General features: G+C 68.1%; 108 protein-coding genes and 8 pseudogenes (1 of these 116 cut by a window edge). 61 read left to right on the top strand and 55 right to left on the bottom strand.

Translation table 11 applies throughout. The features are described from left to right. The 9 genes from VV01_RS21800 to VV01_RS21760 all read left to right on the top strand — a co-directional run. Positions 1-814, top strand: the 3' portion of a protein-coding gene (locus VV01_RS21800) for a type II secretion system F family protein (protein ID WP_050672173.1). 107 nt of this gene lie to the left of the window's left edge; only the last 814 of its 921 coding nucleotides appear in the window; the start codon falls outside the window, past its left edge; it ends in the stop codon at positions 812-814. Then, the gene (locus VV01_RS21795; RefSeq protein ID WP_050672172.1) at positions 811-1,416 is read left to right on the top strand and encodes a prepilin peptidase; all 606 of its coding nucleotides are present in this window, start codon (positions 811-813) and stop codon (positions 1,414-1,416) included. Before VV01_RS21800 ends, VV01_RS21795 begins: the two co-directional genes overlap by 4 nt. 28 nt (positions 1,417-1,444) lie before the next feature. Further along, positions 1,445-1,693 carry a hypothetical protein gene (locus VV01_RS21790; RefSeq protein WP_157509242.1) on the top strand — a complete coding sequence of 83 codons (249 nt, stop codon included), beginning with the start codon at positions 1,445-1,447 and terminating at the stop codon, positions 1,691-1,693. A 92-nt stretch (positions 1,694-1,785) separates the two neighbouring features. Then, a complete protein-coding gene (locus VV01_RS21785; protein WP_157509240.1) occupies positions 1,786-2,112 on the top strand; it encodes a hypothetical protein in 327 nt (108 codons plus the stop codon). Next, positions 2,109-2,543 carry a hypothetical protein gene (locus tag VV01_RS21780; protein WP_050672169.1) on the top strand — a complete coding sequence of 145 codons (435 nt, stop codon included), beginning with the start codon at positions 2,109-2,111 and terminating at the stop codon, positions 2,541-2,543. The genes VV01_RS21785 and VV01_RS21780 overlap by 4 nt, the downstream gene beginning before the upstream one ends. Beyond that, positions 2,540-2,986, top strand: a complete 447-nt coding sequence (locus tag VV01_RS21775) for a TadE/TadG family type IV pilus assembly protein (RefSeq protein WP_050672168.1) — start codon at positions 2,540-2,542, stop codon at positions 2,984-2,986. The genes VV01_RS21780 and VV01_RS21775 overlap by 4 nt, the downstream gene beginning before the upstream one ends. Continuing rightward, positions 2,983-3,588, top strand: a complete 606-nt coding sequence (locus VV01_RS21770) for a hypothetical protein (RefSeq protein ID WP_157509239.1) — start codon at positions 2,983-2,985, stop codon at positions 3,586-3,588. Before VV01_RS21775 ends, VV01_RS21770 begins: the two co-directional genes overlap by 4 nt. After that, on the top strand, positions 3,567-4,517 hold the full coding sequence (locus VV01_RS21765; RefSeq protein WP_050672166.1) for a hypothetical protein: 951 nt from the start codon (positions 3,567-3,569) through the stop codon (positions 4,515-4,517). The genes VV01_RS21770 and VV01_RS21765 overlap by 22 nt, the downstream gene beginning before the upstream one ends. Before the next feature lie 44 nt (positions 4,518-4,561). Continuing rightward, a complete protein-coding gene (locus VV01_RS21760; RefSeq protein WP_082221287.1) occupies positions 4,562-7,768 on the top strand; it encodes a LysM peptidoglycan-binding domain-containing protein in 3,207 nt (1,068 codons plus the stop codon). Between the two features lie 288 nt (positions 7,769-8,056). Here VV01_RS21760 and VV01_RS21755 read toward each other — a convergent pair. Further along, positions 8,057-8,419: pseudogene (locus VV01_RS21755) on the bottom strand (transposase); the annotation flags it as partial. A 142-nt stretch (positions 8,420-8,561) separates the two neighbouring features. Here VV01_RS21755 and istA (VV01_RS21750) point away from each other — a divergent pair. The 4 genes from istA (VV01_RS21750) to VV01_RS21735 all read left to right on the top strand — a co-directional run bounded on the left by istA (VV01_RS21750) (position 8,562) and on the right by VV01_RS21735 (position 12,245). Next, complete coding sequence (gene istA / locus VV01_RS21750) at positions 8,562-10,262, top strand: IS21 family transposase (RefSeq protein ID WP_050672094.1); 1,701 nt, start codon at positions 8,562-8,564, stop codon at positions 10,260-10,262. Then, complete coding sequence (istB, locus tag VV01_RS21745) at positions 10,262-11,077, top strand: IS21-like element helper ATPase IstB (protein ID WP_050672095.1); 816 nt, start codon at positions 10,262-10,264, stop codon at positions 11,075-11,077. The genes istA (VV01_RS21750) and istB (VV01_RS21745) overlap by 1 nt, the downstream gene beginning before the upstream one ends. A 98-nt stretch (positions 11,078-11,175) precedes the next feature. Further along, positions 11,176-11,718 carry a zinc metalloprotease gene (locus VV01_RS21740; protein WP_050672096.1) on the top strand — a complete coding sequence of 181 codons (543 nt, stop codon included), beginning with the start codon at positions 11,176-11,178 and terminating at the stop codon, positions 11,716-11,718. A 143-nt stretch (positions 11,719-11,861) separates the two neighbouring features. Further along, positions 11,862-12,245 (top strand): type 2 periplasmic-binding domain-containing protein, encoded by a 384-nt coding sequence (locus VV01_RS21735; RefSeq protein ID WP_050672097.1) that lies wholly within the window; start codon positions 11,862-11,864, stop codon positions 12,243-12,245. Positions 12,246-12,579: 334 nt separating this feature from the next. On the opposite strand, the pseudogene VV01_RS21730 reads toward VV01_RS21735, so the two are convergent. Both VV01_RS21730 and VV01_RS24165 read right to left on the bottom strand, forming a co-directional pair. Further along, a pseudogene (locus tag VV01_RS21730) lies at positions 12,580-13,461 on the bottom strand (IS256 family transposase); the annotation flags it as partial. A 220-nt stretch (positions 13,462-13,681) separates the two neighbouring features. Continuing rightward, a pseudogene (locus tag VV01_RS24165) lies at positions 13,682-13,948 on the bottom strand (integrase core domain-containing protein); the annotation flags it as partial. Positions 13,949-14,095: 147 nt separating this feature from the next. Between VV01_RS24165 and VV01_RS24160 the strand changes: the two are divergent. Both VV01_RS24160 and VV01_RS22635 read left to right on the top strand, forming a co-directional pair. Then, entirely contained in the window at positions 14,096-14,482 is a 387-nt protein-coding gene (locus VV01_RS24160; protein ID WP_197275235.1) for a hypothetical protein, read from the top strand. Continuing rightward, positions 14,483-15,412 (top strand): RNA polymerase sigma factor, encoded by a 930-nt coding sequence (locus VV01_RS22635; RefSeq protein WP_231635358.1) that lies wholly within the window; start codon positions 14,483-14,485, stop codon positions 15,410-15,412. Positions 15,413-15,476: 64 nt separating this feature from the next. Here the strand turns inward: VV01_RS22635 and VV01_RS24560 are convergent. Next, positions 15,477-16,427 (bottom strand): annotated as a pseudogene (locus VV01_RS24560) (DNA cytosine methyltransferase); the annotation flags it as partial. Between the two features lie 326 nt (positions 16,428-16,753). Between VV01_RS24560 and VV01_RS21710 the strand changes: the two are divergent. After that, positions 16,754-17,107 (top strand): hypothetical protein, encoded by a 354-nt coding sequence (locus tag VV01_RS21710; protein WP_157509237.1) that lies wholly within the window; start codon positions 16,754-16,756, stop codon positions 17,105-17,107. Between the two features lie 371 nt (positions 17,108-17,478). Here VV01_RS21710 and VV01_RS23640 read toward each other — a convergent pair. The 12 genes and pseudogenes from VV01_RS23640 to VV01_RS21640 form a co-directional block, all read right to left on the bottom strand. Continuing rightward, positions 17,479-18,681: pseudogene (locus VV01_RS23640) on the bottom strand (IS3 family transposase). A gap of 207 nt (positions 18,682-18,888) precedes the next feature. Beyond that, complete coding sequence (locus VV01_RS23635) at positions 18,889-19,383, bottom strand: hypothetical protein (protein ID WP_157509235.1); 495 nt, start codon at positions 19,381-19,383, stop codon at positions 18,889-18,891. A gap of 443 nt (positions 19,384-19,826) precedes the next feature. Next, positions 19,827-20,726 (bottom strand): cation diffusion facilitator family transporter, encoded by a 900-nt coding sequence (locus VV01_RS21685; RefSeq protein ID WP_050672156.1) that lies wholly within the window; start codon positions 20,724-20,726, stop codon positions 19,827-19,829. Continuing rightward, complete coding sequence (locus VV01_RS21680; RefSeq protein WP_050672155.1) at positions 20,726-21,130, bottom strand: ArsR/SmtB family transcription factor; 405 nt, start codon at positions 21,128-21,130, stop codon at positions 20,726-20,728. Before VV01_RS21680 ends, VV01_RS21685 begins: the two co-directional genes overlap by 1 nt. Positions 21,131-21,219: 89 nt before the next feature. Further along, positions 21,220-21,984 (bottom strand): cytochrome c biogenesis CcdA family protein, encoded by a 765-nt coding sequence (locus VV01_RS21675; protein ID WP_050672154.1) that lies wholly within the window; start codon positions 21,982-21,984, stop codon positions 21,220-21,222. Then, positions 21,981-22,643, bottom strand: a complete 663-nt coding sequence (locus tag VV01_RS21670) for a TlpA family protein disulfide reductase (RefSeq protein WP_082221282.1) — start codon at positions 22,641-22,643, stop codon at positions 21,981-21,983. Before VV01_RS21670 ends, VV01_RS21675 begins: the two co-directional genes overlap by 4 nt. A 74-nt stretch (positions 22,644-22,717) precedes the next feature. Beyond that, a complete protein-coding gene (locus tag VV01_RS21665; RefSeq protein WP_050672153.1) occupies positions 22,718-23,308 on the bottom strand; it encodes a cadmium resistance transporter in 591 nt (196 codons plus the stop codon). 10 nt (positions 23,309-23,318) lie between these two features. Continuing rightward, positions 23,319-23,837, bottom strand: coding sequence for a signal peptidase II (locus tag VV01_RS21660; protein WP_050672152.1), 519 nt, complete (start codon positions 23,835-23,837; stop codon positions 23,319-23,321). Further along, positions 23,834-25,798 carry a heavy metal translocating P-type ATPase gene (locus VV01_RS21655; RefSeq protein ID WP_050672151.1) on the bottom strand — a complete coding sequence of 655 codons (1,965 nt, stop codon included), beginning with the start codon at positions 25,796-25,798 and terminating at the stop codon, positions 23,834-23,836. Before VV01_RS21655 ends, VV01_RS21660 begins: the two co-directional genes overlap by 4 nt. Continuing rightward, positions 25,791-26,159: an ArsR/SmtB family transcription factor gene (locus VV01_RS21650; protein ID WP_407942944.1), complete on the bottom strand. Its 369-nt coding sequence runs from the start codon at positions 26,157-26,159 to the stop codon at positions 25,791-25,793. The genes VV01_RS21655 and VV01_RS21650 overlap by 8 nt, the downstream gene beginning before the upstream one ends. A gap of 113 nt (positions 26,160-26,272) precedes the next feature. Beyond that, the gene (locus VV01_RS21645) at positions 26,273-26,893 is read right to left on the bottom strand and encodes a vitamin K epoxide reductase family protein (RefSeq protein WP_050672149.1); all 621 of its coding nucleotides are present in this window, start codon (positions 26,891-26,893) and stop codon (positions 26,273-26,275) included. Continuing rightward, positions 26,874-27,533, bottom strand: coding sequence for a DsbA family protein (locus tag VV01_RS21640; protein ID WP_050672148.1), 660 nt, complete (start codon positions 27,531-27,533; stop codon positions 26,874-26,876). The genes VV01_RS21645 and VV01_RS21640 overlap by 20 nt, the downstream gene beginning before the upstream one ends. A gap of 165 nt (positions 27,534-27,698) precedes the next feature. On the opposite strand from VV01_RS21640, the gene ccsB reads away from it, so the two are divergent. Then, positions 27,699-28,694: a c-type cytochrome biogenesis protein CcsB gene (gene ccsB, locus VV01_RS21635; RefSeq protein ID WP_050672147.1), complete on the top strand. Its 996-nt coding sequence runs from the start codon at positions 27,699-27,701 to the stop codon at positions 28,692-28,694. Between the two features lie 12 nt (positions 28,695-28,706). Here the strand turns inward: ccsB and VV01_RS21630 are convergent, their stop codons facing one another. Continuing rightward, positions 28,707-29,630: a TetR/AcrR family transcriptional regulator gene (locus VV01_RS21630; protein ID WP_231635357.1), complete on the bottom strand. Its 924-nt coding sequence runs from the start codon at positions 29,628-29,630 to the stop codon at positions 28,707-28,709. On the opposite strand from VV01_RS21630, the gene VV01_RS21625 reads away from it, so the two are divergent. The 6 genes and pseudogenes from VV01_RS21625 to VV01_RS21600 all read left to right on the top strand — a co-directional run bounded on the left by VV01_RS21625 (position 29,527) and on the right by VV01_RS21600 (position 35,016). Beyond that, positions 29,527-31,755 (top strand): MMPL family transporter, encoded by a 2,229-nt coding sequence (locus VV01_RS21625; protein WP_231635356.1) that lies wholly within the window; start codon positions 29,527-29,529, stop codon positions 31,753-31,755. The genes VV01_RS21630 and VV01_RS21625 overlap by 104 nt on opposite strands. A 75-nt stretch (positions 31,756-31,830) precedes the next feature. Continuing rightward, entirely contained in the window at positions 31,831-32,148 is a 318-nt protein-coding gene (locus VV01_RS21620) for a hypothetical protein (protein WP_050672144.1), read from the top strand. 401 nt (positions 32,149-32,549) lie between these two features. Then, complete coding sequence (locus VV01_RS21615) at positions 32,550-33,017, top strand: hypothetical protein (RefSeq protein WP_157509233.1); 468 nt, start codon at positions 32,550-32,552, stop codon at positions 33,015-33,017. Further along, positions 33,014-33,415: pseudogene (locus tag VV01_RS24555) on the top strand (recombinase family protein); the annotation flags it as partial. The gene VV01_RS21615 and the pseudogene VV01_RS24555, both read left to right, overlap by 4 nt. Before the next feature lie 12 nt (positions 33,416-33,427). Beyond that, positions 33,428-33,787, top strand: coding sequence for an antitoxin VbhA family protein (locus tag VV01_RS24845; protein ID WP_331456481.1), 360 nt, complete (start codon positions 33,428-33,430; stop codon positions 33,785-33,787). Between the two features lie 146 nt (positions 33,788-33,933). Continuing rightward, entirely contained in the window at positions 33,934-35,016 is a 1,083-nt protein-coding gene (locus tag VV01_RS21600; RefSeq protein WP_050672140.1) for an IS110 family RNA-guided transposase, read from the top strand. A gap of 287 nt (positions 35,017-35,303) precedes the next feature. Here VV01_RS21600 and VV01_RS21595 read toward each other — a convergent pair whose 3' ends face one another. From VV01_RS21595 to VV01_RS21585, 3 genes are all read right to left on the bottom strand, one after another. Then, positions 35,304-36,308 carry an IS481 family transposase gene (locus VV01_RS21595; protein ID WP_050672139.1) on the bottom strand — a complete coding sequence of 335 codons (1,005 nt, stop codon included), beginning with the start codon at positions 36,306-36,308 and terminating at the stop codon, positions 35,304-35,306. A gap of 497 nt (positions 36,309-36,805) precedes the next feature. Next, a complete protein-coding gene (locus tag VV01_RS21590) occupies positions 36,806-38,053 on the bottom strand; it encodes an IS256 family transposase (protein ID WP_050668298.1) in 1,248 nt (415 codons plus the stop codon). A gap of 126 nt (positions 38,054-38,179) precedes the next feature. After that, positions 38,180-38,851 (bottom strand): hypothetical protein, encoded by a 672-nt coding sequence (locus VV01_RS21585; protein WP_050672138.1) that lies wholly within the window; start codon positions 38,849-38,851, stop codon positions 38,180-38,182. A 578-nt stretch (positions 38,852-39,429) separates the two neighbouring features. On the opposite strand from VV01_RS21585, the gene VV01_RS21580 reads away from it, so the two are divergent. From VV01_RS21580 to VV01_RS21520, 13 genes are all read left to right on the top strand, one after another. Continuing rightward, on the top strand, positions 39,430-40,236 hold the full coding sequence (locus VV01_RS21580) for a hypothetical protein (protein WP_050672137.1): 807 nt from the start codon (positions 39,430-39,432) through the stop codon (positions 40,234-40,236). Positions 40,237-40,286: 50 nt separating this feature from the next. After that, complete coding sequence (locus VV01_RS21575; RefSeq protein WP_157509229.1) at positions 40,287-40,541, top strand: hypothetical protein; 255 nt, start codon at positions 40,287-40,289, stop codon at positions 40,539-40,541. Continuing rightward, positions 40,538-41,395 carry a hypothetical protein gene (locus VV01_RS21570; RefSeq protein WP_157509227.1) on the top strand — a complete coding sequence of 286 codons (858 nt, stop codon included), beginning with the start codon at positions 40,538-40,540 and terminating at the stop codon, positions 41,393-41,395. Before VV01_RS21575 ends, VV01_RS21570 begins: the two co-directional genes overlap by 4 nt. After that, positions 41,392-41,739, top strand: coding sequence for a hypothetical protein (locus VV01_RS21565; protein ID WP_197275233.1), 348 nt, complete (start codon positions 41,392-41,394; stop codon positions 41,737-41,739). The genes VV01_RS21570 and VV01_RS21565 overlap by 4 nt, the downstream gene beginning before the upstream one ends. Next, entirely contained in the window at positions 41,736-42,551 is an 816-nt protein-coding gene (locus VV01_RS21560) for a hypothetical protein (RefSeq protein WP_050672133.1), read from the top strand. Before VV01_RS21565 ends, VV01_RS21560 begins: the two co-directional genes overlap by 4 nt. Continuing rightward, complete coding sequence (locus VV01_RS21555) at positions 42,551-44,287, top strand: hypothetical protein (protein ID WP_050672132.1); 1,737 nt, start codon at positions 42,551-42,553, stop codon at positions 44,285-44,287. The genes VV01_RS21560 and VV01_RS21555 overlap by 1 nt, the downstream gene beginning before the upstream one ends. 17 nt (positions 44,288-44,304) lie before the next feature. Continuing rightward, entirely contained in the window at positions 44,305-45,810 is a 1,506-nt protein-coding gene (locus VV01_RS21550) for an SCO6880 family protein (protein ID WP_050672131.1), read from the top strand. Between the two features lie 397 nt (positions 45,811-46,207). Beyond that, positions 46,208-47,455: an ATP-binding protein gene (locus VV01_RS21545; protein WP_231635355.1), complete on the top strand. Its 1,248-nt coding sequence runs from the start codon at positions 46,208-46,210 to the stop codon at positions 47,453-47,455. Positions 47,456-47,492: 37 nt separating this feature from the next. Further along, a complete protein-coding gene (locus VV01_RS21540) occupies positions 47,493-49,043 on the top strand; it encodes a peptidoglycan DD-metalloendopeptidase family protein (RefSeq protein ID WP_197275232.1) in 1,551 nt (516 codons plus the stop codon). Between the two features lie 325 nt (positions 49,044-49,368). After that, complete coding sequence (locus VV01_RS21535; protein ID WP_231635354.1) at positions 49,369-49,956, top strand: hypothetical protein; 588 nt, start codon at positions 49,369-49,371, stop codon at positions 49,954-49,956. A gap of 313 nt (positions 49,957-50,269) precedes the next feature. Then, positions 50,270-50,659, top strand: coding sequence for a hypothetical protein (locus tag VV01_RS21530; protein ID WP_197275231.1), 390 nt, complete (start codon positions 50,270-50,272; stop codon positions 50,657-50,659). Further along, entirely contained in the window at positions 50,656-52,110 is a 1,455-nt protein-coding gene (locus tag VV01_RS21525; protein ID WP_071606622.1) for a type IV secretory system conjugative DNA transfer family protein, read from the top strand. Before VV01_RS21530 ends, VV01_RS21525 begins: the two co-directional genes overlap by 4 nt. Next, complete coding sequence (locus VV01_RS21520; RefSeq protein WP_197275230.1) at positions 52,107-52,763, top strand: hypothetical protein; 657 nt, start codon at positions 52,107-52,109, stop codon at positions 52,761-52,763. Before VV01_RS21525 ends, VV01_RS21520 begins: the two co-directional genes overlap by 4 nt. 108 nt (positions 52,764-52,871) lie before the next feature. Here VV01_RS21520 and VV01_RS21515 read toward each other — a convergent pair whose 3' ends face one another. Continuing rightward, on the bottom strand, positions 52,872-55,529 hold the full coding sequence (locus VV01_RS21515; RefSeq protein ID WP_157509225.1) for a UvrD-helicase domain-containing protein: 2,658 nt from the start codon (positions 55,527-55,529) through the stop codon (positions 52,872-52,874). Between the two features lie 134 nt (positions 55,530-55,663). Continuing rightward, positions 55,664-61,684, bottom strand: coding sequence for a MobF family relaxase (gene mobF, locus VV01_RS21510; RefSeq protein ID WP_050672209.1), 6,021 nt, complete (start codon positions 61,682-61,684; stop codon positions 55,664-55,666). Between the two features lie 213 nt (positions 61,685-61,897). Here mobF and VV01_RS23620 point away from each other — a divergent pair, with 213 nt between their 5' ends. Together VV01_RS23620 and VV01_RS23615 are read left to right on the top strand one after the other, a co-directional pair. Then, positions 61,898-62,290, top strand: coding sequence for a hypothetical protein (locus VV01_RS23620; protein ID WP_050672125.1), 393 nt, complete (start codon positions 61,898-61,900; stop codon positions 62,288-62,290). Positions 62,291-62,363: 73 nt separating this feature from the next. Next, positions 62,364-62,795, top strand: coding sequence for a hypothetical protein (locus VV01_RS23615; RefSeq protein ID WP_197275228.1), 432 nt, complete (start codon positions 62,364-62,366; stop codon positions 62,793-62,795). Positions 62,796-62,851: 56 nt separating this feature from the next. On the opposite strand, the gene VV01_RS21495 is transcribed toward VV01_RS23615, so the two are convergent. The 3 genes from VV01_RS21495 to VV01_RS21485 all read right to left on the bottom strand — a co-directional run bounded on the left by VV01_RS21495 (position 62,852) and on the right by VV01_RS21485 (position 65,850). After that, positions 62,852-63,112 carry a hypothetical protein gene (locus VV01_RS21495; protein ID WP_050672123.1) on the bottom strand — a complete coding sequence of 87 codons (261 nt, stop codon included), beginning with the start codon at positions 63,110-63,112 and terminating at the stop codon, positions 62,852-62,854. 85 nt (positions 63,113-63,197) lie between these two features. After that, a complete protein-coding gene (locus tag VV01_RS21490; RefSeq protein ID WP_050672122.1) occupies positions 63,198-64,202 on the bottom strand; it encodes a DUF932 domain-containing protein in 1,005 nt (334 codons plus the stop codon). A 115-nt stretch (positions 64,203-64,317) separates the two neighbouring features. Continuing rightward, positions 64,318-65,850, bottom strand: coding sequence for a ParB/RepB/Spo0J family partition protein (locus VV01_RS21485; RefSeq protein WP_050672121.1), 1,533 nt, complete (start codon positions 65,848-65,850; stop codon positions 64,318-64,320). A gap of 241 nt (positions 65,851-66,091) precedes the next feature. Between VV01_RS21485 and VV01_RS21480 the strand changes: the two genes are divergently transcribed. Then, positions 66,092-66,631 carry a hypothetical protein gene (locus tag VV01_RS21480; RefSeq protein WP_157509217.1) on the top strand — a complete coding sequence of 180 codons (540 nt, stop codon included), beginning with the start codon at positions 66,092-66,094 and terminating at the stop codon, positions 66,629-66,631. A 154-nt stretch (positions 66,632-66,785) separates the two neighbouring features. On the opposite strand, the gene VV01_RS23610 is transcribed toward VV01_RS21480, so the two are convergent. Then, positions 66,786-67,676, bottom strand: a complete 891-nt coding sequence (locus VV01_RS23610; RefSeq protein WP_157509216.1) for a CPBP family glutamic-type intramembrane protease — start codon at positions 67,674-67,676, stop codon at positions 66,786-66,788. A gap of 220 nt (positions 67,677-67,896) precedes the next feature. Here VV01_RS23610 and VV01_RS21470 point away from each other — a divergent pair, with 220 nt between their 5' ends. From VV01_RS21470 to VV01_RS21460, 3 genes are read left to right on the top strand one after another with little or no spacing between them, the layout of a single operon-like run. Beyond that, positions 67,897-68,463 (top strand): hypothetical protein, encoded by a 567-nt coding sequence (locus tag VV01_RS21470; protein WP_157509214.1) that lies wholly within the window; start codon positions 67,897-67,899, stop codon positions 68,461-68,463. Between the two features lie 16 nt (positions 68,464-68,479). Next, positions 68,480-68,947 (top strand): WhiB family transcriptional regulator, encoded by a 468-nt coding sequence (locus tag VV01_RS24840; RefSeq protein ID WP_331456480.1) that lies wholly within the window; start codon positions 68,480-68,482, stop codon positions 68,945-68,947. 15 nt (positions 68,948-68,962) lie between these two features. Further along, entirely contained in the window at positions 68,963-69,664 is a 702-nt protein-coding gene (locus VV01_RS21460; protein ID WP_050672117.1) for an Lsr2 family DNA-binding protein, read from the top strand. Between the two features lie 372 nt (positions 69,665-70,036). Here the strand turns inward: VV01_RS21460 and VV01_RS23605 are convergent, their stop codons facing one another. Beyond that, positions 70,037-70,399, bottom strand: coding sequence for a hypothetical protein (locus VV01_RS23605; RefSeq protein ID WP_157509213.1), 363 nt, complete (start codon positions 70,397-70,399; stop codon positions 70,037-70,039). 395 nt (positions 70,400-70,794) lie between these two features. Between VV01_RS23605 and VV01_RS25005 the strand changes: the two genes are divergently transcribed. Continuing rightward, on the top strand, positions 70,795-71,142 hold the full coding sequence (locus tag VV01_RS25005; protein WP_050672115.1) for an ArsR family transcriptional regulator: 348 nt from the start codon (positions 70,795-70,797) through the stop codon (positions 71,140-71,142). Between the two features lie 19 nt (positions 71,143-71,161). On the opposite strand, the gene VV01_RS21445 is transcribed toward VV01_RS25005, so the two are convergent. Beyond that, on the bottom strand, positions 71,162-72,436 hold the full coding sequence (locus VV01_RS21445) for an ATP-binding protein (RefSeq protein ID WP_050672114.1): 1,275 nt from the start codon (positions 72,434-72,436) through the stop codon (positions 71,162-71,164). Positions 72,437-72,746: 310 nt separating this feature from the next. On the opposite strand from VV01_RS21445, the gene VV01_RS23600 reads away from it, so the two are divergent. Both VV01_RS23600 and VV01_RS21440 read left to right on the top strand, forming a co-directional pair. After that, on the top strand, positions 72,747-73,211 hold the full coding sequence (locus VV01_RS23600; protein WP_157509211.1) for a hypothetical protein: 465 nt from the start codon (positions 72,747-72,749) through the stop codon (positions 73,209-73,211). Further along, positions 73,153-74,355: a tyrosine-type recombinase/integrase gene (locus tag VV01_RS21440; RefSeq protein WP_157509210.1), complete on the top strand. Its 1,203-nt coding sequence runs from the start codon at positions 73,153-73,155 to the stop codon at positions 74,353-74,355. Before VV01_RS23600 ends, VV01_RS21440 begins: the two co-directional genes overlap by 59 nt. Positions 74,356-74,740: 385 nt before the next feature. Here VV01_RS21440 and VV01_RS21435 read toward each other — a convergent pair whose 3' ends face one another. After that, positions 74,741-75,112, bottom strand: coding sequence for a winged helix-turn-helix transcriptional regulator (locus tag VV01_RS21435; protein WP_050672112.1), 372 nt, complete (start codon positions 75,110-75,112; stop codon positions 74,741-74,743). An 80-nt stretch (positions 75,113-75,192) separates the two neighbouring features. Here VV01_RS21435 and VV01_RS21430 point away from each other — a divergent pair, with 80 nt between their 5' ends. After that, the gene (locus VV01_RS21430) at positions 75,193-75,603 is read left to right on the top strand and encodes a RidA family protein (RefSeq protein ID WP_050672111.1); all 411 of its coding nucleotides are present in this window, start codon (positions 75,193-75,195) and stop codon (positions 75,601-75,603) included. 231 nt (positions 75,604-75,834) lie between these two features. Here VV01_RS21430 and VV01_RS21425 read toward each other — a convergent pair whose 3' ends face one another. From VV01_RS21425 to VV01_RS21410, 4 genes are all read right to left on the bottom strand, one after another. Then, entirely contained in the window at positions 75,835-77,298 is a 1,464-nt protein-coding gene (locus tag VV01_RS21425) for an MFS transporter (protein WP_071606621.1), read from the bottom strand. A gap of 225 nt (positions 77,299-77,523) precedes the next feature. After that, on the bottom strand, positions 77,524-79,053 hold the full coding sequence (locus tag VV01_RS21420; protein WP_082221293.1) for an aldehyde dehydrogenase family protein: 1,530 nt from the start codon (positions 79,051-79,053) through the stop codon (positions 77,524-77,526). 110 nt (positions 79,054-79,163) lie between these two features. Next, the gene (locus tag VV01_RS21415) at positions 79,164-79,733 is read right to left on the bottom strand and encodes a TetR/AcrR family transcriptional regulator (protein ID WP_082221279.1); all 570 of its coding nucleotides are present in this window, start codon (positions 79,731-79,733) and stop codon (positions 79,164-79,166) included. Positions 79,734-80,039: 306 nt separating this feature from the next. After that, entirely contained in the window at positions 80,040-80,738 is a 699-nt protein-coding gene (locus tag VV01_RS21410) for a DNA adenine methylase (RefSeq protein WP_197275226.1), read from the bottom strand. 36 nt (positions 80,739-80,774) lie between these two features. Between VV01_RS21410 and VV01_RS21405 the strand changes: the two genes are divergently transcribed. Both VV01_RS21405 and VV01_RS21400 read left to right on the top strand, forming a co-directional pair. Further along, positions 80,775-82,016: an IS256 family transposase gene (locus tag VV01_RS21405; protein WP_050672109.1), complete on the top strand. Its 1,242-nt coding sequence runs from the start codon at positions 80,775-80,777 to the stop codon at positions 82,014-82,016. 19 nt (positions 82,017-82,035) lie between these two features. After that, positions 82,036-82,404: pseudogene (locus VV01_RS21400) on the top strand (DUF6518 family protein); the annotation flags it as partial. A 54-nt stretch (positions 82,405-82,458) separates the two neighbouring features. Here VV01_RS21400 and VV01_RS21395 read toward each other — a convergent pair. From VV01_RS21395 to VV01_RS21375, 5 genes are all read right to left on the bottom strand, one after another. Continuing rightward, a complete protein-coding gene (locus VV01_RS21395) occupies positions 82,459-82,995 on the bottom strand; it encodes a MarR family winged helix-turn-helix transcriptional regulator (RefSeq protein ID WP_050672107.1) in 537 nt (178 codons plus the stop codon). Positions 82,996-83,195: 200 nt separating this feature from the next. Then, complete coding sequence (locus VV01_RS21390; RefSeq protein WP_050672106.1) at positions 83,196-84,044, bottom strand: SDR family oxidoreductase; 849 nt, start codon at positions 84,042-84,044, stop codon at positions 83,196-83,198. A 97-nt stretch (positions 84,045-84,141) separates the two neighbouring features. Further along, positions 84,142-85,197, bottom strand: a complete 1,056-nt coding sequence (locus tag VV01_RS24135) for a nitroreductase/quinone reductase family protein (protein ID WP_071606619.1) — start codon at positions 85,195-85,197, stop codon at positions 84,142-84,144. Between the two features lie 96 nt (positions 85,198-85,293). After that, positions 85,294-86,145 (bottom strand): SDR family NAD(P)-dependent oxidoreductase, encoded by an 852-nt coding sequence (locus tag VV01_RS21380; RefSeq protein WP_050672105.1) that lies wholly within the window; start codon positions 86,143-86,145, stop codon positions 85,294-85,296. Positions 86,146-86,277: 132 nt separating this feature from the next. Next, on the bottom strand, positions 86,278-87,447 hold the full coding sequence (locus VV01_RS21375) for an alkene reductase (protein ID WP_050672104.1): 1,170 nt from the start codon (positions 87,445-87,447) through the stop codon (positions 86,278-86,280). Between the two features lie 231 nt (positions 87,448-87,678). Between VV01_RS21375 and VV01_RS21370 the strand changes: the two genes are divergently transcribed. From VV01_RS21370 to VV01_RS21345, 6 genes are all read left to right on the top strand, one after another. After that, positions 87,679-88,716, top strand: coding sequence for an alpha/beta fold hydrolase (locus tag VV01_RS21370; RefSeq protein ID WP_050672103.1), 1,038 nt, complete (start codon positions 87,679-87,681; stop codon positions 88,714-88,716). Between the two features lie 269 nt (positions 88,717-88,985). After that, positions 88,986-89,378 carry a hypothetical protein gene (locus tag VV01_RS21365; RefSeq protein ID WP_050672102.1) on the top strand — a complete coding sequence of 131 codons (393 nt, stop codon included), beginning with the start codon at positions 88,986-88,988 and terminating at the stop codon, positions 89,376-89,378. A gap of 70 nt (positions 89,379-89,448) precedes the next feature. Beyond that, positions 89,449-90,690: an IS256 family transposase gene (locus tag VV01_RS21360; protein ID WP_050672101.1), complete on the top strand. Its 1,242-nt coding sequence runs from the start codon at positions 89,449-89,451 to the stop codon at positions 90,688-90,690. Positions 90,691-92,264: 1,574 nt separating this feature from the next. Then, positions 92,265-92,570, top strand: a complete 306-nt coding sequence (locus tag VV01_RS21350) for a hypothetical protein (RefSeq protein ID WP_157509208.1) — start codon at positions 92,265-92,267, stop codon at positions 92,568-92,570. 141 nt (positions 92,571-92,711) lie between these two features. Continuing rightward, entirely contained in the window at positions 92,712-92,846 is a 135-nt protein-coding gene (locus VV01_RS24705; RefSeq protein WP_269431155.1) for a hypothetical protein, read from the top strand. Continuing rightward, positions 92,843-93,100, top strand: coding sequence for a hypothetical protein (locus VV01_RS21345; protein ID WP_050672098.1), 258 nt, complete (start codon positions 92,843-92,845; stop codon positions 93,098-93,100). Before VV01_RS24705 ends, VV01_RS21345 begins: the two co-directional genes overlap by 4 nt. Positions 93,101-93,430: 330 nt before the next feature. Here the strand turns inward: VV01_RS21345 and VV01_RS21340 are convergent, their stop codons facing one another. The 4 genes from VV01_RS21340 to istA (VV01_RS21325) form a co-directional block, all read right to left on the bottom strand. Beyond that, positions 93,431-93,814, bottom strand: a complete 384-nt coding sequence (locus VV01_RS21340) for a type 2 periplasmic-binding domain-containing protein (RefSeq protein WP_050672097.1) — start codon at positions 93,812-93,814, stop codon at positions 93,431-93,433. Positions 93,815-93,957: 143 nt separating this feature from the next. Next, positions 93,958-94,500 (bottom strand): zinc metalloprotease, encoded by a 543-nt coding sequence (locus VV01_RS21335; protein ID WP_050672096.1) that lies wholly within the window; start codon positions 94,498-94,500, stop codon positions 93,958-93,960. A 98-nt stretch (positions 94,501-94,598) separates the two neighbouring features. Next, entirely contained in the window at positions 94,599-95,414 is an 816-nt protein-coding gene (istB, locus tag VV01_RS21330; protein WP_050672095.1) for an IS21-like element helper ATPase IstB, read from the bottom strand. After that, positions 95,414-97,114, bottom strand: coding sequence for an IS21 family transposase (gene istA / locus VV01_RS21325; protein WP_050672094.1), 1,701 nt, complete (start codon positions 97,112-97,114; stop codon positions 95,414-95,416). The genes istB (VV01_RS21330) and istA (VV01_RS21325) overlap by 1 nt, the downstream gene beginning before the upstream one ends. A 290-nt stretch (positions 97,115-97,404) precedes the next feature. On the opposite strand from istA (VV01_RS21325), the gene VV01_RS23595 reads away from it, so the two are divergent. Beyond that, positions 97,405-97,725 carry a hypothetical protein gene (locus tag VV01_RS23595; protein WP_157509207.1) on the top strand — a complete coding sequence of 107 codons (321 nt, stop codon included), beginning with the start codon at positions 97,405-97,407 and terminating at the stop codon, positions 97,723-97,725. Between the two features lie 362 nt (positions 97,726-98,087). Then, a complete protein-coding gene (locus VV01_RS23590) occupies positions 98,088-99,071 on the top strand; it encodes a hypothetical protein (protein ID WP_157509205.1) in 984 nt (327 codons plus the stop codon). Here the strand turns inward: VV01_RS23590 and VV01_RS21320 are convergent. Together VV01_RS21320 and VV01_RS22625 are read right to left on the bottom strand one after the other, a co-directional pair. After that, positions 98,965-99,492, bottom strand: a complete 528-nt coding sequence (locus VV01_RS21320; protein WP_157509203.1) for a hypothetical protein — start codon at positions 99,490-99,492, stop codon at positions 98,965-98,967. The genes VV01_RS23590 and VV01_RS21320 overlap by 107 nt on opposite strands. Before the next feature lie 2 nt (positions 99,493-99,494). Beyond that, positions 99,495-99,647: an Lsr2 dimerization domain-containing protein gene (locus VV01_RS22625; RefSeq protein ID WP_082221278.1), complete on the bottom strand. Its 153-nt coding sequence runs from the start codon at positions 99,645-99,647 to the stop codon at positions 99,495-99,497. A 386-nt stretch (positions 99,648-100,033) separates the two neighbouring features. Here VV01_RS22625 and VV01_RS21315 point away from each other — a divergent pair, with 386 nt between their 5' ends. Continuing rightward, complete coding sequence (locus VV01_RS21315) at positions 100,034-100,255, top strand: hypothetical protein (protein WP_050672092.1); 222 nt, start codon at positions 100,034-100,036, stop codon at positions 100,253-100,255. A 55-nt stretch (positions 100,256-100,310) separates the two neighbouring features. On the opposite strand, the gene VV01_RS21310 is transcribed toward VV01_RS21315, so the two are convergent. Next, on the bottom strand, positions 100,311-101,171 hold the full coding sequence (locus VV01_RS21310; protein WP_157509202.1) for a hypothetical protein: 861 nt from the start codon (positions 101,169-101,171) through the stop codon (positions 100,311-100,313). 218 nt (positions 101,172-101,389) lie between these two features. Between VV01_RS21310 and VV01_RS21305 the strand changes: the two genes are divergently transcribed. After that, entirely contained in the window at positions 101,390-101,737 is a 348-nt protein-coding gene (locus VV01_RS21305; RefSeq protein WP_050672090.1) for a hypothetical protein, read from the top strand. Positions 101,738-101,790: 53 nt separating this feature from the next. On the opposite strand, the gene VV01_RS24130 is transcribed toward VV01_RS21305, so the two are convergent. Next, positions 101,791-102,393 (bottom strand): hypothetical protein, encoded by a 603-nt coding sequence (locus VV01_RS24130; RefSeq protein ID WP_197275225.1) that lies wholly within the window; start codon positions 102,391-102,393, stop codon positions 101,791-101,793. 1,243 nt (positions 102,394-103,636) lie between these two features. Between VV01_RS24130 and VV01_RS21290 the strand changes: the two genes are divergently transcribed. Beyond that, a complete protein-coding gene (locus VV01_RS21290; protein ID WP_157509198.1) occupies positions 103,637-104,998 on the top strand; it encodes a hypothetical protein in 1,362 nt (453 codons plus the stop codon). Then, positions 104,995-105,744 (top strand): hypothetical protein, encoded by a 750-nt coding sequence (locus VV01_RS21285; protein WP_157509196.1) that lies wholly within the window; start codon positions 104,995-104,997, stop codon positions 105,742-105,744. The genes VV01_RS21290 and VV01_RS21285 overlap by 4 nt, the downstream gene beginning before the upstream one ends. A 301-nt stretch (positions 105,745-106,045) precedes the next feature. Here VV01_RS21285 and VV01_RS21280 read toward each other — a convergent pair whose 3' ends face one another. The 9 genes and pseudogenes from VV01_RS21280 to VV01_RS23575 all read right to left on the bottom strand — a co-directional run bounded on the left by VV01_RS21280 (position 106,046) and on the right by VV01_RS23575 (position 112,030). Further along, the gene (locus VV01_RS21280; protein WP_157509194.1) at positions 106,046-106,507 is read right to left on the bottom strand and encodes a hypothetical protein; all 462 of its coding nucleotides are present in this window, start codon (positions 106,505-106,507) and stop codon (positions 106,046-106,048) included. A 69-nt stretch (positions 106,508-106,576) separates the two neighbouring features. Then, the gene (locus VV01_RS21275) at positions 106,577-106,987 is read right to left on the bottom strand and encodes a ParA family protein (protein WP_050672084.1); all 411 of its coding nucleotides are present in this window, start codon (positions 106,985-106,987) and stop codon (positions 106,577-106,579) included. Then, complete coding sequence (locus tag VV01_RS21270; protein WP_050672083.1) at positions 106,984-107,694, bottom strand: hypothetical protein; 711 nt, start codon at positions 107,692-107,694, stop codon at positions 106,984-106,986. Before VV01_RS21270 ends, VV01_RS21275 begins: the two co-directional genes overlap by 4 nt. Beyond that, positions 107,633-108,139, bottom strand: a complete 507-nt coding sequence (locus tag VV01_RS21265; RefSeq protein WP_050672082.1) for a hypothetical protein — start codon at positions 108,137-108,139, stop codon at positions 107,633-107,635. The genes VV01_RS21270 and VV01_RS21265 overlap by 62 nt, the downstream gene beginning before the upstream one ends. Before the next feature lie 19 nt (positions 108,140-108,158). Beyond that, positions 108,159-108,590: a ParB N-terminal domain-containing protein gene (locus VV01_RS24125; RefSeq protein ID WP_197275224.1), complete on the bottom strand. Its 432-nt coding sequence runs from the start codon at positions 108,588-108,590 to the stop codon at positions 108,159-108,161. Between the two features lie 1,138 nt (positions 108,591-109,728). Continuing rightward, on the bottom strand, positions 109,729-109,989 hold the full coding sequence (locus VV01_RS21250; RefSeq protein ID WP_050672079.1) for a thermonuclease family protein: 261 nt from the start codon (positions 109,987-109,989) through the stop codon (positions 109,729-109,731). Positions 109,990-110,034: 45 nt separating this feature from the next. Then, positions 110,035-111,041, bottom strand: a pseudogene (locus VV01_RS21245) (IS481 family transposase). Then, positions 111,038-111,499: a MarR family winged helix-turn-helix transcriptional regulator gene (locus tag VV01_RS21240; protein ID WP_071606617.1), complete on the bottom strand. Its 462-nt coding sequence runs from the start codon at positions 111,497-111,499 to the stop codon at positions 111,038-111,040. The pseudogene VV01_RS21245 and the gene VV01_RS21240 overlap by 4 nt, the downstream one beginning before the upstream one ends. Before the next feature lie 384 nt (positions 111,500-111,883). Beyond that, the gene (locus VV01_RS23575; RefSeq protein ID WP_157509190.1) at positions 111,884-112,030 is read right to left on the bottom strand and encodes a hypothetical protein; all 147 of its coding nucleotides are present in this window, start codon (positions 112,028-112,030) and stop codon (positions 111,884-111,886) included. Between the two features lie 59 nt (positions 112,031-112,089). Here VV01_RS23575 and VV01_RS21230 point away from each other — a divergent pair, with 59 nt between their 5' ends. Next, on the top strand, positions 112,090-112,755 hold the full coding sequence (locus VV01_RS21230) for a hypothetical protein (protein ID WP_157509188.1): 666 nt from the start codon (positions 112,090-112,092) through the stop codon (positions 112,753-112,755). The last annotated feature ends 127 nt before the right edge of the window (positions 112,756-112,882 follow it).

The raw sequence follows: 112,882 nt of genomic DNA, 5'->3' as shown, positions 1-112,882 counted from the left end.
ACTCGACCGGTTGAGCCCGAACCGACTGCGTGACGCCCTGGAACCTGCACCGCGTGCCAAGGTCACGCCCAAGTCGGACCTTCTGACCAAGGTGGGCACGCATCTGGACCAGCAGCTGTCGACCCGGTCAGGGTTCACGCCGCCGGTCCGGGACCTGGAGTTGCTCGGCATCAGCACCACCAAGTACTGGGCCGACAAGGCGGGCGGTGCGAGCATCGGGCTAGCCTTCCCGGCGGCCATCAGCGCCGCCGGGGCACTGATGCCCTCGTCGCGTCTTCCGGTGACGCTGCCAGCGGTTCTCGGCATCGTCCTGGCGGCCGTCTTCTGGTTCTTGCCCGACCTGACGATCCGCAAGAACGGCGCTCTGGCACGCGATGAGTTCCGCCAGGCCGTCGTCGCCTACCTGCAGCTGACTGCGATCCAGCGAGGTGCCGCAGCCGGAGCGGCCACGACGATGTACGCCGCGGCCGAGATGGGCCAGTCGTGGATGTTCGTACGTCTCCAGCGTGAGCTCACTCGGGCGCGCTGGGCGCATCAGCAGCCGTGGGACGCTCTCACCCGACTCGGTCAGCAGACCGGCATCCCGGAGATCACCGAAGTGGGCGACATCATGCGCCTCGCAGGAGAAAGCGGAGGTGCCGTCCAGCACGTCCTCGTCGAGCGCGCTGCCGGGCTCCAGGACCGCATCCTGAACGAGGAGCACGAGGCGGCGAACAAGGCCACGACCAACATGTCAGCACCGCTGATGGGTCTGGTTGCGGTGTTCGGCGTCGCCCTGGCCATCCCGGTCACGATCTCGATCCTCGCGGCATGAGCACCATGACAATGCGCCCCTGGCGACGGGCGAGCGACACGCGACCTCCGGTCACCTTGGCCTGGGTGCCGATAGCCGCAGTCGCGGGGCTGACATTGACCGCGTGGGCAGCGCTCAGCCGCGACGACAGCGCTGTGCTTCCGGCAGCCCTCTGGGTCACCGCGGCCGGCCTCATCCTGGCGGTGATCGACCTAGACACCCTTCGGCTGCCCGACCGGGTCCTCGGACCTGCGGTTCTTGGCGAGCTCGCGTTGCTCACCGGGGCAACCACAATGACTGGCCAGTGGGGCGCCCTTGGGCGAGGAGTTCTCGCTGCCGCAGCCCTGATGAGCATCCACTACGTCTTTGGAATCCTCATCACGGCCAGCAGCGGTCTCGGCGACGTGAAACTGCTCGCCCTGACGGCACCGCTGACCGGTTGGGTCAGCTGGCCAGCAGTCTGGAACGGCTACATGGCCGCCTGGGTCCTCGGTGGTCTTGCGGCTGCTGTCGCGCTGGTCCGACGATCCCGTGCCGGTGAGCCGGGCAGTGCTCGGCACGCACCCATTGCCTTCGGACCCAGCATCCTCGCTGGTGCCCTCGTCGCGTTCGCCCACGGATAGGAGCGTGCTCACACACCGACGAGGACGAATGACCCAACACCTGAGCTCAATCGACCAGAAAGGGAGTCACATGCTCTACATCTACGCCACCCTCCAGACCGCAAGCTCGCAGGCTGCTGATCTGCTAGCTCGTCGCCACCGCAAGGCAAGGCAGCGCGGTGCCACCGCCGGTCTCGAGGCGATCGAGATCGCGATCGGCACCGGGATCGGCGTTGTGCTGCTCCTCGCGCTGAAGGCCTACGGCTCACAGGCTCTGAACAAGTTCATGAACTGGTGAGCGCGTTGCTTGGCCGTGCCCGCAACAGCATCCGACGCCGCGCCGGTGTTGATCGCGACGGGGGATTCGTCGCGATCAACACCGCGCTCGGGATGTCGATGCTGATGGTGGTGATCTGCGGAACGCTGCAGCTCGCCCTGTACGCCCATGCGACCAACGTCGCATCGGGTGCGGCCGACCAAGCCTTGCAAGAGGCCCGCACGATCAACGGGACCGCCGGCTCAGGACAAGCGCGAGGGCGAGAGTTCCTCGCGAAGGCCGGACCGCGCTCGTTGACTGATGCCAGCGTGCAGGTCAACCGAGGCACAGAGCAGGTGACCGTTGTCGTGCGAGGGCGGTTCCCCTCGCTTGTGCCCGGCTTCACCTTTCCCGCGGTCGAGGCTCACAGCCAGGGTGCAACAGAACGGATCACCCGATGAACATCAGAGCGCACTGGTGCGATGACCGAGGCAATCAGGCACCCGAGTACGCGATCGCCATGTCGATTCTCGTGGTCCTGCTGTCCCTCAGTGTGGGCGCCTATCGGTACGGCCAGGCCACCTCGAGCGTGACCGCCGCGGCCGGTGCCGCGGCGCGGGCAGCCTCGATCGAGAGGGAACCGGGTCGGGCGCGCGCTGCGGCAGAGGCTGCCGCAGCGGAGACGATGGCAAGCAAGGGCATGAAGTGCCAGCCCGCCGTCACCGTTGACACGGGTGGCTTCTCTGCACAGGTCGGACAGCCCGCCAGCGTCGGCGTACGTGTCAGCTGCAATGTCGATCTGTCCGATCTATCCGTGCCCGGACTGCCCGGATCAAGGAACCTGACCGCCCAGGCAACCAGTGCGCTGGACACCTACCGGGAGCGGCGATGATGCGCTCGATACAGGCTCGCGTAGAACGCGCGACGCGGAACCCTGAAGCAGGTGTCATCGCGCCTTGGGTCGCCATCGCATTCGGCATCATCGTGCTGTTCGGCGTCGGTCTGACGATCGATGGCAGCAGCAAGATCCAGGCGCAGAGCAAAGCTCAGACCAGCGCGCAGGAGGCCGCCCGGGCGGCCGGCCAACAAGTCGGCCCCGATGCCGTGCTAGGACATTCCGCCGGGTTGACCCCTGACAAGGCCGCATCCGCGGCCCGCGCCTACCTCGGTCAGGCCGGTGTCGCCGGCGCCGTGAGCGTGTCCGGCTCTACCGTCACAGTCACCACGCGCGTCCCCTGGAAACCTCGCTTTCTGAGCGGAGTCGCCGGGGCCCGCGACATGACGAGCACCCAAGTGATCGACACCCGACGAGTAAAGGACGGCGTCCCACGATGACGACATCTCGGCAGCACCGAATTGCCTACGGCCTGGTTGCCCTGGTCGCTCTAGCCCCATCCTTGGCTGCGTGCGGCGGTGACGACAAACCTGGCTCGCGTTCTACGCCGACGACTGCCTCAGCGACGACGCCTACGAATGCCGAGCAGTACGCCGAGGCCACTGACGTCTACCGGCGTTGGCTTGCCCTGACAGACCAGACGACCGTCAAGAAGGGCGCGACGCTGCCGCCCTCAGCGACGCAGCTGGCGACTCCAAAGGCGATCGAGTCGGCTAACGACTCCAACCGCGAGTTCTGGGCACCACGTGAGCAGCCGGCGTTCACGATCGTGCGCGCCACGCTGACGACGACGCTGCTTGGGACCACGGGCAAGGAGGTGCGCTACGCCGCCGAAGGGCCGGACTCCAACACCCTCGCCCTGCAGGTGTGCATGAAGAGTGACGGGCACTCCTACAACAAGGCAGGCAAGGACCTGCGTGTCCAAGCGAACAACTTCAGCGGGATCGTCACGTTCCGCACCAGCGACGACGGCCGCACCTGGAAGGTCGACGACCAGAGCAACATCAAGGAGGGGTCGAAATGCACAGCAACCGCGCCCTGAGCAACCTGCTCGCCCTGCTGCTCGCAGCCGGCGCGCTGACCGGGCTCACCCCGGCCGCCAGCGCGGCCGGACGCGCCCCGGCCGGCCTGATCACCGGGGCGGGCTGCCCCAAGGGCTTCGTCTGCAAGTGTGACAAGAGCCATTGCGACATCGTGGGTGTGGTCAGCGGTGGCGGTGGCAGCCCCAAGCAGGCTGATCCGCCACGCCGGCCCGCACCCGGTGGCGGGATCAAGGCGCGCCCGGTCAGCGGGCCCCCGGCCACGGGCGGCAGCGGTGACGCCGGCAGTGGCGGGACACCCCCGAAGGCGTCACCGCCGAGGTACGGCGAGCCGGGTGGCCCCGGCTGGATGGACCCGGGCGGGTGTGACGAGCAGCTGCTCGAAGTCTGCGACGCGAACCCGCTCGTGCCCGCGCCCCCGGCCGCCCCGGCCCGGCCCACGCAGCCGGCCCCGGCACCACCGCCCCCGCCGACGCCGGCGCAGTGGTCCCAGGCGATCCAGACCACTCTCAAACTGCCGAAGCCGGTCATCGGCTCCGCGCCGTGCCATGACGCCGGGTGTCTGGGTGCGGTAGGCCTGCCGGTCTGGCTGTGGACCCAGCCCATGCCCGACCAGAGCGTGAACGTCACCCTCGCCGGGCAGACCATCCGCGCCACGGCCCACCTGGACCGCACCGTCTGGACGATGGGCGACGGGCAGACCGTGACCTGTGCCGGCACGAACGCGACCGGCACCGCCTACAGCACGGTGGCCGGCGTCGCCGCCTCCCCGACGTGCGGCTACCGCTACACCCGCCAGGGCGACTACACCCTGAGCACCCAGGCCCAGTGGACGATCACGTGGTCTGGTGCCGCCACCGGAACGGACCAGCTCGCGTCGTCCGCAACTGCGCCGATCGCGATCGGGGAGTACCAGGCCGTGACCCGCTGACAAGGTCTGCGGTCCTGGCACACGAATCAGTGAGGAGTTGGACGATGAAGCGACGATTGACTGGCCTGATCTCCTGCCTGGGAATCCTGGGGATCGTCGCAGGACTGCCTGCCGTTCTCCTCGCGCTCGGGCCGGATCTCACTCCGGACGGGTTGCCCACGGTGGACCAGGTCTGGTCCACCGTGACGGGCCCGGATGACGGGTCACTGTTTCTGGCGGTTCTTGGCGTAGCAGGGTGGGCGGCATGGGCGTTCATGTCCGTGTCCCTCATACTGGAGATCGCCGCGAAAATCAGGGGCGTGCGGGTGCCGCAGGTGCGCGGGCTCGGGCACTCACAGGCCGCAGCGAAAGGTCTGGTCGCCGGGGCTGCACTGCTATTCGTTGCCGGACCGGTCGCAGCACACGCGGCGCCGGTCACGCCGACCACCGTCGCTGCATCGACAGCCGCCGGCGCCTCCGCTGAGGCCATGCCGGCGGCGTCGTCGGAGGCGACAGCGGAAACTACGGGGCACCGAGTCCAGCCGGGCGACTCGCTCTGGTCGCTGGCAGCCGAGCACCTCGGTTCCGGCGATCGGTACCACGAGATCGTCGATCTGAACCAGGACATACTGGAGGGGAGCCCCGATCGACTCGAGGTCGGGATGGCCATCCGGATCCCCTCGGCTCAACGGGTCGTCGAGAAGCCAGCACCGCACACCGTCACTGTCAAGGCCGGCGAGACACTGTCCTCGATCGCCAAACGTGAGCTCGGATCTGCCCAGGAGTACCCCCGCATCGCTCAGGCGACACGGGGAATCACGCAGGCAGACGGAGAGCGGCTCGTCGATGTCAACAACATCCACCCAGGGTGGAGGCTGCGCGTACCTGCCTCGATGGTCCCCAACACCGCAGGGGGCGCGGACCAGGCTCCGAACCCGCCGGCTGCTCGGAGTGTTGCCCCGGAGCGGCCCGCGCCAGGTGCGGCGGCGGACAGCAGCCAGGACCTGGCGGCGAGGGGAGCACGCGTCGGAGTGAGCGGAGGTGCAGCATCAGGCGCCGCCCGGCTGCACGGTGACGCTCCGACGCGGACCGATCGTGTCGACGTCCAGCAGGAGCCACTCACCGATGCCCACAAGCAAGGGCCCGCAGCGGGCTGGATGCTAGCCGGCCTCACAGGCGGGGGTGCGGTCCTCGCCGGGTCGGCGCTGCTGGCGCTGCGGCGACGCCGACGGGCGCAGTTCCGCGCTCGGCGTCCCGGTCGCACGATCGCGACCCCAGAGGCCTCCGTGGTGCCGGTGGAGAAGACGGTCGTGGCAGTCGGAGCGACGTCCGCGCCGACTGTGGAGCAGATGGACAGCCTGCTACGGGGGCTCGCCGCTCGGGCCGCTGACGCAAATACGGCTCTGCCGCCGCTCGCCGCTGTCGAGCTTGGCAAGACCGAGATTGTGCTGCACCTGAGCGCCGCAAGCACCCTGCCCGAACCCTGGAACGGCACCGAGGATCAGATGCACTGGTCGTGCTCGACGGCTCAGGATCTCGAGGATCCCGCCGTCGCGAGCGATGACCAGCCAGCGCCGTACCCGCTCTTGGTCACCGTGGGTGAAGGCGACGACGGCCACGTGTGGCTGCTGAACTGCGAGGAGATTGCAGCGATCACCCTGACAGGGAGCAGCGCTCCCGTTCAGGACTTCGCGCGCTACGTCGCCGCGGAGCTGGCGCTCAATCCTTGGTCGGCCGGCGTCACGGTCGATTGCGTGGGCATCGCCGAAGAGGTGGGATCACTGAACCCTGAGCGCATCCGCTACCACGAGTCATCGGCGGGAGCCGCCGCCGAGGCAGTTGCCGACGCGGTCGAGATGATCCAGCGCGCCGACTCGGCAGGTGTCGAGGTTGCGAAGGCTCGCGCGGGCAAGGCCGACGACGACGTGTGGGCAGCACGCCTCCTCCTGCTGAACGGCAGCGACGATCCCAAGGCAATCGACCAGCTGCTCGAGCTCGTCGACCAGCACCCAGGAAAGACAGGCACGGCGATCGTGGTGTCCAACGGACAGGCGGCTGAAAACGGGACAACCCTCGAGCTCGCCGGCGACGGCCGGTTGCGGATGCCGAGCGCGGGCCTCGACCTCATGGCCGTCGGTCTGACCAGCGAGGAGGCGAGGGGTTGCGCAGCGCTCTTCGCCCAGAGCGAGACCCTCGACGACGTCGAGATTCCGAGCGACGAGCAAGCCACCGAGGGTTGGCGTTCCTTCACCAACGAAGCCGGCGCCCTCCGCCCGCAGCACGCCAAGCCACGCGAGGGCGGTGACGACCGCACCGACGGCAGCGTCCTTGACGCCCAAGACGCCGAGTACGTCCACGCGGCTGCGACCACCGAGCAGGACCTCAAGAGCCTCGCGCCCCAGGTCCCGCCGCAGCTGCGCGCCGAGATCGAGGCCGCCGACCCGACCCTCGACGAGGATGTCGCAGCGTGGCTTGATGACAGCTGCCCACTCCCACGACTGAGCCTGCTCGGGCCGGTGCGCGCCCGGGCTCACGGCAGTGCGGTCGCGGTAGCCAAGCGGAAGCCGTACGCGACCGAGCTGCTGGCGTACCTGGCGACCAGACCGTACGGGGCGACACCGGCGCAGCTGGCCGACGCCTTCAACCTCAGTGATGGACGTGCCCGCACAGACATCAAGATGGTCCGTGACTGGCTCGGAACCAACCCACGCACCGGCAATAAGCACCTGCCGAACGCGCGCGAGTCCCAGGCAGCCAAAGCGCGTGGCGTCGGCGTGTACGAGGTGGAGGACGTGCTGGTCGACGCGGACCTATTCCGCCGCCTCCGAGCCCGTGGCGAGTCCCGCGGACAGGAGGGCATCGGCGATCTGCTGCGCGCACTCCAGCTCGTAGAAGGACGACCCTTTGACCAGCTACGGCCCGGAGGTTGGGAGTGGCTGGCCGACGGTGACCGGATCGATCACCACCTGACGGCCGCCGTCGTCGACGTTGCGCACATGGTCACAACGTCATGCCTGGCGTCCGCGGACCTGGTTCGTGCTCGCGCGGCCGCGGAGATTGCCACGGTCGTCGCGCCGGACTCCGAGATTGCCAAGCTCGACCTGGTTGCGGTGTTCGAAGCCGAAGGACATCGCGCCGAGGCCGAGCGCATCTTGCGCGACGAGGTCTGCAACCGGTCCGACGATGGAGGAGCGCCGGCGGAGCTGTCGGAACGAACCGAGACGATCATCCGCAACCACGAGTGGCTCGACCCCGACCGCGCCGCCAGCTGATGACCAACCGAGCCGACCGGCGCACCGTTCGGGCGTGATCACGCCGCGGCGATGGCGGATGAGGCCGAGCGGCTGCTGGGCTTGGTCGAAGCCGCACTCGACACCGTGCCTTGGTCGACGACCGACCACGCTGCAACCGCACTGACGCGAAGGGGTGAGCTCGCATGACGTGGGCAATGATCGAGTGGATGGCCTGGATGATGGCAGCCATGGCGGTCCTGGCAGGAACTGTCTTCTTGCTCGTCTGGAGCGGGACTGTCCGGTTATCGGTGTAACCGGCGTACTTGGTTACAGGTTCTCGGCCGCGGGCATGCGGTCGGCGAAGGTCACGGCGAACGCGTTCAGGGCCGGCTTCCAGCGCATGGTCCAGCGTGCCTGACCGGTGCCCTTGGGGTCCAGGGACCGGGTCACCAGGTAGAGCGTCTTGAGCGCGGCCTGCTCGGTTGGGAAGTGGCCCTTGGCGGTGACCGCGCGCCGGTAGCGGGCGTTCAAGGACTCGATCCCGTTGGTGGAGCACAGAACTCGGCGGATCTCCACGTCGTAGTCCAGGAACGGCACGAACTGCTCCCACGCATCACGCCACAGCCGTGAGATCGCGGGATACATCGCCGCCCAGGTCTCCTCCAACTGCTCGAACGCCGCCCACGCCGCCTTGACTTTGACAGGTTGTTCTGGCCCCACTGTGACGGTCTGTTCTGGCCCCACTGGCGACGCGCCGGGGTGGTTGTGACGGTTTGATCTGGCCCCACCTCAGCCTTGGCCCATCGAAGGCTTTCGAGGGATCGGGGTTGGGATGGGATCACGGGTGGAGCTGTTCGCTGCGATTCGTCGGGACGCGAGGGTCGAGGAGGTCTCGATCCGTGAGCTCGCGCGCCGGCATGGGGTGCACCGGCGCACGGTGCGGTTGGCGCTGGAGTCTGCTGAGCCGCCGCCGCGGAAACGGCCGGTGCGGGCCTCGCCCCGGTTGGACCCGTTCAAGGACGTCATCGACGGGATGCTGCGCTCGGACCTGGACGCACCACGGAAGCAGCGGCATACCGCGACCAGGATCCTGGCCCGGCTGGTCGAGGAGCACGACGCGTGCGGGCTGTCGTACTCCACGGTGCGGGACTATGTGCGCGTCCGCCGCGCACAGATCGACCTGGAGGGCGGCCGACGGGTCGAGGCGTTCATCGCGCAGGAGCACGCGCCCGGTGCCGAGGCGGAGGTCGACTTCGGCGAGGTGTGGGTGGTCATCGACGGGGTCCGCACCAAGTGCTACATGTTCGTGCTCTGGTTGGCGCACTCGGGCAAGGCGATCCACCGGGTCTACCCGACCCAGGCGCAGGAGGCGTTCCTGCAAGGGCACGTGGAAGCGTTCGAGGCGATCGGCGGGATCCCGGTCCGGCACATCAAGTACGACAACCTCACCTCGGCGGTGTCCAAGGTCATCCACGGCCCCGGCCGCGCCCGGCAGGAGTCGGATCGGTGGGTGTTGTTCCGGTCGCACTACGGCTTCGACGCGTTCTACTGCCAGCCCGGGATCGAGGGCGCGCACGAGAAGGGCGGCGTCGAGGGCGCGGTCGGCTGGTTCCGCCGCAACCACCTGACCCCGATGCCGCAGGTGACCTCGCTGGATGAGCTGAACGAGCGCATCCGGGTCTGGGAGGCCGCCGATGAGGACCGGCGCATCACCGGCCACGCGAACACGATCGGGCAGGACTTCGCCACCGAACGAGACCTGTTGCGGCCGTTGCCCGTTGAACGGTTCGACCCCGGGCTGGTACTGCGGCCGCGGGTGGACCGCTCGAGCATGATCACCGTGCGGATGGTGAAGTACTCCGTCCCGGCGCACCTGATCGGCCACCGGGTCCGGGTCTCGCTGCGTGCCTCCGAGGTGGTCGTGTTCGAAGACCGGGCCGTGGTCGCGGTCCACCCCAGGGTTGCGGCCCGTACCGGGCACGTCGTGGTCCTGGATCACTACCTGGAGGTGCTGCGGCACAAACCCGGCGCGCTACCCGGCTCGACCGCGCTGGCCCAGGCCCGCGCCGCTGGGGTGTTCACCTCCGCGCACGAGGCGTTCTGGGCGGCCTCCCGCAAGGTCAACGGTGACGCTGACGGTACCCGGGAGCTGGTCGAGGTCCTGCTGCTGCACCGCTCCCTCACAGCCGCCGATGTCACTGCCGGGATCAGCGCCGCCCTGTCCGTGGGCGCGGTCACCGCCGACGTCGTCGCGGTCGAGGCCCGACGCCACGCCACGACTACCGGTGCGACTGCCGCTGCCGCCGGCGGTGGGGGTGGGGCCACCGGCGGCCGTCACCCGGCTGCTCGCACCGGTACGCCCGAGCAACGCGTTGTCTCCCTGACCCAGCGCCGGCTGACCGACCCGGCCTCGGTCATCGCCGGCCTCCCACCGGACACCCGCCCGATCCCGTCCGTGGCCGCCTACGACGAGCTGCTCCCACGCCGGGCCGCCCGCACCACCGACACCGCCCAGGAAGCGAGCACCAGCTGATGGCACCGACCGCACCCGCGACCACGATCACCCCCACGCTGCGCCGCCGACGCGGCCTGACCGAGGAAGCCGCCGTCGCCGCGATCGACCAGGCCTGCCGCCGGCTGCGGCTGCCCACCATCCGGGCGCTGGTCGACGAAGCCCTCGCCGTCGCGACCAAGGAACAGCTGACCTACCAAGGATTCCTGGCCGAGCTGCTGCTGGCCGAGGTCGACGACCGCGACCGCCGCTCCTCTGTGCGCCGGGTCAAGGCCGCCCAGTTCCCCCGCGACAAATGGCTCGGCGACTTCGACTTCGACGCCAACACCGCGATCAACCCCGCCACCGTGCACGAGCTCGCCAAAGGCGACTGGATCCGCAAAGGCGAACCACTGTGCCTGATCGGCGACTCCGGCACCGGCAAGTCCCACCTCCTCATCGGCCTGGGCACCGCCGCCGCCGAGCAAGGCCACCGCGTCCGCTACACCCTCGCCACAAGGCTGGTGAACGAGCTCGTCGAAGCCGCCGACGAGAAGGTCCTGGCCAAGACCATCGCCCGCTACGGCCGCGTCGACCTGCTCATCATCGACGAGCTCGGCTACATGGAGCTCGACCGCCGCGGAGCCGAGCTCCTGTTCCAAGTCCTCACCGAACGCGAAGAGAAGAACAGCATCGCCATCGCCTCCAACCAGTCCTTCTCCGGCTGGACCGACACCTTCACCGACCCCCGCCTGTGCGCCGCGATCGTCGACCGCCTCACCTACCACGGCACCATCATCGAAACCGGCACCCACTCCTACCGCCTCGCCAACAGCCGAGGGCAAGCACAGGGCTGAGCTTCTCGTCCCTATTGACGCCACTCGACGCTGGCGAGACACTTTCGCCAGCGCGGAGGCTCTGTCGGCGGCTCCGCCACAGACAGGGGTGGTTCAAGTTGGCACGACTTCGTAAACCCACAGCAACGTTCCTCGTCGGCGCAGCCTTCTTCGGCTCGACGACCGTCCTCAGCACCTCGCCCGCATTCGCCGTCTGCTACACACCCGGTGTGGCGACGTCCTTCAACGTCAACTTCGAGGGGTCCTACCTCGGATCCTCATACTGGGCGGATGCCGTTTCCTACGCCATCAACCAGTGGAATGCCACGAGATCGCAGGGCACCGGCGTCTTCATCTACCGCAACGAATCGGAGCGTTACAACACGATCCGCATGGAGTCGTACGCCGACAACTGGTACGGCCTATACAACGGAAATGGGATCACGTTCAGTGCGAAACTGAACATTCGCACGATTGGGCCGGCCGCGACAGACGATCGACGGTGGGTCACGAGCACTTCATCGCACGAGTTCGGGCACGCCCTCCGGATGGGAGACAACCCGTCGACCATCTACAACTCCATCATGAAGCACAGCCGCAACCGGGACGTGGTCTACGGGCCGGCCGGCTACGACATCGGTGAGGTGAAGCGATGCAACTAAGCCGTCGAGGAACCCGCGCGGTGGTCGTGTGTGCGGTTCTCGCTCTGACAGCGTGCTCGTCGGGCGGCCACGGTGGATCCGACGAAATTCACGCGGACTACCCGTCATACGCGTCAATAGACGAGCTGGCGTCAGCCTCCCCGGTGATCGCCCGGTTCAAAGTGTCATCCACAGTCCGCGAGTCGACCTTGCAACCCGCCGGGACCGCGACCGGGGGTGAGATCCCCATTACCCTTCGCCCGAGCACGGTTACCGAGGTTCTCGCCGGGGACCTTCGGGTGGGTCAGACGATCAACCTGAGCCGGCCAGGGAAGCTCGATGAGTCGATAGAGGGCATGGAAGACGTGGAGCCGAACAAGGAGTATCTCTTGTTCGTGGAGGCTTACCCTGACGGTCGGGCCTCGATTATCGGTGGTGACGAGGGAATCTTCAAACCCGCCCAGGCCGGCGCGGCCTTCACATCGAAGAAGTTTGGCACCGTCACTGCGAACACACTCCAGTCAGCGGCACGCAAAGCGCATCCCTAACTGGGTGAACCGGCAGCGCCAGGACGCGCATCTAGATTGAACGGGCGTACATCGACGATCGAACGAACTGTGCACTACTCCATGCGGCCCTCGGCGTGAAGCCGAGGGCCGCATGATCTACGTCTACGGCGATTCGGCGCGCCTCCGCGCGGGTCTGTCTGGGAGCGGCAGGCCCGGATCGGGCGTGGTTCAGCTGACCCTCCATCCGGAGGTTGCGACGTTCGAAACTACCGGGCACCTTCCTCTACGACGGTCATCGCCCGAACCGCGCTCGGCGTAGGGCGGGGCCACATCGAGCCGTCAGGCTGGGGCCAGTTCGCCTTGACATAGTCACCGCCTCCTGCGACGGTGCGGTGTAGATCGGGCGCAGGTCCTTGGCCATCGCCTCCCAGTACTTCTTGGAGGCGTACCGGACGGACCCGCGGATCAGGTGGATGATGCAGGTCTGGACCGTGGCCAGCGGGAACACCGCGTTCGCTGAGTCCGGCAGCCCCTTCAGTCCGTCGCACACGATGAAGAACACATCGGCCACGCCACGGTTCTTGATCTCGGCCAGCACGCTCATCCAGAACTTCGCTGACTCCCCGTGCCCGGCGGTGCCGGCCCATAGCCCGAGCACGTCGCGCCGACCCTGCAGGTCGACCCCGATCGCGGCGTAGAAGGGCCGGTTGCCGACCTGGCCGTCACGGACCTTGACGTAGATCGCGTCGATGAAGATCGCCGCGTAGACCGGCAGCAGCGGCCGGGCGCACCACTCGCTCATCTCGTCGATGACGCGGTCGGTGATCACCGAGATGCGGTCCTTGGACAGCGAGGCGCCGTAGACCTCGGCGAAGTGCGCGCTGATCTCACCAGTGGTCAGGCCCTTGGCGTACAACGACAGCACGACGGTGTCGACGTCACCCAGGCGGCGTTGTCGCTTCTTGACGATGACCGGTTCGAAGCTGCCGTCCCGGTCCCGTGGGACCTCGATCGTGACCGGGCCGACGTTGTCGGTCAGCACCGTCTTGGCCCGGGTGCCGTTGCGGGAGTTACCACCATCACGGCCCTCGACCGCGTGCTTGTCATAGCCCAGGTGCTCGCTCATCTCCTCATCGAGCGCGGTCTCCAGCACGGTCTTGGTCAACAGCTTCAGCAGTCCGTCCGGGCCGGTCAGGTCCTCACCACGCGCCCGGGCGGCACGGACCAGCTGCGCTACCGCGGCTCGCTCGGACATCACCGCCGCGGGCTGTTCCGCCGGCCGAACCCGCTCGTGATCATCGACATGGTCAGCGCTGTCATCATCTTCAGGCGACACAGTCGCCAGTGTCTCGGTCATCACAGACCTTCCTCGCCAACCAGCGTTGGCGTGTCAGGCCGGTTACACCGTTTGCCGGACGGTCCCGTCGTGCCTCCGTGAACCGCCCCGGGGTTTCCGGACACTTCTTGCTGTGTCTCTACCCGGACGGGATGAGACGGTTTCGTGCAGCGTAGTGGGCTGATTCGACCTCGATGGGTGTCAGGTCGTCGATGGACTCGTGGGGTCGGTCGTGGTTGAACCAGTGGACCCAGTGCAGGGTGTTGAGCTCGACGTGCTGGACATCGCGCCAGGGCCCGTCGGGGCGGATCAGCTCGGTCTTGTACGCGCCGATCTGGGACTCGGCCATCGCGTTGTCGTAGGCGTCGCCCACCGAACCCACTGATGCGTCCACGCCGGCGTCAATCGACGGCCGGGGGTTACTCTGCGAGTCGCGATGAGCGGCAACCTCTGGGTCGGCATGTACAGCAACACCACCATGCGGATCGCAGAGGCAACCTTCGGCGCAGGGCAACAGCGGACTTGCCAGGCCCGACCTTGAGTGGGAGGGCTTGTGGAAAGCGTCGAGAGCATCGCAAGTGGCGGGACGGTCGAAGCTCTGACGCTGGCGGCTGCACTGACAGCAGCCCTTGTCTCGATTTACAACGCCTGGCGCGCGTGGAAGAACTGGAGTATCGATCGCCGAGCAAAACGGTTCGAGGATTCACTCGACCGAGCTCTCGACCCCGACGCGACGACCGCTCGGGTCGGGGTTGAGCAGCTAGACGGCCTCCGCCGGAGGAAAGAGCTGCACCGGAACGATCAGGCGTACATGGCTGACACGCTTCAAGCACTGATGCCACCCAGGCCGGCGGGTTACGCTCCTGGTGTTGACTCGGTGATCATCACCAGGCTGCCGCAGCAGTCGGCGTCGCCTGAGGGCAAGGGCGGAGGCTCATAATTGGCCACCTTCACAGTCACTCCCGAGCAGGTGTCTGCCGCCCGGCTTCAGCTCGCCTTCGATCGAGCCGCCGGGAAGGAAAGCGACGACTGGGTCGTAGCGGTGGCGCACGCCGAAGAAGAGGCTTCAAGCACACGCCCAGCCGAGAACAGTCCCGAACCCAACGAGCTAGTTCCGGCCACGCCCTCGCCGTCCCCTTTGAGCGTCTGGGATCGAGTGAGTATCTGGGACCACACCGCCGATTTGTTCAAGAAGTGGTCCGAGGGAGACGCGCGCGCGCTGGACCGGTTGGTGAGAGACGTCAGCCCGGTTCTTTGGCAGGTGGTTCGCGCGTACGGCCTGGGTCGCGACGAGTCAGAGAACGTCCTCCAGGCTACCTGGGTGAGTCTCGTCGAACGACGAGACTCGTTCTACCACGCACGGGAGGTCGGTTCGTGGCTGACGACCACCGCGCGACGTGAGGCATGGCGCGTCCGGCGACTGAAGGAGTCGGAACCGCCAGTCGGTGCGGCGGGCGCATCTCGACTTGTAGACCGTCCGGCAGATCTGCCACGTGAGGCTGACCGCGTATTGGCGGCCGTTGCGCAGTTGTCGGACCGCTGCCAACGGCTATTGAAGGTCATGGCGTTCAGTGAGCGACCGGACTACTCAGGCCTTGCCCTCGAGCTCGGCATGCCGGTCGGCAGCATCGGGCCAACGAGGGCCCGCTGCTTGGACAAGCTTAGGGCCCTGCTCGAGCAGGACGAAGCGCCCGCTAGCGCGGATACCCTGACGTACGAGAGCCTGGCGGAGATGTGGAGCCGTTACGACCCGATGCCAGAAGGACTCCATCTGCTGAGCGAGCGGTTCGAGGTGAACGTGACGAACCAGGCTCAGTCGGGCAGCCGTGGATCACAGGCTCGGACCAGCGGGTCCTCCGACCTGGCATAGGACCAAAACCATCCCTTCTCGGAGGAGGGCTGGTAAAAGTTGGCCGCCGGCTCACCGGTCGGCGTCATGGCCGCCACCGTTCGTGTGCGGCCTGGCGGCTCATGCCGGTCGCGCGGCCGATCTGCTCCCAGCTGGCGCCGCCGGCGCGTGCTTGTCGGGCGAGGCGGTTGGTCTCGTCGCGGGCGGCGCGTTCGGCGTCGACGGCTTGGCTCAGCTGTTCAAGGGCGTCGTGCCGGTCGGCGTGCTCGGCCCGCCAAATGCTTACGGCCAGGTCATCGGGCCTGACCTCCCATCGGGCTACGCCCTTGCGGGTGCGTCGGTAGGCGGTGCGATACGACACCGTGCGCCCCTTGCGCAGCGACTCGACACGCTCGGTCTGCACCTCGGACAGCGACTCCAAGAACGCGGCTGTGCGTGACTCGTCCCACCAGTCGGTGCGGCGCTCGATGAGCGCCGACATGCCTGACGTGAGTGGAGGAGGCGGCGATGGGAGTTCGGCGCGGTGCATCAGCAGGTCCGGGTTACCGAAAGGTGCCTGGAGCCAGTCTGGGCGCAGCTCGTTGTGTGGGTTCGGGCTGTCGGCGGGCGCGTTGAGGGTGGCGACGATGAATAGCCGCGGCCGGGACTGCGGAACGAAGCGTCGAGCGTCGAGGGTCAGCACGTCCGCGGAGTAGCCCAGCTCGTTGAGGGCGCTGATGGCCGCGCTGAGGTCATCGCCGGCGTGGGAGGTCGCGAAGCCCACGACGTTCTCCAGGGCGATGACGGCCGGCCTCTTGTCGCCCATCTCCTTCATCACGCGGATGAACTGCCAGAAGGTGCCGCTGGCGTGGCCCGCAAGCCCCTTGCGGTTGCCCGCCAGGGAAAGGTCCGTGCACGGGAAGCTCGACCACGCGAGATCGATGTCGGGAAGGTCGGCACCACGGACGTCCTCGATCGAGCCCTCGACCAGGTGTTCGGCCCCGAACTGGTCCGAGTACATGGCGGCCTTGTCGGAGTCGAAGTCGTTCGCCCAGACAACCGAGCATCGCCGGCTTCCAGCCCGAGCCGCGCAAGGCCGATGCCGGCGAAGAACTCCGCGACACGGACCGGCTCAGACTCGGCCAGCGGGTTGGGAACGGGCTTGAGATGGTCACCGCGCGCTACTGACACGAGCAAACCCTACGGGGCCGGACCCCCTGAGGTCGGCACCGACCCACGTACCAGCCTCAGGAGGAACGCAAGCTCCTAGACCCCAGCACGCGCGGTGCACAACGGGGGAGCCTTCCCGACGAAACGCCAAGGAAAAATCTAATTAAAAATATTTCCTAGACAGTTACCTTGTACTTGTTGCATGCTTCGTCCATGACGACGTACGAGGAAATTAAGGGATTTGTAGATGCTGGCGGCGGTGTTGCGACCTTCGCCGCAGGGGAGCTGCGGGAGGCGCAGGGCGCGGGGCGGCTGACGGAGCGCATCAACGAGGGCATCCTGAGGTCCCTGAACGCGCTCGGGATGGGCGCTGTGCCGAACGAGGCCTACCTCATGCCCACGAGTCAGCATGATGAGGTCCGCGTTTACGACAAGGCATCCAGCATCGGCCGCATCATCGAGGCTGCTTTGGCACCCGGGGATGAGAACGATCGCTACCTGGTCGAGACGATCGATACAACCGCGGCGGACATCGTTGAGCAGATCCGCCGCCTTGTGGCGGAGTGAGGCGGTGATGGTGAGCGCCAGCTCTCGAGGAGACTCCGCGACCAGGACAGGTGAAGGCAGCGCCTTCGTGTGTCTGGATTCGGCCGAAGAGAACATGGTCGTCGAGCTCGCCCTCGCCGCGGATCACGTACTGCCGGAGCGGTGGAACGGTTGGCTCAGGCCCGTGGCAACAGCCGCCGCGGTTGCAGACTTCATGGCCCGGTGGCGACGGATCGACCCCAACGGTGTTTGGGGCGAGGCGTACGAATCGGACTCCGAGTTGGTCTGCCCGCGATCCGATGACGACGGCACCCAGCCTGAGAGCTTTGCCCGCGTGGGCACAGCGGCCGGAGGAGAGGGGGACTGCTGCATGAACAGGTGACAGTTGGTAGTCATGCCGCCTGATCGGCTGGCGTGGTCATGATCGTCTCGTACTCGATGGGGGTCAACTGGCCGAGGCGGTCTTGGCGTCGACGTCGGTGGTAGGTGCGTTCGGTCCAGGTGATGATCGCGATCCGCAGGTCTTCGCGGGTGTCCCAGGTGCGGCGGTCCAGGACGTTCTTCTGCAGCAGCGCGAAGAAGGACTCCATCGCGGCGTTGTCACCGGCAGCGCCGACCCGGCCCATCGACCCGGTCAGCGTGCTGGTTCAAGGCGTGCACGAACTTGCGTGAGCGGAACTGGCTGCCGCGGTCGGAGTGCACGATGCACCCGGTGACGTCCTGCCCCTGCGCGCGTCGCCGCGCGACGGCCGAGTCCAGGGCTGCGACCGCGAGGGCTGACCTCATCCGGTCGCTGATGGAGTAGCCCACGATCCGCCCGGAGCAGGCGTCCTTGATCGCGCACAGGTACAGCTTCCCCTCACCAGTGCGGTGCTCGGTGATGTCGGTCAGCCACACCTGGTTCGGCGCGGCGGCGGTGAAGGAGTGCCGGATCACACCGTGCTCGTCCTCAACAGCGAGCAGGTCATCGTGCACCGGTGGCCCGGGCTTCTTGCCGTGGCTGCCGCGCTTCTTGCCGAAGACCGACCACCAGGAGTTGGCCGAACAGATCCGCCACGCCGTGCGCGGCGTCATCACCTCACCCGCGCCGGCGGCCTCCACAAGCAAGTACCGGTACCCGAACTCCGGATCATCACGGTGGGCATCGAACAACGCGTTGGCCCGGTAGGCCGCCTGCAGCTCACGACCGGTGACCGGACTGGCCAGCCAGGCGTAATACTTCTGACGGTGGAGCTTCAGGACCCGGCACGTGACCGTCACGGGAATCCCGTCAGCGGCCAGCTCACTCACGAGCGGGTAGAGCTTTTTCCCGGCAGATGCGCCTGAGACAGGTAGGCCGCCGCCCGGCGCAGCACCTCGTTCTCCTGCTCAAGCAGCCGTATCCGCCGATTGGCCTCCCGCAGGTCAGCAGACTCAGCCGTGGTCGTGCCCGGCTTGTCGCCATCATCGATCGCGGCCTGGCGCAACCACTTGTTCAACGTCATCGGGTGGACACCGAAGTCCTTGGCGACCTGCTCCAGCGTCACACCCGGCTCACGACCTCGGGCGACGCGCACGACATCATCACGAAACTCTCGGGGGTAGGGCTTGGGCACAGCAACATCCTTCCAGGCCACCCTGACGGGCAAGCCAGATCAGATGTCACCTGTTCGTGCAGCAGTCCCAGGCGCTGTACGACCTCACAGGCTGGTGCTGGGTCGAGCTCCCAGAAGGATGAGCTGGTCACCCGTCAGGTGCGCCGAGATACGCGGTCACGTCGAGCCCGTGGCAGTGGAGCGAGAGCAACTGTCACGGCCAGTCGCTCAGACAGCAGGCTCGAGCTGTTGTACCTCCACGGCAAGGTCGGTGAGGGTCGAGCCGTTCGCGGCCTCATCCAACCGCATCCGAGGCACCTGACAGCCGTCGAGGATCATCCAGCCTCGACGGCCACGGCTCACCTCTCCAGCGACGTCCTCGGCGGTGGCGTGGAACCAGCTCGCGCTGACCGTGACGTCGTCAGCAGCGCGCCATCGGACGAGGAACCGCTGGGTATCGCATCCGTTCATGGTGGCGGGGAAATCGGAATCATCGGCGGCGCTAGGAGAGGTCCACTGCCCGTTGAAGACACGGACCTGCTGACTCCACTGCGTGCGGATCCGCCAGTGAGGCAGCGTGGCCGGAAACTGTGGAGGCTCGTCTACGCCGACTGCGTTGAGTGGTCGCTGCCAGACACCTGGCGTGCTGGGAGCAGCTATGACGTTCGCATCGCCCGTCGCGCAGCCTCCCAGAGTCCAGGCGAGAGTGATGACGCCTGCCATTGCGCTGACGCGAATACGCGCGCGTCCGCACCAACCACCTACGAGCGCGATGATCCCTACCTCGTCCCGATTGAGAACCCTCCTGCCGCCAGAGCTCAGCCTGAGACCTGAGCTCGCAGCACGTCGAAGCGGCGGATGGCTTGCCGGAACCCGGCCAGTCCGAAATTCAGGAGCCTCAAACCTGCGGCCAGTCCCGTCCACATGAGGAGTATGGGGGCTTGGCCCAGTGACGATCGTTTGCGGGTCGAGGCACGCCGCGTGAAGGTGAGGACTCAGTGGCCGACTCGAAATGTAGAGACTCGCCGGCTCAGTGACGGGGTGCCGCTCGTAGTGAGCAGCGGGCGGTGCTGTCGAGGACGGTTTCGGGCGGTCGAATGTCTCGCGGCTCGACACCTGATGGAAAGAACGAGCCGCGAGACATCGCGATCAGGACGGTGCCTTGGCTACCAGGACATCTCGTGGCATGCGTCTGCGTCGGCCTCGATCTGCAGCGTGGCGTGCTCGATCGAGAACTGGTCGCGTAGGAGGACGCGTGCTTGCTGCAGGACCATGTCGGAGTCGGCGCTGGGGGCGGAGACCAGGTGGGCGGTCGCGACGTTCATCCCGGACGTGAGTGTCCATAGATGGAGGTCGTGGACGTCGGCGACGCCCGGCACGGCCCGCATCTGAGAGTCGACATCTTCTGGATCGATCCCTGCGGGGGCATGCTGGCCAAGGACTGCCAGGACCTCGCGTCCCAGCATCACGGCTCGGATGGCGACGAACACTGCGATGGCCAGGGCGATGCCGGTGTCCCACCAGGCGTCCCCGGTCCAGGCAACTAGGACACCTGCCACGATGACGCCGACCGAACCGATGGTGTCGGCTACGACTTCCAGGTAGGCGCCCTTGACGTTCAGGCTCTCGGAGGCCCCACCGCGTAGGAGAAGCAAGGCGATCAGGTTCACCAGCAGGCCGATCGCACCGACGATCATCATGGGACCGGTCTCGACCTCGACCCGGTCGCCCACTCGTCCCAGCGCTTCGGTGGCGACGTACACCGCGGCGCCGAGCATGAGCAGCACGGTCAGGCCCGAGGCGAACACCTCGGCGCGGTAGGAGCCGAACGTGCGTCGCCCGGTGGTGTCGGGGCGGCCCGCGATTCGCGTCGCTGTCAAGGCGGCGCCAAGAGCAACCACGTCGGCGGCCATGTGGCCAGCATCCGAGAGCAGGGCCAAGGACCCCGACCAGAGGCCAAACGCCAGCTCGACGACGAAGTAGCCGGCAACCAGGGTGAATGCGACAGCCAGGCGCCACCGATGCCGCCCACCGGCGTGGGCGCCGTGGGCGTGTCCGGCGCCCATTACCGGCCGTCCCCGGTAAGACCCCGGTTCCCGCGCGCAGCAGGGCTCGCGGTCGAGCAGCGCATCACGGCATCGTCGGTCAGCGCAAGCAGCTCCTCGGCGACGGCCAGCACCTTGGCTACGGCGTCGGGGTGGCGTACGGCGAACATCGAGGCGCGTCCCACGGGGCGGGAGGTCACCAGGCCGCAGTCGCGTAGGCATGCCAGGTGCTTGGACACCGTTGACTGTGCCAGGCCCAGGTGCTCGGTGAGTTCCGCGACCTTGTGCTCCCCGAGCAGCAGGTGCTGCAGGATCGCCACCCGGGAAGGGTCGCTCATGCCGCGGAACAAGCAGGCTGCCGCGGTGGCGGCTAGTGCTTCGTCCAGGGGCCCGCCAGTATCACCGTTGATAGTTGTTATCGCCATATGGCGATACTAGGTGGAGATCGGTGGGAATGGAACCGCGGGTCGTGCGCTGGCGGTCGTGGGTGCTTCGAGGTGCCGCTCCTCAGGGTCTAGAGGATGGTGGTGAATCCGGAGATCAGGCGGGCTTGGATGGTGGTGGTGACGGTGTCCCAGGCGCCCGTGACCAGCAGCAGGCCGGTGATGAGTAGGAGGGTGCCGCCGAGTGCCTGGACCGCGCGGTGGTGCTGGCGGAGCCACTTCGACAGGCCGCTCAGTCGTGAGTAGCCCACGGCTAGGCCCAGGAAGGGCAGGCCGAGTCCGAGGCAGTACGCGGTGGCCAGGATGACTCCGCGGGTGACGGCGGACTGGTCGCCGGTGGCGGTGGCCAGGGTCAGGACGGTGCCCAGGGTGGGGCCCATGCACGGTGACCAGCCGATCCCGAAGACGGCGCCGAGCAGGGGTGCGCCGGCCAGGCCGGCTGCCGGTCGCCAGCGGGGTTGCCAGGCTCGTTGCGGTCCTTGACCGAGGAAGGCCAGTGCCATGGCGATGACCAGGATCCCGCCAACGCGCATCAGCCACACGCGGTGCTCGATCAGCACGGCGCCGATGCTGCTGAATGCGGCTGCGCCGCCGATGAAGATGGTGCTGAACCCGGCCACGAACAGTGCGGCGCCGGCGAGCAGCCGGCCGCGCGCTTGCCCGGCGGGGTCCCCGCTGCCGGTGACGTAGCCGAGGAACCCGGGTACGAGCGGCAGAACGCATGGTGAGGCGAATGAGATCAGCCCGGCCGCGACGGCCACCAGCGCGGCTACGGGTAGGGCGCCGGAGGTGATGACTTGGCCGGTATCGGCAGCGGCGGTGGCGATCGGCGTCATGAGCTCTGCGCCGGTTCGGCCAGCACGTCGGTGACCAGTCCGGTCAGCGTTGAGGCGGTCAGTGGGCCGAGGACTCGTGCGGCCTCGCGGCCCTGACGGTCCAGCACCAGCGTCGTCGGCACCGTGGCCGCGCGGCCACGTAGTGCGAGGAGGTTGCGGCCGCCGTCGTCGCTTAACGAGGGGTAGGTGATGTTGCGGGAGCTCAGGAATGCGGCCGCGTTGCCTGTGCTCTCTCGGGTGTTGAGGCCCATGAACTGAACTGGCTTGTCCCGCAGACGCTGCCAGGCGGCCTCCAGGTCCGGGGCCTCCTTCACGCATGGTGCGCACCAGGATCCCCACACATTCAGCACGACCACCTTGCCTCGCTCGGTGGACAGCTTCCAGGGGGATCCGGTCAGGGTCGTTCCGGTCACCTGCAAGGGTGATCGCCGCCGCTCTGGTGCGGTCACCTCGATGCTCCCGTCGCCGGACACGTAGCCCTTGCCGTCTCCGGATCTGGCCTGGTCCCGGATGGATCCGTTCTGGGAGTCGCCGCATCCGGCGGCTGCGGTCAGGACGAGGGCTGCGGCGAGCAGGACCAGTCTCCGGCGGGGGCCTCGGTTGCGGTGCTGCGCGGCGCTCTTGGGGGCCGGGGTTTCGCTCGTCAGGTGGGTAGCCATGGGCCTCTTTCAGCCGGTTCGATGGCGGCGCAGGATGGCTCGTCCTGGCCTAGCCGTTGGTGGGTGCTGGGGTGTCAGAGGCCGAATGCGCCGCCCTCGATCAGGATGATGAGGCCGAGGATGATGAGGACGGCGGGGAACAGGATGTGCTCCCACCGTTCCAGCACCTCGGCGATCGGTTTGCGCGTGGCCATGTACCTGGCGGTCACGACCAAAACTGCGACCAGGGCGAGGAAGACGACGCAGTAGGCCATGAGGGAGCCGCTGCCTACCGCGAGGAACACCGGCACGTAGACGCCGATGTTGTCTCCGCCGTTGGCGAAGGTGACCGCGGCCACCATGTAGGCGCTGATCGGACGGTCGTCAGCGTCGTCAGCGTCGTTGTCGCCGTTGCGCCACACCCGCCATGCGGCATAGCAGCCCAGCAGGAACGGGATCAGCCCGAAGTAGGGGATGGCACCGTCGGGCAGGAAGAGGTCCGCGCCGAGGGCCACCGCGACCGATGCCAGGAGGATGCCGCCGAATCCGAGGTACTGCCCGATGAGGATGCGGCTGGTGGTGCCTCTTCGCCCAGCTCCCCGCGCGAAGAACAACGACAGCACGATGATGTCGTCGATGTTGGTGACCAGGAACAGGCCGGCGGCCTGCAGCGCCGAAGCGATCATCGCGGTGCTGTCATGGCCGGTCGACGACCGCCGGGCTGGAGGATCCAGTCCCGGCTTCCGGGGTGCCGCTTGCACGGTCGGGGCGGGTCTGCCGCAGGGCGAGCACGATGAATCCGGTCACCAGGAAGGCATCCGCGAGGTTGAAGGTGGGCCACCATCCGGTGTGCAAGTAGTCGGTGACGACCCCGTCGCGGGCGCGATCGATGACATTGGCTGCTGCGCCACCGATCACAGCGCCACCGGCAAGCCGTTCGACCCGACTTGCCCGCGGTGCTTGGCGCCACCCGTAGACCGCGATCCCGGCTCCTACCGCGGCGGTGAGTACGAGGACCAGGGCGCTCGGCAACGTGTCGCCCATGCCGAACGCCACACCGGCGTTGTACGCCAGTCGCAGCTGGAGCAGTCCGAGGTCCACCGAAGAGGCAGCCAGGCCGGTCTCGGAGGCCGCCTTGGCGAGCAGGTCGGTTGCGGCGAAGGTCGTCGCCGCGAGCAGGACCGTGATGCGACCCGATTCACTCCCGCGGCTCATCGTGCCGGCGCTTCCGTCGGCATCGCCGCGCCCGCGGCCTGCGGGAGCGCCGCGGTGGGGGGTAGGTGGCGGGCCCGGCCGGCGCGGATGCCGTTGCCGATGACGACCACCTCGGCGAGCTCGTGGACCAGGACGACCGCTGCCAGACCGAGCACACCGAACAGGGCGAGCGGGATCAGCACGGCAATGAGCGCCAGGGACAGGCCGACGTTCTGGAGCATGATGGTGCGGGATCGTCGGGCGTGGCTCAAGGTCTGCGGCAGGTGGCGCAGGTCTTCACCCATCAAAGCCACGTCCGCGGTCTCGATCGCGACATCGGTGCCCATCGCACCCATCGCGATGCCCAGGTCGGCTGTGGCCAGGGCCGGTGCGTCGTTGACGCCGTCGCCCACCATCGCGGTCGGCGCCAGCTGGCGCATCCGGGTGACGATGCTCGCCTTGTCCTCGGGGAGCAGCTGGGCGTGGACCTGCGCGATGCCGGCCTGCTCGGCCAGCGCGTGCGCGGTGGCCTGGTTGTCGCCGGTCAGCATGGCCACGGTGTACCCGTCGGCGTGCAGCTGGCCGATGACCGCTGGCGCCTCACGGCGCAGCTCGTCGCGTACGGCGACCGCGCCGATCACCACGCCGTCGTGCTCCACCAGTACCGCGGTCGCGCCGCGGGCCTGCATCGCGGCCACGCGATCAGTCAGGCTTTCGGGGTCGACCCACCCGGGTCGGCCCAACCGTGCTGGGCGGCCCGCCACGGTCCCGGTCAGGCCCGCACCGGTAACGGCTTCGACCTGCTGGGCATCAGGATGATCGGGGCTGGCGGCCAGGATCGCTCGTGCCAACGGGTGCTCGCTGCGCGCTTCCAGTGCTGCGGCGATCGCCAGCACCTGAGCCTGGTCCTGGCCAGCGGCGGTGGCCACTTCGACCACGGTCGGGTCGTTCCGGGTCAGGGTGCCGGTCTTGTCCAGGGCGATGGCGCGGATCCGTCCCATCGCCTCGAGCGCGGCGCCACCCTTGACCAGGGCGCCCATCCGGCTGGCGGCGCCGATCGCTGCCACCACGGTGACCGGCACCGAGATCGCCAAAGCGCATGGTGAGGCCGCAACCAGCACCACCAGGGCGCGTTCGATCCAGGTGCGCGGGTCGCCGGCGAAGGAGCCGATGATCGCGACCGCAGCCGCCAGGACCATGATCCCCGGCACCAACGGTTTGGCGATCCGGTCCGCGAGCCGCTGGGCCTCGCCCTGACGGGACTGCTCGGCCTCGACGATCCTCACGATCCGCGCGAGTGAGTTGTTCTCGGCCAGCGAGGTGACCTGCACCTCCAGCGCGCCGGTGCCGTTGATCGACCCGGCGTACACCGGCTGATCCGGGCCGGTCTCCACCGGCACCGATTCTCCGGTCAGCGCCGAGGTGTCCATGCTGGAGCGGCCCGAACGGACCATCCCGTCGGTGGCGACCCGTTCGCCTGGTCGTACGAGCAGTACGTCACCCAGAACGAGCCGCTCCGGGAGGACGCTGACCTGGGCGCCCTCGCGCAGCACCGTCGCTTCCGTCGGCACCAGATTCAGCAGCGCCCGTAACCCGTGCCGGGTCCGCGCGACCGCGAACTCCTCCAAGCCCTCGCTGATCGAGAACAAGAACGCCAGCATGGCCGCCTCGGCGACCTCGCCCAGCAGCACTGCGCCGACGGCGGCGATCAGCATCAGCGTGCCGACACCGATCTTCCCCTGGGCCAGGCGGCGCACCGTGCCCGGCGCGAAGGTCCACCCGCCGAGTAGTAGCGCAATCCAGTTCAGCGCGGATGTCACCGATCCGGTGGCCCCGCCCAGATCGGCGAACCATGCCGCCAGCAGGAACACGCCGGACAGGACCGCCAACCGCAGCTCGTCCACCTGCCACAGTCGGGCCGGAGCCTGGCCGTCTTCGACCTCGCGGGGCTCGTCGCTGCCGCACCCGCACGCCTCACTCATCGTCGGCGTCCCCTGCCGCGATGAGAGCCGCACTGCCGAACCTCGGGCACAGCGCCACCGCGTCTCCGGTCAGAGCCAGCAGCTGCTCCGCCGTGCTCAGCAGCTCCATCAGCTCCGGATGCGCGATCGAGTAGAACATCTGCCGACCCTCCGGTCGGCCGACCACCAGGCCGCAGTCCCGCAAACACGCCAGATGGCCGGAGACGGTCGCCTGTGCCATGCCCAACGTGCGCGTCAGATCCACAACCCGCTGCTCACCCGCGCTCAGCTCCCACACGATCGCCAACCGTGTCCGGTCGGCCAACCCATGGAACAGCGCCGCGCCGCGCAGTAGCCCCACACCGGGTTCTACCGTTATCATCGTCATAGCCCGATGATAACGGTAAGGCCGTCCGGGGCGCCGGGGGTTCGTCAGGGAACGTGACACCGATGAGTCGGGCCCGGTGACCGAGCCGATGGATCTTGGGGCATTCGTCAGAGGAGGGTCGACCAGTAGTCCCAGAACCTGATCGCGATCAGCGTTGCAACCAGCAGAGCCCACCCGATGGCGATGGTCGGTGCGTACTGCGCGACCGGGAGTGGCAGCCGTAGCTCGCGCCGAAGTCGCACAGCCGTGGCAAGAAAGGCTGCGACAGTGACGACCCAGACGAGCATGCAGTACGGGCACAGCGCGCCGATCCGGTAAAGGCTTTGGAAGATCAGCCAGTGCACGAGCGCCACACCGGCCGTCGTGCCACCGAGCAGACCCCACCAGTACCACCGCTGCAGACGCGCCCCGGCGAGAACAGCCACGGCTGTTGTGGTGACAACCGCGAACCCGACCACACCGAGCACCGGGTTGGGGAAGCCAAGGAGCTCGGCCTGCCAGGTCTTCATGATCGACCCACAGCTGAGGACCGGGTTGATGCTGCACGACGGCGCGTATGACGGATCCTTCAGCAGCGCGATCTTCTCCACCAGCAGCACTACGGAGGCGGACGAACCGATCAGGCCGCAGACGAGCAGCGTCCATATGCCGGCGCGACGGCCCGCGTCGGCGCCCTGGGTCTCGGGGTACGCGCTCGTCGTGGCAGCGTCAGCGCTTGACGGCGTCATCGACCGATGCACGGAAGTCTTCGAGCGAGCTGGGCTGCAAGAGCTTGCCGTTGAGGAAGAACGTCGGTGTGCCCTCGACTCCGAGCTCGAGCCCGTCTTGCCGGTCGCGCTCGACGCGTTGTTTGGTCTTCGGGTCGGCCACGGCCTTGTCGTAGGCGGTCATGTTGAGACCGAGCTGCTCTGCGAACGTGCGGAACAGCGGCGCCTTGGACTCCTGCTTCTCGCCCCACTGGGCCTGCGTCTCGTACATCTTCTGGTACATCGGCTCGAGCTTGCGCTGCTGGGAGGCCGCCTCGACCGCGACGGCGGCATTCATCGCGTTCTTGTGTGCGGGGATGGGGAAGTACCGCATCACGAACGTGACCTTGCCGGCGTAATCCTTGCGCAGCTGCTCGACGAAGGGGTACGCCGCGCGGCAGGACTCGCACTCGAAGTCCAGGAACTCCACGAGGGTCACCTTGCCGTCGGCGGCTGGTGCTCCGAGGCGATGACTGTCGTCACGAACCATGCGCGAGGAGGAGGCGCTGGCCGGTTCGTCGGCATCGGCGCCGTTCTCGCGCGAAGCGAGGAGGATGGCGCCGAGCACGATGATGAAGACCGCAACAAGAGCAGCCGAGATGGTCGAGTTGCGGCGGGTCACGGGTGCTCCTCGTGGCTCGGAAACGTCGGTCACTCAACTCTGCTCATCCGGGATGAGTTCCACCGCTCGCAGGTGCCTCCAGGCGCCTACGGGAGCGAGTGCGTCAGGTGACCACTGAACTACGCACTGTAGTAGTACAGTGCGGGTCGTGACAGGCCCACCCGCATGATCACCCAGCTGCTCACCCGCGAGACCAACACCGCGCTGTCGGACGCCTCGACCAACAGCCTCTACGCCTCGGCGGTCGTGCTGACCCTGGCGATGCTGGCGTTCGGGCTCGACCTCGCGCAGTCGCCGGCGCGCGCCGCCCGCGAGGCGGCCCGTCGTACGCCGGCCGCGCAGGAGTCCGCCGAGGCCGGCGGCTCGACCGCGGTGCTCACCCGCACCGACGACGACGCCCCGGTCGAGCCCGAGAAGCGCCAGTGGGCCGGCATCGGCATGTCGCTGTCCTGGCTGGGTGCGCTGCTGCTGATCGCGTGCATCGTCCTGCGCGCAGACGCGGTCCATCGTCCGCCGTTGGGCAACATGTACGAGTTCGCCGTCGTCGGTGGCGCGTTCACCATGGCGGCGTTCCTGGTCTGGAGCCCGCGCCGCGACGTGCGCTGGCTCGGCATCTTCGCGGTCGGCCCCGTGCTGCTGGTCGAGATGCTCGCGGCGCTGGTGTTCTACACCGACGCCACGCAGCTGATGCCGTCGCTGAAGAGCTACTGGCTGTCGATCCACGTCACGGTCGCGACGCTGTCGATCGCGCTGTTCACCATCGGTTTCAGTCTCACGACCCTGCACCTGATCCAGGAGCGGGTCGAGGCCGGTGAGACCGACCGGTTCGCGTTCATGAAGGCGCTGCCGGACTCGGTTCGGCTGGAGCGGCTGAGCTACGCGGTGCACATCATCGCGTTCCCGCTGTGGACGTTCACCCTCATCGCTGGCGCCATCTGGGCGCAGGAGGCGTGGGGGAGGTACTGGGGGTGGGACCCCAAGGAGGTGTGGACCTTCGTGATCTGGGTGGTCTACGCCGCCTACCTGCACGCGCGGGTCACCGCCGGCTGGAGCAGTCGCCGGGTGGCGTATGTGGTGATTGGCGGCTTCGCCTGCATCATCGTCAACTACTGCGTGGTCAACATGTTCTTGGTGGGGCAGCACTCCTACTCGGGGATGTGACCAGATCGGGGTTCAGTCGGCTGCGCGCTGAGCGCTGGCGATGATCTGCTGGACTGAAGCCCACAGGTGGTCCTCCAGGGAGAACGGCTGGGCGGCCAGGGTCCATCGAAGCACCAGGCCATCGACGACCGCGGCGAGCGTGGCAGCCGTCGCGGCCGTCGCATCGTGGTAGCCCGGCTCGCGGCTGATGAGGGCTCGTAGCTGGCTGAGATAGCGGTCGTGGTGATCGCTGAAGCACTGCTTGATCTCAGGGATAGTGTTCGACAGAGCAAGCAGCTCCAGGGTCAAGGACGCTCGTTCGGGCTGGGCCTCGATAGCGCGTGCGTACTCGCGCACAAGCGGTTCCAGCATCTGCTCCGAGGAGCCCGGCCGGTCCAGCTGCGCGCTCATCGCGGCCTCCTCGGCAGCCAGCTCACGATGGACCAGCGCGACCGCGAGCTGCTCCTTGCTGCTGAAATGCCAGTACAGGCTGCCCTTGCTCAGGCCCGTCTCGCCGACGATGTCGTCCATGCGGGCGCCGTGGTAACCCCTCCTGGCGAACACCGCCGCCGCCGCGTCCAGGATCTGCCTCTTCCGCCCTGCGCTGCGTTCGTCTGTGCCCATCTCGCTCCGCCCGATCGTTGCTATCTGCGACGCCCACCCTAGAACTCGACTGACTAGTCGGTCTATGTCTACTCTAGACTGACCAGTCAGTCTAGAAAGGTTGTAGCAGATGTCGCCGAACATCAGGCAGTCCGGGTCGTTGCTGTTCAGGCTGGGCCGATGGTGTGCGTCGCACACCCGGGTCGTGGTGGCGTGCTGGCTGCTGGTCCTGGTCGCCGCAGGAGCCCTGGTGCCCAAGTTCAGCGACAGCCTGACCGGCTCGTCGCTGAACGTGAGCGGCTCGCAGTCCGCACGGGCAGAGCAGCTGCTCCAGGAAGAGTTCAGCGGAGGCATCACCGAGGACGCGGCGGTCGTGATCGACTCGATGTCTCGCCCCGTGACTGACAGCCAGGTGAAGCGGGTTGTCGCTGCGGCGTCCAGCCTGCTGCGCGAGCACCCGGGCGTCGTCCGGGTGCAAGACCCCTACACCGCGCCGGACGGCACCCAGATCTCACGCGATGGGCGGACTGCACTTGTGCTGGTGGGTCTGTCTGGTGAGGAACGCTCCCGACAGAACATGGTCCCCAAGCTCCAGGCGGTGCTCGACAACGTCGCCACCGATGAGGTGACCGTGCACCTCACTGGCTCGAGCGCGCTGAACGCCGCAGTCGTTGAGCAGGAAGACAAGGACCTGGCACGGGCGGAGTCGATCGGCCTACCCGTTGCCCTCCTCGTGCTGCTGCTCGCCTTCGGCACGTTGGTCGCCGCCGGCCTCCCACTGCTGTTGGGAGTCGCCGCGCTGGTGACGGCGTTCGGCGCGCTAGGAGCACTCAGCTACCTGACCAGCTTCGACGTGTTCGTCCAAGCGGTCGTCACCATGCTCGGCCTGGCCCTCGGGATTGACTACTGCCTGTTCGTAGTCACCCGGTTCCGAGAAGAGCTCCGCTCATCCCGGGGCGCCGATATGCGCGAGGTAGTCGGAGCGACGATGGCAACCGCCGGCAAGGCGGTGCTGTTCTCAGGAACGACGGTCCTGATCTCCGTGGCCGGCTTGCTGCTGGTCCGTGCGCCGGTGTTCCGCTCCATGGCGCTCGGCGTCATGGTCGCGGTCGCGGTCATGCTGGTTCTCGCCCTCACTCTCCTGCCGGCTGTGCTGGCCATGTGCGGAACTCGTATCAACCGGCTGGCCGTACCCGGCATGAAGAAGGCCGCGGGTCCGACGCCAGGGCAGGAGTCGCGGTGGGAACGATGGACGCATGTGGTGATGCGTCACCCGCTGGCGATCGGCGCAACCGCCCTGGCCGCGCTGCTGCTTGCCGCCTCGCCGGCGCTGGGGCTGCGCCTCGGCTTCGACGTCGGTGCGGACGCCGTCGCAGACGCACCCGCAGGCGCCGGGTACGCGACCGTGGCGCAGAAGTTCGCGCCCGGTGCGGCGACCCCGATCCAAGCGGTTCTGCAAGCCGACCGGCCGATCAACAGCGAGAGCCTGGCCGCTCTCGACAGGCTGGCCGCCAGGGTCAAGGCCCACCCCCAGGTCGCCGGCGTCGAGTCGGTCACCGAACTGCTCCGGGCACGCTACGGAGCCATCGACAGCCCAAGTCTTCAGCGACTGCAGCAGGACGCTGGGCCGACACTGAACAGGCTCCTGGCCGTCGACGGCGCCTCCACGACGCTCACGATCTACTCCAAGTACGGCCCTGACAACGAGCGCAGTATTGAACTGGTCCGATGGCTCCGCTCCCAGGCCGCGCCTCCTGGAACATCCATCCACGTCGGTGGTCTGACAGCGCAGACCATCGATGTCGCCGACGAGATCGACCGCGCCACACCGTGGGTACTCGCCGCTATCCTCGGCGCCTCATTCGTCCTGCTGCTGCTCGCGTTCCGAAGCCTCGTACTGGCCGCGACCGCCATCGCGATGAACCTTCTGTCCGTCGGGGCAGCATTCGGCCTGCTGACCTGGGTATTCCAGCAGGGCGCAGGCGAGTCACTGCTCGACTTCTCCAGCAAGGGGTTCATCCAGGCTTACCTGCCACTGCTGACCTTCGTCGTCCTGTTCGGCCTGTCGATGGACTACGAGGTCTTCCTCATCTCCCGCATGAAGGAAGAATGGGATCGCCACCGGAACAACGAAAGAGCAATCACCGCCGGGGTGACCCACACGGCCAAGGTCATCACCGCTGCCGCCGCCATCATGGTCGTCGTCTTCGCCGCGTTCATGATCACGCGAGTCGTCGAGGTCAAGCAGATGGGATTCGCCCTAGCCGTTGCCGTCCTCATCGACGCCACCCTCATCAGGGTGGTGCTCGTCCCCGCGCTGATGAAGGTCCTGGGCTCTGCCAACTGGTGGCTGCCTCGCGGGATCGACCGCTACCTGCCCAAGGTCGACCTCGCCGAGATGGGTCCAGTTCCAGATGGCGCGCGAACAGAGGCCGGACGAGTCCGACCGGCCTCTGCGGACATCGAACCGCCTCGCTGATTTGCGAGATGACGCACAGACGCGGGTCGGCGTGCTGGACGCGACGCGAAGCAGGGCTCGACGGATACTGGAGACATGAAGTGCGTACTGGCCGTGGTGCCTGGCTGTCCGCATGTTGGCCTTGCCGAGAAGCGATTCCGATCAGCACTTGAGCACGCAGTGGCGGCGGCGGTAGACGTCGAGGTCATCGTCATCGGTGATGACGCGGCAGCCGCCGAGCGCGGATTTGTCGGATCGCCAACCTTCTTCATCGACGGTCGGGATCTGTTTCCCGCGCCCGGCGCAGTGTCCGCCGTCGCGTGCCGGATGTACCGCCTTGCCGATGGTCGAGCTGCAGGGGTCCCGGACGAGCTCGAGCTCCTCGATGCGGTCCGCGCCGCTACGACGCGCTGATCGTCGTAAGCGCGCGCATCGGCACCTGCATGGTCATGCGAATCGATCCTCGATGCGACCCGACCCGACGAGGGCCTCGGCAGTCTTCGCAGTGGCCCCTCGTCGGAAGTTCAGGGTCGAGTCGGCCATCGCGTCGGTCTGCCCCGACATCGATCAGGTCCGGTGGCTCGTCAAGTGCACCCGGCCGGCCCGCGAACCCCTGATTTGCCCGGCGATCCATAACTTCATGTTTCGGCGGGTTTCCGGCCACTAGAAGGCTGGCTCGGTGTCGATCGTTTTCGAGCCAACCCGCGCGCCAGCGTCAGGCGCTGTCAGCACGGCTCAGTAACCTTGACTCAATAAGTCGTGCCGGCGAGGCGGCTCACTATCCGTCATTTCGAGTCAGCCGGTCGATTCCCGAAGTGGAGAACCCCATGAGCGCACCAGAGAGCGGCCGACTCGACGAGGCCCGTCAGATCCTTCTCGGCGCCGGTGTCGCCGAGGACGACATTGAGCTGGTCGTGCGCAGCCGCGTTGCTGGCGCGCGCGAGGCGGCGCAGCAGAACGCGGATCGGCTCAGAGATGCTGTAAGGCTCCTCGGCAACGTCGGGCCCGCCAGCGGCGCAGAGGTGGGCGAAGGCGATCGAGCCGGGCGAGGGCCGCGGATCACGCAGACCGACCTCGATGGCGCAGCCCGGGTGCTCGCCACGGCGACGGCCGAGCAGCTGGCCGCAGTAGTCGAGCCGGACGTCGACGCGATCCGTTCAAGCGCCATCTCTGGGCTGGCGCGGTGCGTCAGGACGGGCGATCAGGAAGGGCTCAACGACCGGATGCGGTTCGCGAAGCAGTGGGAGGCAGAGGGCCGCCCGGGGGAGAGGAGCACGTCATGACGTCGTACGGGTACGCGCGAGTCTCGACGATCGCGCAGGATGCACAGGCTCAGGTCGACGCGCTGCTTGCCGCCGGCGTCGACGAGGCGCGCGTCGTCGTCGAGCACGCCTCGGGTACTAGGTCGGACCGGCCGCTGCTCGTGCAGCTGCTCGACGGCCTGGAGGTCGGCGACACCCTCACGGTGTGACGGCTCGACCGACTCGGTCGCTCGACGACGCATCTGGTCGAGACGGTGCGCGGCCTCGGCGATCGGGGAGTGGAGTTCTGTTCGTTGTCCGAGCACATCGACACCACGACCTCGACCGGCAAGCTGCTGCTCGGCTTGTTCGCGCTGTTGGCCGAGTTCGAGCGAGACCTGATCGCCGAGCGCACCGCGGCCGGCCTCGCAGCCGCACGATCGGGCGGCAAGATGCTCGGCCGGCGGTCGAAGGTTCACCCCGCGCAGGTCGAGCACATCCACGACCTACTCCGCCAGGGCAAGTCTCACCGCGACGTCGCCGACCTCACCGGGCTGTCACGCTCTATCGTCGGCCGCGTCGCACGTAACGAGATTCCGTCGCTGGCTGCGTTCCAGCCGGCGACCGTGGGGGAGGGGAGCATGTCCGAGAAGATCACCGACGCCGAGCAGGCTCGACGTCGCCGCGAGGTCGACGAGGTGCGCCACAGCAGCGCGATGGAAGGCAACGACCGCGACGCCCAGACGCACGCCGACCAGGAGGCCTACGTGCGTGGCGACCTCACGCTCGATGAGCTGATCGAGCGGGCCTGAGCCGGCCAACCGAGGCGTGGCCTAGACGGTATGTAGTGACCCGGTCGCTGTGACGGGGTTGCGGGCCGGGGCCTCGCTCACGAGATTCGTGGGTTACCGAGCAGGGGCCGCCTGCTCGGCCTATCCGACATTCGTGGGAGGCCCCGGTGTTCACCGAGCGTACGAGCGTAGGGCTCGACGTGCACGCACGATCGGTCGTCGCAGCAGCGATCGACGGCGTCACGGGCGAGCTCTTCCAGACCAGACTGACCCCGTCGCATGATCACATCCGTTCCTGGCTTGGCGACCTGCCAGGCCCAGTGGCGGTGGCCTACGAGGCGGGCCCGACTGGATTCGGCCTGTCCCGGTCGCTGGCCGCAGCGGGGATCAGGTGCGAGGTCGTCGCGCCGAGCAAGCTCCAGCGTCCCAGCGGTGACCGCGTCAAGACCGACGCGAAGGACGCGGTGCACCTGGCAAGGTTGCTGCGGCTGGACGAGTACACCTCGGTGTCGGTCCCGAGCCTCGACCAAGAGCACGCCCGTGACCTGGTCCGCGCCCGCGAAGATGCCCGTGGCGACCTGATGCGTGCCCGGCACCGGCTGTCCAAGCTTCTGCTGCGCCAGGGCATCGTCTATTCCGGTGGACAGGCTTGGACCGAGGTCCACGACGTGTGGCTGCGTCGCCAGCGGTTCGATTCGCCGGCGCTGCAGATGACCTACGAGTCCGACTACGACGCGGTCCTGACGGTGAAGGCGCGCCGTGACCGGCTCGACGAGGTGATCGCGGTGATGGCGGCGAACAGCGAGTTCACCCCGATCGTGCGGCGGCTGGGCTGCCTGCGTGGTGTCAGCAACCTGACCGCACTCGCGCTCGCAGTCGAGCTCGGCGACTGGCACCGGTTCACGGGCAACACCATCGGTGCGTTCGTTGGCCTGGTCCCATCCGAGTACTCCTCCGGGCAGTCACGAGTGCAGGGCTCGATCACCAAGACCGGCAACACCCACGTCCGTCGGTTGCTCGTCGAGGCGGCCTGGCACCACCGAGCCCGCTACGTCGTCGGCAAGACCATGCGCGAGCGATGGGAGCTCGCGTCGCCCGCTGCTCGCGCCCGCGGCGATGCCGGCAACCGTCGGCTGCATGCGCGTTGGAACACCTTCCGTGAGCGCCGCAAGCGGCACGTGGTCGCCAACGTCGCGATCGCCCGCGAGCTGGCCGGCTGGTGCTGGTCCCTGGCCGTGCTCGAGGAGTAGTCCCACTCACAAGCCGCTTCGTCGACCAGCGCGGTGGAAGCAGCGCGTGGAGCGACCCGCGAAACAGCTATGAGCAGCTCAGCCCCGGCTGTGCGACGCCCGACCCTAGACACGCGGTCCGCTCCTGCCGAACACCCCGTCCTGCGGTAACCAACCCGCGCATATCAGTCTGACCGCGCGTCGCTAACGACACGCTCACCGCCGGCCAGATCGACGAAGCAGAGGCGCCCGCCCCACCAACGGGGACGGGCGCCTCACCCTGCCCCTTGACAGGAAGCCGCTACATATCAGCTGTAACTGAGCATGAGGTTGGTGACGCCGGCTGGGAGTCGTGAGGCCGGCGGCTGATCGCCCGCGGCGGTGTGGGGGCGATGGTAGTTGTAGTGGACCTGCCACACCTGGAGGCGGTCACGGCGCTGCTGCTCGGACTCGTACGCGGCGGCGTAGAGGACCTCCACGGTGTAGGTCTGCTGGTAGCGCTCGACCTTGCCGTTGTGCTTGGGCGTGAACGCCTTGATCCGCTGATGCGTGGCCGCGAAGGAGTGCACGGCCCGGGTGAACGCACTGGCGCGGTAGCAGGACCCGTTGTCAGTCACGATCCGGGTGAAGCGGGTGATGCCGTGCGCGGCGAAGAACACCCGGGCACGGAACAAGAACCCGATCGCGGTGACGGCCTTCTCGTCGTCGTGGGCTTCGGTGTAGGCCAGCCGGGAGAACCCGTCGAGGGCGGAGTGCAGGTAGGTGTACCCGGTGCGGGCGCCACGGGTCTTGGCCCGGTCGGCGGCCTTGGCCTGGGCCGACCCGCGACCGTGCACCCGCCACCCGCCGCCGTCGGGGATGCGCCCGACCTTCTTCACGTCCAGGTGGGTCATGTGCCCGGGGTACCGGGCAGTGATCTTTCCCGGCGCCCGCAACGGTTCCCCGTCAACGTCCAGGTGCCGCAGCCGGTTCAGTCCGTGCCGGACCAGGATCCGGCTGATCGTGCACACCGCGATCCTGACGCCCTGGGCGCTCAGCTCCAGATGGATCCGCCGCGCGGACCACTTGCGTTTGCGCAACGCGATGACCTGTTCCACCACCTGCGGCGGTGTGGCGGTCGGGGAACGGCGGGGCCGGCTGGTCCGGTCGTGCAACCCTTCGTCGCCGTGCTCACGCCAGCGGGCAAACCACTTCGACAAGCACTGCCGCGAGACCGCGGCCTCCGCTGCGACGTGCGCGATCGGGCGGTGCTGGCACCGGCGCACCAGGCGACGACGTCCTTCGAACGACAGGGCGGCTTTACTGTGGGGCATAGGGCAGGTTCCTTCGGCTGACTCGACGTGATGAACGGCTTGACACCTTCATCCTGTCGCCGCAGGGACCTGCCCGCCCTTAGCTACCCGGCCGTGTCACCAACCTCATGCGCCGCAACACCTAGCGGTGGCGCGAAAGCCCCGCCACAAGGGGAGGTTGGCGGGGCCGCGCCCGGCCCGGGCTGGGAAGGCGATTCGGGCCGGTGAGGCGTCGTGCAGGACAGGGGGAACTGCGCGACGTTACCCACAGTAGATGTCCGTCCCGACATACGGGGCGGAGCGTTCTGGTCATCTCCAGGTCGAGGTCACCGCTCGTGCTACCAAGCTCCGGCACTGTGCCACTCGGTCCCCAATTGGCCTCTGATGACGTCCTCGACGAGAGCGGTTGACGAGTCAAGCGAGAACGGCACTGCGAACCGGCGGCGGAAGGCTCGCACGACCGGGATCAGGTCAAGTCCCTTGTAGTGGTGTAGCGCTGCGTTCTCCTTGCTGAGGGTTTAGGCGGTCAGGGCGGGCAGGTCATCAACTCCGGTGTCGGGTTCGGTGGTGGGCACGATGTTGATGCGGCAGCGGGCCAGCAGGTCCAGGCCGAGGTAGCGGCGGCCTTCGGCCCATTCGTCGGTCTGCTCGGCCAGGACCGCGCCGACCAGCCGCACGATCGCCGCGCGGGTGGGGAAGATGCCGACGGCGTCGGTGCGGCGGCGGATCTCGCGGTTGAGGCGTTCGGCGGGGTTGTTGGACCAGATCTGGGTCCACACGTCCTTGGGAAACGCGGTGAACGCGAGGATGTCCTCGCGGGCGTGTGCGAGGTGCTCGGCCACGGCGGGCAGCTTCTCGGCCGTGTACTCGATGAGCCGGTCGAACTGGGCTTGTACGGCTTGGTCGTCGGGCTGGTCGTACACGCTGTGCAGCATCGCCTTGACCGCCGGCCACATGCTCTTGGGACAGATCGACATGAGGTTGGCGGCGTAGTGGGTGCGGCAGCGTTGCCAGGTCGTGCCGGGCAGGCTCGCTGCGATCGCCTCGACCAGCCCGTGGTGGGCGTCGGAGGTGACCAGCCGCACCCCGGTCAGGCCGCGGGCGACCAGGTCGGCGAAGAACTCATTCCACGCCGCGCCGGTCTCGGCGGTCGCGACGCGCAGGCCCAGGACCTCGCGGTGCCCGTCGTCGTTGACGCCGGTCGCCAGCAGCACCACGGCGTTGATGACCCGGCCGCCCTCGCGGACCTTCATCGTGAGCGCGTCGGCGGCCACGAACGTGAACGGGCCGGCCTCGCCCAGTGGGCGGTGGCGGAAGGAGTCGACGTGCTCGTCCAGGTCGGTCGCCATCCGCGAGACCTGCGACTTCGACAACGAGTCGATTCCCAGGGTCTTCACCAGCTTGTCCATGCGCCGGGTGGACACCCCGGCGAGGTAGCAGTCGGCCACCACGGTGATCAGCGCCGACTCGGCCCGTTTGCGCCGTTCCAGCAGCCATTCGGGGAAGTAGCTGCCGGTGCGTAGCTTGGGGACTGCGACATCGATCGTGCCGACGCGGGTGTCCAGGTCCCGGTGCCGGTACCCGTTGCGCTGAGCCGTGCGCGACGGGCTGGGCCGGCCGTACTCGGCGCCCACGACCGCGTCAGCGTCCGCGGACAGCAACGTGTTGATGATCGACTGCAGCAGGTTGCGCATCAGATCAGGGGACGCTTCGGCCAGGGCTTCACCCAACAGGCCAGCAGGGTCGACAATGTGTGGTGCGGTCATCGTGATGACTCCGTTCGAGAGTGCTGTGGAAGGTTCACTCGAAGGATCACGCGGTGGCCGCACCCACGTCCACGACCAGCTCGTGTCGACGATGGTCAGCGACCGCGCTACACCACTATCAGGGACTCAACTCGGGATCAGCGTTCCTCGAACGGCAGCAGGGTGATGCCAAAGGTCGGCCGACACCGTTGCGCCGACCAGCATGACTACGTGGCGCGCGTGTGCCGGCGGGAGTCCTGTTACGAGCAGCGCGCGGTGGACTTCCTCGGCTGCGAGGTCAATGACGCTCGGGAAGCTGAGCTCGTTGATCGCCTGTAGCCGATTGCCTGAGCGGGCGCGAGGCGTCTGAACCCGGTGATAGGTTCCGCCGCGCCTCATGGCAACACCCACGATCGCGGCCGCTGATGGCGGGGCGGAGCTGCCACCCGGACCACGGCGAAGACCTGCGCCCGCGGTCGCCGTGAGCATTGAGGACCAGAAGTACCCACTCTGCTCGTCGTGTGGGCCAGCGATGGATTTGATCCGATCCGTGACGACCTCCCACCGGTCAGGAACCAGAGTGAGCGCGTCAGCCAGGTCCGCCCACCCTGCCTTGGCCGCCGGCGGCAGATCGTAGGTGCGAGCAAGGACGTCGCGGAGCGTGACATCGACGATCCGTTGCTCCTCTTGCGACCGCTGCTGCTTGGTCGACGCGCCGCTCGTGATCGGGACCCACTTACGTCGAGGCTGTTCGCCCGCAGACGGGTCGCCGCTCACCGTGGTGAACGAGGAGCCGTAGAGCTTCGTCAGTTCACCCATGAACTCGCTCCGGCTGGACTTTGCACGGATGGCTTCTTGAAGAACGGTGCGCTGATGCAGAACGCCGCGGCACCGACACACGCAGCCTTCCGAGCCGGCCCGCTGACACATGTGGTTGTGATTCTCCGGCTCCGGCCTGGTCACCTCAGCGCCTCTCGCTCGTCGACGTCACTGCTGGTGCTCACTGTGAACACATGATGTCAGCGCTTCCTGACATCAGCACTCGTGCTCAGCGCCCGGTGTGGCGTATCGCTGGCCTTCGAGTCGATGCTGTTCGGGCTTGACCTCGAAGGATGACGCGGTGGCCGCACCCACCAGCTTCGTCAACGACGGCTAGCGACAGGGCTACCCCGAGCCCAGTGGGCGGTGAGTGAAGGCGCGCGCCTTCCGCGCGGCGCAACCTCTCTCGAAGAGAATTTTGAGAGATGGGGGTGCGGGTGCGTTTGCGCAGGTCAACGGGCTAGTAGGTCTTCGCGCACCCCCTGTGTACCTCCTGCGGCGCGGGCCGTGGAGGGACGTAACCGGAGACGTCCGCTGGGGAGTTTCTGTCTGTCCGAATCGACAGACAGGAGCTCCCGATGAGCGTCGCAGACTGCCTTGGCCTCACCGAGGACAGCCAGCTACTCGTCCAGGCGAACGAGCAGTGGGCCACGTGGTGCCGACAGCACCCAGCACTCCGGGTCGCTGTGGACACGACCACGTTGCGCGTGTGGCTGAAGCAGGCCGCCTCACGCGACGCGGACGAGGTACTGCACGCGTTGGCTCAGCTGGCCGCACCGGACGGGGCAGACAACACTGCCGCAGCCGCGGCGCTGGCGTGGGCGCTGATGCCTGGAGCCTGCACGCTGGCAAATCGGTTGCGCACGCTGACTCCGGAAATCGACCAGGTGGTCGCTGGGCAGCTCTGGCTTGAGGTTCGGACCTTTCCATGGCGTCGGCTGAGGAAGGTGTCGGCCAACATCCTGCTCAACACCCGCGCTGGCGTGCTTCGAGAGTGCGACGCTCAGTCCCAGCTCGCGCGCTTCGACCCCACGTGGTCCCGGACCAGCCCGGTTGATCCGTACGGAGCGTTCTGGAGCGCCCAGGTGGCCGCGGAGCCACGCACCTCCGACGCCGCCGAGGAGCTCCTGCAGCTGCTGGAGTGGGCCTGCGCCCACGACGTCATCACGGCTGCTGACCGATCTTTGCTGCTGTGCCTGGTCGAGGCTGCTGACCGCTCGGCCACCAACCGAACCGGTCGATGTGGTGCCGGCCTGATGGCGAACGACACGACTGAGGCGGTCGCGGGTCGGCTCGGGATGTCAGCGCGAACCCTCCGCCGACGCACCCGCAGCAGCATCGACGCTCTCACCGAGGCGTGCACGCCCGGCACGGAGTCGGCATGAGTGGCCGCCAGCAACGAGGCGCACGCCTTAGGTCGGTCGAGGTGATGACAGTGACCCAGACGCCCGACCAGACCGAGACCGACTCGGCAGCACCGCCGCAGGCGCACGACCGCAGCACGGCGGACATCGCCCGCCTCTTCGACGTGGCAGGTCGCGAGGAAGAGGCCATCCGACAGCTCGATGGCTGTATGGCCCGGCTGCACGAGGTACAGCAGGCGAAGGCGGCGCTAAAGACGCTGTCGGCCGGAGAGCTGCGCGCGGCGCTGGAGTTTCGCCGTGCGGCGTTGGGCGGTGAGCCCGCATGACGCAGGTTGGCATCGACCGACCTGCGGTGTCGGTAGAAGAGCTGCGACGCGCATGGGCCGCCGTTCAGGCCGGGGACTTCCGGGCTAACACCACCAGGGCCCACATGCCAGGCGGCATCCGGTCGCAGGCGCCCGCGCCCCGTGCGATCAGCAGCACGTGGCGCCCAGGGGCGGGCGAGACCGTTCTGCCCGTTCTCGGCTGTGGCGGAGCCACAGGTGCGACCACCGTGGCGGTGGCTCTCGCAACGGTGGCCGGCGGCAACGCCCGTGTCGTCGAGTGCGCCTCGGTTACTTCGTCCGGGCTCGCTGCGGCCAGCACCGCGGAGATGGGTACCTATGAGAGCGCCTGGTCACGCGGCACCCGGGATCAGGTCCTCCTCGAGCGCGTTACCGAGGTCCTCACGACCGCCGACGAGATCCCCCACCCCACAACCCCAGATCGACAGATCGACCTCACCGTCCTCGATGTCGGTTGGGAGCTCGGCCAGGTGCTCACCACGCCGGGCTGGATCGGCGAGGCCATCCGCAACGCCGACCACCTGGTACTGACCACCACCGCGACCGTTCCTGGAGTTCGCCGGCTCGAAGGAGCCCTCGACCTGCTGCAGGGCAGCCACGCCAGCGCCGCGGTGCTCGGCCCGCGACGCAAGAAGTGGCCCAAGGGTGTCGAGCACGCCGGTGGCCAGGCCACCGGCGACCTGGACCGGCACGGGCTGCTCACTGAGATACCCGACGACCCCGTACTTGCGGTCAACGGCCTCACCGGATCCGCACTCCCCAAGCCGCTGCTCGCTGCGGCACATCAGCTCCTGCAGCGCGTGCAGCAGGACCCCACGAAAGGAACGCCGCAATGATCAGTTCAACCACGATGGACCTGGTGAGCCTGGCCAGCGAGGTCTGCCCGAAGGCGCCCCCTGGCGCGGACCAGCCCGTCGCAGACATCACCGGCTATGTCATCTGGGGTGTGCGCGTCCTGCTGGGCCTCGGCTTGCTCACTGGCGTCGGCGGCGTCGTCGCGGGCCGCGTGTTCTCCATGCCGCACGCGAGCAAGGTGGCGATCATCGGCATCGTCGTCGTCCTCGGCGCAGCGATCGCTCTGCTCGTGCTGCCCGGCATCCTCGACGGTGTGTCCGGCTCGGGCTGTGTCAACGTGCCCGGTGTCAACGGCACCCCCGCTCCGTCGCCGACCGGGAAATGACCACCACCGACGCCACCGTCGGCTGGAGCCGCCGCCGCCTCCTCGTCGTGCTTGGGGCGGCGGCCGCAGCCGGGGTCGCCCTGCTGTTCGGTCTGGTCTACGCGGTCTACTTCGCCATCGCGAGCGCGAGCAGCGGGCACGACGCCACAGGCACCTCACCGATGCGGGCAGACAATGCGCCCGCCACCGGCGCCGCACACCGCGACGCGGTCGCCGCCGAACCGATGCTCGCCGTTGATCAGGGCGCCTCACAGCCGGCGCCACCAGCCGCGGTCGCCGCACCGGCGATCGCCATCCCCGCAAGCACGACGCAAGGGCCGGCCGAAGTGGCCTCAGGCTTTCCGCGCACTCCCCAGGGCGCAATCGGGCAGCTCGCCGCCATCGAGCAGATCGTGCTGCAGAGCATGAGCATTCAGCAGGCCAACACCGTGCACGCAGCCTGGTCTCTTCCGGGAGCGCCGAGCGTCGCTCAGTGGCCGTTGACGCAGAACGTGCAGTCCTTCCTCGGCAGCGCCAAGATGGGCGGCAGCCTCGATCCGACCAGCACGGTGGTCGTCACTCCCGCGGGAGCCCAGGTCAAGGGCACCGACGGCCCCGACTGGGTCCTGGCCTGTGTCCAGGTCAAGGTGCAGGCCACCATCACCCAGGACGCCCAGATGGGCTACGGGTACTGCGAACGCATGCAGTGGCACGGCGGCCGCTGGATGATCGCACCTGGTCCTGCACCCGCCCCGGCGCCGTCCACCTGGCCGGGTAGCGAACTGAGCACCAAAGCGGGCTGGAAGACATGGTCAGGCGGGGGCAACGACTAATGCCGGACATCCCGCTGCCCAACCCGTTCAGCTGGCTTGCCGGCGAGGCCGGGAAGGTCGTCGTCGACGGCTGGACCATGGCCATGCTCGGCCTGTGGAACGCGGGGCTGTGGCTGCTGCGTGTGGTCCTCACCTACGTGGACGCATTCATGACACCGGACCTGAGCGAGAACGGACCGGGAGCGCAGGTCTACCAGTACACGTTCTGGATCGCTGGCTCACTGGTCGTCCTGATGCTCGTGATCCAGATGGGCGTCGCGGCAGTCCGACGCGACGGCAAGAGCATCGCCACTGCCGTCATGGGCACCGGGCAGTTCATGCTTGCCTGGTCGTGCTGGATCAGCGGTGCCGTCCTGGTCCTCGCCGCAGCGGGAGGCCTGACTCGCGCTCTGATGACGGCGTTGCTTAAGGTGAACTCCTGGTCAGCGTGGAAACCGTTCGGGGACTTCAGCACGAAGGACATCACCGACGGCACGGTGGCCACGGTCCTGGGCGGCCTGGGTTGCCTGCTCTGGCTGGCGGCCATCGGCCACCTGCTGGTGATGCTCACCCGTGCGGGTGCCCTGCTCGTGCTCGCGACGACCACCCCGATCTCTGCAGCCGGACTGGTCTCCGACACCGGTCGACCCTGGTTCTGGAAGTCGCTGCGCTGGTTCATCGCGGCCGCCTTCAGCCCGGTGGTCATGGTGCTGGTCCTCGGTGTCGGCGTCCAGCTGACCACTGGAGTAGCCAACGGCCAGACTGACGGGACTCAGAAAGCAATCGCCAGTGCCGTCCCCGGCGTTCTCCTCATTCTCATCTCCACGTTCTGCCCCCTGGCGCTCTTCAAGCTGCTCGCGTTCGTCGACCCAGGCACCACCTCTGGCGCCGCACTCCGGGCCGGCCTGGAAGCCCAGGGCGGCCTGCAGGGTCTGCTCAGCGGCAAGGGCGCCGGCGACGCCGGCTCCAGCGCGGCGTCCACCTCGGACGAGAACGGCACCTCCCAGGGCGAGGCCTCCGGCGAGGACGCGACCACAGGCCGGTTCACCAAGGCCGAGGGCGGCATGCTCCAGGCGGCTGGCGGCGCACTCGGCGCAGCTGCGTCCACCGGACTCGGCGCCATGGAGAAGCTGGGGACCCGCGGTGCCGCGATCGGTGCTGACGTGACCAACCAGATGGGGGTCGGTCACAGCAGCTACTACCCCGACTTCAGCAGCGGCAAGCAGCAGAAGAACAACAACCAGAACCAGAACCCCGAGCGGCACGGCGACGACAAGAGCGACGAGGGACAGAACCCGACAGGTCCCAACCCGCCCGGGCCCGACGATCCCTCGAGTTCGACAGCCGCGCCACCCACCACTGGGCAGCACCCAGGCGGCGGGACGAACGACCCCTCGAACCCCAGCGCGGGCAACGGGTCGAACGAGAGCACCGATCCCGAAAAGGCACCAACGAGCCCTGGGCATGCCACACAGGGGCCGGAGAACCCGGCCGGTGCGACGCCCGACCCGACCGCCGGCGGCTCCGGCGACCAAGGCGACCCGCAGCCCGGCCTGCCCGGACCGCAGCCCGGGCAGGCCGGACCGCCCAGCACTTCACCCGGTTCCGGTGAGCAGGGCGGTCAGTCCGGCGGCAAGTCCGATGGTGGCTCCAAGGGCGGCGGCGCGGGTGGCCCCAAGGGCGGCGGCCCCGGCGGCGGCGCGGCCGGCGGCGCGGCCGGCGGAGCAGGTGGCGGCGCAGCGGCCGTCCCGGTTTGACCAAGGAGTGAACTGACATGGCAGCGATCTACAACGAGTACTCACGTGACCGCATCGGGTGGTTCTTCGGCCTGTCGGGATGGCAGCTCGGCATCCTGTCGGCCGCCGTGTTTCCGCCCTGCTGGGCGCTATCCAAGGGGGCCTGGGTGTCTGTTGCACTGTTCACCCTGCTGTGGGCCGTGCTGTTCGTCATCACCGTGACCCCGGTCCGAGGGCGTTCGGCCGTCGGATGGCTGGGAGCAGTGACCAGCACCGCCTTGGGAGGGCTTCTGGGCTGGACCCGATTCCGTAGTAGAGCAGTGAGCGGGACGATCGAGAACCTCGACGACGCCGACCTGCCTGGTGTCCTGCAGGGGGTGCAGATCCATGACGGCCCGCCCCAGGGCCACTCCCTCGCCCGGATCGCGGTGATCCAGGACCACGCGACCAAGACCTGGGCGGCCACCGCTTCGGTGGTGCACCCGGGCATCGGCCTGAAGGAGGCATACGAACGCTTCCAGGAAGGGGATGGCCTCAGTCAGCTGCTCGACACCGCGATGCGGACGGAGCTCATCGACGAGGTCATCTTCGTTGTCCGCACCGTCCCGGACGACGGTGCCGAGCGCGACCTGTACGTCCAGCGGCACCGCCGCAACGGGCCAGACCTGTCCCGGAGAATCAACGACGAACTGCAAGCGGGTCTGTCGTCGGCGGGGGTACGCACCGAGTCCTTCTGCACCATCGTCGCCTCTGAGACCCGGCTGAAGAGCCAGGCGAGGCAGACCGGCGGCGGCCTGGACGGCCGGTGCCGAGTGCTCTACAGCCTGATGGGTGAGGTGGAGGCACAGCTGCGCGGTGGCATGGCCATGACGAGCGTCAACTGGCTCACGTCACCCGAGCTTGCACTGGCGTGCCGGACAGGATTCGCGCCCGGAGATCGGGCGAGCATCGTCGATGCGCTGGCGGCACGCGAGCAGGAGGGCACGGTGAATGCTGACGTGCCGTGGGCGATGGCGGGTCCTTCCGGCGCCGATACCGCGATGCGCCACTACAGCCACGACGCGTGGAACTCGGTATCCAGCACGATCAAGCTGCCCGTGAAGGGAGCCGTGATGGGCGCCCTCGCCCCAGTGCTGACCCCCTCCGAACCGGGAGAGCGCCGCAGCTTCATGGTCTGCTACCCGGTCGTCCGTCAGGCCAAAGCCGACCGCCAGCAAGGCAACTCCGAATGGGCAGCCGATGTGGGCGAGTCACTGCGCACCAAGGCGAAAGTGAAGGCACGGGCTCGGCAGCGCAACGAGACCGCCAAGGTGCGCGCCCTCGACGGCAAACTCGCCAGCGGTAACGCCATGATCCGGCCCTACGCGGTGTGCACCGTGACGGCGCCGAAAACCGTCCCGATCAGCGAGTACGGCCGGAACCTGGACGCGTCCGTACGCCGGGCCGGCTTCGCCCCATTGCGGCTTGACCTCGCCCTCGATGCCGCGTTCGCCGCGTCCACGGTCCCGCTGGGCGTCAGCCTCGCCCGCAGGGGGGACGCATGACGCCCCGGTCAGTACACCGGCGCCGGCTGACACGAACGGTCCGAGACCCGGACCAGCTCGTGCGGCGGGACACCGGCGGCTGGCCGGTCCTGGAAACCCCCGTCCTCCAAGAATCCCAGGAGCAGCCCCGATGACCAAGACACGACGCCGAGACGGCCGCGACATGGCACGGCTCCTGCACGACTTCGGGCACGAGCTGCCACGTGTTCCCGCACCCGAACCGACACCGAAGGATCCGCGGCTGTTCCACTACGCCACACGTGGTGGGGTCAAACGTCGGGGTCGCGGGTGGTCGCCGGCCAAGGCCCCGGTGTCGCGCTGGCGGATGACCTCCGACCAGGCACCCGTCCTGTGGCCGTTCGTCGCCACCCCCGGGCTGCCGCCCACGGGAGCCCAGATGGGGATCGACCAGCTCAGCGGTGGCTCATTCTTCGTCGACCCGCTCGGCTGGGTCCTCAATGACGACATCTCGGTGACCAACCCGAACATCATGCAGTTCGGTAAGCCCGGCCGCGGCAAGTCAGGCAACACCAAGGCGTTCTGCCTTCGGATGATGGACTTCGGCTACCGCACACTCATCCTGGGTGACCCAAAGGATGAGTACGAAAAGCTCTGTCGAGCGTTGGGCGTCGAACCATTCGCGATCGGGCCGGGCATGTCGGCACGCATCAACCCCCTGGCCTTCGGCCCCCTCGGGCAGAACTGGGAGAACCTCGACCGCGCCGAGGCACAGCGTCGCGGCGCGATCATCTTCGGCCGTTGGCTCACCCTGGTACGCGGGCTGGTCGGGTCGCAACGCATCGGGGAGAACCGAGTCCCGTTCGGACCCACTGACGAGGTGGTGGTCAAGAACGCGCTCCGCAGCCTCACCGGGTATAGCGCCGGCGCCTCGCGGTTGCGTGAGATCACGATTCCCGAGCTGTGGACATTGCTCGACAATCCGACAGAGGAACTGATCGGCGAGTGTCGCTACGACTCGGCGCGGCACTTCCTCGACGAGACCAGGCTCCTGCGCGACGCCCTCGGGCAGCTGGTGTCCGGCGCTCTGGCCGGGCTGTTCGATGCTCACACCACCATCGACGTGGACTGGATGGCCCCCATCCAGAGTCTGAGCCTGTCTCGACTGGACGCTCTGGGCGATGACGCCATGGGCATCGCGCTGACCTGCCTCGGCTCCTGGGGACGAGGCATGCGAGAGATGGCGCAACCCGGCGACCTGCGAATCGTGGTGCGCGACGAGGTGTGGAAGCAGTTCCGTCTCGGCCCGGAAGCTGTGAAGGCCTACGACTCCGACCTGCGGCTGTCTCGCGCGGCCGGCGACATTCAGTGGGCGAACGCCCACAAGCCGTCCGACCCGATGTCCGCCGGCGACCAGGGCTCTCAGGCTGTCGCGATCGCGAAAGACCTGATGCACCTGGCTGACGTCAAGATCCTCATGGGACAGGACAGTGCGATCGGCGACGAGCTCGAACGCATCCTGGGGCTGGGTCCGATCGCCCGGTCGCTCATTACCGGCTGGGGCATGCAGGGTAAGGGCCGCGGCCTGTGGGTCGTGGGGGAGCAGATGTACAAGGTGCAGACCGTGCTCCACCCGCTGGAGCGCGATCTGACCTTCACCAACGAGGCGATCGAGTCCGCGGCCTGAGCCCATGAAGAAGATCTTCATCGGGCTCGCGGTGGTCATGCTCCTCATGACCGCAGTCCCGCTGGTGGCGGCTCTCATGGTCGTCGCGGTCACCGCACCTGCTGCCGGTGAGGAGCTGAAGGCCCAGCAGTGCCAAGGCGGAGACTCGGCCGTGGCGACTGGGCCTTGGCGGGTGCCGACATCGAAGAAGTACACCATCACGTCCGGTTTCGGACCCCGTGCGTCGCCAGGCGGGATCGGCTCGACGAACCACGAGGGCGTCGACATCAAGATGCTCCCCGCGCCTGATTCGGTGCTGGCCGCCGCCGCCGGAACCGTGAAGGTGGCTGGCCCGTATGGCGGCCTCGGGAACGCGATCGTCCTGGACAACGGATCCGGGATCAGCACCACCTACGGCCACATGTCCCGACTCGACCCCGCCATGAAGGTGGGCGCGAAAGTGACCATCGGACAGCGGCTCGGACAGGAAGGGTCGACGGGAAACTCGACAGGACCGCACCTGCACTTCGGCGTCGCCATCAACGGCAGGTTCACCAACCCGGTCCCGTTCATGTCCCAACGGGGTGCGCCACTGAATGGGCAGGCCGTCGCTCCGAGCCAGAAGCCGCCCGCCGATACACCACCGGCCGACCCGGCCGGCGAAGGCGGTATCGGATTCCAGCTGCCACAGCCCGGTCAGCCCCGTCAGGATTCACTGCACAACGCACCGCTACCGATTCCGGCTGACATCAAGGCGCACTACGTGCGTGCTGCGAACCGGTACAAGGTCCCATGGACGCTGCTGGCCGGAATCGGCATGGAGGAGACCGGGCACGGCCGCAACAACCGACCGTCGTCAGCGGGGGCACAGGGCCTGATGCAGTTCATGCCCAGCACGTTCGCCGAGTTCGGCGTCGACGGCGGCGGCGACGGGATCATCGATATCAGGGACGACGCCGACAGCGCGATGTCCGCGGCGAACTACCTCACCTCCTCCGGCGCCACGAAGGGAGCCGAGGGCGTCAAGCGGGCGATCTTCGCGTACAACCATGCGCAGTGGTACGTCAACGACGTGCTGTTCTACGCCGCCAAGTACGGCGGAGGAACGGTACTCGGCGACCCGACGGACTGCGGCACCGGAGAAGGGGAAGGCAACGCCCAGCTCCCCCCGCTCACAAACGAGCGGGTCAAACGGCTGCTCAGCTGGTCCCGGAGCCAGCTCGGCGACCGCTACGTGATGGGCGCCAACGGCCCCGACTCCTGGGACTGCTCCAGCTTCAGCTCGACGGCCTACAGGCAGCTCGGAATCACCATGCCCCGCACTGCACAGGCCCAACAGGCCTGGCTAGCCTCTGGGAACGGCTTCCGCGTGTCGCCGGGTGAGGCCAAGCCGGGTGACCTGATCTTCTTCGACTCCTACCTCGGACCAAACGTCATCGGCCACGTCGAGATAGTGCTCGACCCCGCGAAACACCAGGCGATCGGCGCGCAGAACCCTACGGTGGGCGTAGCGGTCAGCGACTACGACGGCACGATGAGAGCCAAGAACATCTTCCAGGTATGGCGGGTCGGCAACGTCAGTGACAAGCCAAGCAAGAAGGCGACGTAGCGACGACCACGCAGGGGAGCGACATCGGCGGCCGTGGCGCACCGGGGAAGCTCGCCGCACCGGAGCACCGGTGACGGATCGTCCGGCGGCAGCGCAAGGCCACCCCCGCTCGCCAACCAGTTCGTCTCCCTGTTGGAACCGCCACTGGACCGCCGTTCACTCTGCTCATTCACACAGGGATCGGCGGTCGTGAGATGCCCTAGGCAAGCGCAGACGCGGTATGCCAAGGTCGTTTGCAACAGCGAATTGTGCACGCTGTGGCGGCCCGCCGGACGCGGGCTAGACCGCAGTGTGAACTGAGGCATGGGAGTGGCCGATGCGAACGATGACGACAGTTACTGCGGTGAGCGCGATCGCGCTCCTGATCGCCGGATGTGGTGAGGACGACGCCGGCTCCGTTGGGTCCGAGCCGAAACGGGCGGCGACGTCGAAGGCGGCCGCGGCACCGGGGGCGACCGACTGCGTGCAGAGCACCGGTCCCGGACCCGACATCGTCGCCGAGCAGGACGGCGACGACTTGTACACCTCCGGCCTGGCGTACGGCTCCAAGCCCACCACGACGGTGTGGGAGTACAACCGGCCCGACTCGGTCATGTTCAAGTCGGCGGCGTCGCTGCCGGCCGGCGAGAGAGTCTGCTACGACCTGAGCCAGGCCGTGGAGTCCCAGCGCGGTGGCGGCTCAGGGGAGTTCGCATTCGTCCCGATCCGCTGGGCGGCTCATCCGGACAAGGAGCTGTATGTGATGTTCGGAATGGAGGACGGTGCCGATGAGGACTTCTGCCCTCCGGTAGTCGACTGGGCGACCACGACGTACGGCTGCAAGGGCGACAAGAACTCCATGCAGCTCGACCTGATGGCCACCCAAAAACTGCCCAAGGGTGCGACAGGCGTCACCGGCGGCGGTGGCGACTGATCACTCGGGCGTGCGGCTCCAAGCGTCTTCACTGGGCAACAGGCGGCCGAGCGCCGAGCCTTGCAATCGGCGCCGGACCAGAACACGAGGGCAGCTACGGCCCTATAAGCCTGCTGCGACCGCGGGTGGGACTGGGCTCGGACCACGGGTGAATGGGTCGCCTCAAAGCCATCGGTGGAAACGGGATGACTGACTGTCCGTCAGGAGTACGGAGGGGCCTTCAGGTGAGTGACCCGACCTAGGAGGAACCATGCAGAGATCTCGCCGGCGAGACCCCTACCCGTGGACCTGGGAGATCCCAGCCTCGATCGCCATGATGGTGTTGCTTGCGCTGGCCCTGGGCATGCAGCTTGGGCGGTCGATCGCCAATCTGTTGTCGGGCGCAGGCTGGGCATGGGTTCCCGGAGCGAACCTGTTCACCAGCGTCCCGGGCATTGTGCGCGGCGAGGCGGGCAGCGGGATGGTCGGTCTCCGCAACGTCGCGGGCCCACACCTTCTGTGGACGTGCGTCGCGGTCGTTGAGGTCGTCTTGATCGTGGCCAGCATCTGGGGCGCGAAGGTGGCCATGGACCGATGGGGCCCGAACCGGCTGCGGGGGATGGCCACCCGGGATGAGGCCGAGAAGCTGCTCGGCCGCGCGCGCCTGCGGAAGGTGGCGCCGGTGATCCGACCGGACCTGTACGGCAAGGAGTCGAGCCGGTGAAGCCCCTGCGTGTGGAACCAGAGCAGGTGGGTTGGAGGATCGGGTCCGCGCACGAGCCCCGCGGCGGGGAGCTCTGGGTGCCCTGGGATCGCACGGCCGGTGTGATCGGACCACAAGGCTCGGGTAAGACTCTCGATCTGCTGATTCCCGCGCTGCTAGGCGCGCCAGGCGGGGCTCTGGTGACCCTGACCAAGCTGGACGATCTCTTGCTGAGCCTGACCGCACGACGTAGGGACGGGCGCCCGTGCGTGGTTCTTGACCCATTCGGACTTGCCACGGGATTGACCGAGCTGATCTTCGACCCGATTGCGGGATGCGTCGACTCGATGATCGCCGAGCGGCGCGCAAAGGCGTTTACCGCGGGCACTGTCAAGGGTGCGATTCAGGGCGGTCAGGGCGATGACGCGGCGAGGTTCTATGCCGCCGAGGCGGCCAAGGTCCTCCAGGCGTACTTCCACGCTGCGGCGCTGACCGGGCGAACGCTCGAGGACGTGCTGCGCTGGGTGGCGAACCCCCTCAGCACGACTGACCCAGGAGAGATCCTGCGAGAGCACCCCCACGCGGCGCCCTTCTGGCACGGGCTGCTCCACGGCGCGCTGCACGGCGACGACCGCACGGCGGGGAACACCATCACCACGGTGCAGCAGTCGATGAGCCTGTTCTTCCAGCAGGACATCCGACGGAGATGCGTGCCCGGACCCGATCGTCCGGCGACTGATATCGCCCATGTGATCCGCGAGGGCGGCACGATCTATCTGCTGGGCCGTGAGGACCCGTACGCCAGCGCCTCGCCGCTGATGACCGCGGTCGCCGAGCATGTCCTTGATACCGCCCTTGCTGCCGCAAACAGCTCGCCATGGGGACGGCTGTGCCCGACCTTCCTGGCGTGCCTGGACGAGCTGCCCTCGACAGCGCCCCTGCCGACGCTGCGGACGCGCATGGCCAACGAACGCGCGCTCGGGATCTCGTTCATCTACGCGGCGCAGACGTGGCGCCAGCTGGCCGCGATCTTCGGCGAGAACGACGCTCGTGCCCTGTTCGGGCTGACCAACACACTGATCATGTTCGGCGGATCCAAGGACGTGGCGTTCAACCAGGAGATCAGCGACCTCGTCGGCACGGTACGGGTGGCGCGCACCAGTTGGCAGAGCGGCCAGATGGGCGGGCGCACGACCTCGGGAGAGGACATCCCGATCCTGCGGCCGGAGGAGATCCGGCAGCTGAAGGAACGGCACGCGCTGGTGATCGCGGAGAACGGCAAGCCGATCATCGCCGGCCTGAAGCGGTGCATCGACGGGAGTGCTGGCCGGCGCTTGCGCGCCGACCAGGAGCTCCTTCGATCCGAGCTTGAGACCGTGCGCCGTCGAACCATCCCCCCCGAGGCCCGCACCACTGCCGCCCTGGTCGAAGCCAAGCGCCGGGGCCTGATCGATGACAGGAGCCACCAGTGACCTCGGACGCCGCGCGACAGATTCAGCCGGACTCGATGACGCGCCCCTTCCCGGAGGGCGGCAGCATGCTGCGTCTGGCCTACCGGGAGCTGACCATCGCCGCCAACGGCGACGCCGAGCAGGTCAAGGCTCTCGGCCCGCTAAACATGCTCCCTCGGCCCTGGGATCCGCCCACGTGCCGCCGCCCGGAGCTGCGAGAGCAGCTGTGGGAGTGGCTCGAGGAGGTCGTCAACTGGCTCAACCGCGAGTACGTCTGGGATGTGGCGGGCATGATCCCCACCTGTTGGCCGAGTCACCCACATCTCGTCCATGAGATCGCGGTGCTGGCGGATCAGCGCCGGCGTGCTGGGTTGGCGCTGAACAGCGACGCGATGGAGGAATGGCACCGGTACGCGCTGCCGGCGTTCACTGACCGGCTGCGGAACCGGGCCAAGGACCACTGCGAGGATGGCCATCAGACCTGGCCCGGCCGGAGCCGGTACGCGCGGCAAATGAGTGACCAGTCTGCGCACACACGGGAGCAGGTATACGCGGCCGACGTGCTCACGACCGCCACTGTGCGCAAGCCCGAGCCGGCTGCGGCCGAACGCGCGAGGTTGGCAGCGGTCGACCTCGGGACGGGGGAGATCCTCGACGAACCCGAACCGCGGTAGCGGGGGACCGCCCGGCCCGGCCGCAGACGCGCGATGGGTTCTGAGTCGGGAGGGCGCCCAGTCCGGGGCAGCCGTAGAAGGGTGCCTGCCAGCTCGAAACTCCGGGGCTTAGTTGCTCGTGTAGCGGCAAGAGGGAAACCCGGTGCAGCCGAAGAACGGGCCGTACTTGCCGGTCTTCTGAACCACGCGGTTGATCTTGCACCTCGGACAGATCACGGGTGTCGCGTCGGTGCCGTCGGCTGCTGTGACCGGAGTCTGTTCGGTGCCGACGAGCTCGAGCAGGAACGGTGACTCGTGGCCGGCCCGCGTCAGGAGGAGCACCTCGCGGCGGGTACGGGTGAGGGCCACGTAGAAGAGGCGTCGTTCTTCGGCGTAAGGGTGGGTCTCGGCGCCGGGCATCGCGAGGTCCAGCAAGGGGTCGTCCTGGATGGTGCTGGGGAAGCCGCGTCGCTCCAGCCCGGCGATGACGACGTAGTCGGCCTCGTCGCCCTTGGACTTGTGCACCGTGCTGTAGCGCACTTGCAGGTGTCGGCGGCGCTTGCCGATGGCCTGAGAGACCGGACCCTCGGTCTTGTTATACCGGCCCAGGACCAGCACGGTGGCCGTGGTCTCGAGCGTGTTGTCGAGATCGGTGAGCCACTGGTCGAGGGCGGCGTCGTAGTCGGCCTTGTCCTCGACAGCGATCGCCCGCACTGGTGTGGGTTCTCCGGGATTGCTGGCGTGGACCTGCTTGTCCAGCTGGGCAGGGTTCTTGGTGACGAACCGTCCGGCGATATCGCACACCGTCTGCGGGGAGCGGAAGGTGCGGGTCAGGTAGACGGTCTGGGCGGGACCGAAATGGTCGGCGAAGTCGCTCATGACCGACAGGTCGGATCCGGCGAAGCGGTTAATCGATTGCCAGTCGTCGCCGACGGCGAGCAGGTAGGTGTTCGGCGCGCCGGTGAGGGCAGCAACCAGTCGGGCGCGGGCGAGGCTGGTGTCCTGCATCTCGTCGACCAGGACCAGGCGGTAGGGGCTGGTCCACCGGCCGGCCTCGAGGTGATCGGTGGCCTGGTTGATCATGTCTTCGAAGTCGATCGCCCGGTCTGCGGCGAGGTCGTGGTTCCAGGCCTGGACGACGGTGGCGTACAGGCGCAGGAACAGCTGCGTCCGCAGGTCGCCGGGTGGGGCTGTGTTGTCGAGCGTGGCCGGGTCGAGCTGGTTGCCTTTGGCGTGGACCATGAACGTGCGGAACAGGTCGAGCAGCTCAGCGTCGGTGATCGGCTCCTCGCCGGGGATTGGTCGGAAGGGGTCTTCGTCGAGGTCCTGGCCGAGGCGCTGCAGCTCGCGGGCCAGGTGCTCGAACCCGGAGCCGTTGCGGATGCTGGCCGAGGTGGTCTCCAGCAGGGTCGTGTCGTAGTACTGGTGGGTGGCTCGCTTCCACTGCATGCCTTCGGCATAGCCGGCGAAGTGCGGTGGGGCCTGGCCGTGGGCGTTCACGGCCCAGTGCTCGTGGTAGGCGTCGATCTGCGGGTAGTAGAAGTCCGGGGTGTACTGGCCATGCTGAGGGTCGGCGGTGTCGTGCTCGTAGCTGCGCTCGTACTCATACGGCACGCCGTTGAGGAACAGCCAGTTCGCGATCATCACCTCTTCCTGGCTGCGCACCACCTCGCCGGCGAGCGTCTTGAACCCGGACACGGCCGTGTCTCGGTCCCACGCCTCAGGGTCAGGGGCCTCGTCGAAGGCGGCCAGCGGCCGCCCGAACACGAGCCGGAACAGGTCCCAGTCCCGGCGGAAGGCCGGATCGGCGTCACGGAGCCGGTCGACCACATGAGCCAAGCGACCGATGCCCTTGTCCTTGGTGATGTCGTTCGGGACGGAGGGCTTCTTGCCGGTTGCTTCGCCGATGATGCGCAGGCCCAGGGCGTGGAACGTGCTCGCGGTGATCCCGGACCCGGTGTCGCCCAGGCGCGCGCCGACGCGTTCGGACAGCTCTTCGGCTGCCCTCTTGTTGAACGCGAGCATCAGGATCTGGGCCGGCTGCGCGAGCTCGCGCCGGGCCGCGTACGCGGCCCGGGCGACCATGATCGAGGTCTTGCCGGAGCCGGCGGAGGCGATCACCCGGACCCGGTTGTCGAAGCAGACCGTCGCTTTCACCTGCTCGCCGGTGAGTGGCGTCTTCTCCACGGTCGCGAAGAATTCGCGGGACTCCTGCGATTCCCAGGCGAGGAACTGCTCGTTGCGAGCAGCGGCCCAGTCGTCCAGGTCCAATGACCGCACATTCTGGATCTGCTGCTGCACGGGGGCGATCTTGGCGCCGACGAAAGGCCCGAGTCGAGGCTCGCGAGCGGCGGCGTCGATCGAGTCCAAGGCCGGGCGTGCGCGGTCCAGCCCGCGCAACGTGTCGTGGGCCAACCAGACGGGCCGCTCAGCGTGCTGCCTCAGCTGCTCGGACCATGCAGCCACCCGGTCCAGATCCGCCTCGGCCCCGCGCTGGAGCTCCGTGGCCGCCCGCTGCAGGTCTTGCTCCCGCAGGATGCACTTGCGGATCTGATCCGCCTCCGAACGCCGCGCACCCGGAAGCTCGACCCGGCCGGACGCCGTGCGCAACGTGACCGTGGTCCACCACCCGGTGTGCTGCAGCTCCGGACGCCTCACCTCCAGGACAGCAGCTCGATGCGTCGCGCCGGACTGCTCGACGACAACAGCGCCATCGATGATCTGCAGGTCCCACGAGTCGACCCCCCGGAAGATGCGTGCCAGAACACTCGGTCCCCACCGCGTCACCACTACCCCCTTTGTCGTCCGCTTGATCCTGAATAGCAGTGGCTACCAGCGCGTGAGGACTTGCACGCCCGACAACTTGTTGCCGATGCCCAGCGTCGCCACTCGCCGTGGTGCGAGCTGCCCGGGACCTGGTGTCATCGCCGCGGACCGGTGGGTCGGTCGGCGGCGGCGGGCCTGGCCGCTCGCCGGTCACGGTCGGCGCCGACCGGCGCGCTGGTAGTCACTCGGCCGCCGGTGTCTATGGGCACGTCAAGGGCGGCCACCAGCCGGTAGCGCAGGTCCTGGGCGGGCTGCTCGGCCAGCGGGCGTTCTGAGACGAGCTTGCGGGTCACGGCGGGTACGTCGTGACCTTCGGCATGGGCCTGGTCCAGGACCTGTGCCAGTGCTGGCCAGTCGGCTTCGCGAGGCAGCCGGTTGTCGAGCTCACCGGCGAGACCCGCCCACCGCTCCTGCGGCGGACGCTGGGAGGAGGTGCGCATGCGGTCGCGGACGTCGCGGACCTGATCCAGCTGTGTGCGCGCGGCCCTGTTTCGATCGGTGGCCCAGGACTCGGCGGCGGGGATGAGATCGCGCTGGGCCATGGCTGTACTGAGCCGCAACCGCCCCGAGACTCGCGCCGCTCCTTGGCGCCAGTGACGGGCCGGGCGCGCCGCGAGAACCCGAGCAGCGGCGATTCTGGCCTTGTCCGGCGGGAGGTTGTTGAGGCGCTCCTCCAGGATGGTGTCGGCCAGGGGCGCAGGCCGTTCGAGCGCCGTGCGTAGTGCGGCTGCCCCACGGAGGGTGAACATGTCCGCGGGGTCGAGCCCGGCAGGGAAGACAGCGTGGCCTGGGTCGAGATCGTGCGGGGCCAGCAGCCAGTAGTCGCGCTCGGCGGCGACCTGACCTGAGAGGTTCTTGTCGTTGTCGGTAGCGACAACCAGCCAGGGGTCGTACTCGGTGGCCGCAGCGTCGAGGTCCGTGGCGTCGCCAGAGCCGAAGTGGTCTCGCACCGCGGCCAGCTGGCGAGCCTGCTCCTCGGTCAAGGACGTTCCCAGCGGTGCGACACCGACCAGAGCCCCCTCACCTGCAAGGGTGACGGCGATCGCGTCCATGGGGCCCTCGACCAGGACGGGTCGGGTTCCGTTCTCGTACAGGTCGGATCCGGCGACGTACAGCTGGGAGCCCATGCTGAATAGGGATGTCGTCGGGCTGTTGAGGTACTTGGGGCCCTTCTTGTCCTCATCGGTCAGGTCCGGGTGGCGGCGACCGACGAAACCCAGGACGACATCCTCCCCGCCGAATGGGACGGTGTCGAAGTTCTCCCAGCCGTCGCGGCGATGGATGATCGGCAGCACGAGGCGGTTCACGAAGTGGTCGCGCACCCGGCCGGTGGTCTCGTTTCGCTTTGCGACGCCGGCGGCCACCATCTCCTCGTCGTTGACCCCGTGCCCGCGCAGGTGCTTCACCAGACGATCCCACCCGGGCGGCGCGAACCCGGGCTGGAAGCGCTCGTCCGCGACCAGATCCGTCCCCAGCCGGGCGACCAGGTGCTCAGCGGCCCACGACTGAGGCAGCTGCCCGCGGTAGTAGGCGAGCGTGAGGGCGTTGATCTGCGCGATGCGCTCAGTGGTGACCGGACTGTCGGCGAAGCGGACCTCGCGGTCGATCGCTCGGTCGATCAGGGCCTCGGTGGTCTCCAACGGACCGAGGCTGTCCCGCACGAGCTCGGCCATGACCAACTGGTGCTCGAGGTCATCGGCAGCGCGACCGGCAGGGTCGGCCCTCTCGAGCGGATCGAGGTGGTCTGGGTCGTCCGGCGCCTCGGCCAAGGGCAGTTCTTCGTCTGCGTGGTGCGGCATGAGCACGGCCACGTCGTCCTCCGGTGGCGGCACGTGCTCCCACAGGTCGTCGTCCTCGGGGTGGAACTCGCGGTGCTCGTCGGGGACGGGGTCCATCGCGACCGACAGGCGCCACACGAGGGACTGGCACGGATCGTCTCCGAGGTCTGCGGGCGGGGCGGACTCACCCCGGAACAGGGCGTCCACGGTCCACCCGCGCTGCACCGCGCGGTCGACTGTGGTGACCAGGGTCGGCCACCACGGGCTGTCCTGGACCAGCTTGGCGCGAGCGGGACCGAGCAGGTCGGGCAGCCGTGTCGCCCAGGCTGTCGAGACCTGCTGGTCGTTGTCGACCTGTTCGGCGACCGCGGGAGACAGGTGCCGGCTGATCCGCCACCACAACGCGGCTGCCGCGTGCTCGTCGGGCAAGGTCCCCGCGGCTGCAGCCCTCCGCAGCATGCCGGGCGCATCGACGCCCGAACGAGCCATTGCGGCCAGCCGCTCTGCCAGGAACGGGGCGAAAGGGTCCCGCCCAGAGGCAGGGGAGATGGCTGCGATCTGCGACCCCCATTCGTCCATGGCGGGCGCGCGGTCGCCGGTGAGCCGCTCCGTAAGACCCCCTTGCCACAGGGCTGCGGCCTTCTGCAGCTGGGGTCGTCCGGTGGGTCGCTGATCGGCGTCGTCGACGAGCATGGCGGCGCGCCACACGGCGACGTCGCCAAGGACGGTGTCGGCCGGTCTGCCGCCACCGTGCGAAGCCCAAGCGGGTGTCTCGCCGGCGATGGCGGCATCGCGGACGATGCCGGCGAGGTCACTTACCTTGGCGGCCCGCTGCCGCAGGTACGGTCCCCAGATTGCGTCTGCTGCGAGCGTGTCGGGCACGGCAGGCACCCACGGCAACGGGCCTCGGCCGGCACCGCGAAGGCCGCTGTCGTCAAGGCGCCAGTCCAGGACCGCAGCCGTGTCAGCTGCGGTGTCCAGCTCACGTGCGCCCGCCGCCGCACGCAGAAGACTGATCGGGTCGGCGCCCTGCGCACTGGTGAGGATCAGGTGAGCGCGCAGCGCAGGCCATGCAGGCTGTTCGGTCACCTCTGGAACGACCCGCTCGGCGTCAGCCTCGAGCGCTTGGACCTTTTCGGCGCCGAGGGTCTTCTCCGCCGCGACGTACAACGCATCCAGGTAGCGCTGAGCGGCTTGCCCGAGCAGCACGGTCGGCTCGGCTTGCTCGCGCAGCATCGTGCTGGCGGAGCGGGGTGCATCGTCGCGGGCGAGAATCCGCTCGAGCAGGTCGGTCGGCGTGAGCGGGTGGGTCATCTCCGGGCGGATCACGGAGTGAGGGTCGCCGTCGCCGACCACCTCGAGATAGACGTGGTTCGCGTGCTTGCCGCGGGTCATCATCGTGTACAGCTGCTGCCGCGTCTCGTCCCCGCTGGCGAGGCCGTGCATGGTGTCGACGGAGACGCCCTGGGCGGCATGCACGGTGGTCGCGTAGCCGAGCTCGGTGGAGCTTTGGACGTAGTCGGCGGGGAGGGTGACCAGCCGTCCGTTGTTGGCGTGCTGCACCTTCAGGGCGCCCGACTCGATGCCCAGGACGGTCCACCTGTCGCCGTTCTTCACCCAGTCGGTGGCTGCGGTCCTCAATCTGCGGTCGTTGGATCGGGTGATGACCAGGTCGCCGACACTGGCCAGATTGCCGTCCGCGAGCCCGACTGTCGGCGCTGCCGTTGCGTCCAGGGCGGAGGCGGTGCCTTCCAGCCGGTGCGCACGGGCGCGCTGGTTGAGCTCGCTCACCAGCTCACGCGTGGGAGCGAGCATGAGGGAGTCAAGCCCGTTGCCCCGGTCGGCCTGCCAGGCGGAGAACACGTCCTCGGTCATCGTGGACAGGTCGCCGACGTGGACACGTTCGCGGTCGAGGTAGAAGCCGAGCGCCTCGGGTTGCCCATCGCGGAGGGCCAGAGAGGCGGACCCCTCGGCCGGGTCGACGAAGCGGACGAGCTCGGTGAGCCGAGAAGCACCGTGGGTGGCTTGGATGTCCCGGAGCACCCCGCCTGCACCGATCGCCGCGAGCTGCTGGTCGTCGCCGATCAGTCGGACGCTTCCGCCCCGGTCGAGAACGAACTGGACCGCGAGGTCTAGGGACAGAGTGTCGGCCATGCCGGCCTCGTCGATCACCACCAGCGTCTCGGGCCCAATGTCGGTCACCGTCACCCGCCATGGCGCAAGTGACGCGTTGCGGGCGGTCTGCGCGGGGCCGTCTGGGGCGTACCAGGACCGGGCATCGGGGTCCCACTGAGCGCCGGCGGCCTCGGCGAGCGCCTGTTCAGCGGCAGGGACGTCGAGCCAGGTTCGCAGGTCGGGGTCGCGCTCGGTGATCTCGTGTATCAGCTTGGCGAGGGTGTCGGTGCTGGTGTCGATCTGGGCCCGGAGGGCGGCGGCAGCGGCGGCTGAGGGCGCCAGGCCCAAGACGGTGCCGCCGCCCTCAGCCCATGCACCGGCGAGCGCTCTCATCGCCGTTGTCTTGCCCGCGCCCGCGGGCGCGATCGCAAGTTGGACGCGCGCGCCGGAGGTGGCCATGCCGCGGACCAGCGAGGTCTGCCCAGCATTGAGCGTGACCCCGTTGGCGGTGGTCTCCATCAGCGCCAAGTCGACGGCGAGTTCATCGACGCGATGCCCGTCGGTGCGCCCAGCAGCGGCTACCAGGCGACGCTCGGCGGCCAACACGTTGGGGGAGGTGAACAGGCCTGCCCCGGCGACGGTGTAGACGCTGGTCCCGTCCTTGCGACGCAGGTCGGGCGGCTCCGAGATGTCAGCTTCAACCCGGGTCAGGGGAGTGGAGAGGACGCTCGTGAGCGCCCTCTCCACCACCTGGTCGACGAGCTGTGGCATGCGTGCAGGTGAGGCGCCGGCACCTCGAACCTGGCGCTCGGCCTCGGCACGTACGTGCCAGACCTGCCACGTGGATCTACGGCTCTCCATCTGTGTGACGACGGCCCGCGCCGTCGCATCGATGTCGACTTCGGCGTACTGCAGCGTCCTTCCGGGACGACCAGGACCCATCGTCGAGCTGAGCATGGCCGCGATTTCGGCCTCGCCGCCGAGGACCTCACGGGCCTGGTCCCGCCACGTGCTGCGCTGCTCGGCGAGCGTGCGCGGCTCGTGCTTGGGATCGCGCGTTTCCAGGGTGGCCTGCTGAGCCAGCTTGACCGATTCCACGGGTGTGGGAGGCCGTCCATGGGTGCGCTGAAAGTCGGCGGCAAGCTGGTTGCGACGCCCTTCGATACTGATCCGCCGGGCCGACCACCGTTGGTTCAACGCCGGGTCGACGCCGACGACCTCCCGGATCGGGCGCTTACGCAGGTCGCCACTGGTTCGCTCGGCGAAGTTGAGGCCGAGGTCGGCGTGCAGGTGACGTTCGAGCGCAGTGTTGTAGGTCTCCGAGGCAGCGACTGTGGCCTTGAACAGCACGCGGCCGTCGATGGCCAGCCACTTCCCCTCGGCGGTCTGCACCTTGTTGGCCACCGCTACGTGCGTATGCAGGTCGGGGTCGGCGGCGCGACTGTCACGGTGCGTGAACGCGGTGGCGACCAGTCCCTGTACGTCGACCTGACGGACGCCGTTGGTGCCCTCACGCGAGTACAGCGCGTGCTCTTCGATGAAGGTCAGGGCGTCCTTGACGGCGGCCTGGTGAGCGCGTTCGATCCGGGCGGCGGTGCTCGGATCGGCGATCGCCCACAGGGTCGAGACCGACTTCACCGGGCTGAAGGTCAGGTCATAGCCGGCCACTGCCTGCGTCTTCGGCCGCGAGTGCTTGGCGATGGTGGCAGCCAGTTCACGGGCGTCCAGGGGATCGCGGCCGTGCTCGGCGCGGAAGAACTCCTGGGCGACTTCCGTGCGGACACGGGCCCGCTCCTCGGCTGCGACTGGCCAATCGCCGGGCAGCCCGGCGGCTTCATTGAGGTCGGCGAGGCGCTTGGCCACCTCGAGCCGGTAGGCGGACACGTCGGAGCTGTAGACCTTGTACGGGACGCCGAGACGGGTCACGGCCTGGACGTCCTTGTCGCTCAGGTCGGGGCCGCGTAACTGCTCGCGGCGTTCGTGCGCGAGCGGGTGGTGACCTGATCCGAAGAGGGCTTGCATCTGTGCGGCGGTGACCACGTCGCCGGCCGCCAGGCCATCGATGCCGACCATTCCGGACCCCGCCCAGACACCAGGGGTCTCACCCTTCTCGGTGTAGTAGCTGGCCAGCCCGGTGTGGCCCTTGTCGGTGGCGTCCATCGCCGCCACCTGCCGGGTCAGGTAGTCATACCCCGACCCGGCAGTCAGCTTGTGGATGCTCATCGTCACAACCACCTGAGGGCGCGAGCGCAGCCCTGGCGGTCAGGTGGTTGAAAAAGTAAGGACCAGGAATGCAAGAGGTGTGTGGGACTCGGTCTGTGATGGTTCGGCAGGGGGTACGGAGCGAGTCGGCTGCGTCGGGTGAGGTGGCCGCTGGAGCGGGGCGGACTGTCTTAGGGGTGTGCGACGGTTCGACACGAGAAAGGTGCGCATCAGATGGGCAAGCAGACGATCAAGCAGGAGGCTCGGCGGGCGGCGCTGGATGCTCAGTCGAGACGGCGGGCAGAACGTGCAGAGCGTGAGCGCAGAGTGGAGGGCCTCGCGCTGCAGGTGCTCGTTGCGATTCGAGAGCGCGAGGCAGCCATGCGGGACGCTGATCGCCGCGCGGGTGAGGCGTTGGGCGAGATGGTCGAGACCGAGGGGTTGTCGACGCGCGAGGTGGTCGAGTGGTGCGGTGGCGAAGTGAGCGCGCGGGAGGTCGCCCGTCTGCGCCGGGTGGCGGCAGAGGCGGCCGGCGAGCGGGAGGCCGCAGGAGCCTCGGGCGGGCCGGCGACCGTGGACGACGGCGACGACGGCGATGGTCCTGCGGCATCACCGTCGCCGGCATGATCCGGTGAGCGCGCGGCGTCTTGACAGCGCGGGCGTGGCAGCGCTGTCGGCTGCGCTGTCAGACGCTGAGGTCGTGTCGCGGTACGTGGCGAAGGTCGTGCGGGTGCCGGGAAGCGGCTGCGCCTGGTGGACCGGTGCCGTGAGCGGCCGTGGGCACGGGCGGTTCTGGTTCGCTGACGGTCGCGTGATCGTGGCGCACCGGTTCGCGTTCGGGTTGGCACATGGCGTGCAGCGCCTCGAGGCTGTCCGTGTGTTGGGCCACCGCTGCGACAACCCGCTGTGCCAGCGAGTTGGGCCGGGGCACGTGGTGGCGTCATCGGCGGCCGAGAACCGGCGTGAGTGGGTGGTACGACGGGAGCTGTCCGGCTCACCGCTGGGTGACCCGCGCGGTGCGCGGCGTCGAGCGCGCGAGCTGCGAGACATGGCGCGTCGGGATCCTGGTGCGGTCGCCGCCGACCTGGAACGGCTGCGGCGGTTCTGCGGGGAGCAGCTGCCGTTGTGGTGAGGCGCGAAGAGGCGACCGGCTCTGTGGGCCGGTCGCCTCTTCTGTCAGGGCAGGGACTACACGTGCAGGCAGTCCACGATGTCAGCGGTGTTGGCGATGCCGGTGAGGGCGGTCGCCAGGGATCGCGCCGTGCGCGGGCTGAGGTCCAGAGAGCCGCCCTCGACGCTCACGGTGACGCGGACGGCGGCAGGGCCGGTGCCGTCGCGGCGGACCGCGGCGGTCAGGGCGTGGCCGTGCTCGTCATAGAAGGTCATGGACTCGCCTAGGACAAGGACGCCGTCAGGGTGGGTGGTGATGTTGTCATCGCGGCGGGACATGGTCGCGCTCCTTGCTCGGTGAGGTGAGGTGGTGGGCGGTCGCGCCGCGTCCGGGGAGTCGGCGCGGCGCGACCGCTGCTTGGGGTCAGGCAGGGACCAGCGCGTTCCACGCGGCCTGCTTGATGCGGGCCGGGTCGTCGCTGGTCAGCAACCGGGTCGCGCGTGCCGCTGACACGTCCTGCCCGTTGCTGCGGACCGGTGCGAAGTGGTCGACGTACTCCACGACCGCCTGGTATCCGGCCCACGCCGTCCCGCGAATCGCGGCCTGGGTGTCGGCCTCGTGCCACAGGTGCGACAGCGTGGCTGAGCGTGTGCGTGCGGTGTTCTTTGATCGGGCGGGCGCGTCCGACGAGACTGGGAAACAGCGGCGCACCAGTTCGTTGAACTGGGCGTCGGTCATGGTCGTCTGGACAAGGCGCTCCGCCTCGACCTCGAACTGCTCGCAGTACGCGAGCGTGAGCCCGAGCGCATTGCGAGCCTGCTGGACAGCGCTCTTGGCGTTGCGGGTGTGGCGAACGCTGAACGTCGAGACATGGTCGCGCAGGGCGGCGGCCTGCGTGTTCGCGCACACCACGCGCACGGGCGTGATCAGGATGCGGAACGCTGACGATCCGTCGTGTGAGTTCAGCGCTGCGATGTTGAGGTCGACCTCGTCAGTGCCGCCGACCTTGAGCGACTCGGGCAGCCGCATCGTGACGAACACCTGACGACCACCGCGCAGTGACCCAGCCGTCTCGAAGACCGCGCCGGACTCGTGCGACAGCGTATTGAGGAACTCGGCGTGCTCTTCGTTCTGCAAGGGCGTGTAGCTGGAGCCGACGACGCCGAGTGCCTCGGCGCGGTTGTCGAACGGGTTCGTGCGCACGGTCGCGAAACCCGGTGCGTCGATGGTGGTGACGCCGTCCTCGGTGACTTCGCTCGCAGTGAGCGGCACCTTACGAACGTTCCAGCCGCCCAGGTGGCCCAGAGTCATCGCCTCCTCGGCCGTGAACGCTCGGTCGCGCACCACGGTGCCAAGTTGGTGCCAGGCGTCCTGGCGGGCAAAGACGGCGGCGGCCTGGGTGCCATGGGTCTCGATCTGGTGGGGCATGAGGGCTCGTTCCTCTCGGTTCTCTGTCCTGACAAAAGCAAGACTACTCTTTCTATTCTACTGAGTGGTGTTGTCCACAGATGGAGGTTTCAGCGAGTGAGGTGTCGCGGCGCGGTCAGCTTGCGGCATCGGCAGGGACCGTGGGGGCTTGCCGGTCGCCGGTCGCGGTGCTGGCCCGCTTGGTCCGCGGCTCGCGCTTGGTCTTACGTCCGGCCGCTCGCTGCTCGATGTCGCCCAGGGGGTAGCCGTTGGCGGCGAGGAAGTCGAGGTAGCGCGCGGTGTCGTCGTCCACCGATCGCCACGTGCGATCGCTCATGCGCGCCTCGTAGGCCGCGCAGCAGTGGCCGACTGCGACGACAAGGGCGCGCCCGTCGGTCGCCTTGGTGAGCGCGGCGGCGCGGGTGCTGCCGTACTCATGCTTGCCGCCGTACAGCAGCACGTCGGCCAGGTTGGCAGCGCGGTGCTCGCTGAGCGGCTGGGCGTTGGCGACGATGGTCGCCGCCACGAACCGCCCGGCGCCCTTGGGCGCGCTCTTGCGGGTGAGGAACTTGGTTACCCACTCCTGGCGCACGGTCTCGGCTGCCCGCCACGCCTTGTTGCCCTCGATGACCTCCCGACGCTCGGCGGCTGCCTTCTTCCGCTCGGCGTCGGTCATGTCGGCTGCCTTCTTCTTGGTGCTGCTGCCGCGCAGCGTCGAGTACCAGTCGCGGTGCCCGTGCTTCTTGTAGTCGGTGCACACGTGGTGCACCTCGGTGGTGCGCTGCCGCTCCTGGCTCGGCTCCTGGTCCTCGTCAAGGTCCTCGTCCTCGAACTCGACCCACTCCCAGCCCATCCGCACGTAGGCGGCGTGCCCGGGGCACGCGCCGTGGTCCTCGACGCTGATCGCGTTGCCCTCGGCATCGCGCAGGCGGTCCACGCTGAGCGCGGCCTCGTCGTCGTACGACGGCGGGGCGTCCAGGACGGTCACGCCCTGCTCGCGCAGGAGGGCCTGTGCCTGGGCGACCTGTTCCCGGTCGCTGCGCTCGTCGCGGCACTTCTGCAGGACGTGGTCGAACTGACCGGTCTGCGCGGCTGCGGTCAGGGCCGTGACGGCTTCGGTGTCGTCCTCGAACTCGGCCAGGCCTGCGGCCTGGTCCAGGGTCAGGAAGTCGTACCGCTGGGTGGCCTTGGTCGCCAACTCCGACTTGGTCACGGCGAGACCGGAGTCGACGTCGGCGCGCTTCGCGCCGGTGCGCTTGGCGATCTGCGCGGCGCTCACGCCGAACCCGGCCAGCTGCTCGAATCCCTTGACCTCATCGGCAGCGGTCAGCGATGCCCGGTGGTAGTTCGCCGCCATCTGGGCGATGATCCGGTCGGCGTCCTCGCGCTGCTGCGCGGCGTAGGCGGGGATCGTGGGCCGCTTGGCCTCGATCGCGGCCAGCGTCCGACGCTGACCGTCGACCACTACGTAGGCACCCTCGGTGTCGTAGTAGCCCACGACGGGGACGATCACGCCCTGCTCGCGCACGCTGCTGATGAAGTCCTTGGTCAGGGTCTTGGCGGCGTCGCTGCGCACGTTCGCGCCGATCTGCACCGTTGCCGGGTCGATCTCGACCACACTCGGGGTCGGCCGATTCTTGGTGGTCTGCGCAGGGGTTGTCGTGGCCACGAGGATTCTCCTTAGTAGAGTAGAAAGAGGCTGATGTGGCTATCCTGCTCGCACGCGCGTGGTGGGAACGCGGGCCAGACAGCCGCTGTGGATCGTCGGTCGCGACGCCGGGCGATGTGGAAAACGCCGCGTGCGGGGGCGCTACGTCGCAGCGTGGCTCGCGTGGGCCTACCGTCGTTCCGCGGCCTGGCGCGTGCCGCGCACCGGGCCGCCGGTCAGCTGGCGGGAGGGTGTTAGGCCGGTGCGTACGGTGCGTGGTGAGGCCAAGCGAGTCAAAGGGGTGACGATGTCGGGCGAGGATGTAGTGCCGTTCCCGGTGTACTGGGATCGGCAAACCTGGGAGTTGTCACGTTCGGCCTACCTGGCTGACTTCGACGACCTGCCCTCGAGCCCCAGCTCGTGGGTTAGCTGGCTGCAGGAAGCGCTCGAATGCCATGTTCGGCGCAGTGCTCAAGTCAGGATGACCCTTGAAGTGGCGCCCCCCGAGCGGCGGGCCAAGGGCAGCCGGCAAGAGCTTGAGCGCGCAGGAAAGCCCCAGGAGGGTTTCAGCAAGACGCACTTGTTGCCGCGGGAGCTCATCGTCGACATCGAGCGGGCGATCAGCGACGACCGCCGTGAGGCGGGCAGGATGGTGAGCCGCTCGGCCTTCGCCCGAGAGTCCGTCGTCGCTGCGGTTGAGCAGACCCGGGCCCGGCGAGGCAGCCGCGGCCTCCCACCCGCCCCCGCCAGGCTGCCGAACAGGCCGCCCAGGCGGCCGTCGGATGCGGGAACCGCAGTTTGAAGCACAGTGTGAGCCATTCTCGCCGTGGCGGGGCGCTCGATCGCGGAGTCGGCGGTGTGCGATGTTGCGTCCGCCGACGCCACCTGCCGGCATCCATGTCCGAGCCGACGCGGTCGCTGTCGTCGGCGGTCCCGTCCACGCGAGGGCGGGCGCGTCACGGATCCAGCGCGGTCCTTTCCGGTTCCGGAAACGCGACGTGCTCGGCGCCGAGCTGTTCACCGCCTCGCAGACTGCATTGACGGGTTTGACGTCGGCGCCGGTCATGGAGACAGACGCCGGCGCCGATCATGACCGTGGCCGCGCCGAAGACGCTAAACAGACACATCTCCTGCGCATGCGTGAGCACCTCGTGGTCCCGCAACGCCACTCCCGTATCCCAGAAGGCGTGCGCCGCGATCTGAGGCCACACCCGCCCTGTCCACCGGTACAGCAGCACCGCGGCCACAGCCCACGGCAGGTGTGAGCCGGCCCAGACGCCTTGGTAGAGGTGGTATGCCAGACGCATCAGGACCAGGGCGCCGAGCACCAGCACGAGGCTCCTGGGTCGCTGCAGGAATCGCGGCGCGGTACGACGGATCACGATCACTGGCAGGGCCAGGACGATGAGCTCCTCGCCCAAGGCTCCGGAGACCATCGGACGAATCAGGTCGTACCACAGGGCGTGGGTGGCGGGGTCCTGCGGCGGCTCGGGCGGGTTGATCCAGGCGAACAGCCAGAACCCGACGAGGTTGGCGACGGTCACGAGGCCGGCCGCCAAGGCTCCCGCGCCCGGGCGTCGAGGACGCCGGCCGACAGCCCACTCCCGCAAGGCCGAGCGACCGAGCGCTCCAGCAGCGCAGCCGGCGAGCAGCAGGCCCAGCCCGATGAGAACACACTCGGACAGCAGCAGAGGGCCGTCGGCCATCGTGCTCGCGCTGGTGCCGGCGCCGTATCCGTCCCGCAGGATCACGACCGAGGCAAGGACTCCCAACCCATAGCTCACGGCGTAGGCGGTTGGCGTCAGCAGGAGAGCAAGGCACACCCTGGTTGGCGATGGCGGCTGCATCGAGGCCTCCCTGATCGATGTCGATGTGAACCTACGGGGAGCCCACGACAGGCGTGCGGCCGTGAGGGTGACCGCTGGAGCGGCAACGACCGTCTTCGGGGGGACAGAGCCAGGCGGGCCCGGGTGTTGTCCACAGGGCGTTGATTCGACCGGACGTTCGGAGCGGCGCTGTCGCATACTCGCAGTATCTATTCTTTCTAGTTCACGAGGAGTGTTGGAGATGGCCACTACCTTGACGACGCGTACAGCGCCGGTGGACCGGCCGAAGGTCACCTCATGGATCTTGACGCCGCCGGCGGGGCCCGTGGTCCCGGTGGATCTGGTGCGGCACAGCGAGTCCATGCTCGAGTTGCGTCTCGACGCAGCGAGCAGCGCGATGTCTGTCGCGCGAGCTCGCCACGACACGAGGTCCGAGACATGGGTGGTGGACATCCTGCTCACCAGGCATCGGTTCGAGGTGGCGACGAGCGACCATGCCGTGGAGATGATGCTCGCTGAACTGCACTCGCTGGTCAGCGGCGTTCTCAAGCCGACGTCCTCTGCCGAGCTGTGGTCGGCCGGATGCCTGACCTGCGGTGTGTCCATCATCGACAGCGCCGGTCTCGGCGAGGCCGAATGGCTGGCGCGGAGTCACAATGCGGCGCATCACGCGGGCGAGCACGCGGCCGCGACCTACCTGCGGATCCTGTGCAGCGACTGCGGAGAGCGTGATGCGACCACGGTCAGCGCCTGCGACGGCTGCGCACCGGTGGCCGCGTGCTCGGCCTGCGTGGCCAACCGCGGCTGAGGGCGGTGGCGGCAGCATGAGTGGCAAGCGGCTCAGCCCCGATGCGCGTGAGCTCTTGCTCGTCCTGATCCGCGATGGCGTGCCCAGCCAGGAGATCGCTGACGCTGTGGGGGTCAGCACCTCGATGGTCTCGTACTACGCGGTCCGGCACGGGATCGAACGAGGGCGTGGGCGCACGTCGACCAGTGCGCCTTCGTGCCCGCCGGCGGCCGACGGCAGCCCAGACCTGGATGAGCGCAGGCATGCCATGCCCGCTCTTCGACCGTCCTGGCAGAAGCACGCGCTCTGCGCGAAGACCGACCCCGAGACCTTCTACCCGGAGCGAGGTCAGTCGAGTGCTCCGGCCGAGCGCATCTGCCGGAAATGCCGGGTAGCCGCCGAGTGCCTCGACTACGCCCTCGCCCACGGCGAACGCTTCGGTGTCTGGGGCGGCACTTCTGAACGGCGGCGACGTCGTCTCGCTCGTATACAGCAAGAGTTCTGACAGGAGATACATGCCATGCCTACCCGGAAGATCGCCACCGAGACCGCCTTGACCGTCGTGAAGCACCTCATCAACGGGCGCGACGACCAGTTCATCGCTACCGCGACTGGGCTGACCGAGACGCAGGTGCAGGACATCAAGATCGGTCACGGGTACCCGGACCGAGACAAGATGGAGCACGCCCTCGCCATGCTGGAGCGGAGAACCGGTGAGACGACGACCCGGACGGGGCCGTCGCCCTCAAGGCCACCAGTCAGCTCGAGGCTTGCGCGAGGCGGTCAGGTGACGAACTCGGCACCCCGCGCCGTGGACCCGAAGCCGATCACCTCGTCCGTGCGCCAGGCCAAGCCCTCGGCGAACGAACTCATCGTGGCGGCGAGCAGGTCCCCGAAGGCGCGCACTCGGTCGCTGGGAGCCAAGATCGCGGGTCTACTGGGCGACCTGTCAGACCGCCTGGCCCAGGAGGAACAGGAGGAGGCACGCCAGGCGGCCGAAGAGGCGGAGAACGCCAAGCGGCTCAAGCGGATCGCACAGCTGGAGGCCGAGCTGCGCTCCTTGCGAGGCAAGGTGCGCAGGACCAAGACGGCGCCGACCTTGGGTGCGCCGGCACCCAAGGTTCGGCAGTGGGCGAAGGAGTCGGGCATCGAGTGCCCGGCGTTCGGGAAGGTACCGGCCCGCGTGCGTGACGCCTACGACGCGGCTCACGCAGCTGCTTAGGACAGGTCAGCGAAATGCGACCGCTTCGCGTGATCCTATGCTCCTTCAGGTCGCGTCGGTCGCCCTGCTCCTGAGCGAGCTCGCCGCCGCACGTCTGTGGTGGCTACTCGGTGCCGCGACACTAGTGATCGGGGGGCTGGCCGTATTGGCAGCGCCGGCTGCTGAGAGCGCGGCCGCCGTACGGCCTCACTCTCGACGATAACGGAGCCCCTCGCACCGGGCATGACGCAGACCGTTACGCCCGGCTGCGTGCCACGATGACGAATGAGCAGCGGAGGACCTGGGATGCGAGGGTGAAGGACACCGTAGCTCGCCGCCGGCCGGACCCTCGCGAGGAAGGGCGACCCTTCCACGCACCGCGCGGCTGATCGCTCAGCGGCGCACCTCGACCAGAGGCGTGGCCGCGGCGCTGTGGGTGCCAAGCACACCCTCGTCGTTCAGGGTGTCTGGAAGTGGCTGGTATGTAAGGAGACTGACGCATGCGCAGGCCAGGATGACGACACCGATCAGGTCGGCTGTGACCCAGCCCTGGCGGTGGCCAGCGCTGCAAGGCCGGCCACCGGCGGGCGCGGAACGTCGGCAACGACCATCCACCCGGGATGGCGCGTTGCACCGGTTACGCCCCGGCCGGCCGAAGACCAGCACGTCGAGCAGGAGAAGGGTCCCAAACCCCGCCACGCCAGCGGCTGTGAGCCGGTTGAGGTCGCCGGACACCCAGGCGAGAACGGTGGTCATCGCACGGGTCCCGGGTGATCAGGAGGCCTGGACTCGCCTGGCGGGCGCCGATCTTCGTGTCGGCATCCAGGCAGCGTGGACTCGGACAGATCGAGGTGCCCGCGCGGGTCGTTCGAGCGGGTCGAGTGGCCGATAGCTGCGACCGCGGTCAACCTGTCGGTGAAGAAGGCGTCCTGCCCGGACATCGCAACCATGCGGCCCTCACAGCGGATCGACCATGCGGCCTCCGAGGAGGTGAAGTGGTACAGCGTCAGCTGGTCCGTTGTCATCGCCGGTATCTGCATTCATGATCCTCGATCCCCCGGAGCGGCGTGCGCGCCCTTGACCACCGGAAGGAAGCCGCCCTGGGCGCACGGTCACATCCGGCACAGCGGTCTGCCGTAGGCTCCGCCGACATGCCCCTGAGCGAGCACGTCGGCGTTGCACGGTGCAAGGTTCCGATTCGGGGGCCCTTGGACGCGGACGCGGCGCGGCTGCTCGCAACGATCTTGCGTGGCCTGGGCAATCCGGGTCGGCTGCGGATTCTGGCGATGCTGCACATGGCTCCGGCCACGGCGGCGCAGCTGCAGCTCGCGCTGAGACTTGAGCCGGGCACGATCGGCAACCACCTACGGGCGTTGCGTGGGCTGGGCCTGATCACTCGTGCGAGTGATGGAACGTTCGCAGTGTGCGAGGAGCAGCTAGACCACGTGGGCTGGTTGGTTGCGTGCCGACCATCGTCTTCGGTCAGCTCCCGGCCCTGATTCCGGGGAATCGGTCCGGTTAGCGCCGGGGACCAGCCGGCCCGCTGGAGGTGGACCCCGGTGGGCGGCGTCGCTCCTGACGACTGGGGCGGGAGGTTCGATCTTGTGGTTCGGTCAGGTGACTGCTGGATGGTGACGAGCCTCCCGGCGGGCGGAGCGCGTCGTGGGTGGCGTGCTCGCGTAGGTACTCGCGCATCTGCGGCAGGCTGAAGTCGACCTGCCCTCGGCCGGCCTCGTGGATGATCTCCGCCTGGATCAGGCGTAGCCGGTACTGGCTGGCGTAGTTGCTGTTCACGCCCATCCGCTGTGCGATGACCGCGATGCTGCTCGGCCCATCGTCTAGGGCCATCTGTGCGAGAAAGGACTTGTCGGTGGGCGAGAGCTCCATGAGCGCTGGTTGATGGACAAGCTGACCGATGCGCCGATTCGCTCGGTCCACTCCGAGGTCGGCGTGCCGTGCGGTGATGGTTTCCTGGCCACGAGCAGCTCGCCAGACTTCGCGTCCGACCAGCTGGATCATGAAGGGGTAGCCCTGGGTGCCGGTGACCATCCGGTCGAGTGCCTCGGGTTCGATCGACTTGTCGAAGTGGGCGATGGGCTCGGCCAGGGCACGCGTCACGTCGGCATCACCGACTGGTCCGAGGTGCGCGCGCTCGGCCCGGCGGAGGAAGGTCACGCCCGGCACGTCGGCGAGCAGCTGCTGGACGGACGGCTCGAGGCCGGCCGCGGTGAACATGACTGGGAGACCCTCGCGGAAGCCGACGTGTTGTACGTCTTGACACAGCTCTTGCAGATCGCCTGCAGCGTTGCTACTGATCTCGTCCAGGCTGATGAGGACGCCGGCCTCTCGCTGGGCGGCCGCGGCAGCGAGGGCGGTCAGGGCGTGACGCAGGGAGGGCTCGACCGGGAAGCGGTCCTCGCCTGTGCGGCTGATGCCGCCACCGAAACCGGCGGCTGTGCCCTGAAAACCCGTGACATGAGAGGTACGTGCTTGTTCGGGATGGTGATCGCGCATCTCCTGGGGGATCAGTGTGCGAGCGAGCTGATGGGCCACCCCGGGGCGTGCGGTGACGGACAGGACATGCCAGCCCTGTCGCCGGGCTATGTCCTCGAGCGCGTTCAGGAGTACGGTCTTGCCGGAACCACGCTGCCCGGTGTACAAGGTGGCGCGTCCCGGAGCGCCGACGCCCTCTTCCAGGGCCTCGATGAACACGGTGAGCTGCTCATCGCGGCCAACCAGCAGCGGCGGGCTGGTTCCGAAGCTGGGACTGAAAGGGTTGGGGGCCTCGACCATCACGCACCCACTGTAGCTTTAGACATCTTTAGTGATGTGGATCACATCAACCTGTCGGGTTATCTGCAGCGAGTCTCGATATCGCTCACTTCTCCGCTGGTACGACCGTCGATCACATGTGACCTACGGACGTGCACACGCGCACGGGAGTATGCCCGACCGGCTGCTGCGTAGGAGTTGTGGGGGTGCCCGCGACGAAGGCGACGCGACGCCTACGGTTGAAAGTGGTAACAGTCAACGGGTAGGCGCCGCGTCAGTCGGGAGTCTGCCCTACTTCGCGATGCCGTGTCGCGGAGAAGGAGCACTAGATGTGCGCACCACCATCGAGACCATCACGCCGGAGCGGGCAACTGAGCTGCTGGCGAACAACCCCCACAACCGCCCGCTAGTGGCTTCCCGCGTTGCTGCGCTGGTCCACGCGCTTGAGTCGGGTCAGTGGCGCTTGACGCATCAGGGCATTGCCCTGGCGGCCGACGGCGCCTTGCTGGATGGGCAGCATCGCTTGACCGCGATCGTTCGTACGGGGGTGACTGTTGAGCTGCAGGTGTCGCGGATGAAGGACGACGTCTTCGACGTGATCGATACCGGGCGCGCCCGAGGGGCTCGTCGTCCGGCAAGCGCTGCGGGCGTTCCTGGACCGCAACGGTCGGCTGCCCTCACCGGGAAACCAGCGGAACCTGACATCGATCGCCGAGCACGCCCACCTGCTGGTGTCGGTGCGCTGCTCAGCCCGACCCTGGTGGGAGCACGACCGGTGGGACCTGCGGGTCGATGACCGCATCCCACGTCGGCCCCACGAACCCCAGGGCCATCTTCCGATCAACCTGTCCCTGATCCAGACCGGTTGGCTACGCGAAGGCATCCGGCACTGGCTGCGGTTCGCCCTCACCGATCAGACCTACCGGTGGACCACCGCAGCGACCCGCTGCCGCAACCTGGCCACCTACTACGACCCATGGGTGCTCGCCCACGGGTTCGACCATCCAGGCATCGACACCGACCCGGCAGGGACCCGCGCGGCGTTCAACGACTACCTCGGCTGGTTGCAGGCGCCACGGCAGAACTCACGAAAACCATTGGCAGAAAACCAGATCGCCACGATCCGCAGCCACGTCCAGGCCCTGTACACCTGGGCGCACGACAACGCGGACCTGCTGGCGGCCAGCAGCGGCGAACCAGGCTGGGGCCAGCTGAGCGAACGACATCTGCTGCTGTGGCCGCCGGCGCGCCGCCGACGAGCTGCACCACCGACCACCACCCGATCGGATCCGATCGCCCCGAGCGACCTGGGCAAGATGATCAGTCACCTCGAGGTGCTGATGACCCCCACCACCGAGCAGGCCAGCATCACCACCCCGGGCGCCGGCCCGTGCCGCTACCCCGGCCTGGGCGACGCACAGGCAGCCCGGGCCTGGCTGCTGCAAGCGATGACCGGCCGCCGGGTGTCGGAGATCCTCATGCTCGACTTCGACTGCCTCACCCCGCTCCTGCCGTACGAGGACGCGGCCGAGGACGCCCTGGTCGCCCGGCTGCGCTACCAGCAGACCAAGGTCGATGGCGTCGACCCGACCATCCTGGTCGACCTTCCCGCCGTGCGGCTCATCCAGGAGCAGCAGGCATGGGCCAGCGCCCGGTGCGACCCGGGCGTGCAGCCCGCCCACCTGTTCCTCGCCCCACGACACAACCACCGCGGGCTCCGCCCGCGGCCCTACCCCTCACACCAGGCGGCGCTGCGACGCCTGGACGACCTAGTCGCACTCACCGATGCCGGCGGGAACCCGCTGCGGTACGGCCAGACCCACCGGCTGCGGCACACCCGAGCCACCGACCTGCTGAACGCCGGCGTGCCCATCCACGTCGTGCAGCGCTACCTTGGCCACCGCTCGCCGGAGATGACGATGCAGTACGCCCAGATGTAGGGCCCAGCGCGACCTGTCAGCAGTGCAGGCCGCTGACCTGCGGCGGGACAAGATGCTGAGACGCCCGCTGTCTCACTAACTTGTCCGAATCCTCAGATCCTGCCTGTCTCAGTCGGCCCAGTGCGCCGGCCGGGCTGCGGTGGTGGGCCGAGGCCCGGCCACGTCCACGACCAGATCGTCAACGATCGCGGCGACCGCGCTACACCACTATCAGGGACTCAACTGACCCTCGACCCGCGGTGCTGGCTGAGACCGGCAATCGGTGCCGAAGGTGATCGACACAGTCAGCCTGTTCGAGCAGGTCGCGCAAGATCGATGTCGACCTCTCGTCGGTCGCACTCGGCGCCGTCAATCGGTCGGCGTCGATGCCAGTCCCTGCCTTGTCCTACGGCTCCAAGGAGTCTGCCTCGTCAAAAATCTGCCGCGCTGCCTCGACGCGCGGCAGCATCTCACGGCACCAACCGAGGACTGCGTCGATGGGCTCCCGCAGTGTCTTCCCGAGGGGCGTGATGGAGTATCGGACCGCGATCGGTCGTGTGCAGACAATCTCGCGCGAGATGACCCCGTTCCGCTCGAGCTTGCGCAGAGTGGCTGTCAGTGATTTCTGCGGGGCGCGTAGGCGCCGTCGCAGCTCGTTGAATCGGTAAGGCTGTTCGCACAGCAGCTCGAGTATCTGGACCGACCACTTGTCCAGCACTTGGTCGAGAACCTCCCGATGCGATGCCGAAATCTCGATGCGGGAGGAGGTTTCCGTCATGGCACCTAGTCTCCTTGAAGTGCGTTTCCTGCCTCAGGTATCAATCGTGCACCTAGTATCACCACGCGATTGGAAGAGCCATGTCCGTCCAGCTGATCAACCCTGTCAGCCTCCCCGAGGTGCCCATCTATCGTCAGGTCGCGGTCGCCAGCGGTTCACGCACGGTGTACGTAGCCGGGCAGATCGCTCGCGACGCCGAAGGCAATCCCGTGGGCGGCGGCGACCTTGCCATGCAAGTCGAGCGTGCGTACCTCAACCTCGGCATTGCGCTACAGACGGCGGGAGCGACCTTCGATGATCTCGTCAAGGTCATTGTGTACTTCGTCGACTGGTCGCCGGAGAAGATGAACGGCTTTCTAGAAGGACTTCAGCGTGCCGCTGAGGCACTCGGCATCGAGATCCCCCTCCCGCCGCTGACCGGGATCGGCGTCGCGGCCCTGGCTGAGCCCGATGTGCTCGTCGAGGTCGAGGGAATCGCGGTCATCGAGTGAACCTCGCGCCTTCCCCTCATCGAATAGGCGGGAACGATGACGAACTGTATGGCTAGTTGAGGTGTCGAGCACTGGGCTTCGGCCCAGTCCACCGTCAGCAGCGCGTGCGCCATGGTCGACGCTGCCTCCCACCGCCTGCTGGCTGCGGCGTGCCCATGCTTTGCGGGTACCGCCAAGGCGAGGAGCCGGGCGGGGCCGCACGGGCCGCAGCGGCAGGATCGTGCTGGCTGGTCAGCCGATCGATGGTCGGCCACGCGGGATGAGCAAGCCGCATATGATGGCGCCGGCGCTGAGGATGGCGGTGGCGACATAGAACGCGACGGTGAACCCGTGGACGACGGCCGCGTCCGAGCTGGGGTGGGCGCTGGCGGCGGTGATGGCGCCGGCGATGCTGGACAGCAGTGCCGCACCGATCGACCCGCCGAGCTGTTGGGTGGCGTTCATGGTGGCGGAGGCGACGCCGATGTCAGTCGTCTGCAGGCCGTAGGTGGCGAGGTTGAACGCGGTGGGTACGGCGCAGCCCATGCCGATGCCCATCAGCAGCACGGGGCCGAAGATGTCCGCGGCGTAGGTGGCGTGGGTGTCGAGCTGGGCGAGCCAGGTCAGGGAGATGGCGCCGCAGGCCAGGCCGAGGGCGATGACCGCGGCGGGCCCGACGCGAGGCAGAAGCCGGTCGGCAAGGACGTGGGAGCTGGTCAGGTTGCCGGCGATGAGGGGCAGGAAGGCGAGTCCGGCGGTCGCAGGGGTGAAGCGGAGTTGCTGTTGCAGCACGAAGCTGAGGAACAGCACGAGCGGGAACATCCCGATGATCATGAGGAACGCGGCAAGGAACGCCCCGCCGCGGTGACGGTCCAGCACGACCCGCAGCGGGAGCAGCGGCGAGCCGACCCATCGCTGGAGGTGGACGAACACGCCGAGTAGGAGCACGCCTGCCACCAGAGGGACCAGAACCAGCAGGGAGGTCAGCGGGTGCTCCTCGGCGCTGGCGAGTCCGAACACGAGCAGGAAGAGGCTGGCCACGATGGTGAGCGTTCCGGGCAAGTCCAGGGCGGGGCGTTCCTCAGTTTCGAATCGCGGGAGGGTGAGGGCGCCACCGACGACGGCGATGGCGCACAGGGGCACGTTGATGAGCAGGCACCAGCGCCAGCTGGCGTACTGGGTCAGGACTCCACCGAGGACCATGCCGAGGGCGAGGCCGGTGACGGCGAGGCCGGCGAAGATGCCGAATGCTCGGGCTCGGTCTCTTCCACTGGGGAAGACGCTGGCGAGCATGGACAGTGCGGCCGGTGCGAGGAGGGCGGCGAACGCGCCCTGGAGGGTGCGGGCGGCGATGAGCGTGCCGAAGTCGGGGGCCAGTCCGCCGAGGCTGGACGCGACCGCGAAGCCGAGCGCACCGGTGAGAAATGCGCGTCGGCGGCCGATGATGTCGGACAGTCGCCCGCCGAGTAGGAGCAGGCTGCCGAACGCGAGGGCGTAGGAGGTGACGACCCAGGCTCGCCCTGCGTCGGCGAAACCGAGGTCGTGCTGGGCGGAGGGCAGGGCGATGTTGACGATGGAGGTGTCGAGGGTAGCCATCATCTCGGCGACGCCGAGGACGCCCATGACGGCCCAGGCGGGTGCCGCGGTGCCGGTGGCCGGAGTGGGATTCGACGTCGTGGTCGAGGCCGCGGTATTGGGTGGTGGAGTTCGGCTCATGACGGTGGTCCTTTCGTGCCGGCGCTACGCGGATCCAAGAGGACGATGGGGTCGCGTGGCGCGCGTCCGGGCAGCGTCAGATGCCGCTCTGATCTCGGTGGAGCGTGGTGGGACGCAGCGGTTGCCTGGGTGGCGCGGCCGGCCGGAGCCGTGCTCCCGACGGCCGTTCTCCTCGTCCAGCGGTGGAACGCCCGAAAGACGGAGCCTCACCTGGGGGCGGGTGGGTCAGAAGGCGATCTGGACGGCCTTGGACTGGGTGTAGGAGTCGATGACCTCGAGGCCGCCTTCGCGGCCGATGCCGGACTGCTTGTAGCCGCCGAATGGGAAGGCCATGTTGGCCTGCTCGCCCCAGGTGTTGACCCACACGGTGCCGGCCTGGATGGCGGCGGCCATGGTGTGGGCGGTGCCCAGGTCGGTGGTCCACACGGAGGCGGCGAGGCCGTACTCGGTGTCGTTGGCCTGGGCGATGGCGTCGGCGGTGTCGGTGAAGGTGGTGATGACGCCGACCGGGCCGAAGATCTCCTCACGGACCACCCGCATGTCCGGGGTGATGTCGTCGATAAGAGTGGGTGTGTAGAAGTACCCCTGGTCGCCGAATCGGGTGCCGCCGGTCACGATGTGCGCGCCCTGGTCGCGGGCGCTGTCGACGTAGGACGCGACCCGGTCGAAGTGGGTCTTGGTGGCGAGGGCTCCGGTGATGGTGTTGGGGGTGAACGGATCGGCCGGGGTGAAGATGGTGTTCATGGCCTCGGTGAGCAGGGCCACGAACTCGTCGCGGACCTGCTCCTGGACGAAGATCCGGGAGCCGGCGACGCAGGCCTGGCCAGCGTTGCCGAGGAACCCGGCGGCGGCGCCGCGGGCGGCGGCCTGCAGGTCGGCGTCGGCGAACACGACCGTCGGCGACTTCCCGCCGAGCTCGAGGGTGACCTTCTTCAGGGTCTCGGCGGCCACCTGCTGCACGTGCTTGCCGACGGCGGTGGATCCGGTGTACGCGATCTTGGCGACGTCGGGGTGCGCGACCAGCGCCTCACCCGCTTCGGAGCCGAGCCCGGTGACGACGTTGACGACGCCGGTGGGCAGGTCGGTGGCCTGCAGGAGTTCGGCGAGCCGCAGCGTGCTCAGAGACGCGGTCTCGGCCGGCTTGAGGACCACGGTGTTGCCGGTGGCCAGCGCGGGGGCGAGCTTGCTGGGCAGCTGCGCCATGGGGCCGTTCCAGCCCCAGATGATGCCGACGACGCCCAGCGCCTCTCGGCGGGTGTACCCGAGCCGGTCGGACGGGGTGGGCACGGTGGTGCCGAAGATCTTGGTCGGCCAACCGGCGTAGTAGCGGAAGATCTCGGCGGACTCGGCCAGCATCCGGCTGGTCAGCATGCGCGGGGCGCCCATGTTGACCGAGTCGATGGTGGCCAGCTCCTCGCCGTGCTCCTCGAGCACGTCGGCGATCTGGTTCAGGATCCGCCCGCGGGTGTCGGCGCTCATCTGCGCCCAGCTCGGGTCCACGAGGGCGGTGCGCGCTGCCCGGACGGCCGCGTAGACGTCCTGCGCGCTGCCGCGCGGAACCGTCGGCAGGGCCTGCTCGGTGGTCGGGTCGGTGTTGGGCAGGGTGTTGCCGCTGCTGGCCGGGACCTGCTCGCCGCCGATGTGCATCAGCTGCGCTTCGGCGGTCAGGAAGGCCGGCATCTCACGGCGGGCCTCGACCTCGATGGTGGGGCGGCCGGCGTTGGTGGTCGCGCCGGTGGTGGTCTGCGTGGTCATCATGACGTCCTTTCCGGGGACCGAGATCCCCAAGCGGATAGGTTGTCCGTTAACGGTAACGGATACCCTATCCGTTTCGCAAGGCAGGCCCCCGCAGCCCTATGTCGTGGTCACCGACTGGCGGTCGACCTCGTGGTCAGTAGGCCGTCGAAAAACACCTCGATTGCTCGCGACGTGGTGGGCCCGTCGGCGATCTGGCCGAGGGCGGCGATCGCGTCCAGGATCTGGCGGATCGTGATGTCTGTGCGGACCTCGCCGCTGTTCTGGGCGGCGAGCAGCAAGGGCTTGCCGGCGCGGCGGACCCGGGCGCGGCTGCCGGTGACGACGTGCTCACCGTCGGCCGGCCCACCGACGAGGAGAGAGGCCAGTGGGCCCTTACGCGCGCCGACGTCGTGGAAGGTCGCCAGCCACGAGAGGAGCCGCTCGCCGGGGGTGTCGCCGGCGGCGGTGGCCGCAGCCTGACACAGGTCGTCGATCTCGCCGCGGTACAGCTCGGTCAGCAGCTCGAGGCGTCCCGGGAAGTGTCGGTACAGGGTGGCCATGCCCATCCCGGCCCGGCGGGCGATCTCGGCCATCGAGGGTTCCTTGGGCTCACGGAACGCCTCTCGCGCGATCTTGAGGATTCGGGCGCGGTTTTGCACCGCGTCCGCACGCCTGGGGCCATCCTGAGCGGTACTCATCCCAGGACTGTAACGGATAGGTTATCCGTTACAGTCCTGGGATGAGTACCTAGTCCCACGGTCGCGGGCGCGTCGGCGGACTCCCAGGGTCGGCTGATGGTCGTCTCGTCATACTCGGCGCCGCAACCACGCGCGCCGTGACGTTCACCATCATCGAGGCGCCCTGATGAGGTGGCCACAGTCCGTGTTGCCGATGGTCGGGAGACACCGTGACTCTGACAGGTCGTTCTGGCCCCACGATGCCCGGCCTGTTCTGGCCCCCACTGGCGACGCGCCGGTGGGGGCCAGAACAGGTCCGAAGGATCGCTATGACGCGTCTACCCATCGAGCGACGCGGCCCCTGGTGATAAGCATGTCGGGCACCGTGAGGCCGGCGGAGTAGATGACTGCTTCTTGACCGACGTGTTGGCGGTGTGCGGTGTGCGCTATGTCGAACGTCGCGCAGCGTCCACCGGCGTAGAGGCGCTCGGTGATGCGTGGGTCGTCGTCGTAGGTCAGCATCCACGGAAATGCGGCCTCGGCGAGCAGCTGGGCGAGTTCGACGTGGTCGCCAGCGTCGAAGGCGTGCAAGTACAGGCCTTCGCCTTGGACTAGGTAGGGCGGGTCGGCGTAGACGAACACGTCGTCGGCCATGTGCTCCAGGCTGCGGAGAAAGTCGAGGCCGTCGAGCTCGGTGACGTAGATCCGGTGGCGCATGTCCGCGATCGTCTGAATCCGTTTGCACAGCGGTTCCCGGTTGAACCGGGCGTCAATCTTCCAACGCCCTCCCTGGTCGAAACCGCCGATCGGTCGTGCATCCAGGATCCCGGAGCGGTTCGTCCGGTTCAGGTAGAACGTGGCGAACCCGAGCTCCAGGTCATCGCGCCCAGCGGGGGGACCGTCCGGCAAACGGTGTAACCGGCCTGACACGCCAACGCTGGTTGGCGAGGAAGGTCTGTGATGACCGAGACACTGGCGACTGTGTCGCCTGAAGATGATGACAGCGCTGACCATGTCGATGATCACGAGCGGGTTCGGCCGGCGGAACAGCCCGCGGCGGTGATGTCCGAGCGAGCCGCGGTAGCGCAGCTGGTCCGTGCCGCCCGGGCGCGTGGTGAGGACCTGACCGGCCCGGACGGACTGCTGAAGCTGTTGACCAAGACCGTGCTGGAGACCGCGCTCGATGAGGAGATGAGCGAGCACCTGGGCTATGACAAGCACGCGGTCGAGGGCCGTGATGGTGGTAACTCCCGCAACGGCACCCGGGCCAAGACGGTGCTGACCGACAACGTCGGCCCGGTCACGATCGAGGTCCCACGGGACCGGGACGGCAGCTTCGAACCGGTCATCGTCAAGAAGCGACAACGCCGCCTGGGTGACGTCGACACCGTCGTGCTGTCGTTGTACGCCAAGGGCCTGACCACTGGTGAGATCAGCGCGCACTTCGCCGAGGTCTACGGCGCCTCGCTGTCCAAGGACCGCATCTCGGTGATCACCGACCGCGTCATCGACGAGATGAGCGAGTGGTGCGCCCGGCCGCTGCTGCCGGTCTACGCGGCGATCTTCATCGACGCGATCTACGTCAAGGTCCGTGACGGCCAGGTCGGCAACCGGCCCTTCTACGCCGCGATCGGGGTCGACCTGCAGGGTCGGCGCGACGTGCTCGGGCTATGGGCCGGCACCGCCGGGCACGGGGAGTCAGCGAAGTTCTGGATGAGCGTGCTGGCCGAGATCAAGAACCGTGGCGTGGCCGATGTGTTCTTCATCGTGTGCGACGGACTGAAGGGGCTGCCGGACTCAGCGAACGCGGTGTTCCCGCTGGCCACGGTCCAGACCTGCATCATCCACCTGATCCGCGGGTCCTTCCGGTACGCCTCCAAGAAGTACTGGGAGGCGATGGCCAAGGACCTGCGCCCGATCTACACCGCACCGTCGCAGGAGGCGGCGTGGGCGGCGTTCGAGCAGTTCGAGGAGACCTGGGCGGCGATGTATCCCGCGATCTCACGGCTGTGGCGTGATGCGTGGGAGCAGTTCGTGCCGTTCCTGGACTACGACGTGGAGATCCGCCGAGTTCTGTGCTCCACCAACGGGATCGAGTCCTTGAACGCCCGCTACCGGCGCGCGGTCACCGCCAAGGGCCACTTCCCAACCGAGCAGGCCGCGCTCAAGACGCTCTACCTGGTGACCCGGTCCCTGGACCCCAAGGGCACCGGTCAGGCACGCTGGACCATGCGCTGGAAGCCGGCCCTGAACGCGTTCGCCGTGACCTTCGCCGACCGCATGCCCGCGGCCGAGAACCTGTAACCAAAAGTACGCCGGTTACACCGATAACCGGACAGTCCCGTTCCGGGCCTACGACCCTAGATTGTGGGCGGCAGTGGGCGTGGTGACCGGCCCGGTGATCGGGGCGGCGGCCGCCGCGGCCACCAGTGGGCGCCAGTATCGTGCGGCGGCCGGGGCCGGGTTGTTGACGGGGGTCTTGTTCGGCGACGGCATCTACGGGCTCACCGAGGTCGCAGACACCACCGAGCCGACGTACTGGGTAGCGGTTCTGGTTCTCGGGGGCGTCGCAGTCGTGTTGGTGGCCGCACGGCTGCGCACACCCGCCGCGATCTTCGCCCTTGTCGCGATATCAGCGATGTCGACTCTGGCTGAGACGGCTGGCTACGCGTTCTTGAACGCCCTGGGTTAAGCCTGAGGCTCCTGTCGCGTGTGGTGCGAACCTGACCCACGCAACACAGAGGCGTCAGTCCTTTCGGCGGTCGTCGCGGTGATGGTCGGCCCGTAGGAGGCTGAGTTCTAGCGCTTCCAGTGAGGCGAGGACTCCGGGTTGGCCCTGCCCCCGCCCTCGGTCTTGATCGTCGAGACCCGCGACGGTCAGGGCCTCGAGTTCTGACCACACTTGTTCGACCGCGCGCCGTAGCGGCAGGCTCGCGGGCGTTGCCTCGATCAGGGCGGCTCGCCCGTCGGAGGGATCGGGGGTTCGACGTACGTATCCGGCTCGCTCCAGGCGTTTGATGGTCCTCGCCATGGTCGGGGCATCGGAGTCGAGGGATCGCACGAGGTCCACCTGCCGCTGCGGGCCCTCATCCCACAGGCGCATCATCAGCAGCTCCTGGCCCGGGTACAGGCCCGTTGATCGAAGCAGCTGACCAGCGAGCATCTTGTGCAGGCGCGCCACCCGGAAGATGGCGTGACTGATCGGCCCCCGACCGGCGACCTGACCCGCGACCTGACCCGCGACCTGACCCGTCGTCGTTTCTCCTGCGCCATCCGTGGTCATGCTGGGTCCCCTTCGTCACGCCGTCGGTGGTTTGCCGGGTCGCCGGGTTGTCGGGTTGTTGCCAGGCACCGGTCGAGCACGCCCATGACGGCCCAGCCGCCCGCCATGACGCGCCCGGCTGTGCCCCGCACGTCTCGACGGTTCCACGAGAGGTGCACACACAACTTCGGCGACCCCGGCTCGGTCACCGGGGGATCACATTATGCTCTGGTGAGTTCGCGGATGTACTCGCCGAGCGATCGCGGCGGCCGACTGAGGATGGTCCGAAGGACCAGGTCGTTGCCGCCTCTGAACCCGTGGGTGTCGTAGTGGACGTTCATGCGTCCAAGCCCCTCAAGCAGCGGTCCCTGGGGCACCGCGGCTCGGGCGAGCCAGGTGTCTGGGTCGACACGTTCGGCTCGGACCGGGGTGCCGAGCTGGGTGGCGAGCAGCCCGGCGATGGTGTTGGTGTCGGTCATCGGGGAGGCGGCGAGCTCGAAGGTCCCGTTGTCCAGCGACGACTCGGTGGCGGCGATCGCGACGACCTCGGCCACGTCTCGCAGGTCGACGTAGGTCAGCGGCGCGGTCGTCGCGTAAGGGAATGCGATGACCCCGCTGCTGGCGGCGTCGCGCAGCCCGGCCAGGTTCTGCATGAACATTGCCGGTTGGAGCACGGTGAAGGTAAGCCCCGAGGCATACAGCGCCTCCTCGACGGCTCGTTTGGCGGAGTGGTTGGTCAGCGACAGCGACGGGTGGTAGGCGCCGGAGAAGACGAACTTGGTGACCCCGGATGCGCGGGCGGCTCGGACCATGTTCACCCCGAGGCCGGCCTCGTCCGGTGCGAAGGCGGGGTTCAGGTGGAAGACCGCGTCCACCCCGTGCATCGCTCGGCGCAGGCTGGCGGGGTCGCGCAGATCCCCGATGCTGCTCTCCTGAGCCCCTGCCTCCCGCGCCAGTGCCGCCCGATCCCTGTTGCGGGTCAGGGCTCGCACCGTGGCGCCCCGGGCGAGCAGCTCGGGCAGGACATGACCGGCGTTACGTCCGGTCGCTCCGGTCATCAATATGCGCATCTCCGCTCCTCTGTGTGGCTGGGCTGCTTGGCACGTCTGCTGGGCGTCCGTAGGTGCCGCTCGCCGCTACGCGGTTGGCTCATGGGGGCTCCTGGGCTCATTGTGGCTCGGCCTCACGCTCCTCGCCCGCCTTGTTTTCGGCGCGGTCCGCGGTCGCCGCGCCGTCCCTGCCGTCCTTCTGCTCCGGGTCCGGGCCGCTGGTCTCGTTCTCCGGGGGCAGGTTCTCGATGGCGTACTGCGGTCCGAGCTCGATGGCGATGTCGAGGGCTCGCCGGGTCTCGGCCTCGGTCTGGTCCGGGGGGGAGGTGCGGTCGGGCAGGGGCTGGCCCCAGCGGGTGAAGTACTCCTCGAGCCCGGGTGGGGTGACCATGCACAGCACTCGTGCCGGGGCGTCGCCGGCGTTGTGGAAGAAGTGCGGGGCTCGGGCGGGCACGTTGATGGTCTCGCCGGCCCTGATGGTGTGCTTCTCGCCGCGGAAGGTCATCTCGAACTCGCCGTCGAGGACGTGGAACATCTCCTCGAAGTCGTGGCGGTGCGGGGGCGGTCCGCCCCCGGGAGGGATGTGCATGTCGATCAGTGCGTAGCGGCCGGCGGTGTCGGCGCCGGTGAGGAGGATGGTGTAGTTGTCCCCGACCACGCCGAGGTGGGGCAGCGAGGCGTCGGTCTCGGGGCGGCGAACGGCCAGAGTCCGCTGCGGGTCATCAGGTGCCACCGGGGGGACGGTGCTGTGTTGGGCGGCGCGGCGGGTGAGCTTGATGACGGGAAGCTGGCGGGGCGCCTTGTCCTGGTAGGCGGCGAACGCCGGGGCGCGTTCGACGAACCGGGCGAATGCCGTGTCGCGGGCATCGCCCTTAAGCTCGGTCGCGGTGACGGGGACCCGTTCGGCGCTGCCGCCGATGACCGCTTGGATCTCGATGTCGGCGTTGGCCCGGAGGTTGGCTACCCACGCCGGGTCGTGGGGGGCTCCCATGGCCGACCCGACGACGAGCCAGTCCTCGCCGTCGCGTAGCGACATTGCCGGGTTGGTGCGCGGCGTGCCGGTCTTGGCGCCGATGGTGTGCAGCAGCACCAGGCTGGTGCCGAAGCCGGCAGAGTCGACTCGTCCGTTGTTGGCGTTGAACTCCTCGATGATGCGTTCGTTAAAATTTGTCATGAATGTCTCCGTTCGAGGTTGGCAGCACCGCTCGGGGGGTCGCGGCTGCTGGAGAGGTTGCTGTGGCTAACGCTGGGTCAGCGCGTAGGGGTGTGGTCAGTTCATGAACATGCCGCCGTCGACGTTGAGGGTCTGTCCGGTGACGAATTCGGCGTCGGGGGATGCGAGGAAGAAGACCGGGCCCACCAGGTCGGTGGCGTGCTGGTCGCGCTTGAGCGCGCGGCCGTTGCGCTGGGACTCGATCAGGGCCGGGTCGAACGAGGCCTTGACCGGGCCGGTGAGGGTGAGGCCGGGGGTCAACAGGTTCACGGTGATGCCGTCGGTGCCGACCTCGCGAGCGAGGCTGCGGGTGAAACCGACGAGTCCGGATTTCGCGGTGACGTAGTGCACCTGGCCGGGGACGCCGGGGAACATCGAGGCGGAACCGAAGTTGATGATGCGTCCCCAGCCGCGTCCGCGCATGTGGGGGAGCAGGGCGTGGGTGACGAGGTAGTAACCGGTCAGGTTGATGTCGATGACCCGGCGCCAGGTGTCGGCGTCGGTGTCCTCGAAGGTGTCGAAGGGGAAGAACCCCGCGCAGTTGATGAGGATGTCGAGGCCGCCGACCTCGGCGACCGCCTCGGACAGTCGGGCCACGTCGTCCTCGGCGGCGATGCTGCCGGCGAGGGTGAGCAGCCGCGCACCTGGCGCGGCGGCGATCTCGGCCAGGTCCGCCCGCAGTGTGGTGAGGGCCTCGGGTGAGAGGTCAGTGGCGAGGACGGTGTCTCCGTTGCGGAGGAACCTGGCGACCAGCTCGGCGCCGACACCGCCGGCGGCACCGGTGATGAGGACCGTGCGACCGGACCTGCGACCGGACCCGTGACCGGACTCGTGACCGATGCGGTCCTCCTGCGCGCTCCGGGTGGCGGGGTCGTCGACCGTGGTCTGGGTGGTGTTGGGGGTAGTCATGATGATGTCTCCGTCTCACATATTGTCGGGATCTGGGGTGGGGCCGCGGTGCGGCTGGTGCGACTGGTGCGACGCCGGTGTGCCCGGGGGTGGGTGGCGTTCGCGGTGGGGCCGGGCCTCGGGGGCTGTGGGTCAGGCGGTTGCTTCGCGTTCGAGGTCTCCGTGCATGGTGGGGTAGTCGGTGTAGCCGGCGGCGTCGCCGCCGTAGGCCTTGGTCATGTCGGGCTGCGCGAGCGGCGCGTGGGTGCGCAGGCGCTCGGGCAGGTCGGGGTTGGCGATGAACAGCGATCCGAACGAGACCAGGTCGCTGTCGCCGTCCTCGACCAGGCGCAGGTGCTCGGGGCCGGTTCGCGAGCCCGGCGTGGACGGGTTGAGGACGAACACGCCGCGCCAGGCCTGCCGCAGGTCCTGGGTGAACTGTGGGTCGGTGGACTCCAAGACGTGCAGGTAGGCGAGTCCGAGGGGGTCCAGGGCGGTCAGCACCCGGGGATAGGTCTGGCGGTAGTCGTCCTCGGTGATGTCGTTGAGGGGGTTGCCGGGCGAGATCCGCAGGGCCGTGCGCTCAGCGCCGATGGTCTCGGCGACGGCGCGGGTGGTCTCGATGATCATCCGGGTGCGGTTCTCGACCGATCCGCCCCACTTGTCGGTGCGCTGGTTGGCGTTGGTGGACAAGAACTGGTGCAGCAGGTAGCCGTTGGCGCCGTGGAGCTCCACGCCGTCGAAGCCGGCGTCGATGGCGTTGGCGGCGGCGTCGGCGAAGTCGGTGATCGTCTGGGTGATGCCGGCGTCGGTCAGGGCCACCGGTGTCACGAAGTCTTGAAGCCCTGAAGCGGTGAAGATCTGTCCCTGTGCCGCGATGGGGGAGGGGCCGACAGGGGTCGCCGGAGTCTTCCGGGTCTCGAGGGGGGCTTGGGATGCCCGGGCCGTGGCGGACCCGGCGACTGCCTCAGGGTGGTAGGCCTCGGCGTAGTTGGTGGGGTGTCCCACGCGGCCGGTGTGCATCAGCTGGGCGAAGATGACACCGCCTCGGGCGTGCACGGCGTCGGTGACTTGTCGCCACGCCGCGATCTGCGTCCGGTTGTGCAACCCGGGAGTGCTGGGGTAGCCCTGTCCGATCGGGTTGGGCTGGATGCCTTCGGTCACGATGAGGCCGGCGCCGGCGCGCTGGGCGTAGTAGGTCGCCATCAGGGGGTTCGGGCTCGCGGCGGGGCCGTGCGCGCGGCTGCGGGTCATCGGCGACATGACGATCCGGTTGCGTAGCCGGGTGCGGCCGAGCTGGATGGGGTTGAAGGGGGAAGCCATGTGATCTCCTTGTTTGGTTGGCCGAACAATTAACAACTCGATCTTGGGGTATGACTCTCAGAGTTTCAAGTGCCTGCGATGAGGTTGACCTCGCGGATGCGCTCTGACCTGGCCAAATGTCCTGCAAATGAACGACTCGCAGCGCATCGCCTCGGTGGTCGAAGCGTGGCGTTGTACGGTGGAGGCACTCGCACTAGTTGACCAAACACCTACCCGACCGGAGGCAAGTACGTGAGTGAGATCCTCGCCCACAACAAGACGGCGCCCGTCTCGACGCACAACTCCACGCAGGACTCCACGCAGGACTCGACGCAGGACTCGACGCAGGACTCGACGCAGGACTCGACGCAGGACTCGACGCAGGACTCGACGCAGGACTCGACGCAGGACTCGACGCAGGACACAACGCAGGAGTCGTGGCGCGACGTCGCGCATGTTCTCGTCGATGTCGGCGGTGCACAGATCGGGTCGTACGTGGCGGGCGACGGCCCGCCGGTGGTGTTGCTGCACGGCTGGCCGCAGACATCATCGGCATGGCGTCAAGTCGCCCCCGCGCTCGTGGCCGCGGGGTACACCGTCGTTGCCCCAGACCTCCCCGGGGTCGGTTCGTCGGGTGAGCTCGCCTCCGGCTATGGCAAGGACGACCAGGCGACCGCCCTGCGGCAGGTCCTCTACCACCTCGGGCTCGACGGGCCGGTGCGGCTCGTCGGCCACGACATCGGCGGGATGATCGCCTTCTCCTGGGCACGCCAGTTCCCCGATGAGGTCGCGCGCCTCGCGTTGGTCGACCTTGCCATTCCCGGTCTCGGTCTGGAGCAGGCGATGGACGTGGCTCGGGGTGGGAGGTGGCACTTCGGTTTCTTCATGGCCGAGGCCGTGCCCGAGTTCCTGATCGACGGGCACGAGGAGCAGTTCTTCGCGCACTGGTTCGCCACGCTGGCCGCGAGCCAACGGGCGTTCCCGCCCGACGTCATCGCGGAGACGACGGCTGCCTACCGCGGCAGCGACGCGCTACGCCGCGGGTTCGGCCACTACCGGACCCTGCTCACCGACGGGCAGGCTAACGCGGACTGGCTCACCTCCGGCGGGCAACTCCCCATGCCAGTCGCCGCCATCGGTGGCGAACACGCCGTCGGTGACCGGCTGGCTCAGGCCGTCCACCGTGCCGCCCCCCACGTCGAGGCCGTCGTGGTCGCCGGCGCCGGCCACTTCGTCGCCGAGGAACAGCCACAGACGTTCCTCGCCCACCTCATCCCGTTCCTGCGATGACCACGCCGCAGCCCTCTCACGCCCGATGGTGTCGATCGCACCACGACCAGAACAGACCAGAGCCACCCCCGTGCGCACGGTGACCCGCAAGAATTAGCTCGCTCGACGGGTTGTCTCGACGGGTTCGCTCGACGGGCCCGGTCATCTCGGGTGCCTCGCCGAGCCCACCTCCCCTGACGCACAGGGGTCGCCGACCAGTCGTCCGAGCCCTAATGGCTCGGCGCGCCGAGAAGTGAAACGCTGTCACACCCCGATCGAAAGGTGCCCAGGTGGACTGCGCCGAGTTCCGCAGCGTCTTTTCAGCCCTGCAGGATCTGTGCTGGCTGGCCACGCCATCCATGGCCCCGGCCGCGGCACCAGTGGTCGCCGCGATGCAGGAGGCCGTGAACACCTGGTCGGCCGGGGACCTCACCTGGCCCGGGTACGACGAGTTCGCGCAACGGACCCGGTCACAACTGATCAGCCTGACCGGCATTACCGCCGGCACCGGCACCGGCACCGGCACCGGCACCGGCACCGGCACCAGCACCAGCACCGGCATCAGGACCGGTACCGGCGGCACCGGGGACTGTCCGGCAAACGGTGTAACCGGCCTGACACGCCAACGCTGGTTGGCGAGGAAGGTCTGTGATGACCGAGACACTGGCGACTGTGTCGCCTGAAGATGATGACAGCGCTGACCATGTCGATGATCACGAGCGGGTTCGGCCGGCGGAACAGCCCGCGGCGGTGATGTCCGAGCGAGCCGCGGTAGCGCAGCTGGTCCGTGCCGCCCGGGCGCGTGGTGAGGACCTGACCGGCCCGGACGGACTGCTGAAGCTGTTGACCAAGACCGTGCTGGAGACCGCGCTCGATGAGGAGATGAGCGAGCACCTGGGCTATGACAAGCACGCGGTCGAGGGCCGTGATGGTGGTAACTCCCGCAACGGCACCCGGGCCAAGACGGTGCTGACCGACAACGTCGGCCCGGTCACGATCGAGGTCCCACGGGACCGGGACGGCAGCTTCGAACCGGTCATCGTCAAGAAGCGACAACGCCGCCTGGGTGACGTCGACACCGTCGTGCTGTCGTTGTACGCCAAGGGCCTGACCACTGGTGAGATCAGCGCGCACTTCGCCGAGGTCTACGGCGCCTCGCTGTCCAAGGACCGCATCTCGGTGATCACCGACCGCGTCATCGACGAGATGAGCGAGTGGTGCGCCCGGCCGCTGCTGCCGGTCTACGCGGCGATCTTCATCGACGCGATCTACGTCAAGGTCCGTGACGGCCAGGTCGGCAACCGGCCCTTCTACGCCGCGATCGGGGTCGACCTGCAGGGTCGGCGCGACGTGCTCGGGCTATGGGCCGGCACCGCCGGGCACGGGGAGTCAGCGAAGTTCTGGATGAGCGTGCTGGCCGAGATCAAGAACCGTGGCGTGGCCGATGTGTTCTTCATCGTGTGCGACGGACTGAAGGGGCTGCCGGACTCAGCGAACGCGGTGTTCCCGCTGGCCACGGTCCAGACCTGCATCATCCACCTGATCCGCGGGTCCGTCCGGTACGCCTCCAAGAAGTACTGGGAGGCGATGGCCAAGGACCTGCGCCCGATCTACACCGCACCGTCGCAGGAGGCGGCGTGGGCGGCGTTCGAGCAGTTCGAGGAGACCTGGGCGGCGATGTATCCCGCGATCTCACGGCTGTGGCGTGATGCGTGGGAGCAGTTCGTGCCGTTCCTGGACTACGACGTGGAGATCCGCCGAGTTCTGTGCTCCACCAACGGGATCGAGTCCTTGAACGCCCGCTACCGGCGCGCGGTCACCGCCAAGGGCCACTTCCCAACCGAGCAGGCCGCGCTCAAGACGCTCTACCTGGTGACCCGGTCCCTGGACCCCAAGGGCACCGGTCAGGCACGCTGGACCATGCGCTGGAAGCCGGCCCTGAACGCGTTCGCCGTGACCTTCGCCGACCGCATGCCCGCGGCCGAGAACCTGTAACCAAGTACGCCGGTTACACCGATAACCGGACAGTCCCCGAGCAGGGGACTGCTGCACGGATAGGTGACACCTGACCTGTGACGCTGGGGAGCGTCGCTGGAAGGGTGAGCACCATGCCCAAGGCGTACCCAAGGAGTTCCGTGAGGACGTGATCCGGGTGGCCCGGAACCGTGAGGACGGGACAACGGTCAAGCAGATCGTGGCGGATTTCGGGATCAGTGAGTCGTGCCTGACGACTGGGTGTTGAACGCCGATGTCGAGGACGGGACCGACCCGGCGTCTCTTCGTCGGAGTCGGGTGAGTTGCGGGAGCTGCGGCAACACCCCTTCTCCTGCTGGACCAGGAGAAGGGGTGTTGGTAAGAACGCTGTCACCAGCCGCCATAGAGCATCGGTCCCGCAGCCCCGGGCTCCAGGACTGGCGTTCAGTTCTCGATGTGATGGCCGGGCGAGAGCACGCGCAACACCGGATGCGGGTGGGCGGTCCGGGGACGTGATCGGCAGATGTCCCGGTCGCCCGGTGCGCATCACGACGGTGCGGAGCTGCGATCGCCCGGCCAACGCCTCGCACGATAGCGAGCACCCGTGACGCCGGTGAAAATGTTCTGATCGAACGCCCGAAGTGGGTCGAGTCCGATCCGACGGCCGAAGACCCGGCGCCCCAGACCTGCTGGTGGCGGGCGGCGAAGGGCACCCTGCCCTCATCCTTCCATGTGCCCCTCGTCGAACGTATGAGCGATGCCGACACTCAGCAACACCAACTTCGTCGCGCACTGACCGGTGTCGGGACTGACCGACAAACGGTGTCAGAGCTGACGGACGTAGCCAACCGATGCCACGGCCCTGGCCGGGCTCCAGTTTGCGAACCTCACGACCCGTCACGGAGACCTCGACATCTCGTTCCAACCCACGGGCACCGCTGGCTACGACGACCTGGTCCGGAGTGCCGCCACCCGTTATGTCGGCGACGTCCAGATCCAGGTGGCCAGCCTGGAGGACATCATCCGGTCTAAGAGCGCCGCGGCGCGGCCAAAGGACGAGCGGGCCCTGCCGGAGCTGGAGGACCTGCTGCACGCAGCTGACCGTGACCCGGGTCCCGGACCGGTGCGGGGAACTACTCCCGAACGCCGCGAGCCACCCACGTCCCCGGGGCGGTTCCCCGGCGGCCCACGTCCCTGACCGCCCGGGCACGGCATCCGCCTTCAGGAGTCATCAGGAACCTGGACTCCCAGAGGAGACACGATGACCGACCAGATCCCGACCGGACCGAATTACTACCCCGCCGTCCTGGACCTCCCACCGCGTGAGGCGCTGCACCTGGGCGTCGAGGGCACCGACCCGCAGGCGAATGTCAACCGCCGTGTCCGAGCCGAGCACATCATCGACCAGGCCCACGACGTGGCTGAGCGCGCGTATGACAACGCCCGCTGGCCTGACGAGCCTGAGGTGCCGGAGCCACTCATGGCGCAGGTGCTCGCGCGCAACGACGGCGACATGACCCGAGCCGTCCAGGATCCCGGGACCGTGGGGTACCTCCAGGACCGAATGGGTCTGAAGCAGCAGATCGTCCCCGTCTATGACGACTGGTCCGACGAGCCGCAGCCGATCTTCGGCCCGCAACCAGATCATCGACCCCCTGGACGACCCGGTCCAGATGAACGACCTGCGCGAGGCGGTCAACACGCTGCGTGCCGACGTGGGCGTGGGCCCGATCGACGAGGCTCACCTGCGCGTCGCCGCCGGCGTGGACCGGGTTGAGGCCCCAGCCCTGGAGGAGCTGGTCGAGGCCCGGTCGGTTTCAGGAACGCCGGGGGCGGCGGCCGAACGTGTTGACCCACCCAACACACAGCCGGCCGCTGCCGGCCGCGGCGTTCCGTTCTAGACGGCGCACCGCTGGGGATCGTCCACCTTGAGCGATGCGCGTCCCCGTCCCCGTCCGGCTGACCACCAGCCATGCGCCATTGCCTTCGGGAGGACACAGGCCCACCGCGTGGCCTTCCCCAGCACGAACGGAGCACGAACCGTGCACAGCCCTGAGAACCAGAACCAGACCGATACGCAGATGCGCGAGCACCTGCAGTCCGCCGAGGACGAGCTCGATGACTTGCTGCGGCGGTTCCTGCAGGAGCAGGCCGCGAGCAGCGAGGAACGAGGATGAGCATCGCCGCCACCAAGGTGTCCAGTGACCTCCGCGGCGCGCACGGCGAGCTGCGTTCGGCCGCCAAGATGATCGAGGAGCTCAGGGATTCCGTCCGGTCCGTCCGGCGCCTTCTGGGGGACGCGACATCTGACAACTCCAAGACCCGCATCGTCGAGGACCCCATCGCCAGTGGGTATATGCGCAACGTGGCCCAGCGCATGGAACAGATAGCGGGCCGAGCAGGCTTGACCGAGGCGATGGGCAAGGACTGACTATGTCAAGGCGAACTGGCCCCAGCCTGACGGCTCGATGTGGCCCCGCCCTACGCCGAGCGCGGTTCGGGCGATGACCGTCGTAGAGGAAGGTGCCCGGTAGTTTCGAACGTCGCAACCTCCGGATGGAGGGTCAGCTGAACCACGCCCGATCCGGGCCTGCCGCTCCCAGACAGACCCGCGCGGAGGCGCGCCGAATCGCCGTAGACGTAGATCATGCGGCCCTCGGCTTCACGCCGAGGGCCGCATGGAGTAGTGCACAGTTCGTTCGATCGTCGATGTACGCCCGTTCAATCTAGATGCGCGTCCTGGCGCTGCCGGTTCACCCAGTTAGGGATGCGCTTTGCGTGCCGCTGACTGGAGTGTGTTCGCAGTGACGGTGCCAAACTTCTTCGATGTGAAGGCCGCGCCGGCCTGGGCGGGTTTGAAGATTCCCTCGTCACCACCGATAATCGAGGCCCGACCGTCAGGGTAAGCCTCCACGAACAAGAGATACTCCTTGTTCGGCTCCACGTCTTCCATGCCCTCTATCGACTCATCGAGCTTCCCTGGCCGGCTCAGGTTGATCGTCTGACCCACCCGAAGGTCCCCGGCGAGAACCTCGGTAACCGTGCTCGGGCGAAGGGTAATGGGGATCTCACCCCCGGTCGCGGTCCCGGCGGGTTGCAAGGTCGACTCGCGGACTGTGGATGACACTTTGAACCGGGCGATCACCGGGGAGGCTGACGCCAGCTCGTCTATTGACGCGTATGACGGGTAGTCCGCGTGAATTTCGTCGGATCCACCGTGGCCGCCCGACGAGCACGCTGTCAGAGCGAGAACCGCACACACGACCACCGCGCGGGTTCCTCGACGGCTTAGTTGCATCGCTTCACCTCACCGATGTCGTAGCCGGCCGGCCCGTAGACCACGTCCCGGTTGCGGCTGTGCTTCATGATGGAGTTGTAGATGGTCGACGGGTTGTCTCCCATCCGGAGGGCGTGCCCGAACTCGTGCGATGAAGTGCTCGTGACCCACCGTCGATCGTCTGTCGCGGCCGGCCCAATCGTGCGAATGTTCAGTTTCGCACTGAACGTGATCCCATTTCCGTTGTATAGGCCGTACCAGTTGTCGGCGTACGACTCCATGCGGATCGTGTTGTAACGCTCCGATTCGTTGCGGTAGATGAAGACGCCGGTGCCCTGCGATCTCGTGGCATTCCACTGGTTGATGGCGTAGGAAACGGCATCCGCCCAGTATGAGGATCCGAGGTAGGACCCCTCGAAGTTGACGTTGAAGGACGTCGCCACACCGGGTGTGTAGCAGACGGCGAATGCGGGCGAGGTGCTGAGGACGGTCGTCGAGCCGAAGAAGGCTGCGCCGACGAGGAACGTTGCTGTGGGTTTACGAAGTCGTGCCAACTTGAACCACCCCTGTCTGTGGCGGAGCCGCCGACAGAGCCTCCGCGCTGGCGAAAGTGTCTCGCCAGCGTCGAGTGGCGTCAATAGGGACGAGAAGCTCAGCCCTGTGCTTGCCCTCGGCTGTTGGCGAGGCGGTAGGAGTGGGTGCCGGTTTCGATGATGGTGCCGTGGTAGGTGAGGCGGTCGACGATCGCGGCGCACAGGCGGGGGTCGGTGAAGGTGTCGGTCCAGCCGGAGAAGGACTGGTTGGAGGCGATGGCGATGCTGTTCTTCTCTTCGCGTTCGGTGAGGACTTGGAACAGGAGCTCGGCTCCGCGGCGGTCGAGCTCCATGTAGCCGAGCTCGTCGATGATGAGCAGGTCGACGCGGCCGTAGCGGGCGATGGTCTTGGCCAGGACCTTCTCGTCGGCGGCTTCGACGAGCTCGTTCACCAGCCTTGTGGCGAGGGTGTAGCGGACGCGGTGGCCTTGCTCGGCGGCGGCGGTGCCCAGGCCGATGAGGAGGTGGGACTTGCCGGTGCCGGAGTCGCCGATCAGGCACAGTGGTTCGCCTTTGCGGATCCAGTCGCCTTTGGCGAGCTCGTGCACGGTGGCGGGGTTGATCGCGGTGTTGGCGTCGAAGTCGAAGTCGCCGAGCCATTTGTCGCGGGGGAACTGGGCGGCCTTGACCCGGCGCACAGAGGAGCGGCGGTCGCGGTCGTCGACCTCGGCCAGCAGCAGCTCGGCCAGGAATCCTTGGTAGGTCAGCTGTTCCTTGGTCGCGACGGCGAGGGCTTCGTCGACCAGCGCCCGGATGGTGGGCAGCCGCAGCCGGCGGCAGGCCTGGTCGATCGCGGCGACGGCGGCTTCCTCGGTCAGGCCGCGTCGGCGGCGCAGCGTGGGGGTGATCGTGGTCGCGGGTGCGGTCGGTGCCATCAGCTGGTGCTCGCTTCCTGGGCGGTGTCGGTGGTGCGGGCGGCCCGGCGTGGGAGCAGCTCGTCGTAGGCGGCCACGGACGGGATCGGGCGGGTGTCCGGTGGGAGGCCGGCGATGACCGAGGCCGGGTCGGTCAGCCGGCGCTGGGTCAGGGAGACAACGCGTTGCTCGGGCGTACCGGTGCGAGCAGCCGGGTGACGGCCGCCGGTGGCCCCACCCCCACCGCCGGCGGCAGCGGCAGTCGCACCGGTAGTCGTGGCGTGGCGTCGGGCCTCGACCGCGACGACGTCGGCGGTGACCGCGCCCACGGACAGGGCGGCGCTGATCCCGGCAGTGACATCGGCGGCTGTGAGGGAGCGGTGCAGCAGCAGGACCTCGACCAGCTCCCGGGTACCGTCAGCGTCACCGTTGACCTTGCGGGAGGCCGCCCAGAACGCCTCGTGCGCGGAGGTGAACACCCCAGCGGCGCGGGCCTGGGCCAGCGCGGTCGAGCCGGGTAGCGCGCCGGGTTTGTGCCGCAGCACCTCCAGGTAGTGATCCAGGACCACGACGTGCCCGGTACGGGCCGCAACCCTGGGGTGGACCGCGACCACGGCCCGGTCTTCGAACACGACCACCTCGGAGGCACGCAGCGAGACCCGGACCCGGTGGCCGATCAGGTGCGCCGGGACGGAGTACTTCACCATCCGCACGGTGATCATGCTCGAGCGGTCCACCCGCGGCCGCAGTACCAGCCCGGGGTCGAACCGTTCAACGGGCAACGGCCGCAACAGGTCTCGTTCGGTGGCGAAGTCCTGCCCGATCGTGTTCGCGTGGCCGGTGATGCGCCGGTCCTCATCGGCGGCCTCCCAGACCCGGATGCGCTCGTTCAGCTCATCCAGCGAGGTCACCTGCGGCATCGGGGTCAGGTGGTTGCGGCGGAACCAGCCGACCGCGCCCTCGACGCCGCCCTTCTCGTGCGCGCCCTCGATCCCGGGCTGGCAGTAGAACGCGTCGAAGCCGTAGTGCGACCGGAACAACACCCACCGATCCGACTCCTGCCGGGCGCGGCCGGGGCCGTGGATGACCTTGGACACCGCCGAGGTGAGGTTGTCGTACTTGATGTGCCGGACCGGGATCCCGCCGATCGCCTCGAACGCTTCCACGTGCCCTTGCAGGAACGCCTCCTGCGCCTGGGTCGGGTAGACCCGGTGGATCGCCTTGCCCGAGTGCGCCAACCAGAGCACGAACATGTAGCACTTGGTGCGGACCCCGTCGATGACCACCCACACCTCGCCGAAGTCGACCTCCGCCTCGGCACCGGGCGCGTGCTCCTGCGCGATGAACGCCTCGACCCGTCGGCCGCCCTCCAGGTCGATCTGTGCGCGGCGGACGCGCACATAGTCCCGCACCGTGGAGTACGACAGCCCGCACGCGTCGTGCTCCTCGACCAGCCGGGCCAGGATCCTGGTCGCGGTATGCCGCTGCTTCCGTGGTGCGTCCAGGTCCGAGCGCAGCATCCCGTCGATGACGTCCTTGAACGGGTCCAACCGGGGCGAGGCCCGCACCGGCCGTTTCCGCGGCGGCGGCTCAGCAGACTCCAGCGCCAACCGCACCGTGCGCCGGTGCACCCCATGCCGGCGCGCGAGCTCACGGATCGAGACCTCCTCGACCCTCGCGTCCCGACGAATCGCAGCGAACAGCTCCACCCGTGATCCCATCCCAACCCCGATCCCTCGAAAGCCTTCGATGGGCCAAGGCTGAGGTGGGGCCAGATCAAACCGTCACAACCACCCCGGCGCGTCGCCAGTGGGGCCAGAACAGACCGTCACAGTGGGGCCAGAACAACCTGTCAAAGTCAAAGGACCTTGGCGGCTACCTACACGAGGCGACCAGGAGAGTCGACCAGGCCAAGAGCACCCTCGACACCTTCGAGCGCGGCAGCACCGCGGACCCGAGACTCGCAGCACGAGCACGCGCCCGCCTGGACGGACTGAGTGACCTTCTCGATATGGCGCAGCCCGCGGCCGCGAATGTCGCTGGGCATCTTTCGGCGGTGAAGCACATCGCCGAGCAACGAGTGGATGCGAACACCTCGCTGGCATCACGGGTGAGCGTTGACCACGGGCTCGGGGCTGCCACGGATGTGCTCGCCCGTGCAGAGACCAACCTGCATCAGCTCGATGATCTGGTGGCCCGAGGCGACCGCGGTGCCCAGCGGTCACTGAACGAGGCCATGGAAGCTACCCGGAACGCGGGCCAGCGAATGTCGACCCGGCACAAAGACGCCGCCGACGGCCCGACGCCACTGCCGGCCGGGCCCCACCGATAGTGACGAAGCGGAGCCATATCCATGGGCGAAACGGGCCGCGACATCGACGACCTCGAGGCGATGGCTAGAGCCGACACCCGGGCGCAAGACCCGTCCTGCCCCGCGTTCCATTGGCACTCCGTGGTGGAAGCACGCGGGTGGGAGCAGCCGCGCCTCGACGGCGGCAACGGCGGCCATCTGGACGGGTTTCTGCGAGTCGCGACAACTCACCGCGATCACTCGTGCGGCCCAGCGGGACGCCTTGCGTAAGGGCCCGGATCCCGGCGCCGCCGGCCGGGCACCGAGAAGGTAGCAAGTCCCCGCTGGCCACCAGGGAGGCGGCAGAACCTTCAGGAGGGCATCAGACCTGACGGAGGCGCCGTATGGGCTACCGCACCAAGGCCGATGAAGTGGCCTACCAGCGTGACCGATCCCACGGACGCCCGCGGTACGTGTCGGCGGATCCGGCGCGCCAGAAACTGCAGCGACTGCTTGAGGCGGACGTGTCCGTACGGGCGCTGGCCCGCAGTAGCGGTCTCAGCGCCCCAGCACTTCAGGCGATCGCCAACGGCGAACGGACCAAGATCCAGCGACGCACGGCGACCATCGTCGCTCAGCTGGCGCTGAGCGGCATCTACGAGCAGCAACCTGCCGGACACGTACCGAAGGTCGGAGCGGTGCGGCGGGTGCATGCACTCATGGCTCTGGGCTGGACGCGTGAGCAGATCAGCCAAGCTGGGGCGCCGAGCGTCGGGCGGGTGATCAACAGTCCCGGAAGCCAGATCACGGCCCAGAAGTGGCGGCAGATCCGGGATGTCTACGACCAGCTCAGCATGACGCCAGGGCCCTCCCCCGAGACCAGAGGCTGGGCACGCAGCCGGGGTTACCCACCGCCGCTGGCCTGGGACGACGGCACTATCGACGATCCGCAGGCGCGGCCCCTGCTGGCGCCGGCGGCAGTGGGCGGCGAAGCTCTTGACACCGTCGCCGTCGATCGCGCTATCGCCAGCACCGGGGTCGCGGCCAACCAGACGCAGGCAGAACGGGTTGCGGTTGTGCGAGGCATGGCGGCCGGCGGCGCCAGTGACCGGCGGATCGGTCAGCACCTCGACGTCGTCGACCGCACCATCCTTCGCACCCGTCAGCGGTATGGCATCCCAAGCGCACAGCGCACCCGCAAGACCGGTGAGGAGCACGACTGGGACTGCCAAGAGGCTCGTTCAGTCACGAGCGGATCAGGTGCAGCGGGACCCGGCACCGTCAGCCCGGCCCTATCGACCACGGCGTCGGCAGGTGGGAGTGCAGCTCGTCGCGCAGACCTTCGGCCCACCGTGCCGGATCGCGCGGCCTCAACGCCTCGACGATGAGGGCCTGGCCGGCGTCATCGACGTCCCGACTGGCCCGCAGGACAGCGTTCAGGCACGCTGCCACGTTCCGTGCCGCGATCAGGTCGGCGTACCGGATGGACACCAACCCGCCGCTGTCCCGAGCACCTGCGACCAGCGCGGTCAGTCGCGACCGTAGCTCGCGCAACCAGGCCTGCCCCTCGCCCGGATCGCGCAGCTGCTCAGCGTCCGCGTGGTAGGCGGCCACGCTCATCGTGAGGAGCCCCAACGTCATGGGCTGCAAGTACACCTCCGACAGGTGGTCGCCGGCGTACAACCCGTGCAGCACATCGGCCGCAGTCACGGTCCCGGTGACCAAGCCAGCTTGTAAGGGCATCGGCTCTTCAGGGTCGTACACGTTGGAGCGGCGGTCGTAGTTCTCCGAGTCGGGCGGCAGCGACATGCTCACCACTGCTCCACGCCCGCGTGCAGCCGCGCGTCGTTCGCATCAGACAGGTCAAGCCCGTAGCCGACCACGTCCAACCCGAACGCGACCCGCTGATCAGCACGGCCCCCGTCTACGTCGGCGACGTACGTGATCACAGTCTTCTTCGCCATCGTGTTTCCCTCCCGTTGTAACGGTGAGGCTCCCAAGGAGCCCGGTCGCCAAACCTGCAGTCAGGATTCCCACAAGGCGCAGCGACCAGGTGCGCTGGCTGGGGGGCTCGTAGTCCTCGTGCTCGCACTGACACATCCGCCTGGTCGCCTCCTCTCTGATGTCCAGGCTCTCAGAGACCACCGCCACGGAGGGGTTTGCCGCGGCGCTCATGACGCCGCCCGGTGGTCGAGGTCGGCCAGGGTGAAGGACACGTCGACGGCCGCGGACGCGGTCACGCTGTGCACGTCGACAACCGTCGTCCGCGCGCACTGTGAGCAACCTGTGAGGCGTGACCGCTAGCGGACCACCCTCGACCTTCAGGAGTGCACCCAACGAAAGGACGCTCATGAGTGATGCAGCAGCTGCCGAGGAAGAGGCCCAGGACCAAGGTCTGGAGATTCAGGCAGGACGCCGTTCGGCCACCATCGGCGCTGAGGCGGCCGCCGACGACCAGGAGCGCATCGCGGTCGAGGAGGACAATGCGGGCGGCCTCCATGGGGCGGAGCAGGCCGAGGCGGCGTCCTGGGCGTATGACGACCCCGCAAGCGGGTACGGTCCGCGCCGCTGACCCCGCACGTGAGAGGCTCGGGCCCGGCTTGGGTGACCGGGCCTCTCGCGTGACCTCAGAACGCGACCGGATGCGTCGGCGTCGCCTTCGGCCGCGGCCGAAGGCGATGGACGCGATCCAGGACGCGGGGCGTACGACGACCCCGCTCCAGAAAGCGGGATAACGCATCGCCCAGACCGACAGTCATGACGAACTGGTCTGCCTCGTCCTCAGCCGACAGGTCCGCCTGACGCTCGGCCCAGGGAACGACGTAGGACAAGCCGATCGCCGCTGCCCCGAGCACCCCGAAGACCGTCCGGCCCTCGTCGATTGCCTGCACCAGTGCAACAGCACCGGTGACGAACCGCAGCCGCCACGCCAGCGCAACCAACGGGAACCACCCGATACCGCGGCCAACGCCCCGACCGAACGTCTGCAGCGCCCGCCACGGCATCATCCAGAACTCGAGTGCGACGTCGTAGCGGGTCTGACCCAGCCGAATCCGACCAATAGCGTGCGCCATCAGCGCCGCTACCTCGACCGGACGGACCCGTCCGGCGGCAACTGCCTCGATGAGGCCCTCCGAGACCACGACGGTGCGCCGGCCTGCCGCGGAGACGCGGATGGGCTCCTGGCCCTGCCGAACCACCAGGTCGACTGCAGGAGCAGCGAGGTCACGCTCCTCGAGCACCGCCACCGCCGGCCGCAGCGCCGCGAGCTCATACTTACGCGGCGCCCGCGCCCGCGCCAGGAGTCGCACGGCGAGGGATTCGGCCCGGCCAGTCACCAGCATGACGACGGCCACCAGCACTGCCACGAACAGGCCCGCGCCCAGCACGGGATGCATCAGGGCACCCACCGCGCAGATGGCGACCGTGCTCACCACCACACCGGTGCCATCACTGAGGGCCCGGCACATCTTGCGTCGACTCATCATCGAGACCACCCTCTCGGCACGGCCACTAGTGCAAGTGCCTTGAACTGACGGCCCGTTGCCGCCAGATGAAGCCCGTGGTCCTTAGGGCTTGCGAGGTCAAGTCTCGCCCTCACCCCGGACAGCCACCCGAAGTTATCCACAGCCACCGCATCAGCAGCGCAGCGCCAACGAGGACCTGGCTGGATGTTGGCAGATCACATACATCGGAAGGAGACACCGTGACGACACCAGCACTGGCGCCGCACGACACCCAGGAGACGATCGCCACGATCGCACGACTGCTGCACCATGCAGCCGCTCGCGCCGCCGAGGGTGCGGCCGCCCAGGGCCCACGATCTGTCGGACACGTGCATGCCCTGGGAATCCACCTGCTCGCCGCCGAGACCGCTCTGCTCGTACCGCGAGAGATCGACCCGTACTGGCCCCGGCCGACTCAGGAGGACCCCACAGAGCTACTGCGGATCGCCGAGCAACTCGCCCGTTCGGTGCCTGTGAACGACACGACCGTTGGATTCTCGTCGGTAGTCGTCGGAATCGCAGATCTGCTGCGGGAGGCGACTTCGTGAGTACGGCGCCAGCCGACCGGAGAGCCATCGGAGAACTTCTGCTCGATGCCGACCTACAGGCCCGGCAGTTGCTCATGGATGCCGAGGGTGACGATGCTCCCGCTATGTTGCGGACCTGGGGTGAAGTCGTTCAGGTGGCCAGCGACCTGTGGTCCGCTCTGCCCACCGAACCGAATCCGAGCCCCGTGGACGGCATCACCATGCAGCGGCTTGAGGCGATGAGCCAGGCTCAGCACCGTGCCCAGCTCAGCCAGGGCTGGCCCGGTGAGGGCCCCGCAGACGAGCGGCTTCTGAGCATTGCCGATAACCTCAGCAGAGCTGCGGAGCTCGCCGCCGGTCCCGGACGAGATGTACGCCTGCACACCCCAGCCGCGCGGGCGGACCTCAGCGCGGCTCGGATGAGGGTGATGCACACCTTGTACGTCGGGGCGCACGCCGTCGGTGTTGCCGTCCACCACCACGTCGAAGACGTTCGGCGCACCAGAAGTCGTAGTTCCACTACACGGGATACTCGCGCCCTTCCCCGCGGGCGGGAGGCCGGCACACGCATTGCTGCCTTCGAACAGGTCGCAGGCGCCTACGTCGGCAACCGCTTCAGCCGGGCGATGGCCGGCCAACACGTTGACCCACCGCGAGGAACAGGGCGACTTCATCAAGCACTGGCCACCTGGGACGTCCAAGCTCACCGCAGTCTGGCCGTAGCGCCCACGGTCGCCAACCTCCACCTGTCCTCACGCACCCAAGCGATGGTTGCGACCGCGAGCACCGCGATCCTGGCCGCTGCATCCAAGACGGGGCACATCGACGGTGACGCCTTCCATTATCGGCTCGGCCCTGCGCTGGACGCCAACCAGCGAGCATGGGCGGGGACGGCCAACCGGTGGAGCGCGCTCATCACCCGCGGCGAGAGAAGTGACCCAGCGTTGATCCACGCAGCGAACGAGGTGCGCGCAGCGATACATGAAGTCGCGTTCGACCGAACTCGATGGGCATCTCCCGAGACCATGGCTGGGCGCGTCGACCTGGGCCAGGCTGCGGCGACGGTCCAGCAGGCGATGGTCTCAGCTGCGGAGCTTTCTTGCGTGCATCGAGATGTTGTCACGCAGGAACCAGACCTGAGCGGTTCGGCCCGAACTCTGGCGGCTTGGACGCGTGAGGCTGGCGAGGCCTACGTCGCTCGAGGGGGCGACGAGCGGCGGGTCGAAGCAGCGCTCGTACCCCCCGGGGACGTGCACGCCAATCGGGCAAGCCCGTTGCCCGAGCCCGTCCGCAAGGACCTTGCCGCAGAGGCCCAACACCTCGTCGATGTGAGCGAGACGACGATGTCGGTCAGCAGCAGTGCCGTGACGCTTGCTGCGGCGGCACGGCAGCCGTCGGCAGATGAGGGCTGCGCACGGTGTCGCCCGGAGGAGAAGGACCCTACGAATCCAGGTCACAACCAAGGTCCCGCGGTTGAGCGGTGAATGTGAACCAGCAGGGCGCCTCGGCGTGTCATATCGGATATCGGCCACGATCTGCGGTGAGATATCTGGCATGGCTAGTGCAGCGACCTCAGACGAGCGCGCGTCCGGTTATCTCTTCCGAATGAGTCCTGACGACCACGCGCGGCTCAAGCGAGACGCCGAGGCCGCTGGGATCACGATCCAGGCTCTGCTGGAGCGAAGAGTCTTCGGCCGCCTGGACGCACAGCCACGTAAGCCTGGCCGCGTGCCGCGCGTAGATGGCGAGGAGCGGCTGCCGGGAGCCAGCCAGTGGTCTTCGCGGGGAGGTCGCCAAGCGTCCTGATCCCGCTCGGGGCAGGGCCCCGACATGACAAAAGCCCCTGGGCCAACAGGAGCTTTGTCTGAACCGGGCATCAGCCCAGTCCCAAATATGAACCTCACCGCGAGAGGTGGCTTTGTGCTACCCGAAACTGTACCCGCGCGCTCGGACATGTCCAAGCAGCGCGGTGAAAAGGGCGCGCGTGTCCCGCGCGTCGTGGCCCAGCTGGACGCCGCACTGTTCGGTCGTCGCTGGTTTGTGATCGACGCATCGAACGTGCGGGTGCCGCGCGTCGACGTGGCCACGCTTGAGCAAGGACTGACCCTGATCGGCAAGGGTTCGGCCGCGTCGGTTGTCGGCCGGTTGCGTGACGGGGTGTGCGTCGTCGATGTCGACGTCGCCGGCGAGGCCGGTCACGCGATCGCGGAGGATGTTGCGCGCTGGTGCGACCGCGCAGCGCTGTGGCACCTAGTCCGACCGTCCGGAGGCGCGGACGGTCGTCACCACGTGTTCGTGGCGCACAACGGCCAGCTCGAGGAGCTGAAGACCTACGCAGCGTCGGTGCGAGCCCGGTTCGGTGTGAGCACACCGAACGTGGATGTCCGCAGTGCAGTGCGTCCGCTGTCCACACCGCACCGGTGCGGCGGCTGGACTCGCCCGTACGGTGACCTGCGTGCCGCGCTGAGGAGTTTGCCGGAGATCACGCCTGCCTCGCCGCGGCCGGCGACACGCTCGGCGGTGGGTGCAGTGACCCCGGAGACGCCGCGGCCGCGTCGCCGGCGACCGCTGCCCCGGGAGTGGCAGGAGTACTTGCGCGCCGGGACGCTGCCACGGATCGGTGGGCAGGACCGGTCTCGCTCCACCTACGAGCTGATCTGCACCGGGGCGATGGTTCGGGCCGGGTTCGACGTCGAGGCCGCCTGGGAAGCCATCCAGGTGGCACACCCGAGCGCGATGTCCAAGGCCCGGGCAAGTCGCCGGCGGTGGGTGCGCGCGGTGTGGAACAGGGCCGTGCGGGACATGGACGCCGCCGCACCGGAGTACGCCGTCGACGACCAGGTCATGGCCGCGGTCGAGCAGGGCCGGGCCCGGCTCGAGGAGGTGATGTGGTCTCTGCCAGCCCGCCGGCGTCCGGCGCTGCTGCTGGTCGGACACCACCTGCTGGACCGCATCGAGCGGACCCAGCAGATGCGGGTGCCGTGCCCAGAACGGGACCTGGTCGTGGAGACCGGCATCACCGACCGCAAGACCATCCGCAGCGTGCTGCAGCTGCTCCACGGGCGGCTAGGGGTGCTGGACACGACGACCTTCCAGCCTGCCCGGTCGGCGCAGACGTCGTATGAGTTCGTGATCGACACGGCTCCGGAACAAGGAGTGCGGGAAATCCCCCCACCAAGGATTCACACCCCCTCCCGCGCGCGCCCCGCGGTTGCTGGTCTGCTCTCCCTCGGGTATGCCACTCGGTATGGCGGGCTCTCTCGAGGTGTCCAGAGCCGGTGACTGTGGAGGTGGTGGCGACGTTGGCCGGGATGAGTAGCAGTCGAACTGAGGCGCTGACTCCGAGTCAGGTGCGTTCGGCGCGTGCTGCGCTGCGCGCGTTGGGACGGGCCGGGATGGCCGAGTGCGACGTGGACGGCCAGTGGGCGATTCGTGCGGATGCATCCGCCGAGCACGCACAGAGTTCGGCGACGGCCTACAGGTGCGTCCACGACCAGGTCGTCGAGGAACGGTGCGAGTACAGGGCGGGCGGCGTGTCCCAGTGGAGCGTGCAGCAGGCGGCGGAGCTGAAAGCCAATCGGGCCCGTGAGCAGGCCTGGTGGGACGGTCTAGAGGCTCCTGAACGGGCCGAACGGCGCCGTGCCCGCCAGGAAGAGTTCGCGGGGCTTTCAGTGGTTGAGCAGGAACGCGTCAAGATTGAGCTCGCCGAGCGGCGCGTGCGCGCCGGTGTCGATGAGGCAGCCCGCCACGACGCCTGGGTTGACGGCCACACGATGGATGCCTGGGTACGTCGGTCGATCGAGCGCCAGTACCGCTACCAGCGGCTGCCCGAGCCGTTGCAGCAGGCCAAGGCCGCAGCGTGGCAGCGTCACCGAGAGCGGTTCGGCATCGCCCGTGGCACCCCGCTAGCCACTTCGCGGCGCGAGCACGCGGCTGCGCTGCCTAGCACCGCGGCCGGGCGCGACGAGGAGTTCTTGCTCGTCGATAGCGGCGGCAGGACGACGCGCCGCGACGTCGAAACCGGCTGACGCTGAGCTGGTCGGGTAACTGTCGAACTGGTCAGCAGGTGGCTCGGGCGCCGGCGACGGGAAGGAGTTCCGTTCGAGCCCCGCGCCAGAGGGCGCATCCAGCCCTTCCTGAAGCCGGAAGGGCTGGATGCCGTTGCGCTGCATGACGGTTCGCAGCCATCACCCTGTCTCGGATGATCGGTCCCCGTCGGAGGCCCGTCGCGGGCTGACACGCCGGCCTGGGCGTAGGCGCTCCAGCTGTGGCCAGGCCTGGCCGTCGTTGTGCTCCTTCTCCAGCCGCGTCACGTACGAGCGCAGCGCCTCATCGACCAGTTGCGCCAGCGTGTAGCCGGGGTCGACGCGCCGCTGCATGCCGACCGTGGCCGCGCGGATCCGCTGGTTGGTGCTGGCCGTGATCTGGGTGGCCAGCCTTTCGCGCCGCGGTTCGTCGCTCACAGCACTCCCCGTCCTGCAGGTCCGCCAGCACCTTCCGGCAGTCGTCGGAGACGTCCTCGTGCGGGACGTACGCGGTGACCGGCACCCCGTTGCTGGCCGCCTCGGCGACTAGCGCGGTGCGACGCACCGTCGGGGTCAGCAGCTCGCCGTAGTTGTCGTCCAGCCAGGCCAGCGCCTCGGAGTACACCCGCCCGGCGTTGGCCGGTGGCACCGCGCACGGGATGATCGCGTCCAGGCGGATGTCCAGCTCGAGCTCCTCGGCGGTGTCCTGCACGGTGGACATGAAGGGCGCGATGCCCTGAACCTCCTTCAGCGACGGCATCGTCACCGTCACCACGCTCGTGGCGACCGCCAGCGCGGATCACCGTCAGCAACGACACACTGCCCGGGCAGTCGATCAGGACCACGTCGATGTCGTGCTCGGCGACCGCTCCTGCATCGGCTTGCGCAGCCGCAGCGCCGCGATCGGCATGGAGTTGAGCTCGACCAGGTCGGTGGCCAGGTCGGCGTGGCCCGGCAGCAGCAGCACCCCGTCGGTGTTCGTCTCCACCAGCGCGTCGAGGATCTCCGCGCGTCGCAGCAGCACGTCACCGGTGTGGTGGGCGACCTCGGTGGAAGCCACCCCGAGCGAGTGGGAGACGTTCGCCTGAGAGTCAGCGTCCACCACCAGTACCCGCTTGCCGTCTGCGGCGAGCAGCGCGGCCAGTGCGGCGACCATCGTGGACTTGCCGACCGAGCCGGCCTGGTTGGCGACAGTGATGACCTTGACCGCCTGGCCGTTGGTCGCGTTCAGCTGGGTGCTGCTCATGCCTGCTCCTCCTGGGCTGATTCCACGGAATCGGTCTGCGGGTCGTCCTGCTCGGTCGTCTCGGTGTCCTCATCGGGGCTGGTCGGGACGGAGTCATCAGTCCTCGTCCGGGCCGCCGCGAGCTGGTCTTTCTCCCACGGCGTCGGGACGTACCCGCGGTCGGTCAACCAGGCGAGGTAGTCGCAGTCGGCCGCACCCCAGGTGTGGTGAGGTGCGCGGGTATCGACCTCCTGCGCGGCCACAGCACTGATCCAGGCCAGGTGCAGCCGCTCGGCGTGAGTCTGCGCGAGCTGCTTCCACTCGTAGTCGTCCTGCGTCCGCTCGGCACTGGGACCGACGCCGGCGCCCTGGGCAAGGGTGCGCGCCAAGGTCGCCTGCACCCCGTTCACGCTGCGACCGCGCAGCAGTCCGTCGGCGAGCGTTGCCACGAGCTCGCCGGCCTTCGGCTTCACCGCCAGCACCGTCACCAGGTGCTGCTCGCGCGCCTGCGCGGCCTTGCGCGCCTCGGCCTGCTCATCCCGGGCTGCCTTGCGCTCGGCCGCACGCGCGGCTGTCGCCGGCGGTGGCGACACCCGGAAGTAGACGGTGTCCTCACCGCTGACCGCCACGGCCAGGTCGCCCTGCTCGCGCGCCTGCTCGATCGCCTCAGCGTCGGTAAGCCGGTGCTCCTGCCACCCCACCCCGAGCGTCTTGCCCGGCTCGATCACCGCGCAGACCCTCCCGGTCAGCGACCTCCTGAGCCTCACGCCGTGCCCGCCGCTGCCCTATCTCGTTACGCGCCTCGCGCACGAAGGCCATCAACGTCTCCTTGCGCACCGCTTCAGCCGAGGCAGCACACCTGCTGCGCAGACGCTCGTCGAACGCCGCGACGACCTCCTCGCGCTGCCTCAGGTCGACCTGACCCAGCATCTCCAGCACCAGCGGTGCGTCCGTGACGAGCATCGCCTCCGATTCCAGCGCCTCCTGCGCCGACGCCGGCAACGTCAGCAAGGCCAGCCTCTTACTGATCTGCCCCTGCGCCCGGCCCAGGTGCTCGGCCAACTTGCGCTGCGACAGGCCCTGCTCATCCATCGCCCGCTGCATCTGCCGCGCCTCCTCCAGAGGAGTGAACGCCAACCGCAGGTCAGGGTCGTTCTCGTGCAGCGGGATCAACCCGATCTGCGCAGCCAGCTCAGGGCGGACCGTCGCGGGAATGTCCCTCCTTGCCCGCCAGTCGCGACGCGGTCAAGCGCCGAACGCCTGCCGGGGTGACCCACGGCCGGTCAGCGATGGCCTCCCGGTCCTCCGGGTGATGCTTCAGGTAGTCCGCGGCCGAGACCACCAGGATCGGCTGCAGCACGCCGACCTCGCCGATGGAGTCCGCGAGACGCTTGGTCTTCTCGCTGGTCCCGTCCTCACGCCACGCCGGGTTGTGCGGGTACGGCGCGATGTCCTCCAACGGAATCCGCGTCGTCGCCTCATCGTGGTGCGACGCGGCGTCTCGCACCGTTGCCGCGATCGACCGCGACCCCGGCCGGCGCGCCGGCCGACCCGCTTGACCGTCCGACGCCACCGCCGCCAGACCCTTCCCGCCGAACCCCGGCGTCCGCTTCTTTGTTGGCACCAGATCTCTCCTCACCGAGTTATTGACACCATTATCACCATTACTGGCAATGGTGTCAATAACCGCGGAAGAAGTGTTGGACGTGTCGCCGAACTGGGCCGGTCGTTTTCGTCCGGCCCGGCCACTGGGGTGTCCGGTCTGACGGTCAGCGCCGAGCCCAAGGCGGAGGATTCGCTGCCCCCGCGACGACCGCCGAGATCTGAAACGCCTGCGCTGAGTCCTGGTGCGAGACACGCCTCCAGGACCAGCTGAGTAGTTTCACGACATGCACGCGGCTCACGTCGAGTTCGGTCGCGACCCTCGCGGACACTCAGACCACTCAGCCGAAGGCATTGCGCCGCCTGCCATTCCAACCAGGCCTGCACGCCGGGTGCTGCTCCTAGGAGACGTGCACGATCCACCGCTGCAAGGCTCGTCAGATCCCGGCCATCGAGTCGCTGCTGACTCGTAGACTTGCGCATGATCGAGACTCCGCTTCTCGGTCTGGGCCTGAGCGGATGTAGCTGCACCCGCTCAGGCCATCTTCACGTAGAGGTGTGACGCCACGGTGATTCCACGGAATCGGTCCCCCGAAGCGCCTGCCTACGGTGTCGGCCCGTTCAGCCCGCCGAAGTTCGTCGGCTCCGTCGGCTCCGGGGACGGACGCCTGCCCCGAGGGTGATCGTGGTCCGCGTCAAGCGATCGACGTGAACTGCCACGCCGCCAGGACCAGCGCGCGCGTTGGGTCGACGTCGGCGCGCGCCAAGCCGAAGCCCAGGTCCGCGAGCCGCCCGTCACGACTCAATGCCTTGGCGATCCGGCCGACCTTGCTCTTCGAGAGCTGCAGCTGATCGCGATTGCGCGCACGCTGTGCCCCTCCTCCAGGAGCGCGTAGACGGCCTGGTGCTGGACCAGGTCGCGCGCCGCTTCCGCAACCGCGACCGCATCCTCGCTGGCAGCCAGCGCATGTGCGGCCTTGCCACTCAGCGCGAGGCCGAACGAGGCCGAGGACCACCACCTGCCCAGCCGTTGATCGCGGGAGAGCGCCGGGTCCCAGTGCTCGTCGGAGTCCAAGTAGTCATCACGATGTCCCATGGCTGGGACACTAGCACGCCGTCCCATCAATGGGACAGCCTGGAGACCTGGGCGCGCCCGTTCCTTAGTGCTTGTGGTCGCAGTACGCCCAGAGCCCGTGGTGGGCGACGCGCGCGGACCGTTCGGCCTGCTCGAGCTCGTCATGCTGGGCCAGCGGCGGCCGAGACGTGCGAGCCGTCGCGTGCCCTTGCTCGACCACGCGCACGTTCACGTTCGTACCTGCCGACGTCCGCACATAGGCGAGCAGTCGTCCGTAGGTGTCGCGCTCGTACTGGCCGGAGTCGACTGTCAAGGTGACCGCCTGCGCGCCGACCAGACGGGTCACGGTCCGGCCTGGCGGGGGTTGCTGCACCCGTCAGGCCATCTTCATCTAGATGTAGGAGGCCACGACGTTGGTGACGGTCGCCGGAGCGAGCGATGCGGGTGGCTGACCGTCGGCTGCGCCGTGGGGTCGGTGGTAGTTGAAGTGGATGTTCCATACCGCGATGGCTGCTGATCGCTCGGCTTCGCTGGACCAGGTGCGGGCGTACAGGAGTTCCTCGGCGATGATTCGGTTGTATCGCTCCACTTTCCCGTTGTGCTTGGGCGTGTAGGGCTTGGTCCGCTGTGCTTGGCACCCAAGAGTGCTCGAGCGAACGCGTCGGCGCGGTAACAGGCACCATTGTCAGTGGACGATCTTCTCGATGTGCGTGATGCCGTGCGCGGCGAACCAGACCCTGGCTCGGTGCATGAAAGCAACGGCGGTGACGGCCCTTTCGTCGGGCAGCGGTTCGGTGTACGCCATCCGCGTGTGGCCATCGACGGCAGAGTGCAGGTAGATGTACCCGCGTGTGCCGGTCTTCGTCTTCGCGCGTGCCGCGGCTCGGGCTTGCTCGGAGTCACGGCCGTGGGCGCGCCACCCTCCGCCGTCGGGGATGCGCCCGACCTTCTTCACGTCGACGTGGACCATGTGCCCCGGGTGCTTGGCGATGATGACGCGCGGTGCGCGGTTGGTGTCGCCGCCGGGGTCGATGAACTTGCGCCCGGTTCAATCCGAGCTGCGCTAGCAGCCGGGTCACGGTTCGGCGGCTGATCGTTGTGCCAGTCTCGTTCAGTTCGAACGTGATTCGGGATGCCCGACCACTTGTGTTCTCGCCGCATCGTCTCGACCTGTGACACGACGTCGGGCCGCGTCGCGGTGGGCTGACGGTGCGGCGTCGACGATCGGTCCCGTAGGCCGACCTCGCCGTGTTGCCGCCACCGATTCACCCATTTCGACGCGCACGCACGAGAGATGCCCATCTCGGCAGCGACATGCGCTATCGGGCGTGTCTTGCAGCGTTCAATAAGCCGGCGTCGACCCTCGGCCGACAGGGGTGCGTTCGCGTGGCTTCTCACCGTGACTCGCCGCCTTTGAGCCCAATGATTAGAGCCTGAAGCGTGCCGGCCGCTTCGCTGATCTTCTCAGCGTCGATTCCGGCGAGCATTGCGGCACGGGGGACATCGCTGAGCTCCCACAATGTCGTGAGCACGTCTTCGCCCGCGGGTGTCAGGCGAAGCAGCGGTGAGGTCTCATGCCGGGGGTTGCTCACATGCTCCACGTGCCCGCCATTCACCAGTTGATCGGCAACCCGCTGCACCGCCTGACGTGTCACACCCAGCCGTGCAGCGATTCGCGGGACGCTCGCGGCGTGGCCGTCCGACAACACACTCATGGTGTGCCACTGCGTGACCGTCACGCTCTGTTGCCGCGCGAAGACCTCGCTCTCCCTGCGGCTGACTGCCGCCAGCTCGTAGACGTTCGCCATCAGCAGCCGATATGCCGACACTTTTGCCCGTTCCGTATTTGACAACATGTTGTCATATTAGGTGCGATGGTCACATGCCACCAACTCGCACCGGGCAACTCACTCGGATCTCGGCAGTGCCTCTCGCCTTCGGATCAATCGCCGGATCGGGGATCCTCAGCCTGCCTTCGGCGGTGTACGCCGAGGCAGGCACGGCCAGCGTGGCCGTGTGGATCATCTCCGCGGCCGCGTGCGTACCCATGCTGCTGATGTTCCGTGACGCCATGGCCCTGTCCGGTGACGGCAACGCCATCCAGCAGCTGGTCACTCGCGGGATTGCCCCCTGGGCCGGTTCAGCAATGCCGCTGATGTTCCTGTTCGTGGTGGTTGTCGGCCCCAACTGGGTGCATCGTGGCCGGGCAGTACGCCGAGGACGGCTTGGGATGGCCCCGGTCACCAACCATCGTCGCGGTGGCCATTCTTGTCGCGGCCCTTGCAGCCAACCTGCTCGGCGGCACAGCCGGGCGAAACGTTCAACTTGGCGGCAGCGCCGTCCTCGTCGTCACCGGTGTCTTCCTCATCGTGACGGGTGCCCGCCACGGGACCCACGCGATGCACGTCGTGCCTGACCCTCGGCCTGGGGATCAGTGCTGCCCGGTGTGCTCCTGGCGTTCTGGGCATTCGTAGGGTTCGAAAATCTGACCTTTCTCGGGCGTGATCTACGCGACCCGATACAAGACTTCCTCCCCGTCAGCATCGCCGCGTTGGCGGTCTACGGCACGTTCGCGCTCGGACTGACACTGACCATCGCAGGCACCATCGACCGCCACTCGGTAAACGCGGTCACAGGCCTCTTGCAGATCTCCACCAGTCCCAGCGTGCAAGCCGGCGTCGCTCTCGTCGGGCTCGCTGCCATGCTCATCAACGCCGCTGCTTGGGTACGCGGCGTCGATCAACTCATCGCCAGCGCCGTCGCCGAACGACAGCTACCCCGCCAGCTCGCGAGACAACCACTGGCCAGGACCGCGCTCCTCGCCGGACTGTTCAGCGTGACCATCGTCGTACTCACCACAAATCCCCACCTCACCGTGGGAGCCCTAGCAGCGAGCAGCGCAGTCTTCGTGATGATCTACCTGATCTGCATCGCCGCCTACGTCCGCGCCGTCGGCGTGCGGTTACGGACCACGCTCAACGCACTACTCGTCCCAGCAATGCTCGCGACACTCATCCAGTCAGGCACCAGACCCGTCTACGGGCTAGCAGTCTCCGTGGCCTGCCTCACCTGGTGCTACCTGCGCCGCAAACAGCCGTCAACAACCTCCTGACCCGCAACACTAGCAGCGAGCAGCGCAGTCTTCGTGATGATCTACCTGATCTGCATCGCCGCCTACGTCCGCGCCGTCGCGTGCGGTTACGGACCACGCTCAACGCACTACTCGTCCCAGCAATGCT

The sequence above is a fragment of the Luteipulveratus halotolerans genome, assembly GCF_001247745.1.
Lineage (GTDB): Bacteria > Actinomycetota > Actinomycetes > Actinomycetales > Dermatophilaceae > Luteipulveratus > Luteipulveratus halotolerans.
This window is presented reverse-complemented; position numbering and strand designations above follow the sequence as displayed.

Excerpts from the sequence above, each read along its gene's own strand:
- VV01_RS21795 (WP_050672172.1), top strand. The coding sequence starts at position 811 with ATGAGCACCATGACAATGCGCCCCTGGCGACGGGCGAGCGACACGCGA.
- VV01_RS21790 (WP_157509242.1), top strand. The coding sequence starts at position 1,445 with ATGACCCAACACCTGAGCTCAATCGACCAGAAAGGGAGTCACATGCTC.
- VV01_RS21785 (WP_157509240.1), top strand. The coding sequence starts at position 1,786 with ATGTCGATGCTGATGGTGGTGATCTGCGGAACGCTGCAGCTCGCCCTG.
- VV01_RS21780 (WP_050672169.1), top strand. The coding sequence starts at position 2,109 with ATGAACATCAGAGCGCACTGGTGCGATGACCGAGGCAATCAGGCACCC.
- VV01_RS21775 (WP_050672168.1), top strand. The coding sequence starts at position 2,540 with ATGATGCGCTCGATACAGGCTCGCGTAGAACGCGCGACGCGGAACCCT.
- VV01_RS21770 (WP_157509239.1), top strand. The coding sequence starts at position 2,983 with ATGACGACATCTCGGCAGCACCGAATTGCCTACGGCCTGGTTGCCCTG.
- VV01_RS21765 (WP_050672166.1), top strand. The coding sequence starts at position 3,567 with ATGCACAGCAACCGCGCCCTGAGCAACCTGCTCGCCCTGCTGCTCGCA.
- VV01_RS21760 (WP_082221287.1), top strand. The coding sequence starts at position 4,562 with ATGAAGCGACGATTGACTGGCCTGATCTCCTGCCTGGGAATCCTGGGG.
- istA (WP_050672094.1), top strand. The coding sequence starts at position 8,562 with ATGGGATCACGGGTGGAGCTGTTCGCTGCGATTCGTCGGGACGCGAGG.
- istB (WP_050672095.1), top strand. The coding sequence starts at position 10,262 with ATGGCACCGACCGCACCCGCGACCACGATCACCCCCACGCTGCGCCGC.
- VV01_RS21710 (WP_157509237.1), top strand. The coding sequence starts at position 16,754 with ATGACGACGTACGAGGAAATTAAGGGATTTGTAGATGCTGGCGGCGGT.
- VV01_RS23635 (WP_157509235.1), bottom strand. The coding sequence starts at position 19,383 with ATGGCAGGCGTCATCACTCTCGCCTGGACTCTGGGAGGCTGCGCGACG.
- VV01_RS21685 (WP_050672156.1), bottom strand. The coding sequence starts at position 20,726 with ATGGGCGCCGGACACGCCCACGGCGCCCACGCCGGTGGGCGGCATCGG.
- VV01_RS21680 (WP_050672155.1), bottom strand. The coding sequence starts at position 21,130 with ATGGCGATAACAACTATCAACGGTGATACTGGCGGGCCCCTGGACGAA.
- VV01_RS21675 (WP_050672154.1), bottom strand. The coding sequence starts at position 21,984 with ATGACGCCGATCGCCACCGCCGCTGCCGATACCGGCCAAGTCATCACC.
- VV01_RS21670 (WP_082221282.1), bottom strand. The coding sequence starts at position 22,643 with ATGGCTACCCACCTGACGAGCGAAACCCCGGCCCCCAAGAGCGCCGCG.
- VV01_RS21665 (WP_050672153.1), bottom strand. The coding sequence starts at position 23,308 with ATGATCGCTTCGGCGCTGCAGGCCGCCGGCCTGTTCCTGGTCACCAAC.
- VV01_RS21660 (WP_050672152.1), bottom strand. The coding sequence starts at position 23,837 with ATGAGCCGCGGGAGTGAATCGGGTCGCATCACGGTCCTGCTCGCGGCG.
- VV01_RS21655 (WP_050672151.1), bottom strand. The coding sequence starts at position 25,798 with ATGAGTGAGGCGTGCGGGTGCGGCAGCGACGAGCCCCGCGAGGTCGAA.
- VV01_RS21650 (WP_407942944.1), bottom strand. The coding sequence starts at position 26,159 with ATGATAACGGTAGAACCCGGTGTGGGGCTACTGCGCGGCGCGGCGCTG.
- VV01_RS21645 (WP_050672149.1), bottom strand. The coding sequence starts at position 26,893 with ATGACGCCGTCAAGCGCTGACGCTGCCACGACGAGCGCGTACCCCGAG.
- ccsB (WP_050672147.1), top strand. The coding sequence starts at position 27,699 with ATGATCACCCAGCTGCTCACCCGCGAGACCAACACCGCGCTGTCGGAC.
- VV01_RS21630 (WP_231635357.1), bottom strand. The coding sequence starts at position 29,630 with ATGCCTCCGCTGAACTCTTCCTGGAGCAGCTGCTCTGCCCGTGCGGAC.
- VV01_RS21620 (WP_050672144.1), top strand. The coding sequence starts at position 31,831 with ATGAAGTGCGTACTGGCCGTGGTGCCTGGCTGTCCGCATGTTGGCCTT.
- VV01_RS24845 (WP_331456481.1), top strand. The coding sequence starts at position 33,428 with ATGCTCGGCCGGCGGTCGAAGGTTCACCCCGCGCAGGTCGAGCACATC.
- VV01_RS21595 (WP_050672139.1), bottom strand. The coding sequence starts at position 36,308 with ATGCCCCACAGTAAAGCCGCCCTGTCGTTCGAAGGACGTCGTCGCCTG.
- VV01_RS21590 (WP_050668298.1), bottom strand. The coding sequence starts at position 38,053 with ATGACCGCACCACACATTGTCGACCCTGCTGGCCTGTTGGGTGAAGCC.
- VV01_RS21585 (WP_050672138.1), bottom strand. The coding sequence starts at position 38,851 with ATGGGTGAACTGACGAAGCTCTACGGCTCCTCGTTCACCACGGTGAGC.
- VV01_RS21580 (WP_050672137.1), top strand. The coding sequence starts at position 39,430 with ATGAGCGTCGCAGACTGCCTTGGCCTCACCGAGGACAGCCAGCTACTC.
- VV01_RS21570 (WP_157509227.1), top strand. The coding sequence starts at position 40,538 with ATGACGCAGGTTGGCATCGACCGACCTGCGGTGTCGGTAGAAGAGCTG.
- VV01_RS21565 (WP_197275233.1), top strand. The coding sequence starts at position 41,392 with ATGATCAGTTCAACCACGATGGACCTGGTGAGCCTGGCCAGCGAGGTC.
- VV01_RS21560 (WP_050672133.1), top strand. The coding sequence starts at position 41,736 with ATGACCACCACCGACGCCACCGTCGGCTGGAGCCGCCGCCGCCTCCTC.
- VV01_RS21555 (WP_050672132.1), top strand. The coding sequence starts at position 42,551 with ATGCCGGACATCCCGCTGCCCAACCCGTTCAGCTGGCTTGCCGGCGAG.
- VV01_RS21550 (WP_050672131.1), top strand. The coding sequence starts at position 44,305 with ATGGCAGCGATCTACAACGAGTACTCACGTGACCGCATCGGGTGGTTC.
- VV01_RS21545 (WP_231635355.1), top strand. The coding sequence starts at position 46,208 with ATGGGGATCGACCAGCTCAGCGGTGGCTCATTCTTCGTCGACCCGCTC.
- VV01_RS21540 (WP_197275232.1), top strand. The coding sequence starts at position 47,493 with ATGCTCCTCATGACCGCAGTCCCGCTGGTGGCGGCTCTCATGGTCGTC.
- VV01_RS21535 (WP_231635354.1), top strand. The coding sequence starts at position 49,369 with ATGACGACAGTTACTGCGGTGAGCGCGATCGCGCTCCTGATCGCCGGA.
- VV01_RS21530 (WP_197275231.1), top strand. The coding sequence starts at position 50,270 with ATGATGGTGTTGCTTGCGCTGGCCCTGGGCATGCAGCTTGGGCGGTCG.
- mobF (WP_050672209.1), bottom strand. The coding sequence starts at position 61,684 with ATGAGCATCCACAAGCTGACTGCCGGGTCGGGGTATGACTACCTGACC.
- VV01_RS23620 (WP_050672125.1), top strand. The coding sequence starts at position 61,898 with ATGGGCAAGCAGACGATCAAGCAGGAGGCTCGGCGGGCGGCGCTGGAT.
- VV01_RS21495 (WP_050672123.1), bottom strand. The coding sequence starts at position 63,112 with ATGTCCCGCCGCGATGACAACATCACCACCCACCCTGACGGCGTCCTT.
- VV01_RS21490 (WP_050672122.1), bottom strand. The coding sequence starts at position 64,202 with ATGCCCCACCAGATCGAGACCCATGGCACCCAGGCCGCCGCCGTCTTT.
- VV01_RS23610 (WP_157509216.1), bottom strand. The coding sequence starts at position 67,676 with ATGCAGCCGCCATCGCCAACCAGGGTGTGCCTTGCTCTCCTGCTGACG.
- VV01_RS21470 (WP_157509214.1), top strand. The coding sequence starts at position 67,897 with ATGGCCACTACCTTGACGACGCGTACAGCGCCGGTGGACCGGCCGAAG.
- VV01_RS24840 (WP_331456480.1), top strand. The coding sequence starts at position 68,480 with ATGAGTGGCAAGCGGCTCAGCCCCGATGCGCGTGAGCTCTTGCTCGTC.
- VV01_RS21460 (WP_050672117.1), top strand. The coding sequence starts at position 68,963 with ATGCCTACCCGGAAGATCGCCACCGAGACCGCCTTGACCGTCGTGAAG.
- VV01_RS23605 (WP_157509213.1), bottom strand. The coding sequence starts at position 70,399 with ATGACCACCGTTCTCGCCTGGGTGTCCGGCGACCTCAACCGGCTCACA.
- VV01_RS25005 (WP_050672115.1), top strand. The coding sequence starts at position 70,795 with ATGCCCCTGAGCGAGCACGTCGGCGTTGCACGGTGCAAGGTTCCGATT.
- VV01_RS21445 (WP_050672114.1), bottom strand. The coding sequence starts at position 72,436 with ATGGTCGAGGCCCCCAACCCTTTCAGTCCCAGCTTCGGAACCAGCCCG.
- VV01_RS21435 (WP_050672112.1), bottom strand. The coding sequence starts at position 75,112 with ATGACGGAAACCTCCTCCCGCATCGAGATTTCGGCATCGCATCGGGAG.
- VV01_RS21430 (WP_050672111.1), top strand. The coding sequence starts at position 75,193 with ATGTCCGTCCAGCTGATCAACCCTGTCAGCCTCCCCGAGGTGCCCATC.
- VV01_RS21425 (WP_071606621.1), bottom strand. The coding sequence starts at position 77,298 with ATGAGCCGAACTCCACCACCCAATACCGCGGCCTCGACCACGACGTCG.
- VV01_RS21420 (WP_082221293.1), bottom strand. The coding sequence starts at position 79,053 with ATGACCACGCAGACCACCACCGGCGCGACCACCAACGCCGGCCGCCCC.
- VV01_RS21415 (WP_082221279.1), bottom strand. The coding sequence starts at position 79,733 with ATGAGTACCGCTCAGGATGGCCCCAGGCGTGCGGACGCGGTGCAAAAC.
- VV01_RS21405 (WP_050672109.1), top strand. The coding sequence starts at position 80,775 with ATGTCCGAGCGAGCCGCGGTAGCGCAGCTGGTCCGTGCCGCCCGGGCG.
- VV01_RS21395 (WP_050672107.1), bottom strand. The coding sequence starts at position 82,995 with ATGACCACGGATGGCGCAGGAGAAACGACGACGGGTCAGGTCGCGGGT.
- VV01_RS21390 (WP_050672106.1), bottom strand. The coding sequence starts at position 84,044 with ATGCGCATATTGATGACCGGAGCGACCGGACGTAACGCCGGTCATGTC.
- VV01_RS24135 (WP_071606619.1), bottom strand. The coding sequence starts at position 85,197 with ATGACAAATTTTAACGAACGCATCATCGAGGAGTTCAACGCCAACAAC.
- VV01_RS21380 (WP_050672105.1), bottom strand. The coding sequence starts at position 86,145 with ATGACTACCCCCAACACCACCCAGACCACGGTCGACGACCCCGCCACC.
- VV01_RS21375 (WP_050672104.1), bottom strand. The coding sequence starts at position 87,447 with ATGGCTTCCCCCTTCAACCCCATCCAGCTCGGCCGCACCCGGCTACGC.
- VV01_RS21360 (WP_050672101.1), top strand. The coding sequence starts at position 89,449 with ATGTCCGAGCGAGCCGCGGTAGCGCAGCTGGTCCGTGCCGCCCGGGCG.
- VV01_RS21350 (WP_157509208.1), top strand. The coding sequence starts at position 92,265 with ATGACGACTGGTCCGACGAGCCGCAGCCGATCTTCGGCCCGCAACCAG.
- VV01_RS21345 (WP_050672098.1), top strand. The coding sequence starts at position 92,843 with ATGAGCATCGCCGCCACCAAGGTGTCCAGTGACCTCCGCGGCGCGCAC.
- istB (WP_050672095.1), bottom strand. The coding sequence starts at position 95,414 with ATGGCACCGACCGCACCCGCGACCACGATCACCCCCACGCTGCGCCGC.
- istA (WP_050672094.1), bottom strand. The coding sequence starts at position 97,114 with ATGGGATCACGGGTGGAGCTGTTCGCTGCGATTCGTCGGGACGCGAGG.
- VV01_RS23595 (WP_157509207.1), top strand. The coding sequence starts at position 97,405 with ATGGCGCAGCCCGCGGCCGCGAATGTCGCTGGGCATCTTTCGGCGGTG.
- VV01_RS23590 (WP_157509205.1), top strand. The coding sequence starts at position 98,088 with ATGGGCTACCGCACCAAGGCCGATGAAGTGGCCTACCAGCGTGACCGA.
- VV01_RS21320 (WP_157509203.1), bottom strand. The coding sequence starts at position 99,492 with ATGTCGCTGCCGCCCGACTCGGAGAACTACGACCGCCGCTCCAACGTG.
- VV01_RS22625 (WP_082221278.1), bottom strand. The coding sequence starts at position 99,647 with ATGGCGAAGAAGACTGTGATCACGTACGTCGCCGACGTAGACGGGGGC.
- VV01_RS21315 (WP_050672092.1), top strand. The coding sequence starts at position 100,034 with ATGAGTGATGCAGCAGCTGCCGAGGAAGAGGCCCAGGACCAAGGTCTG.
- VV01_RS21310 (WP_157509202.1), bottom strand. The coding sequence starts at position 101,171 with ATGATGAGTCGACGCAAGATGTGCCGGGCCCTCAGTGATGGCACCGGT.
- VV01_RS21275 (WP_050672084.1), bottom strand. The coding sequence starts at position 106,987 with ATGAGCAGCACCCAGCTGAACGCGACCAACGGCCAGGCGGTCAAGGTC.
- VV01_RS21240 (WP_071606617.1), bottom strand. The coding sequence starts at position 111,499 with ATGTTGTCAAATACGGAACGGGCAAAAGTGTCGGCATATCGGCTGCTG.